Source organism: Curtobacterium sp. VKM Ac-2884 (assembly GCF_015350945.1).
GTDB lineage: Bacteria > Actinomycetota > Actinomycetes > Actinomycetales > Microbacteriaceae > Curtobacterium.
The window spans coordinates 708,855-792,426 of sequence record NZ_JADKSA010000002.1 but is presented as its reverse complement, the minus strand read 5'-3'; the positions used below and the strand labels follow the sequence as shown (position 1 = coordinate 792,426).

The window sequence follows — 83,572 nt, the reverse complement described above, 5'->3', positions numbered from 1 at the left end:
ACACCCCAAAAGGCATCAGACCGAGTTGATTCTGACTGTTGACTGTCTACTGACAATCTTCAATCCAAAAGGAATTGCTTCATGACCTGAACAACCAAAGCTGCCCAGGCACGAGGTCAATCAATAAATTGGCATTGACAATGTGCACGCTGTTGAGTTCTCAAGGACCAGACGCACTCGCTCTTCGGCTCAGGTTCGAGCTCCAGCCACGAGGCTTGTGTACTTGGCTTGCCACCGGTGTGTCGTCGGACCCGGAGGTCCTGTGGCTCATCCCCGAGGGGAGAGAACCGGTGGGCTTGTCATCCTAGGCGTCGAAGCGATCCAGCACAAGGCCAGATCTGATCTTCAGTGGAGGACGGTCCCGCTTGAGGGCCGGCGTGCTCTGGGCTTTCGCTCCAGCCGCTCCGCCGCACCTTTGGGGTGACGAGTAGGAACTTTACGCAGGCCGGGGCGAGTGTGCCAAGCCAGGCCCGATCCCGGGCGTGTCGCGTTGTGCAACACGCGTCGCCCGGGTGCCGGCGCGATCAGGCCAGCGTCACCCCGGCGAGGGTCTTCTTGCCGCGGCGGAGCACGAGGACTCCCCCGGGCAGGGCGAGATCCGACAGCGGTGCGGTGGCGTCCTCGGCTCGGACGTTGTTCACGTACACCCCGCCCTGGTCGATGGCCCGCCGCGCTTCACCGAGGGACTTCACGAGCTCGGTCTCGACGAGCGCCCGAGCCACGTCGGCGCCGGGCTCGATCGTGACCGACCCCGGCAGCTCCGCGATCGCCGACCGCAGGGTGTCCGGATCCAGGGCACCGAGGTCACCGTTGCCGAACAGCGCGGCCGCAGCGTCGATCGCGGCCTGGGTGGCGTCGACGCCGTGCACGAGCGAGGTGACCTCGAACGCGAGGGTCCGCTGCGCTTCGCGCCGGAACGGTTCGTCGGCGACCGCCTGCTCGAGTCGCTCGATCTCGGCACGGGACAGGAACGTGAACTCCCGCAACCGGGCGATCACGTCGGCATCGGCCGTGTTGAGCCAGAACTGGTAGAGCGCGTACGGCGACGTCATCTCGGCGTCGAGCCAGATGGCGTTGCCCTCGCTCTTGCCGAACTTCGTGCCGTCGGAGTTCGTGATCAAGGGTGTCCCGAGCGCGTGCACCGTCGCACCCTCGGCACGACGGATGAGCTCCGTCCCCGAGGTCAGGTTGCCCCACTGGTCCGAGCCACCTGTCTGCAGCGTGCAGCCGTACTGCCGGAAGAGCTCGCGGTAGTCGAGGCCCTGCAGGATCTGGTAACTGAACTCGGTGTAGCTGATGCCCGCGTCGGAGTTCAGCCGCGCGGCGACGGCGTCCTTCTTGAGCATCGAGTTCACCCGGAAGTACTTGCCGACGTCGCGCAGGAAGTCGATGGCGGACATCGGTGACGTCCAGTCCAGGTTGTTCACCAGCCGGACGCCGTTGTCACCGTCCGGACTGAGGAACCGCGACACCTGTCCCTGCAGACGCGCCACCCACTCGGCGACGGTCTCGCGGGTGTTCAGCGTGCGCTCCGCCGTCGGACGCGGATCGCCGATGAGCCCCGTCGATCCCCCGACGAGCGCCAGCGGCTTGTGCCCGGCGAGCTGCAACCGACGCATGGTCAGGAGCTGCAGCAGGTTGCCGCAGTGCAGCGACGGTGCCGTGGGGTCGAAGCCGCAGTAGTACGTGATCGGATCACCGTCGAGAGCCTCTTGGAGTGCGGTCTCGTCGGTCGAGACCTGCACCAGACCGCGCCAGCGCAGTTCGTCCCACACCGAGGCGAAGGTGGGGTCGTTCTGCTGGCGCGTCAGGACGTCTTGAGCGGTATCACTGGACACCCCGCCATCGTAGCGGCGGCGCACCACCGACAGCGCGCCGTCGACCGGGAGGCCCGTGGTGCGTCTGGGCCCACGCCGTCGGTTCCGGCGCGACGCGCCAGCGGCGGGCCGGCCGTGCGGGTGGGGATCAGTCGAGGGCACCCTTGTGCCGTCGGTACGTCGAGACCGTCGGGTCGCCCGTCAACCAGAAGCGCCACGGGTACTGCGCACCGCCGGCGATGCCGCCGACGCCGGTGCGCGGTCCGCGCGAGATGCGCGGGACCGGACCCGTCCCGCCGGGGCCGGGTGTGGTCTCGGTCAGGAGTTCCTCGACGACGCGGGCCGGCGGGGCGGAGGCGAGCCGCGCCTCCAGGCCGGGTGCCAACGTGAGCACGAACGGACCGGACCCGTCGAGCAGCGAGGTGCCGTCGTCCTGTCCGAGCACCGCGCCGAGGGCGCCACCGAGGTTGCCGGGGCCGCGCGCCAACGCGACGTCGGCGACCGACGGGCCACGTCGTCCGCGTGCGGTGTCGACGCCCTCGATCACCTGCGCACCGCGGAGCAGGGAACCGGAGGAGGTGCCGGCAGGTGCGCTCACGACGTTGACGCAGGTGTGGATGCCGTACGAGCGGTACGCGTACAGGGTGCCCGGCGACCCGAACAGGTGGCGGTTGCGCTCGGTCGGACCGCGGTGGCCGTGCGAACCGGGGTCGGTGGGCCCGGAGTAGGCCTCGACCTCGGTGATGCGCAGCGTCACACCACGGCCCGCGATGGTCGCGCCGAGCAACGCCGGTGCGATGCGCGGCGCCGGCTCGGCGAGCATCGCGAGCAGCCCTGCGGTCATCGCGTGAAGGGTGCGCCCTCGGCCAGGTCGTGGACGCGACGCGTGACCGACGCCAGCTGCTCGGCCACACGGTCCGGAGCGGTCCCGCCGACACCCGAGCGGGACGCGACACTGCCCTCGATCGTGAGCACGGCACGGACCCCGGGGGTCAGGTGCTCGGAGACCGACCGGTACTCGTCGTCGGTCGGGTCGTCGAGCTCGATGCCCCGCTGTTCGCAGTACCGGACCAGCGCGCCGGACACCTCGTGCGCATCGCGGAACGGGACGCCCTGGCGGACCAGCCACTCGGCCACGTCGGTCGCGAGCGAGAAGCCCTGCGGCGCGAGCTCGGCCATCCGGTCGGTGTCGAAGGTGAGCGTCGCGATCATGCCGGTGAAGGCGGGTAGCAGGACCTCGAGCGTGGCGACCGAGTCGAAGACGGGCTCCTTGTCCTCCTGCAGATCGCGGTTGTAGGCGAGCGGCAGGCCCTTCAGGGTCGCGAGCAGGCCCGTCAGGTTGCCGATCAGACGACCGGACTTGCCGCGCGCGAGCTCGGCGATGTCCGGGTTCTTCTTCTGCGGCATGATGCTCGAGCCGGTCGAGAACGCGTCGTGGAGCCGGACGAAGCCGAACTCCTTCGTGTTCCAGAGGATGACCTCTTCGGACAGACGCGAGACGTCGATGCCGATCTGCGCGAGGACGAACGCGAACTCGGCGACGACGTCGCGGGCGGCCGTGGCGTCGATCGAGTTGTCGGCCGGGCGGTCGAACCCGAGCTCCGCGGCGATCGCGGCGGGGTCGAGGCCGAGCGAACTGCCGGCGAGGGCACCGGCGCCGTACGGACTCACGCTCGCGCGGCCCGCCCAGTCGCGGAGGCGCTCGAGGTCGCGGACCAACGGCCACGCGTGTGCCAGCAGGTGGTGCGCGAGGAGGACGGGCTGCGCGTGCTGCAGGTGCGTCCGACCCGGCATGATCGCCGACGGGTGCTCGTTGGCCTGCTGGGTGATCGCGTCGACCAGGTCGATCACGAGTCGGCCGATGCGCCGCCCGTGGTCGAGCATGTGCATGCGGCCGAGCGTCGCGATCTGGTCGTTGCGGCTGCGTCCGGCGCGGAGCTTGCCGCCGAGTTCCGGACCGAGGTCGGCGATGAGGAGGCGCTCGAGGGCGCCGTGGACGTCCTCGTCGGACGCATCGGGCTGCAGCGTGCCGTCGGCGTGCGCGGCCTCGAGCCGGTCGAGTCCGGCGAGCATGCGCTCGAGCTCGTCCGCCGTCAGGTACCCGGCCGTGTGCAGGGCCCGGGCGTGCGCGCGGGAGCCGGCGATGTCGTACGGGGCGAGCTGCCAGTCGAAGTGCGTCGACTTCGACAGCGCGGCCAGGGCCGCACTCGGGCCGTCGGCGAAGCGGGCGCCCCAGAGGGCTCCGGTGTTGGTGGCGTCGGTCTTCTCGTCGGTCATGTCGTCCTGCGTCGTTGTCGTCGGGCCGGGTGGCGGCGGTGTGTCGTCCGCCGGGTGGCGGCGGTGTGTCGTCCGCCGGGGGCGTGCTGTCAGTTCGCCGCGTCGCGGCGGGCGGAGATCTTGCTGGGGAGCGACCAGAGTTCGGTGAAGCCCTTCGAGAGCGACTGGTCGAACGTGTCGCCGGTGTCGTACGTGGCGAGGTCGAAGTCGTACAGGCTCTGCTCCGAGCGACGGCCGGTCACTGTCGCCCGACCACCGTGCAGCTGGAGGCGGACGTCGCCGGAGACGTGCTGCTGGGTGTGGTCGACGAAGGCGTCGAGGCTGCGCTTCAGCCCGCCGAACCACAGGCCGTCGTAGACCAGGTCGGCCCACTCCGACTCGACACCGCGCTTGTAGCGGTTCACGTCGCGCTCGAGGGTGAGGCGCTCGAGCTCCTCGTGCGCCGTGATGAGCGCGATCGCCGCCGGGGCCTCGTACACCTCGCGCGACTTGATGCCGACGAGGCGGTCCTCGACGACGTCGATCCGACCGACGCCGTGCTTGCCGGCCACGGCGTTCAGCTCCTGCACGATCCGCAGCACGCTGAAGCGCTGCCCGTCGAGCGCCACCGGGACGCCGCGCTCGAACGTGATGGTGACCTCGTCCGGGTCGCGCGGGACGGCGGGGTCCTGCGTGTAGGTGTAGAGGTCCTCGGTCGGGGCGTTCCACGGGTCCTCGAGGAAACCCGTCTCGACCGCGCGGCCCCACACGTTCTGGTCGATCGAGTACGGCGACCGCTGCGACTGCTGGATCGGCAGGGCGTGCTGCTCGGCGTACGCGATCGCCTTGTCACGGGTCAGGGCGAGGTCACGCACCGGCGCCACGCTCCGCAGGTCCGGGGCGATCGCCGCGACGGCGGCTTCGAACCGGACCTGGTCGTTGCCCTTGCCGGTGCAGCCGTGCGCGACGCTGTCGGCGCCGAGCTGCTTCGCCGTCAGCGCGAGGTGCTTCGCGATGAGCGGGCGGCTCAGCGCCGACACCAGTGGGTAGCGCTTCTGGTACAGCGCGTTGGCCTTGAGGGCCGGCACGATGTACTCGTCGGCGTACTCGTCCTTGGCGTCGACCACGATCGACTCGACGGCCCCGCAGTCGAGCGCGCGCTGTCGGATCGCGTCGAGGTCCTCGCCGCCCTGGCCGACGTCGACCGCGAGTGCCACCACCTCTTTGCCGGTGGCGTCACGCAGCCAGCCGATCCCGACGGAGGTGTCGAGGCCGCCGGAGTAGGCGAGGACGACGCGGTCAGCCATGGTGCTCAGGCGTTCGCGGCGAGGAGCCAGGCCAGCAGCGCCTTCTGGGCGTGCAGACGGTTCTCCGCCTCGTCCCAGATGATGCTGCGCGGCCCGTCGATGACGTCGGCGGTCACCTCGAAGCCACGGTCGGCGGGCAGGCAGTGCATGAACACCGCGTCGTCGGCGGCGTGTGCCATCAGGGCGTCGTCCACGCGGTACCCGGAGAAGGTGTCGAGGCGCGACTGCTTCTCGGACTCCTTGCCCATCGACACCCAGGTGTCGGTGACCACGACGTCGGCACCGGCGACCGCTGCCACCGGGTCGGTCACGACCAGGACGGAGCCGCCGGTCTCGGCCGAACGGTGCTCGGCGTCGGTGACGACCTGCGGGGACGGCGAGAACTCGGCGGGAGCCGCGACGCGGACGTGCATGCCCGCGGTCGCGCCGGCGAGCAGGTACGACTGCGCCATGTTGCTCGCGCCGTCGCCGATGAACGCCACGGTCTGACCCGCCAGCGTGCCGCGGTGCTCGCGGATGGTGAGCAGGTCGGCGAGAAGCTGGCACGGGTGGAAGTCGTCGGACAGCGCGTTGACCACGGGGACGGTCGTGCCGGCGGCCATCTCCTCGAGACCGGCCTGCCCGTAGGTGCGCCAGACGATCGCCGACACCATGCGCTCGAGCACGCGGGCGGTGTCCGACGGGGTCTCCTTGCCGCCGAGCTGGCTGTTCGCCGTCGAGATGATGAGCGGGCTGCCGCCCAGGTCGGAGATGCCGACGTGGAACGACACCCGGGTGCGGGTCGACGACTTGTCGAAGATGACCGCGACGCTCTGCGGGCCAGCGAGGGGCTTCGCGCCCCAACGGTCGGCCTTCATCTGGTCGGCGAGGTCGAGGATCGCGGACTGCTCGGCCTGGCTGAGGTCGTCGTCCCGGAGGAAGTGGCGGGTCATGCGGAGGTCTCCTGGGCGGCAGCGACGGCCGCGAGGCTCTGGGCGAGGATCGACACGAACTCGTCGATCTCGGCGTCGGAAACGATGAGCGGCGGCGCGAGGCGCAGGCTCGACTCGTTCGGGGCGTTGATGATGAGGCCACGCTCGAGGGCGGCGGCGTTCACCGCGGCCGCGATCGGGCCGGTGAGCCCGACGCCGATGAGCAGGCCGGTGCCGCGGACCTCTTCGACGAGCGGTGAGCCGATGCCGGCGATGCCGGCCCGGATCCGCTCGCCCTTGACCACGGCGGCCGCGACGAGGTCGGCGCGCTCGATCTCGGCGAGGACCGCGTTCGCCACGCGGGTGCCGAGCGGGTTGCCGCCGAAGGTCGAACCGTGCTGACCGGCCGAGAACAGGTCGGACGCCCACCCGAAGGTCACGAGCGCACCGATCGGGAAGCCGCCGGCGATGCCCTTGGCCACCGTGACGGCGTCGGGGGTGAAGCCGTGGCCCTGGTAGGTGAACCAGTTGCCCGTCCGGCCGACGCCGGTCTGGATCTCGTCGAGGATCAGCAGCGCACCGTGCTCCTCGGTCAGCCGGCGCGCGGCGAGCAGGAACCCCTCGGGCAGGTCGACGACGCCGGCCTCGCCCTTGATCGGCTCGATGACGATCGCGGCGACCGTGTCGTCGATGGACGCCTCGAGCGCAGCGACGGTGGAGTCGATGTGCTCGACCCCGGGGATCATCGGCAGGAAGTCCTGCTGCAGCGCGGGCTTGCCGGTGAGCGCGAGTGCCCCCATCGTCCGGCCGTGGAACCCCTGCTTCAGCGCGAGGATGCGGGTCTTCTGCCCGTCGGCGCCCTTGTTCAGGCGCGCGAGCTTGAACGCGGCCTCGTTCGCCTCGGCACCGGAGTTGCCGAAGTACACCCGCCCGGCGTCGCCCGCACCGGTGATGCGCTTGAGACGCTCCGCCAGCTCGAGCTGCGGCGGCGTCGCGAAGTAGTTCGACACGTGCACGAGCTTCGCGGCCTGGTCCGCGATCGCCTCGACCAGGACAGGGTGCGCGTGGCCGAGCGAGTTCACGGCGATGCCCGCCAGGAAGTCGAGGTACTCGTTGCCCTCGACGTCCCAGACACGGCAGCCCTGTCCGCGCTCGAGCATGATCTTCGGCGGGGTCAGGGATCGCATGAGCGACGCCCCGAACCGGTCGTTCCAGGTCTCGGTCTGCGTCTCGCTGCTCACGGCTGCTGCCCCTTCTCGGTCGTGCTGGCCACGTGTTGGCCGGTGCTGGTGCTCGTCGACGGTGCTGCGACGCGTCGGCCGATCTCGGCGTGGGTCATCTGGTTCTCGGTGCGTCGGCTCGGGTCCGGGATCACCTCGGTGCCCGCACCGCGCAGGGTGAAGACCTCGAGCAGGATCGAGTGCGGGATCCGGCCGTCGATGATCGTCGCGCCGCCGACCCCGCCGACCACGGCGTCGAGGCACGCGGTCATCTTCGGGATCATGCCCGACTCGAGCGACGGCAGGAGCGCGCGGAGCTCCTCGACCGCGATGAGGTCGACGAGCGAGTCGCGGTCCGGCCAGTTGCGGTACAGGCCGGGGACGTCGGTGAGCATGATGAGCTTCGACGCACGCAGCGCGATCGCCAGGGCACCCGCGGCCGCATCGGCGTTCACGTTGAGCGCCTGGTCCGGGTGGGCGTCGTCGATCGCGATGCTCGACACCACCGGGATCCGGCCGGCCTCGATCGCGGCGAGCACCCCGGAGGGGTCGACGTGGGTGATGTCACCGACGTGCCCGAGGTCGTACTCCTGCCCGTCGACGACCACGCCCTTCTGCTCACCGGTGAACAGCGACCCGCCGTCGCCGAACACGCCGACGGCCAGGCCCTCGCCGTGCTCGTTCATCAGGTCGACGATCTCGCGGTTGACCTCGCCAGCCAGGACGTCGCGGACGACCGAGATCGCCTCGGTCGTGGTGACGCGGTAGCCGCCACGGAACTCGGACTCGATGCCCTGTTCCTTGAGCGCGGCCGAGATCTGCGGACCCCCGCCGTGCACGACGACGGGGTGCAGCCCGGCGTAGCGGAGGTAGACCATGTCCTCGGCGAACGCACGCTTGAGGTCCTCGTTCACCATGGCGTTGCCGCCGAACTTGACGACGACGACCTTGCCGGAGAACCGCTTGAGCCACGGCAGGGACTCGATCAGGGTCGCGGCCTTGACGGCGGCGAACTCGTGCTCTTCTTCCTTCGTGAGGGGCGTCCCGGCCCCTTCGGTGTCGTTCGCCATCAGCTGGAGTACGCGCTGTTCTCGTGCACGTAGTCGTGCGTGAGGTCGTTGGTCAGGATCGTCGCCGAGTGCGTCCCGACGCCGAGGTCGATGCGCACGTGGGTGTCGCGCGGCGTCAGGTCGACGGTGTCGCTCGGCTGGTCCGGGGCGCCGGCGTGGCAGACCCGGACACCGTTCATGCTGACGTCGACCGCGTACGGGTCGAAGTCGGCGTCGGTGGTGCCGATGGCCGCGAGGACGCGGCCCCAGTTCGGGTCGTTGCCGAAGACGGCCGCCTTGAACAGGTTGTTGCGCGCGACACTCCGGCCGACGGTGACGGCGTCGTCCTCGGTCGCGGCGTGCACGACCTCGATCGCGATGTCGTGGCTGGCACCCTCGGCGTCCTGCTGCAGCTGGCGGGCCAGGTCGGCGCAGACCGCGGTCAGGGCTTCCTGGAAGTCGCCGACCTCGGGCGTCACCCCGCTCGCACCCGACGACAGCAGCACGACGGTGTCGTTCGTCGACATGCAGCCGTCCGAGTCGACGCGGTCGAAGGTGATGCGGGTGGCCGCACGGAGCGCCTGGTCGAGCTGGTCCGGGGTCTGCACGGCGTCGGTGGTGATCACGACGAGCATCGTCGCGAGCCCGGGTGCGAGCATGCCGGCACCCTTCGCCATGCCGCCGACGGTCCAACCGTCCTCGGTCACCACGGACTGCTTCGCCCTGGTGTCGGTCGTCATGATGGCCGTGGCCGCATCCGGGCCGCCGTCGGCGCTCAGTGCGGTGCTCGCCAGGTCGACCCCGCGCAGCACGTTGTCGCGGAACGTCTGGTCGCCGACCCCGATGAGGCCGGTGGAGCAGACGACGACGTCGCCCGCGCCGATGCCGAGGGCGTCGCCCACGGCTTCGGCGGTCAGGTGCGTGGTCTGGAACCCGAAGGGCCCCGTGAAGCAGTTGGCGCCGCCGGAGTTCAGGACGACGGCCCGCGCGACGCCGTCACCGACGACCTGGCGGGACCAGATCACCGGGTGCGCCTGCGCGCGGTTGCTGGTGAAGACCGCGGCCACGGCCGCGTCGGGCCCGTCGTTGACGACGAGTGCCACGTCCGGCTTGCCGCTGGTCTTCAGGCCGGCGGTCACCCCGGCAGCGCGGAAACCCGCTGCCGCGGTGACGCCCTGGAGGCCCGGTTCGCCCTGGGTGGGCTTGCTCACGTCGGTGAGGTCGGTCACGGTGCGACTCCGTCCACGCTGAGGCCCAGGGTCTCCGGCAGACCCAGGGCGATGTTGGTCGACTGGACGGCGGCACCCGCCGTGCCCTTCGCGAGGTTGTCGAGCGCCGTCACGGCGACGACGCGGCCTGCGGCCTCGTCGACCGCGATGCCGACGAGCGCGGTGTTCGCGCCGATCGTGTCCGCGACCCGGGGGAACTCGCCCTCGGGCAACAGGTGCACGAACGGCTCGTCGGCGTAGGCCTGCTCCCAGGCGAGCCGCACGTCGCGGGCGCTGACACCCGGGGTGATCTTGGCCGTCGTCGTCGCGAGGATGCCCCGCGACATCGGCACGAGCACGGGCGTGAACGAGATCGTCACGTCGGCAGCGCCCGCGACGACCAGGTTCTGCTGGATCTCCGGGACGTGCCGGTGCGTGCCGCCCACCGCGTAGGCGCTGGCGGAGCCCATGATCTCGGACGCCAGGTAGGTGTTGGCGAGCTTCTTGCCGGCACCGCTCGGGCCGACGCTCAGCACCGCGACGATGTCGTCCGACTCGACGAGCCCGGCCTGGATGCCCGGCTGGATGCCGAGCGTCACCGCGGTGACGTTGCAGCCGGGGACCGCGATCCGCTTGGTGCCGACCAGGGCCGAACGCTGCTTGCCCTGCGACGCGATGTCCTCGACCTCGCGCCACTCATCGGCCGAACCCGGGGTCCGGGCGGCGAGCAGGAGCTCCGGCAGGCCGTAGGTCCAGGCGCCGTGGTAGTCGCCACCGTAGAACTGCGCCCAGGCCGCGGGGTCCGTCAGACGGTGGTCCGCGCCGCAGTCCACCACGAGGGCGTCGTCGCCGAGCTCCTCGGTGATCGCCCCCGACTGACCGTGCGGCAGCGCCAGGAACACGACGTCGTGCCCTCGGAGCGTCTCGGCCGTCGTCTTCTCGAGGGTCAGGTGCGACAGCGACCGGAGGTGCGGCTGCGTCGCGATCAACGGCTGTCCGGCGTTCGAGAACGCCGTCACCGTCCTGACGTCGAACTCGGGATGGGCGGAGAGCACGCGCAGGAGCTCACCACCCGCGTAGCCGGAGGCTCCCGCCACGGCGACGGATACGGACATGGGATTCCACCTTTGGTCGGACTGGTCGTCGAGAGAGTCGGAGGCGGCGACCCCGGGCGGTGCTGATCCCGTCGTGGGTCAGTCGCGCAGGGTCGCCCCGAATCGCTCGCCGGCACGTCGGACTGCGCCGTCGCGGGCCTCGGTGGCCTCGGCAGCGGTCAGCGTGCGGTCCGTGGCACGGAAGCGCAGGGCGAACGTCAGGGACTTCTGTCCCTCGTCCACGCCGGAGCCCCGGTAGTCATCCACGAGCCGAGCATACTCCAACAGGTCTCCGGCACCAGAGCGGACCGCATCCAACACGTCACCGGCCGGCACCCCGGCGTCGACGACCAGGGACAGGTCCTGCGTCGCCGCCGGGTACGACACGATCGGCGCGACCGCGACGAGGTCGGGGGCCGCTGCCACCATGGCGTCGAGGTCGAGCTCGACCACGGCCACCACGCGGGGCAGCACCGCGGCGGCGGACAGTTCCGGCAGGAGTTCGCCGGCGACGCCCACGACGGTGTCGCCCATGAGCAGCGACGCCGCGCGGCCCGGGTGCAGGGACGGGTGGGTGGTCTGCGCGACGCGCAGTTCCACGCCGACGGCCCACGCGACCTGGCGAGCCGCGTCGATCGCATCGGCGATGCCGTACGGCTCCGCCGCGACGCCCGCCTGCTTGCCGACGCGGTTGCCGGTGAGCAGGGCGGACACGTGGAACGGCTGGGCGGGCAGGGACGCGTCGAGCGCCTCGAGCGTCGCGCGGTCGGGCAGCGCGGCACCGGCTGGGACCTCGTCGGTACCGAGCGTCACGCCCGTCACCGGCAGGAACACCCGCGAGGTCTCGTAGAGCGCGACGTCGAGCAGGCCGCGCGAGACGTTGCGACGGGCGGCGTCGACGAGGGCCGGCACACCACTGCGGCGGAGCAGGTTCTGCTCGCTGTCGAGGGCGTTGGCGAGGACGACGCTCGGGCCGCCCTCCGGGTCGATCCCCGGGTAGGCGTCCTGCGTCGCGGCGGAGACGAACGGCGCCGTCACCGCTTCGACCAGACCCGCGGCGGCGAGGGCCGCGGAGACCCGACGGCGCGCCTGCTGGTGCGGGGTGAGTCCGCGTCCGGGCGGGGCGACGGGGAGCACGCTCGGGATGCGGTCGTACCCGACGATCCGCGCGACCTCTTCGACCAACGTGGTGTCGTCGGTCAGGTCCGGACGCCAGGTCGGCGGGGTGACGGCGAGCTGCGCACCGTCGGCCTGCACCGTCGCGCCGATCGCACGGAGGGTGTCCACGACCTCGGCGTCGGTGTAGTCCACGCCGATGAGCTCGGCCGGACGCGAGGTCCGCATGGCGACCGTCGCGCGGGGCTCGGTGTCGACGAGCGTGGAACCGAGGGTGTCGGCCGTGCCGCCGGCCAGCTCGACGAGGAGGTCGACGGCGCGGTTCGCAGCAGCCTCGGCCACCATCGGGTCGACGCCGCGCTCGAACCGACGGGAGGCCTCGCTCGGCAGCTTGTGGCGGCGAGCGGTCCGCGCGATCGAGACCTGGTCGAAGCCGGCTGCCTCGATCAGGACGTCGGTCGTGCTCGCCGAGATCTCGGTCCGGGCACCGCCCATCACGCCGGCGAGCCCGACGGGGCCGTCGTCGTCGGTGATGACGAGGTCCTCGGGATCGAGCTTCCGCACGGCGCCGTCGAGGGTCTCGAGCGTCTCGCCGACAGCCGCACGACGGACACCCAGGCCGCCGCGGACGGTCGACAGGTCGTAGCCGTGCAGCGGCTGGCCGAGCTCGAACATGACGTAGTTCGTGATGTCGACCGGCAGCGAGATCGACCGGACGCCTGCCAGTGCGAGCCGCGACACCATCCAAGCCGGTGTCTTCGCGGTGGGGTCGATGCCACGGACGACGCGGGTGACGAAGGTGCTCGCGCCGACGCGACCGCGGATCGGGGCCTGGTCGTCGATCGTGACCGAGAAGCCCTCGGCCGTGCGGGGTGCGACCCGGTCGACGGGGTCGTGGAAGCTCGCGCCGGTGGCGTGGGCGTACTCACGCGCGACACCGCGCATGCTCAGCACGTACCCACGGTCCGGCGTGACGTTGATCTCGACCGCCGCATCGTCGAGGCCGAGGAGCGCGATGGCGTCCTGGCCGACGTCGGGCTCCATGTCGAGGTCGGCGAAGCGGAGGATGCCCTCGTGCTCGTCGCCGAGACCGAGCTCGCGTGCCGAGGCGATCATGCCGTCGGAGACGTGGCCGTAGGTCTTGCGGGCCGCGATCGGGAACGGTCCGGGCAGCACGGCACCGGGCAACGTCACGACGACGAGGTCGCCCACGTCGAAGTTGTGCGCACCGCAGACGATGCCGCGGGGTTCGGGCTCACCGACCTCCACCTGGCACCAGTTGATCGTCTTGCCGTTCTTCTGCGGCTCGGGGACGCGCTCGAGGACCCGGCCGACCACGACGGGGCCGGTCAGGTCGAACGTGTGGACGTCCTCTTCCTCGAAGCCGACCGAGACGAGCGCCGCGTGGACGTGCTCGAGGGTGACGTCCTCGGGGAGGTCGACGGACTCGCCGAGCCAGCGGAGTGGGACGCGCATCAGACCACCGTTCCGAACTGCTGCGAGAAGCGGATGTCGCCCTCGAGGAAGTCACGCATGTCGTTCAGGCCGTTGCGGAACTGCAGCGTCCGCTCGATGCCCATGCCGAAGGCGAAGCCCTGGTACTCGTCCGGGTCGATGCCGGCGGCACGCAGGACGTTCGGGTTGACCATGCCGCAGCCGCCCCACTCGACCCACCGGGCGCCACCCTTGGCGTTCGGCTGCCAGACGTCCATCTCGGCGCTGGGCTCGGTGAACGGGAAGTAGTTCGGGCGCAGACGGATCTGTGCCTCGGCGCCGAAGACCTGGCGGGCGAAGTGCTCGAGCGTGCCGCGCAGGTGCGCCATCGTCAGGCCCTTGTCGATCGCGATGCCCTCGACCTGGGTGAAGACCGGCAGGTGCGTGGCGTCGAGCTCGTCGGCGCGGTACACGCGGCCCGGGGCGATGACGTAGAGCGGGAGGTCGCGGGACAGCAGCGACCGCACCTGCACGGGCGACGTGTGGGTGCGCATGACCAGGTGGCGGTCGACGGGCTCGACGAAGATCGTGTCCGCCATGGCCCGGGCCGGGTGGTCCTGGTCGAAGTTCAGGGCGTCGAAGTTGAACCACTCGTGCTCGAGCTCGGGGCCCTCCGCCACTTCCCACCCCATGCCGACGAAGATGTCCGCGACGGCCTCGTTGAGCAGCGAGAGCGGGTGGCGCGAGCCGGTCGGGCGGTGGGTCGGCAACGCGGTGACGTCGACGCGCTCGGCCTCGAGCCGCGCGCGCTCTTCGGCCACGGCGAGGACCGACTCCTGCTCGGCGATCGCCGCGTTCAGCCGCCCGCGGGCCTGACCGACGAGCTTGCCGGCCGCGGCCTTCTGCTCCGGCGGGACGCTGCGCATCGACGCGTTCATCCGAGCCAGCGGCGACTGCTCACCGGTGTGCTCGGCCCTGGCCTGCTTCAGTTCGGCGACCGTCGTCGTGGCGCGGACGGCGGCGAGTGCTGCGTCCACGGCGTCGGCGACGGCCGATTCGCTGATCTCGAGAGGTTCTGACACGAGACCCAAGCCTACCGGCCGACGGGATACCACCCGCCTGCACCGAGCAGACGGTGGATGACCGTCAGTACCGGCAGGCCTGTGGAGGAACGTCAGCTCCGGAGTGCGAACGCCGACTCGTACAGGCAGACCGAGGCCGCGGTCGCCAGGTTCATCGACTCCGCCTGGCCGTAGATCGGCACCTTCACCGCACGGTCGACGAGCGCGAGGTCCTCGGTGGTGAGCCCACGGGCCTCGTTGCCGAACACCCACGCGGTCGGACCGTCGAGCATGCCCTCGGCCCGGACCACCGGCAGGTCGTCGCCCGAGACGTCGGCCGCGAGCACGGTGTACCCGAGTGCCTTCGCCCGCGCGATCGTGTCGGCCAGGGTGACGCCGACCGACACCGGCACGTGGAACAGCGAGCCCGTGGTCGATCGGACGACCTTCGGGTTGTACGGGTCCACGGACCGCCCGGTGAGGACCACCGCGTCGGCGCCGGCGGAGTCGGCGGCGCGGATGATCGTGCCGGCGTTCCCCGGGTCCCGCACCTCTTCGAGGATGGCGACCAGCCCCGGCAACGCGGCCGGCTCGTCGGCGTCCCCACGGGCCTCCAGGTCGACGGCAGCGGCAGCGTCACCGACGCGACGGTCCGGGAAGACGTCCTTGACCGACGTCGGGAACTGCTGGCAGACGGCGACGACGCCCTGCGGCGTCACGGTGTCGGCCATCGCGTCGAGGACCTGCTCCGTCACGAACCAGGTGTCGACCGGCGCGTCGTCGAGCCCGTAGCGGGCTGCGGCGGTCGGCGTCACGTAGAGCTCGCGCAGGAGCTCCGGGGCGTACTCGAGTGCTTCACGCACCGCCTGCGGCCCCTCCAGCAGGAAGAGGCCCGTTTCGGCACGGACGTCCTTCTTCGACAGGGCCGCGACGGCCTTCACGCGTCCGGCACGGGGGTTCTCGAGGAGTTCGCTCACGACCCAAGTCTAGGAACGACGAAACCCCCGCCGTGCGGCGGGGGTTTCGCGAGCAGAAGAACTGACTACGCAGCCTTCGGGGCCGAGGTGTCGGCCGGGAGGGCCTTCTTCGCGGTCTCGACGAGCGCGGTGAAGGTCTCGGGGTTGTTCACCGCGAGGTCCGCGAGGATGCGACGGTCGACCTCGACACCGGCCAGACCCAGACCCTGGATCAGACGGTTGTAGGTCAGGCCGTTCGCACGGGACGCAGCGTTGATGCGCTGGATCCACAGGCGACGGAACTCGCCCTTCTTCGCGTGACGGTCGCGGTACGCGTAGACCAGGGAGTGGGTGACCTGCTCCTTGGCCTTGCGGTACAGACGCGAACGCTGGCCGCGGTAACCCTCGGCGCGCTCGAGGATGACGCGGCGCTTCTTGGCGGCGTTGACCGCTCTCTTTACTCGTGCCATTGCACTATTCCTTTACGATCCGGGGGCTCAGTGGCCGAGGAGCTTCTTGACGTTCTTCGCGTCTGCCTTGGAGAGGACCTGGTCCTCGTTCAGGCGGGCCTTGCGCTTGGAGCTCTTGACCTCGAGGTTGTGACGCATACCGGCCTGCTGCTTCATGACCTTGCCGGTACCGGTGATCTTGAAGCGCTTCTTCGACCCGGAGTGGGTCTTCTGCTTGGGCATGGTGGTGCCTTTCCGTGGGATGGATGGGAGCCGCGTCGTTGCGGGGTCGGTCTGGGTGACCTACTCGGCGGGAGCGTCGCTCTTGGCCGGTGCCGTGTCCTGCGCGGGAGCCTCGGCCGGGGCCTCGGTCTCCGTCTCGGCGTCAGAGTGGTCCTTCGCAGCGTGCTCGGTGGCACGACGCTCGGCCTTCTGTGCAGCGCGCTTCGCGTTCTGCTCGCCCTTGACGTCGGACTTGTTCTTCAGGGGGGCGATGATCATCGTCATGTTGCGGCCGTCCTGGGTGGGACGGGACTCGACGACGCCGAACTCGGCGATCTCCTCCGCGAACTTGTGGAGGAGACGGACACCCTGCTCCGGACGCGACTGCTCGCGGCCACGGAAGAGGATCATCGCCTTCACCTTGTCGCCACCGAGGAGGAACCCCTCGGCGCGCTTGCGCTTCGTCTCGTAGTCGTGCACGTCGATCTTCAGGCGGAAACGGACCTCTTTCAGGTCCGTGTTCACCTGGTTGCGACGGGCTTCCTTGGCCTTCTGAGCGGCTTCGTACTTGAACTTGCCGTAGTCCATGATCTTGGCCACGGGCGGCTTCGAGTTCGGCGCGACCTCGACCAGATCCAGTTCGGCTTCCTGCGCGAGGCGCAGTGCCATGGCGATCGGGACAACGCCGACCTGCTCACCCTGCGGGCCGACGAGTCGGACTTCGGGAACGCGGATTCGGTCGTTGGTACGGGGATCGGTGATGCGGAGCTCCTTCAATCAGGTGGTGGTCGTCCGGGACGTTTGCCCTGGACGACAGCACGAGAGAGGAGATCTGACGCACGGATCGGAACCCGTTCGGCAGCCGCCCTGCGTCGGATCCGTGGACCCGACCGACGTGTGCACCCAGTTGCTGTGCACTCGTGGAGCGGTGGTGACCCGGTAGCCTGGTGGAACGCGGCCGCGGGTGGGAGAGACTCCTCTTTCGTGACACCGTCCGAGCGCTTCAGGAGAACCTGATGGCACACGGACAGCATCTGCCGCGAGCGAGTCTAGCAGAGGAGCACCGTGACCGACACCCCGATCGACGACGACGGCAGCGGCATCGACGCCGCCAGGGACATCTCGGAGGTGCCGGCCGTCGAACTCATCAACACCGTGGCCGTGCACCTGCTCAGTGCCGCCGCCGTGAAGGTCGGCCTGGCCGACGACCCCCAGGAGCAGACCGACCTGGACGAAGCGCGCAAGCTCATCACCGCACTGGCCGGCCTGGTCACCGCTGCGGCGACGGAGATCGGCGACCACCACGCCCGTCCGCTGCGCGACGGGCTGCGCTCGGTGCAGCTCGCGTTCCGCGAGGCGTCGGCGATCCCGGACGCGCCGGGCGCCGGGCCGGGCGAGAAGTACACCGGCCCCGTCAACTGATGGCTGGCAGCCGACGCGTGACGGGCACTGTCCGTCACGGCGTCGGACGGGAGGCCCGTGGCGGGATCGCCACGGGCCTCTCGTCTGCCTCGGGGTGTGCGGTCAGGACCCGCTGCGGCCGACCAGGCGGGTGACGGCCGCGAGCGGGATGCCGACCCAGTCGGGTCGGTTCCGGGTCTCGTAGACGACCTCGTAGACGGCCTTGTCGAGCTCGAACGCATCGAGGAGCTCGCGGTGCACGCGGAGGTCGGCGCCGGTGCCCCGCTGGTACCCGTCGAGGAACCGCACGCGTGCTTCGTCCGCCCATCCCGCTGCGTCGACCGGTTCCGCGTCGTGCGCCAGGGCTCCGGCGACGTAGTCGAACGACCGGAGCATGCCGGCCACGTCGCGGAGCGTGACGTCCGGCAACGAGCGTTCGGCCAGGGGGCGGAGCGGCTCCCCCTCGAAGTCGAGGAAGACCCAGCCGCGCGGCTCGGGGGCGGCGAGCACCTGCCCGAGGTGCAGGTCGCCGTGGATGCGCTGCAGGTCCGGCCAGGGCGTCGCCGCCGCCGCCGCGTAGACCGCACGGATCGCGTCTGCGTGCTCGGCGACGGCCGGGGCCTCGCGCGCGGCGGTGTCGAGCCGCTCGTGCATCGTCGCGACGGCCGTGGCGCGTCGGGCCTCGTCGGCGGGCTCGGACGGCAGTGCCTCGGCGAGGGTGCGGTGGACGTCGGCGAGCGCCACCCCGAGCTGCTCGGCCCGGTCGCCGAAGGGGGTGCCGGCGTGCGCTTCCTCGAGGGCCACGCGCCAGGCGTCCTCGAGACCCGGCAGGAACTCCTGCGCGAACGCGAGGTGACCGGTCGCGGTGCCGCTGCCCTGCCCGACGTCGGGCCAGCTGCCCCGCAGTGCGCCGTAGACCTGCGGGACGCGCGCGCTGCCGGCTGCGGACAACGCGAGCTGCGTCGTGACGTCGGGGTTGTCGCCGTGGTGCAGGACGCGGAACACCTTGATGATGACCCGGGCGCCGGACTCGGTGTCGCAGATGACCGAGGTGTTGGACTGCTCGCCCGTCAGGACGCGGGCAGCGGTGACGGTGCCGATGGGGCGGAGGCTCTGCGGGTCCGCGTCGATGCGTGCGGCGAGCGCCGTGATCCACGTGTGGTCGGTGGTGGCGTCGGCGATCGTGCCGTCGGGGCCACTGGTCACGGGTGACTGGTAGAGGACCGGAGCCGCGGGTGCTGCTGGGGCTTCGTCGAGGACGAGCCGGGTGCCGTCGGCGGTGGAGAGGGTGCGGAGGCGCGGCACGGACCCCTTCGAGGCGTACCACCGGCGGTCGGCGATCCAGGACTCGAGGTCGTGGTCGCTCGCGGCGGTGTCGATCGAGGCGCTACCGCTCGGGGGTGCGGTGTCGCGGGTGTCGGGTGCGGTGTCGCGGGTGTCGGGTGCGGTGTCGCTGGGGTGGCGGGCTCCGTCGCTCATGCAGCGGACCGTACGCGCCGAGTGCTGGCGAGGTGCCGAGTCCGCCACTCATCCCTGCACAGCTCGCGGTTCTGGGCCGCCCGTCCACAGAACGCGCCCGCGCTCGGACCGCACGGGCGCCGGGGGACGACACTTGCGGACATGCCGAGCCAGCAGCCCGCCCCCGACACCGCCCGCACCGATCCCCGCCGGAGCTGGCGGATCCCCGACGACCGCCGACTGCCGGCACTCGAGCCCCTCGCATCCGCCGTCGAACGGCACGAGCCCGTGACGCTCCGCGAGACCGTGTGGGACTCCGACGAGCGCGTGCTCGCGGCCGAAGGGGTGACGCTCACCCGCGCCCAGGACGGTTCCTGGAGCCTCGACCACGGCGACGGCCCGGAACCGGTGGGCGCGGACCTCGATCGACCGGACCGCGAGCAGCCCCCGCGTGACGGGATCGAGGTGTTCCTGCGCGGGCGGGCGGTGGCGACGGTCCGCGTCCGGGACACCACGACGACGCTCGTGACCCTGCGCGGCAAGGACGGTCGGGTGCGGGCCGAGATCGCCGACGTCCGCGTGGACGAAGGCGACCCGGACACCTCCGTGCTGCGGTCCGCACGGTGGTGGGCGCTGTCGGACGACGGGCGGGACGGCACCACGGCGCGAGCGGCCGAGCGGGCCCTGGACGACGCGGCCACCGAGCCGCCGTCGACCTCGGCGGTCGCGGTCCCGCCCGCACCCGTGCTCGCACCGGAGCGGCGCGGCATCCGGGCGAAGCGACCCCGTTCGGGCACCGCTGCGGCGTTCGTGCTGCGGGTCCTCGAGTCGTTGCGCGCCGACCTCGTCGCGGTCGACCCCCGGGTCCGCGCCGACGACCACGAGTCGGTGCACGACTTCCGGAAGGTGGTCCGTCGACTGCGGAGCGTGCTCGCGGCGTACCGCGGAGCGCTCGACCGTGAGGCGACCGAGGCACTGCGGGCCGCCCTCGCCGAGGCCGGACGCGTCGCCGGTGTCGCCCGCGATGCCGAGGTCCTGCACGGCGGGCTGTTCCGGTCGGCGGCGCGGGCCCCCGACGGCTTCGTCGACGCGCCGACGCTGGACCGGATCGGCGCGCAGGCGGCGGCACTCCGCAGTGCGGCCGCAGCGGAACTCCGCCAGGCGCTGCGCTCGGACGACTGGTTCCGCACCCTCGACGCGGTCGACCAGCTGCTGCTCCGTGCGCCGGCCGGACCGCACGCCGACGACGACGCCGCCGCCTTCGTCGCGAAGCGCATCGACCGCGAGCGCTCTCGGGTCCGAGAACTGGTCGACGGTGGGGCGGCGGGTCTCGACGTCCTGCACGAGATCCGGAAGGCGGCACGGCGCCTGCGGTACGCGCTGCAGGCAGCCGGTGACGTAGCCGACCTCGGGAAGCGACGGCTCGGCCGACTGCGGCGGGTGCAGGAGACACTCGGTGACGCCCTCGACGCGGCCCACGCGGCGGAGGCCTACCGGCAGCTGTCCGGGCCCGCGGCTCGGGACGGCGCCGACACCTTCGGGTACGGGGCGCTGGCGACGGCCGAGCACGCGGTGCTCGAGCGGGGGCTGCGACGATCGCGGAAGGTGCTCGCCCGGCTGTGAGCGCTGCCGAGCGTGAGGCTCGGCGCGCTGCTCGTCGGGCTGCTCTGCGAGAATCGCAGGCGTGCCCCACTACCTCGAGGACCTCGCCGCCGGACAGACCTTCACGACCCCGGGTCGCACGATCACCGAGGCGGACGTCGTGTCCTTCGCCTCGTGGACGAACGACAACAACCAGGTGCACACCGACGTCGAGTTCGCCGGCAAGACCCGGTACGGCCAGCGGATCGTGCACGGCTTGCTCGGCACCTCGCTCTGCCTGGGGCTGATCGCACGGACCGGGGTGTTCGAGGGGTCGGCCGTGGCACTGCTCGGGATCGACCAGTGGCGGTTCACCGCGCCGGTGTTCATCGGGGACACCGTGACCTGCGAGGTCGAGATCCTGTCGACGCGCCTGACGAGCTCCGGCACGACCGGCATCGTCGAGCGGACGGTCTCGCTGCGGAACCAGCGCGGCGACGTCGTGCAGCAGGGACGCATGGACGTGATGGTCCTGACGCGCGACGCCGCGATCGCCTGACGTCGCCCCGAGCACCCGCCGGGTTCTCCGGATGGCAATCGTTGCGACGCTCTTTACAACGATGTACCGGCGCGGGAGCATGGACCCATGAGCACGCTCGACGGCACCGTGGCCGCACCTGACACCGCATCCGCTCCCGCACTCCCCCTCGCCTCGCGGCAGGACGGCACGTACCCCCGGCCACAGATGCTCCGCACCGCCTGGGCCGACCTCGACGGCACGTGGTCCTTCCGGAACGACGGCGACGACACCGCCTGGCGCACCGGGTTCCCCGACGCCCGCGACATCGTCGTGCCGTTCCCGCCCGAGTCCGTCGCCTCGGGCATCGACGAGCCCGGCTTCCACCCCGTGGTCTGGTACTCCCGCGCGATCACCCGCGCCGACCTCGAGGCAGCCGGACACGGCACCGCCGCACCCCGACTCGTCCTGCACTTCGGCGCCGTCGACTACCGCGCCCGCGTCTGGATCGACGGCCAGTTCGTCGGCGAGCACGAGGGCGGCCACACGCCGTTCTCCTTCGACGTGACCGACGCCCTCGCCACCGACCCCGACGCCGTCCACACCTTGGTCGTCCGCGCCGAGGACGACCCGCACGACCTGACCCAGCCCCGCGGCAAGCAGGACTGGCACGAGGACCCGCACGCCATCTGGTACCGCCGCACCACGGGCATCTGGCAGACCGTGTGGCTCGAAGCCGTGCCGACCGCCTCGATCGAGTACCTGCGCTGGACGAACGTCGACCACGCCACCGTCCGCCTGACGGTCCGGATCGCGGGCCACCGCACCGGCGGCGAGCGCCTGCGCATCGTCGCCCGGTGGGACGAGCGCGACGAGCACCTCGCCACCGTCGAGGCCACGCTCGACGACACCTCGGACGAGTTCGACGTGGTCGTGCCGATCTCGCGCCAGACGAACGGGCAGGCCGAGGACGAACTGCACTGGACCCCGGACGCCCCGCGCCTGGTCGACGCCACGGTCTCGCTGCTCCCCCGTACCGGCGCGACGCCGATCGACTCCGTCGCGTCCTACTTCGGACTCCGCACCGTCGGCGTCGACGGCGGCACCTTCCTGCTGAACGGCCGCAGTTACGACGTCCGCAGTGTCCTGAACCAGGGCTACTGGCCGGACTCGCACATCGCCGCACCGTCGCGCGAGGCGTTGCGCCGCGAGGTCGAGCTCATCAAGGAGCTCGGCTTCAACGCGGCCCGCAACCACCAGAAGATCGAGGACCCCCGGTTCCTGTACTGGGCGGACCGGCTCGGCATCCTGGTCTGGGGCGAGGCCCCCGGCGCCTACGCCTTCTCGCCGCGTGCCGTCCAGCGCCTGATGCGCGAGTGGATGGACGCCGTCGAGCGTGATGCCTCACACCCGTCGATCGTCACGTGGGTGCCGGCGAACGAGAGCTGGGGCGTGCAGCACATCGCCACCGACCCGGCGCAGCAGGCCTACGCCCGGTCCTTGGCCGACGTCACACGGGCGATCGACCCGACGCGTCCGGTGATCTCGAACGACGGGTGGGAGCACACCAACTCCGACATCGTCACGGTCCACGACTACGAGGGTGCCGGCGATGCCCTCGCGAAGACCTACGCGGACGATGCCGCGCGCACGGCACTGTTCGCCCACTTCGGCCCGGCGGACCGCTGGGTGCTCGTGGGTGGCGCGCAGGACCTCGGCCAGCCGGTGATGCTCACCGAGTTCGGTGGCGTGAACTACCAGCCGGGTGCACAGCGGGAGGACGGCTGGGGCTACACCTCGGCCAGCGACGGCGACGACTGGGTCACCCGCATCACGGCGCTGTACGACGCGATCCGGGCGAGCTCCTTCCTGGCCGGCTCCTGCTACACGCAGCTGACCGACACCATGCAGGAGACCAACGGCCTGCTCAACGCCGACCGCTCCCCGAAGGTCCCGATCGAGCAGATCCGTCGCGCGGTCACCGGTCGCTAGCCGGGAGGCCCACACTTGGTGAGCAGCAATGGTCGGGTCCGGCAGACGGACCCGACCATTGCTGCTCACGATGCACGCAGGTCGGCGCGCGGCCCGACGCATGGCCGCCCGCTGGCGCGGGCACGGGCCCTGGTCTGCGAGGATCGGGCGGGTGACGAGCGTGGCGGAGACGAGCCGGGCCTCCCGGTCGGGGGTGCGCAGCCTGCTGACCGGACCCCGCAGCGCGTGGACCGCGCCCCTGCTCATCTGGGCCGCCTCGCGCCTGGTGAGCACGTTGCTGCTCGCCACCATGTACGTGCTGGCGACCGCGAACGACTGGACGTTCGCGTCGTACCGGCAGGACCCGTCGTTCTTCACGTTCTCCGGATCGTGGGACGCCTCGTTCTACCGGACGATCGCGGAGCACGGGTACCCGGCCACACTCCCCCTCGACGCCGCGGGCCACGTCGCGCCGAACGCCTGGGCGTTCCTGCCGGTGTTCCCGGCCGTCGTGCGCGTCGTCATGGCCCTGACGGGGGCGTCGTTCTGGGTCGCGGGCGTGCTCGTCGCGACGATCGCGGGCGCCGGGGCCTGCGTGCTGCTGTACCGGCTCGTGCTCGCGGTGGGCTGCTCGCACCGGGCCCGCTGGGCCACGGCACTGTTCGCGTTCGCACCGACCGGGTTCCTGCTGCAGGTCGCCTACGCCGAGAGCCTGCTGCTCGTGCTGCTGTTCGGCGCGCTGCTGGCGCTGGTGCGGCGTCGGTACTGGCTGATCGCGCCGCTCGGGGTGGTCGCGGCGTTCACGAAACCCGGGGTCCTCGCGTTGGCGGTGGCGCTGGCCGTGCACCTGGTCGTCCGGTGGGTCGGGTCCCGCCGGTCTGCTCGACCTGCCGAGGTGTTCCCGTGGCGTGACCGCATCACGATCGTGGCGTCCGGCCTCCTCGTCGCGGCGGCGGGTCTGGCGTGGCCGGTGATCGCCTCGGCGGTGACCGGGCGGCCGAACGCCTACCTGGACACCGAACTGTCGTGGTGGGTGGGGTTCGTCGGGCGACAGCACTTCGCCCCGCTGACGCCGTGGTTCACGATGGCCTCGACGTGGCTCGGACCGCTCGGCATCGTGCTCGTCGTCGCGGTGCTCGCCGGCGCCGTGTGGTTCTTCTCGCGCAGGAGCACCCGGGCCCTCGGACCGGACGTCCTCGCGTTCACGGCGTCGTACGGGCTGTACCTGGTCGCGGTGTTCCTGCCGCAGCAGTCGTTGCCGCGGCTGCTCATGCCGATGGCGCCGGTGCTCGGGTCGGACGTGTTCGTCCGGACGCGGCGGCGAGCGGTGACGTGGCTCGTGGTCGGGGTGTGCCTGCAGCCGGTCGCCATCGTTCTGCTCTGGTTCCTCGGGTACCCCTGAGCGGCTCGCGGTGCGCTTGAGCGCTGCGCGGGCCCGTCGGGCTAGGCGTCGAAGGTGTGGAACCAGGCCGTCCCGCCCGGGTGCTGCACCGTGATCATCTCGTCGAGGTCGCGGTACGGGCCGTCCTGGTTGTGGCTCGCCGACTTGATGCGGATGGTGCCGTCGGGCTCGGTGAAGACCTCGGACACGATGGTGGTGTGGTCCGGAGATCCGTTCGCGTTCCAGTCGTAGAACACGATGTCGCCGACCTTGACCTCGTCGCGCTCGTCCGAGCTCCGACGCGTCAGACCGAACTCCGCGGCGTTCGTCTCGAGCCACGGGTCCATCGTCGGGCAGTACGTCCACGTGGCACTGTGCTCGGCACCGGCAGCCCGGTTGTACCAGTCGGAGCGCTGCTCCCAACCGCGGGCGATGAGCGTCTGGGAGACGTAGTTCGCGCAGTCGCCACCGATCGGGTTCATGGTGCCGTACTCGGACAGGTTGTAGTCCTTCCAGTGCGCCATCGCGTACTGGAGCTGCCGGTCGACGTCGGTCAGCGCGGCGTAGGCCATCGACGACGTCGCCACCGCGGTGGACGCATCGGGCACCGGCGCAGCCGTGGGGGTCGGTGTCGCCGTGGCCGAGTCCTGCGTCGCGCCGGTCTGCCCGTCGTTCGCGGCGCTGCCGTTGCCGTCGGACGACTGGTTGGCGGACGGGCTCGGCTCGATCGACTCGGTGAAGAGCGCGACGGCGGCGTCACCAGCGGTGTACATCGCCTGGTGCGGGGCCGTGAAGGTGACCTTCGTGCCCGTGGCCGTGACGTCGCGCGCGGCCACCCCGCCGACCGTGACGCCCTTGACCGCGGCGAGGCCGGTGCCAGCGACGGTGACCGTGACGCCGCCGACGAGCGGGACCTGCGCCGGGGTGAGGGACTTCGCCACCGGCTTCGCGGACGGGGACGACGTCGTCTCGCCGCCGACCGGAGCCTTGCTGCCGTCCTTCTTGCCGGCATCGTCGCTGCCGGACGAGCACGCGGCGACCGCGAGCCCGATCCCGGCGACACCGGCGAGGGACAGGAGTGCGCGGCGGTTCATCGAGGCAGTCATGACACAGCCAGCGTAAGCGACGCACCTGACGTCCCGACACGGCATGATCGTCTCCGGGGGGCGAGCGTCCTCCGTGTCCGCACGGACGCGTTCGAGAGGATCAGCAGACCATGCCCGAGAGCCACGACTTCTTCGTCGCCACCGACCCCGAGACCGCTCGCGCACGGGTGCGCGAGGCCCTCGCCCGCGAGGGCTACACCGTCGACGACGCCGAGCAGGGCGCACTCCGGGCCACGCGCGGCAGCATGGGCCTCACGCTGCTCATCGGCGGGCTCGCGAACGACCGCACCTTCCACACCCGGCTCGACGTGCAGATCATGGTCACCGCGGACGGCCGCACCGTCGCTCGACTGCTGCGCGGCTCCGGCAAGTCCGCGATCAAGGGCGGGGCGATCGGGATCTCGCGTGGCAACCGCGCCTTCGAGCAGGCCGCGAACGCGATCCACACGTCCTTCGCGCAGGCGGGTGTCCTGACGGACAGCTTCGCGAGCTGACGCTCAGGCCGTGACGGGTCCGCTCGGCACGATGACGGACGACGGGCCCGGTGCCAGCTGGCGCCGGGCCTGTCGGCCTCGAGGCGGTCAGGTGCAGGAGACGTCGCGGTCGATGGTCCTGGACCCGTAGGGGACCTCGACCTGGACCATCGCGATCTTGCCGCCGGACAGAGGTGTCCCGGCGCAGGTCTTCCGTGCCTTGGTGATCGTGCCCTTGCCGATCGCGATCCAGTTCGACCGGCCGCGCAGCGGGCTGCTCGACTTGACCGTGCCCGCGATGGTCTTCCACTGCGAACCGTTCGAGTAGATACCGATCGTGCGCACGCCACCGGCCTTGAGCCCGACGATCATGCCCTGCATCGCCGCACGGTTCTGGGCGGTGTCCCGCTGGTACGACAGCCCCGTCTCGACGTCGAGCCACCAGCGGTACGCGGACGGGCTCGCGACGCCACGGCTCTTCACGTCGTCGTACCCGCGGGCGTACCCGTACATGAAGGAGCACGCCAGGGTGACCTGCTTCTTGCCACCCTTGGTCACGCACTTGCCGAACGGGTTGGTGGGCACCGTGCCCTGGTAGCTGTTCGACGTGGGCCAGACCGACGCTGCGAGGCCCGGATTGGCGAACAGCACGTACAGCTGCGTCTTCGGCTGGGCCGAGCCCCCGACCGACCGCCCAGCCCACGCGAGTTGTTCGGCGAGGCACGGGTTCGTGGTGTTGCCGAGGGAGCCGTTGACGCCGACGATGCCGAACGCCTGGTCGGTCGGGACCTGGCGGCCGCACTGCGGCCAGGAGATGTCGACTCCCAGCGGGGTGACCGCTGCCGACGCGGTGGAGGACGGACCGACGGCGACGATGCCGGCGACGACGACCACCGTGGTCGCGACGGTCGCGATGAGACGACTGATACGGAACATGCTCTCCCCCTGGTCGGGCCCGGCGGGCCGGAAGCGCCCACCGGCGCACGGGGAGTCTAAGGCGGTGCGTCGGACAACACACCACCCCTGTTCGTCCACAGCACGACGACAGCAGAACGGCCCGGAACCTGTGGGTTCCGGGCCGTTCGTGTTGCTACCTGGTGGAGCTAAGGGGATTCGAACCCCTGACCTTCTCATTGCGAACGAGACGCGCTACCAACTGCGCCATAGCCCCAAGTGCTCGATCACACTAGCACCACCGTTCGGCCGATCCGAAATCGTGGAGAGCCGTTCGGCGTGCCGCTGGTGCCGCGGGTCAGACCGCGCGGCGCCGACGCATGATCGCGTCGAGATCGGCCTGCTGGTACGCGTCGTCGTCCAGGACGCCCATGCCGGCCCACTTGCTCGGGGGGCCCGGCGGCGTGGTCGGCTCGTCCGGCGTCTCGGCGACGAGCTCCGGGACGGCGGGAGCCCGCAGCCCCAGCCGCTCGGCGAGACGCCCCTGGTCGTGGGCGGACAGCGACGCGGCAGCGTCCTCGAGCTCCGGACGCATCCGGGACACGGTGGCGAGTGACGGGTCGGCCTCGCCTGCGCGGATGGCAGCAGCTTCCGCCTCGGCCTCGGCCTTGGCCTCGGCGACGCGCTCCTTGAGTCGCGCGGCGAGCTCGGCCGACGACTCCGGCGAGGCAGCGGGCGCTGTCGGACGCTCCACGTACAGCGGCTTCGGCACCCGGTTCGGGGTCCAGCTGCGGTCCTCCGCGGGCTCTGCGGACTGCTCGGTCGACAGCGGCGGCGCCGGGTCCGTCCACGTGCTCGCGGGCCGGGAGGCACGGGTCGCGCCCGCCTCGGCCGCCGCGACACGGGTCTTCCGTGCCGTCGCCACCTGGTGCAGCTGGGCCAGGACCGCTGCGGACCCACCCGCGGCGAGGAGCCCGGCGACACCGACGAGCCACAGGGCGGGCGACGCGACGAAGACGACCAGCGCGACGACGACGCCGAGCGTGCCGAACAGGGTGGCTCCGAGGCGGGAGCGGCGCATGCGCATCGCGGTCAGTGCGGGCACCGACGACGCACGCTCGAGGACGGGGGCCTGCTCGGCGAGCCGGCGGGTGATCTCCCGCTGACGTGCGGCCTCGTGAGCGCGGACGATGGCGGTGCGCTTGGCCTCTTCGGACCGGGCGACGCGCTGCGCCTCGGCCAGGGACTTCGCGTTCATCTCGACACGGACCTCGTCGGGCAGTTCGGCGGTCTGCGCCAGGATCCGCAGGGTCTGCTGCAACCGGATCGCGTTGCGTTCGGTGGCGAGGTACTGGCGTCGGGCGGCCCACGAGGGCATCAGGTAGACGAGCCAGAGGACGGCCGCGACGAGCAGGACGATGCCGCCACCCCACGAGCCGATTCCTGCCATGGGGACACGGTAGGGGCGGGGGTATCCCCGTCGCGTGATTGCGGAACGCGTGTTGCGCTTGTCGCGGCGGAATCTACAGCCGGGGCGTCGTGGTGATCGGCAACGCCGCTTCGTCGCGGGCGGCGAGCGGTACGGCGCCGAGGCCGGGTGGCACCTGCCCGCGGACCCAGCGCTCGAGGACGCCCTCGCGGACCTCCTCGGCGACGAGCGCGAAGCAGAAGTGGTCGCGCCAGTCCCCGTTGATGTGGATGTACCGGCGACGCAGCCCTTCGTACCGGAACCCGAGCTTCTCGACGACGCGCAGGGACGGGGCGTTCTCGGGCCGGATGCAGATCTCGATGCGGTGCACGCCGACCGCGCGGAAGCAGTGGTCGACGGCGAGGGCGACCGAGATCGGGGTCACGTTGTGTCCGGCGGCGTCCTCGACGACCCAGTAGCCGATCGAGGCGCTGGCCAGTGACCCGTAGGTGATGCCGGAGACGTTGAGCTGCCCGACGAACTGGCCGTCGAGCTCCATCGCGAACGGCAGTCCGAGTCCCGCGCGGGCGTTGGCCTGGAGCGCGCGGATGCTGCCGCGGACGTCGGTGGAGACGTGTCCTGAGGGGTTCGTGGCCTCCCAGGTGCGGAGCCACGAACGGTTCGACGCGAGCGCGAGGTCGAGGTCGCGCGTGTCACGGAGCCGGAGGGGCCGGATGGTGACCCGCCCGTGGGACAGGGTCGGGATCGTCGTCATCGCTTGGTTCCTCCGGGATCCCGCCGCTGTGCGGGACGGGGTGTCCCGCCCGGGTCCGTGTGCACGGTCCCGGGCGGGATGGCCGACTCATTCGCCCGCGTTGAACTCCTTCAGCCACGACTTGAGGTCGGGGCCGAGGTCTTCGCGGTCCGAGGCGAGCTGCACGATCGCCTTGATGTAGTCGAGTTTGTCACCGGTGTCGTACCGGCGTCCACGGAACACGACGCCGTACACGCCGCCGGTCCACTCCTCGGCGCTCGCCATCTTCATGAGCGCGTCGGTGAGCTGGATCTCGCCGCCCTTGCCGGGCTCCTGCTTCTCGAGGACGTCGAAGACCTCGGGGCGGATGACGTAGCGGCCGATGATCGCCAGGTTCGAGGGCGCCTCGCCCTGCGGGGGCTTCTCGACGAGCCCGGTGATCTTCACGACGTCGTCGGTGTCGGTCGGCTCGACCGTGGCGATGCCGTACAGGTGGGTCTGCGACTCGGGGACCTCGAGCAGCGCGACGATCGTGGCGTTCTTCTCGCCCTGGACCTCGATCATGCGCTTGAGCAGCGGGTCGCGGGCGTCGATGATGTCGTCACCGAGGAGCACGGCGAACGGCTCGCGGCCGACGTGCATCTTCGCGCGGAGCACCGCGTGGCCGAGGCCGAGCGGGTCACCCTGGCGCACGTAGTGCATGTCGGCGAGGTCCGTCGACTGGTTGACCTTCTGCAGCTTCTCGTGGTCACCCTTCTTCTTGAGGGTCTCCTCGAGCTCCGACACGTGGTCGAAGTGGTTCTCGAGTGCGTTCTTGTTGCGGCCCGTGATCATCAGGACGTCGGTGAGTCCTGCGCCGACCGCCTCTTCCACCACGTACTGGATCGCTGGCTTGTCGACGACGGGGAGCATCTCCTTCGGCATCGCCTTGGTCGCGGGGAGGAAGCGAGTGCCCAGCCCTGCTGCTGGGATCACCGCCTTGGAAATCTGGAAGCCCATACCCCAGACCGTATCCGATCCGGGTTTCCGGGGCATGTCGTCGCTCCTGGGGACACGGCATCAGCGCGTTACCCGGCGGGAAGCCGCAACGGATGCGCTCGGTAGACTCCTGCGCATGATCGCTGATCTCGGGAACGAGAAGCGCGCCCTTCGAGCCGAACTCCGGCAGCGGCGGCGCACCCGGACCACGACGGAACGCGACGCGGACAGTGCGGCGCTCACCGCGACCCTGCAGCGCTTCGCCGAGGAGCGCCAGGTCACCTCGCTCGCGCTGTACCTGTCGGCGTCGGACGAGCCGAACGTCCGGCCGTTCCTGAACTGGGCGTTCGCGCACGACATCCGGGTGCTCCTGCCGGTCACGCGCGAGGACGGCTTGCTCGACTGGGCCGTCGGCGACGGTGAGAGCGAGACCGAGGGCATCTTCGGCATGCCGGAGGTCGTCGGCGAGGTCCTGTCACCGATCGCCATCAACGACGTCGACGCGATCCTCGCCCCCGCGGCTGCGGTCGGGCACGACGGCGTCCGGATGGGTTGGGGTCGCGGCTACTACGACAAGACCCTCGGGTCCATGGCGAAGCGCCCGCCCGTCTATGCTGTGATCTTCGACGCGGAGTACCTCGACGAGGTCCCGCGCGAACCCCACGACGAACCCGTTGACGGCATCATCACGCCGTCGCGCATCATCACGTTCCGGAGCTGACGTGCCCACCTACTCGTACCGTTGCACCGAGTGCGACAACGCGTTCGACATCAAGCAGTCGTTCTCCGACGCCACCCTGACCGAGTGCCCGGTGTGCGGTGGTGTCCTGCGCAAGGTGTTCTCCCCCGTCGGCGTGACGTTCAACGGCGGCGGCTTCTACCGCACCGACTCCCGCCCGGCGCCGAAGTCCGAGGGCTCGTCGAGCACGCCGGCCAAGTCGGAGACGAAGTCCACCCCGGCCAAGACCGAGTCGAAGCCGAGCACGCCGAAGCCCAGCGCCTCCTGACCACGAGCACTCCTCGCCGATAGGTTGTTGGGGTCGCCGTCCGGCGACTGTCCTCGACCGGAAGGAGTCCCGTGAAGGGCTTCAAGGAGTTCCTGCTCCGCGGCAACGTCATCGACCTGGCCGTCGCAGTCGTCATCGGTGCTGCGTTCACCGCGATCGTCACCGCGATCGTCACCAGCCTCATCAACCCCCTGATCGGCGCGGTCTTCAACGCCTCGAGCCTCGACAAGGCGCTCATCGTCCACATCCCGACGGTCTCCGGCGGGGACGCGAAGATCCTGTTCGGCGCGATCATCGGCGCGGTGCTCAACTTCGTCATCGTCGCCGCGGTCGTGTACTTCGCGCTCGTCGTGCCCGTGAACCACCTGAAGAAGGTGGCGTTCGAGCGCGTCAAGAACGACGAGGAGCAGACCCCGCAGGACGTGCCCCCGACGGACGTCGAGGTGCTGCTCGAGATCCGCGACCTGCTCCGATCCCAGAACGGTGTCTCCACGAGCACGGGGACCGGCGCGCACATCGCCCCGAACACCGCTCCCGAGGGCCCCGGCATCGGCGGCTCGACGAAGCTCTAGCAGGGTCGTCCCCGCCGAAAGCGCCGCGATCGCGCCCCTCCACGGCCATCGCGCCCCGACTCTTCGGGGCGCGATGCCCGTGGAGGGGCGCGATCGTGCGCTACCGGCTGCAGCCGGCGTCACGCTGCGGCAGGGGGCGCGTCAGGCGGCCGTGACCGCTCGCCGCTTGGCGAACATCGCGACGGCGTACTGGATGCCGGCGAGGACGTGGCCCACGGTGCCGAGGTAGACGAAGACCAGTGCGACGACCCGCACCCACGGCGCGTTCTCGTCGACGGCGTGCACGGCCGAGAACAGCAGCACCGGCAGGCCCACGAAGAGCAGCGCGGAGCGGATCTTGCCGGTCCACGTGACGTCGAGGTCCGGGTTGCCGTGGAACAGCACGCTGGAGAGCACCACGAGCACCAGGTCGACGAGCACGACGACGGCGACGACCCACCACGGCAGCAGGCCGGTCAGCACAAGCGACAGCACGATCGCGATGATGGCGAGTCGGTCGGCGACGGGGTCGATCGCCTTGCCGAGCTTCGAGCCCTGGTCGAACTTGCGTGCGATGAAGCCGTCCGCCCAGTCGCTCACGCCGATGACGACGAGTGCGACCAACGCCCAGCCCGGGTGTCCGGCGACGACGAGCCACACGAAGACCGGGATCAGCAGCAGCCGGAACAGCGAGATCAGGTTCGGCCAGGTCTGCCAGTCGGGGCGCTCCCGCACGGTGTCAGTCATCGCAGGCCAGGCTACCTGCTACCAGTGGGGCGGGACGTCCGCCCGGAGACGGACATCGTTCTCGCCGGTTCCGTGCCGCGCCGGCTCCGGCGCGGGGGTGGGGTCCGAACCCGGCACCGGCTGGGTGGTGACGCGTCTGCGGCGCCGCACCGGGCCTCCCGACAGGGCGTCCGTGTCGCGTTCCGCAGACGCTGACCGGACGGGAGGCGCGGCTGACGACGCGTCGTCGGCTCGCGTCCACGTGCCCACCAGCTGGTCCGTCGCCGGCGTCACCGGACCGGCGGGCCGGGAGGCCCGCCGACTCGGCCGGTCGGTCATCGGCGTGCGGGGCCGATGGCGGGCACGCGGGGATCGAGATCCTGCGTGTTCATCGGCGTGCGGGGATCGGTGGGATCGAGATCTCCTGCGTGGCGCCACGGTCGACACCGAGCACGGCTGCGACGGTGTTCGCGACGCGGTCCGGGTCGGAGAACAGCTGGAACGCGTGCACGCGGACGTAGTGCCATCCGAGTCGGCGCAGGACCTCCGGGCGGAGGCGGAGCGACTCGCGCAGCGACCCCTTGACCAGCGACGCGTCGGTCTCGATCGTGACGCAGACCCCGCCGTGCGCGGCCACCAGGCCGAGCTTGCCGCGGTGGCCGAGCGCGACCGGGATGCCGCGCATCTCGAGTCGGCGGGCCAGGTCGACGAGCAGCGGGTCGGAGTCGTCCGGCACGTACTCGGCGGTGGTGCGCGCACGCACCTCGGCCAGGATCTCGGCGAGGGCGACGGTGCCGTGGCCCATGCGCTCGGCCTCGATGTCGGACGGCTGGAAGCACGTCACGATCACCATCGAGCGGCGCGCACGGGTCATCGCGACCGCCAGCAGCCGCTCACCGCCGGGCTTGCCGAGCGGACCGAAGTCGCGCAGGACACGGCCGTGCGGGGTGCGGCCGTAGCCGATGGAGAACACGACGCGGTCGCGGCTCTGCGCCACCGACTGCTCGAGCGTCGCCACGATGAACGGCTCGGCGCGGTCGCCGATGACGAACTCGGTCAGGTCCTTGTGGCCCTGCGCCGCGGTCAGCACGGCCTGCTCGACGCGCACGGCGTGCTTCGCCGAGGCGGTGATGACCATGAGCGACTCGGACGGGCGGGTGCGGGCGTGGTCGATGACGAGGCGCACCACGCGGTCCACCTCGGCGTCGACGCTCTCGACGGCGCCGGACTCGGGGTCCGGCACGGCCTTGCCGTCGCTGACGTAGTCGAGCGCGATCGAGCCGTGCCCGAGGAACGAGCCGGCCCACGGCAGCGACTCGATCTTGCCGCCGTAGAAGCGACGGTTGACGAGCTCGGCCAGGTCCTCGCCGCCGGCGCGGTACGACCGCGAGAGCGACAGGGTCGGCAGCAGCGTGGAGAGCTTCGCCAGGGCGGAGTCGGCGTGGAAGGCGTCGAGGGTGCCCTCGTCGACCTGCAACGCACGGTGCTCGGGGTCGACCGCGATGCGAAACGGCGACGGCGTCTGCGTGACCGGGTCACCGAAGACGACGGTCTGGCGCGCACGACGGACGGCTCCGACGGTCTCGGCGATGGTCACGGCGCCGGCGTCGACCAGGATCACGGTGTCGAACGGCATCGTGTCGGCGATCTGCGACACCTCGTACGGGCTCGCGAGCCACACGGGCGCGATCGACCGGGACAGGTGCGGTGCGGAGTCCTGGAGCAGGCGCGAGGTGATCGCACCCTCGCGCAGCTGGGTCTTCAGCGCGGTGGCCTCTTCCGGCCAGTCGACGAGTCCGACCTTCCAGTTCTCGGCGAGCTGCCACGCCAGGCCCTGGGAGACCCCGGCCGCGTGGGCGTCGTCGACGAGGCGGAAGTCGGCCTCGACCCGGTCGAGCATGTCGGTGTTCGCGCCGAGCAGGGCCCGGTCGGACTCGAGCATCGTCTCGAGGGCGGACTGCCACCAGGCGAGCTCGAGCTCGGCCGGCACCTGCAGGTCCGGCACGTGGCGGTTCGCCAGGTCGGTGATGAGCGGCTCGAGCTGCAGGTCGCGCAGGGTCTGCATGAGCTCGGTGCGCTCCTGCAGGTTGTGCAGGACGTCGGACTCGGCCGCGAGCTCGGCGATGGTGGGGAGGAGCTGGTCGACCGGGGTGTTCGCGAGCTGACGGTCGCGGTCGGTCCGGCCGAGCGGCTCGTCGAGCCGCGCGAGGTCCTCGGCGACGTTCGAGAACAGCACCTGCACGTCCGCGATGCCCGTGGGCACCTCGGGGTTCACGCCGGCCGCGACGTAGCGCTGCCACAGCACGCGCTGCTGCTGCACCCGGGTCAGGGCCTCGTGCAGGTCGGAGACGTGCACGCCGGGGCGGACGTACTCACGAGCGAGCTTCTTCAGGCGACGGCGGTTCGTCGACGACATCGGAGCGCCCTCGCCACGTGGGGCGGTGGCGGCGACGAGCTCCGACACCGAGCGGTCGAAGACCACCGGCAGGAAGCGGTCGAGGGTGTCACGGATCTCGGTGAGCAGGCGCAGGTAGATGCCGAGCTCGTTGATCGTCGTGAACTGGCGCATGTGCGTCGAGCTCACGAGGTCGTGCGCGCGGCGGAGCAGCGTCGGCAGCCCGTCGGAGTCGAGGTCCTTCGCGATGCGGTGGGCACGCTGGGCGCCGTCGCTGGTGGAGAACTTCGCGCCGTACCAGGGCGAGTCGTCGGGGCCGTAGCGGAACTCACCGAGGTTGGCCGCGCTGACCATCGTCTCGGCGACGCGCGAGCGCCCCTCGACCATGGACGCCACGGACCGCTTCGACAGCCGCGCGGTCGTCGACGGCGGGACCGGCAGGAGCGACAGCCGCGAGAGCTCGACCAGGCAGTCGAGCACCGAGACGCCGAAGTCGGCGTCCTTGCGGGTGAGCGAACCGCGGTAGTCCTTCAGGACCTTGCGGAGCCGGACGAGGGCGTCGTCGACCTCGCGCAGGTTCGGACGGGCCGCCTTCTCGTTCCGGGCGATGGCACGGACGACGTCACGGCGCAGGGTCGACGGTGTGACCGCGACGCCGGGCAGCTGGACCTCGCCGAAGCGCGCGGCGATGCCCCGCAGGGTCGCACGGCGCGGGCTCACCACGAGGACGCGCTTGTTCGCGGCGACCAGGCCGCCCAGGGCGTTCACGATCGTCTGGGTGCCGCCGGTGCCGGGCAGGGTCTTGACGACGATGGAGTTGCCGGCCGCGATCTGCGCGATCACGTTCTCCTGCTCGTCGTCGGCGTCGAGCAGCAGGGTGTCGGTCTCCGGGCTGCGCTCGTCCGACGGGGTCTGCTCGACCGGGTGGTACGACTGCTCGACCTGCCACTTGGCGCTCGGGTTGCCGGCCAGGGCGTCGAGCACGGGGTGGGACAGGTCGCCGGTGTCCTCGACCAGGCCGGTCGCGACCTCGGCGAACGTGGAGACCACGAGCCGGGCGTGCACGGAGAAGCCGGGGATGTGCGCGGTCAGGCCACGCAGCCGGTCGATGACGGGGTTCGGCGTGAACGAGCCGTCCTGCTGCGCGAGCGCCACGAAGGACTGCGCGTCGAGGATGACGCCGAACTGCTCGTGCAGGGCATCGGCGAGACCCGGGTTGAGCACCGGTTCGCCGAGGAGCCGGACCTCGAAGTCACGGCCGTGGCGGCGGATCGCCAGCGGGCGCAGGAGCACCGGGCCGCGGAACTGCTCGTCGCCGTGCTTCCAGTCGGCCATGCCGATGCCGAGCTTCACGGCGTCGATCCCGCGCACGGTGGCGAGCTCGGTGCCCTTCGCCTCGACCTGGCCGGCAGCGACACGAGCGGCACGGAGCGCCACCTCGTCGCGGATCAGGCTGGACAGCAAGGTGGTCTTGCCGGTGATGAACTGCGCGAGGCCGCCCGGGTGCGTCGTCGACAGTTCGATGCGCGCGCGGGGGTGGTCGCTGAAGTGGGTGAGCGGACTCGTCCCGCCGACGCCGGTGAGCTGGCCGCGCCAGCCGTCCCACGTCGGTTCGGCCGCGTTGCCCGCCTGCAGCCGGGGATCGCCGAGGCTGATCGCCTGCGGGCTGGTCAGCTGCAGTTCCGGGCGGAGCGTGCGGTCCGGTTCGTCGTCGGTCCGGTCCTCGTCCACGTCCTGCTGCTCGTCTCGGTCGTCTCGCTCGTCGCGGTGGTCTCGCTGACCGCGGTCGTCTCGCTCGTCGTCGGGGCGCTCGTGGGCACCCTCGACGGGGACGTCGTCGTTCACGTCGTCCTCACCGTCGGTCACCCTGTCCGCTCGCCACACATCCGACACTGTAGGCGGGAACGAGCGCCCTCTCTGGCAATGAACCGAGGTTTCGGGGTTTCCGGTGCACGGTGAAGCGCTCGGGGCCCGCGCCCGACGCGTCCGATGTGGTACCAACGGGACATGGCCATCGACGACCGCACCACCCCGTCCGCCCCCACGCCGAACCGGCGTCGATCGGTCCCCGCCGAGATCTCCCGCTCGTGGCTGCTCGTCTCCGGCACCGCGACCGACCGGTTCGAGAAGTCCCAGCGGTCCCGCGCCGACCAGATCATCCTGGACATCGAGGACGCCGTCGACCCCGCAGCCAAGCCCTCGGCACGGCAGGGCGTCGCCGCGTGGCTGGCCGGAGGCGGCGAAGCCTGGGTCCGCATCAACGACGTCACGACCGACTTCTGGGCCGACGACGTCGAGGAGCTCCGCGGCCTGCCCGGGCTGCAGGGCGTGATGCTCGCGAAGACCGAGTCCCCGGCCCAGGTCACCGACACGTGGCACCGGCTCGGCGGCCAGACCCCGGTGATCGCGCTGGTCGAGTCGGCGCTCGGCATCGAGGAGTCCGTCTCGATCGCGCGGGCCCAGGGCGCGTTCCGACTGGCGTTCGGCTCCGGCGACTACCGCCGCGACACCGGCACGAGCGCCGACACCCTGGCGATGGCGTACCCGCGGTCGAAGCTCGTCGTCGCCTCGCGCGTCGGCGACCTGCCCGGCCCGATCGACGGCCCGACGGTGGGGTCGTCGCACCCGATCCTGCGCGAGCAGTCCCAGGTCGCGGTGTCGCTCGGCCTGACCGGCAAGCTCTGCCTGGACACCGAGCAGCTGCCCGTCATCAACGAGGTCATCTCCCCCACCCCGACCGACGTCGCCTGGGCGCAGGACTTCCTCGACGACTTCGAGGCCCGCGGCAAGGTCATCCGCGACGGTTCCGACCTGCCCCGCCTGGGTCGGGCGCAGAAGATCCAGCGGCTCGCACAGGCGTTCGGCGTCGAAGCGCGGTAGGACTGCTCCCATGACCTGGTCCAACGTCCCCGGCGGTCCGCCGCAGTCCTCGCCCGGCCCCCAGGACCCGCAGCGCGCGGCCTGGGAGCGCAGCGGCACCACGTTGTTCCCGCCGGCGAAGCTCGCCGACCGGATCTCCACCGTGCTGCTCCTGGCCTTCGGTGCCGTGATGACGATCGTCACCGCCGTCGTCGGCATCATCGCGGTCATCTCGGCGACCGCGACCTGCGATGCCTCGGCCGGGTGCTCGCCCGGCGGGTACATCGGCGGCACGGCCATCGCCGTCGGCGGCGCGTTCGTGATCGGCGTCGCCACGATCGTGCTGGCGATCGGCGCGTGGATCCGCCGGAAGTCGTCGTGGTGGATCGCCGCGGTCGGCTTCGTGCTCGCGATCGCCGTGATCACGTGGGGCGGGGTCGTCTTCGCGAACGCCGCCGACGACGAGACCGCGTCGTCCTCGGTGTCCGCGAGCGCCTAGCCCCGTCGCGCACCCGCGCCTCGCCGGACCGACTCTGAACGACACGACCGACGTCGTACGACAACGAGTTCGTCGTTCCTTGCGACCGCAACCAGTTGCGCGCGCGCAGCAGCGACACCGTCGACGTCGTACGACGTCGACGGTGTCGCACCGCGTCGCGTGGGCAGAGGCGACGCGGCGACGGACGGGAGGCCCGTGGCGGACACGGCCACGGGCCTCCCGTCCGACACGGCGTAGCGTCCACGGCATGGTGACGGTGTCGCGGACGACGGTCGCGGTGGTCGGTGGCGGCCCCGCCGGGGTCGCCCTCGGGCTGCTGCTCGCCCGGGCCGGCATCGCCGTGCGCGTCGTCGAGCAGCACGACGACTTCAACCGGGACTTCCGGGGCGACACCGTGCACGCCTCGACGATCCGGCTGCTCGACGAGCTCGGCCTCGGCGAGCGCTTCCGGGCCCTGCCGCAGTCACGGCTCGACGACTTCTCCCTGCCGATGCCCGACGGGTCACGACTGCTGCTCGGCGACTTCTCACGGCTCGATCCCCCGTACGACCACGTGGCGATGGTGCCGCAGTGGGACCTGCTCGACCTGCTCGTGACCGCTGCCCGGCAGGAACCGTCGTTCGACATCGCGATGGGCCGCGCGGCGACCGGGCTCATCGAGGAGAACGGCACCGTCACCGGGGTCCACCTCCGCACGCGCGACGGCAGTGGCGAACCCGAGGAGCTCCGCGCCGACGTCGTGATCGCGTGCGACGGACGGAACTCGGTCCTGCGCCGGGCAGCGGGGCTCGTGCCGAGGGCGTTCCCGGTGCCGTTCGACACCTGGTGGTTCCGGCTCCCCCGGCGGTCGGGCGACGCGGCGAGCGCCCTGACCCCCGCGTTCTCGGGGAAGGACGTGCTTCTGAGCTTCCCGCGGCCCGACTACCACCAGGTCGCGTACTTCGCCCCGAAGGGCTCGGACGCGACGCTGCGGGCCCAGGGCATCATTGCCTTCCGGGAGCGGGTGGCCCGGCTCCGTCCGGACGTCGCCGACCGGGTCGACACGATCGGGTCGATGGACGACGTGCACGTGCTCGACGTCCGGATGGACCGGTTGCGGCGGTGGTGGCGGCCGGGGCTGCTGTGCATCGGCGACGCGGCCCACGCGATGTCGCCCGCGGGTGGGGTGGGGATCAACCTCGCGGTGCAGGACGCCGTGGCGACGGCCGCGATCCTGGTTCCGTCGTTGCAGCGTGGGCTCCGTGGTGCGGGGCTGGACGGTGCGCTGGCCGCGGTGCAGCGTCGTCGGAGGCCGCCGGCAGTGGTCGTCCAGTCGGCGCAGGCCGTGCTGCACCGCGTCGTGTTCGAGAGGGCCTTCGCCGGGCAGCTGCAGGACGGGCCACCGCTGCTGCCCGTGCTGCTCGCCCGGTACGTGCCGCCGTCACGGGGCCTCTACGCCCGGGGCATCGCGTTCGGGCCGCTGCCGGAGCACGCGCCCAGCTGGGCGCGGCGCTGAGCGACCGACGCAGAACGGAGTGGGTGCGGTGGACGGGACCGGACGGCGGACGGGAGGCGCGGGCGGGGCCGCCACGGGCCTCCCGGTCGGCGGGCGGTCACCACCACTGCGCGACGCACCCTGTGCGCGACCGCGCACCCCCGGCGCATGCTGGGGCCATGAAGCAACGAGTCATCGGAGACGTGTCGGTCAGCGCCATCGGTCTGGGCGGGATGCCCATGTCGATCGAGGGGCGCCCCGACGAACGACAGTCCATCGCGACCATCCACGCCGCGCTCGAGAACGGTGTCACGCTCATCGACACCGCGGACGCGTACCACCTGGCCGCCCACGACGAGGTGGGGCACAACGAGGAGCTCATCGCCCGGGCGGTCCGCGAGTTCCACGGCGACACCGAGTCGATCCTCATCGCCACGAAGGGCGGCCACCTGCGACCGGAGGCCGGCGCCTGGGCGCAGAACGGCCACCCCGAGTACCTGAAGCAGGCGGCGAAGGCATCGGCGAAGCGCCTCGGCGTCGAGGCGATCGGCCTGTACCAGTTCCACCGTCCGGACCCCGCCGTTCCGTACGCCGAGTCGGTCGGCGCGCTCGGCGAGCTGCTCGACGAGGGCGTCATCCGGATGGCCGGCATCTCGAACGCGGACCCCGACCAGATCCGGACGGCGAACGAGGTCCTCGACGGACGACTCGCCTCGGTGCAGAACCAGTTCTCGCCGAAGTTCCGGTCGAGCGAGCCGGAACTCGAGCTCTGCGACGAGCTCGGGATCGCGTTCCTGCCGTGGAGCCCCCTCGGTGGCATCGCGAACGCCGCCGACCTCGGCACCGCCTACGAGGACTTTGCCTACATCGCACGCGACCGCGGCGTGACCCCGCAGGTGATCGCGCTCGCGTGGGAGCTGCAGAAGAGCGACGTGGTCGTCCCGATCCCCGGGGCCTCGCGGCCGCAGTCGATCCTCAACTCGCTGACCGCACCGACCGTGAAGCTGCGGCCGGAGGACGTCGCCCGCCTGGACGCGTCGCAGCCGGCGGCCGTCTGAGGCGTCCCCGGCACGACGACGCCCCGCAGTTCCGGTCGGAGCTGCGGGGCGTCGTGGTGTCGGGACCTGGTGTCCGGCTAGTTGCTCGGGCAGACCGCCGAGACCTCGTTCAGCGAGGACTGCACGTCGGTCTGGGCGTCCTTCGCCTCGGTGGAGTCGCTCGAGCCGCTGGAGGTGAGCGCCGAGGCGTACTCCTTCGCGTCCTCGGTGAAGTCCTCGAAGGCATCGTGGACGTCGTCGTTGGTGACCTTCGGCAGTGCCGCGTCGAGACGGTCGGTGAACTCGCCGACGAGCTTCGCCCGTGCTGCGGGGTCCGCCGGTGCTGAGGACGACGTCTGCTCGGCGATGAACGACTTGAGCTCGTTCTCGACCAGGGCACACGCCTCGGTCTTCGTCTGCGCGGGCGCAGCGGCCGAGGTCTTCGACGGTGCGGACGTCTTCGACGTCTCCGCCGAGGCGCCGTCGTCGGTCGAGCCGCCGTCGCCGGACGAGCCGCCGGAGCAGCCCGCAAGCAGCGCCACGGCGACGAGCGCCGTGGTCACCGCGGTGAGGGTGCGACGCATCAGGAGTTGCACTCCTTCTGGAAGGCGTTGCCGGCGTCCTGCACCTTGGTGCTGGACTTCGTGAGCGCCGAGACGTCGGCCGACTGCGGGTCCTTCGCGATGTCCTCGATCTGGTCGACGAGGTCGCCGTAGGCGTCCTCGAAGGCCTCGCCCTTGTCCTGCAGGGCGTCGTCGGACAGGTCGTCGACGCCGTCGGAGATCTTCTCGTCGAGCTCCTTGAGCTTAGTGACGGCGGCGTCCGGGTCGGACTGCAGGTTCGCGGCTTCGGACTGCACGCCCTCGGCGGCGGACTTGACCGTCTTCTCGAACTGGGTGCACTGGTCGGCCTTCGACGGCCCGGTCGAGCAACCGGCGAGCAGGGTGAGCGCGAGGCCGGCGGTGGCGAGCGCGATGAGCTTGTTCTTCGGCATGGTGGAGAGTCCCCCTCGATCGGTCCGCACTCCCCCGGATGAGGTGCAGATCCGTCATCGAGCGTACATGGGGCACTCACAGGATGACCGGCCGCCCGGCGTACCGTCGAGGGCATGCGCGCCATCACGTTCGACGACACCACCATGTCCGTGACCGACCTGCCCGACCCGGTGCCCGCCGCGGGTGAGGTGCTCATCGAGGTCGCCGCCGCCGGGGTGAACAACGCCGACCTGCAGCAGCGCGCGGGGAACTACCCGCCGCCGCCCGGGGCCTCGGAGATCCTCGGGCTCGAGGTCTCCGGCACCGTCCGGGCCCTCGGCGAGGGAGTGACCTCGGTGGCCGTCGGCGACCGCGTGTGCGCCCTGCTGTCCGGCGGCGGCTACGCCTCGCTCGTCGTGGCTCCCGCGACGCAGGTGCTGCCGGTCCCCGACTCGGTCGACCTGGTCGAGGCTGCCGGCCTGCCCGAAGCCGCCTGCACCGTGTACTCGAACATCGGCATGCTCGCCGGACTCCGCCCCGGGCAGACCCTGCTCGTGCACGGTGGCACCGGCGGCATGGGCTCGCACGCCGTCCTGTGGGCGAAGGCCCTCGGTGCCACGGTGATCGCGACGAGCGGCGGTGACCGAAAGGTCCAGGCGTCGCGTGACCTGGGTGCCGATCTGGTGGTCGACCACCGCACCGAGGACTTCGTGGAGCGCGTGCTCGCGTTCACGGACGGCGTCGGGGTCGACGTGGTGCTCGACGTCGTCGGACCGTCGTACCTGGCGCGGAACCTGCAGGCCCTCGCCCCCAACGGGCACATCGCCGTCATCGCCTCGGGCAGCGGCAGCACCGCCGAGCTCGACCTCGGCGCGCTGATGCGGAAGCGGGCGTCGATCAGCGGGACGACCCTGCGCGCCCGGCCGCTCGCCGAGAAGGCCGCGATCGTCGCCGCCGTCCGTGAGCACGTCTGGCCCTTCGTCGCCGACGGCAGCGTCCGACCGGTGATCGACACCGTCCTGCCGCTCGCCGAGGTCGAGGAGGCGCACCGGAAGGTCCGCGACGGCGAGGTCGTCGGGAAGGTGCTGCTGACGCTCTAGGCGCGCGGGCGGGCTGCGCCCGGGTCGCGGAGCTGGCCGGTCGACGTCGCGCCCCGCTGCGGACACTGCGCCCCCGCACACCGGGGCGCGATGGCCGGCGCGGGGCGCGGGGCGCGGTGCTCGGCTGCCACGGCTCCGCCGGAACGGTCAGGCGTGGACGCGGGAGAGGAACTCGACCAGCGCCGGGTGCTGCGGGGCGTCCAGGACCTCGGCGGGGACGCCCTGCTCGACGACCTCGCCCCGGTGCAGGAACACGATCCGGTCGGCCACGTTCCGTGCGAAGTGCATCTCGTGCGTGGTCATCAGGATCGTCGACCCCTGCCGCTTCAGCTCGGTGACCAGGTCGAGCACCTCACCGACGAGCTGGGGGTCGAGGGCGCTCGTGACCTCGTCGAGCAGCAGGAGCTCGGGGTCGGACGCGATCGCCCGGACGATGGCCACACGCTGCTGCTGGCCGCCGGAGAGCCGGTCCGGGTAGGCGTCCGCGAACTCCGCGAGCCCGATCCGTTCGAGCAGCCGACGCGCGGTCGCCTCGGCCGCGGCCCGGCCGACGCCGTGCACCTGCCGTGAGGCGAGCGTCACGTTGTCGAGCACGCGCATGTGCGGGAACAGGTTGAACTGCTGGAAGACCACGCCGATCCGCGCACGGACGCCGTCGACGGCGATGCGGGGATCGGCGATGTCGGTCCCCTGCAGCAGGATCTCGCCGTCGTCGATGCCCTCGAGCAGGTTCACCGTCTTGAGCAGGGTCGACTTGCCCGAGCCGGACGCCCCGATGACGCAGATGACCTCGTGGCGGTGCAGCGTCAGATCGATGCCGCGCAGGACCTCGTGCTCGCCGAAGGCCTTGCGCAACCCGCGCAGTTCGAGGACCGCAGCGTCCGCACCCGACGCACCACGGGCCTCCTGGCCGACCTCGCTCATACGGTGCCTCCGATCTGCTCGCGCCGCTGCTGGCGGCGCGCGATCGCGTCCGTGACGCGGATCAGCGGCAGGCTGATCACCACGAACAGCAGCCCCGCGACGAAGTACGGCGTGAAGTTGTAGGTCTCGGCCTGCGCGATCTGCGCCGAACGGACCGCGTCGACAGCGCCGAGGATCGACACCAGGCCGACGTCCTTCTGCATCGAGACGAAGTCGTTCATCAGTGCCGGCGTGACCTTGCGGATCGCCTGCGGCAGCACCACGAGCCGCAGCGTCTTGGCGTGCGAGAGCCCGAGCGACCGCGCGGCCAGACGCTGCGAGGGGTGCACCGCCTCCATGCCGGCACGCAGGACCTCGGCGATGTACGACGAGTACGTCAGGACGATCGCGATGGTGCCCCAGACCTCGGCGGGCAACCGCGGGAACACCCCGAGACCCGGGATCCCGTAGCCGACCAGGTACAGCACGATGATGAGCGGCAGGCCGCGGAACAGGTCCGTGTACCCGGTCGCCAACATCCGCAGCGGGAAGAAGACCGGGTTCCGCAAGCCCCGCACCACTGCGAGCAGCGTGCCGAACACGGCGACGCCGATGGCACTGAAGAACAGGATCCGGACGTTCAGCCAGAGGCCCAGCAGGATGTCCGGGAAGGTGTCGATCGCGGTCTGCGGGTCGAAGAACGACTGCTGGACCGCTGCCCAGCCGGGAGTGTTCACGACGCCGAAGTAGGCGATCGCGATCACCACGAGCGTCGACACCACCGACAGCACGATCGACCGGCGTCCGCGCTGCCGGCGGTAGAGCCGCCGCTCGGCCTCGACCTGGCTCGGCGCGGCTGCGGCGACCGGGGTACCGGCGCCTGCTGGCACGGTCATGCGGTTACTTCAGGACCGGGGTGTTGGTCTCCGAGGAGAGCCACTTGGTCTGCAGGTCCTCGAGCGTGCCGTCGTCCTTGAGCGTCTTGAGCGCCTTGTCGACCTTGCTCGTGAGCTCCGAGCCCTTCGGCAGGACGAAGCCGAACTGGTCGCCCGTGCCGTCCGACGGGAACTGCGCCGACACCGTGCCGTCGTCGAGCTGCGCTGCCGCCATGTAGAACGCCGTCGGCAGGTCGGTGACGATCGCGTCGATCTGGCCCGACTTCAGCGCGAGCACGGCGTCGTCGTTCGAGTTGAAGACCTGCGGGGTGATCCCGAGCACGCTCTTCACGCTGGCGATCGACGTCGAACCGGTGGCGACGCCGATCGCGTCCTTCTTGAGGGCGGCGATGCTCGTGTCGTCGACGGCCTTCGAGGTACTGGTCGTCACCACGGCCTGCGTGGTCGTGTAGTACGCGCTCGACATGTCGACGGCCTTCTTGCGCTTCGCGTCGATCGAGAACTGCTGGACGTTGAGGTCCCAGTCCTTCGGGCCCGGTGCGATCGCGCTGTCGAAGGTGCTGCGCTTCCACACGACGTCGGACTTGCCGTAGCCCATCTCCTTCGCGACCGCGTACGCCACGGCGGACTCGAAGCCCTTGCCGGACTCCGGCTTGTTGTCCTCGATCCACGGCGAGTACGCCGGCTCGCCGGTGGCGATCGTCAGCTTGCCGTCGGTGACGGTGCCGTCGTCGTTGCTGCCGCTGCCGGCAGCGCACGACGTCAGGGCGAGGGCGGCGACCGCAGCTGTTGCGACGGCGAGGGTGAAGCGGAGGGATCGGGTCACGGTCGGGCCTTCGTGCGAGGGGGTGGGGGCAGGTCGAAGTGTACTTCGCGGTGGGATACCAACGCGAAACGGTGTCGCGGTGCTACTCGGCCTCGTCGGCCATCGTGAAGTCCTCGAACGAGAACCCCGGCGACACGAGGCAGCTCAGCAGCACCTCGCCGTCGTTCGGGATCGTCCGCTGCCACACACCACCGCGCACGAAGGCCTGCGCGTCGTTCACCCGGTCACGTCCGGCGTCCGGCCCGAGGGTGATCCGCGCGCCGGGCTCGGGAGCATCGCCGGAGCCGCCGAGTTCGAGCTCGACGGTGTCCGGACCGTGCCACATCCAGATCTCGTCGCTCGACACCCGGTGCCAGGCCGAGGCCTCGCCCGGGGGCAGCAGGAAGTGGATCAAGGTCGCGGCGGGGCGGTCCCCCGCGGGCGTCGTCACCGTGGCCGGCGAGGTCCAGGTGCGGACGTACCAACCACCCTCGGGGTGCGGTTCCATGCCGAGGGCGATGGCGCGCTTCGGCACGTCGAGCCACTCGATCAGTTCGCCGTCGACGGTGCGACGGGCGGCCATGCCGGGGCGGGGTGCGGTCTCGGTCATGATTCCTCCACAGGGATGACAGGGCGGGCAGGGCGGTCGGGCGACGACGTGGGCACGCCGGTCAGCGCGCCGTCGACGGCGCGGACGACCCCACGGATGACGGTGGCGGCTGCCCGACCGGCACCGTCCTCGACGAGCTCGGCGAGTGCGTCGGGCACGGTCCGGGCGTCGACGTCGAAGACGGCCAGGTCGGCGCGGGCACCCACGGCGAGGTGGCCGATGCGGTCCGGTCCGACGGCGAGCCCCATGGCGTGCGCACCGCCGAGCGTCGCCGCCGCCAGGAGCCGCTCGTGCAGGTCGCCGTGCCCGTAGCCCTGGGCGCGGGCGATCCGGTGCAGGGCGGTGACGTCGGCCATCAGGTCGAGGGACGGCGACGACGACAGCGAGTCGGTGCCGATGGCGACCGGGCTGCCCTCGCGCAGGTAGTCGGCGACGGGCGGCGGGTCGAGGCCGATGACGGCGTTCGACCGCGGACACAGGGCGACGGCGGTGCCACGGGCGCGGAGGAGCGCGCGGTCGGCGGCGGTCATGTAGACGCCGTGCGCGATGTGGCAGTCCGGCCCGAGCACGCCGAGTCGGTCGACGAACGCGGTGGCGCTCGCCCCGAACCCGAGGGCTCGCAGCGCCCGGAACGAGGGCACGTTCGCCAGGTGCCAGTCGTTGCCGTGGCCGACGCCGTCGACACCGTCGAAACCGGGGACGGGTCCGAGGGCGACGCGCTCCCCCTCGAAGGCCGCTTCGCCGAGGTGCAGGTGCAGTCTGAGTCCGCGCTGCCGGACGATGTCGGGGAGTTCGAGCAGGGGCGCGACCTCGAGCGAATAGGGCGCGTGCGGCGACAGACCGGCGCCGGGGGTGGTCGGGATCCGGGCGAGTTCGTCGAGCACCTGGTCGCGGCCGTGCGACTGCCAGGCGTCGTTCTCCCAGTCCATCACCTCCCAGTAGGCGATGCCGCCGAGCCCGGCATCCTCGAGCGCGGTGGAGGCCTCGATGTCGGTGACGATGTCCGCGATGCTCGTCACGCCCGCGCGGATCGAGGCTGCGGCACCAGTGGCTGCTTCGGCCCGCCAGTCGTGCGGTTCGGCGTAGTCCTGGTTGAACGCGGACGCCCAGTCCTCGAAACCGTCGTACTGACCTCGGCCGACACCGTCCATGCCGGTGTACTGCAGGTGCGAGTGCGCGTTGACGAGGCCCGGCAGGAGAGCTCCGCGCCACTGCCGTTCGGTGAACGTCGCACCCGAGCCGGAGAGCTGGTCGACGACCCAGGACCGGTCGCCGACGTGCAGGATGCGGCCGTCCTGCACGGCGACGGCGCCGTCGGCGATCGGGGGCGCGGTCATCGGCACGACGACGCGCGCCGAGTGCACGACGACGGAGTGGTCGGCACGAGGGTGCGCGGCGCTCGGGCGCGCGGTGCTCGGGCGCGACTCGCTCATGCGGGGTCTCCGAAGCGACGCGTCCGGACGTCCGGGTCGCGGTCCGCCGGGTCTTCGGCAAGGCGGACGGGAGGAACGGGGCGCGCTCCGAACGCGGCGAGCGCCGCGCGGGCGGTCGCGTCGTCGACCGCGGGATCGATGGGCACGACGGCTCGCTCCAGTTCGTCGCCGCGCTCCAGCAGCATGCGGACGGCCCCGAGCTGCGCGGCGAAGGACAGGTCCATGATCTCGATCGGGTTGCCCTCGGCCGCCGTGATGTTGATGCAGCCGCCGCGATCGAGCACGATCGGTCCGCCCTCGGCGTCGGCGAACACGAGGCGCTCGGCCTTCGGACCCACTGGCCGCAGTCCGGCTCCGGCGGCGCGGGCGTCGTCGAGCGCGACCTCGTGGTCGACCCCACCCGCGACGGCGACGACGGCCCCGTCCGCGCACGAGCGCAGCACGCGCAGGTCGATGGTGTCAGCGACCCCGGTGGCGCTCACCACGAGGTCGGCGGCCTGCACGGCCTCGGCGAGCGGCGCGACGGCGTGGCCGGCGAACAGCGCCTGCAGGGCGCGCACCGGGTCGGTCTCGGCGACCGTGACCCGGAAACCGAGGGCGGCGAGCACCAACGCGACCCCCTCGCCGACGTGCCCGAACCCGGCGACGACCGCCGCGCCTCCCGAGATCACTCGGTGTGTACCGGACGGGAGGCCGTCGACCAGGTCGAGCACGGCGAACACCGTCGACTGCCCGGTGCCGTACCGGTTGTCGAAGAACGTCTTGGTGCGGGCGTCGTTGACGGCGACCACCGGGATGCCGAGCTCGCCCCGCGACGCCATCACGCGCAGGGGCCGGAGGCCGCTCGTGGTCTCCTCGGCCGCGCCGAGCATCGTCGGCAGCAGGTCCGGACGCTCCTGGTGGGCGAGCCGGATGACGTGGGAACCGTCGTCGAGCAGGATGTGCGGCCGGGTGTCGAGCATCGCGAGGGCGAGCGCCTTCTGCTCCGGCAGCGAGGCCGTGCTGCTCGCGTGCACCGTGAGCCCCGTTGCCCGGAGCGACGCGGCCACGGCGTCGTCGGTCTCGTCGGCGTGCGCGTAGACGACGACCTCGGCACCAGCGTCGCGGAGGAGCAGGCTCAGCACCGCCGTCTTCGGCTCGAGGAACATCGCGACGCCGATGCGGGTGCCGCGGAGCAGTCCGCCGTCGCGGAGTTCGGCGGCGACCGCGCGCGAGACGGGCATCGAGCGTCGTGCCCAGCGCAGCCGGGCGTCGGCGGCCGGGTCGCCCTCGGGGTCGCGGCCGGTGGAGACGAGGAAGACGTCGTCGGAGAGCATCGGGACGCCGAGCACGCCGGGGCGGGCGGTGACGACGGGGCCGAAGGCGTCCTCGTCGACCGCGGGCAGGTGCCGGCCGGCGTCGATCACGATGAGCGTGGCGCCGCGGGGGCGGTCCGCCTCGCGCTCGATGACGGGGGTGGAGTCGTCGGGGGAACCGAGGCACCAGAGCTGGTCGATCGGCTCGTGTTCCGCGGCCGGACGGGCACCGAGTCCGGTGAGCAGGCCGTGCAGCGCCGCGGCGTCGCGGGGGTCGCCACCGACGATGCGGAACCGGCGGGCGGCGACGAGCAGGTTCGTGACCGCGGCGAAGCGTCGGACTGCTGCCGACGCCCAGGATCGCGTCTCGGGGTCGGGTCCTGGCGGCATGCCCCAATCGTAGGGAATGCGCGGGGGTCCGCCGACGTACTCTCTGGGCATGAGCGATGCATCCACGACCGAAGTGTTCGACAAGGTGACGATGTTCGGTGCGGGCTGGTGCCGCGACTGCCGCCGGTCCAAGGCGCTGCTCGACACCCTCGGCGTCGACTACGAGTACGTCGACGTCGAGCAGGACCTGTCGGCGGCCGACCGGGCCGAGGCGATCAGCGGCCGGAAGAACATCCCCGTCGTGGTGCTGCCGAACGGCAAGCACTTCGTCGAGCCGTCCGACGCCGAGCTGCGCGCCGAGCTCGAGGCCTCCGGCGCCGTCTGAGCTGCGGCCGGCTCGGCCGAGACTCGGGCGGGGCGCCCCGAGACTCGGGCTGAGCGACTCGTCTCGGGGCTCTGAGCCCGAGTTCTGTCGCCCACCCCGAGTCTCGGGGCGACGGGGAACCGGGCGGACATCGGATGAATCGGGCATCATGAGGGCGTGATCATCGACGCTCACCACCACCTCTGGGACCCCGCCGACCGGCCGTACCCCTGGATGGACGACTCCGTCGCCCCGATCCGCCGCCGGTTCGACGTGGACGACCTCCGCGCAGCGACGCAGGACACCGGCGTGACACGGACCATCGTGGTGCAGGCCGTGCACGATCCGGGTGAGACCGCCTGGCTCCTCGAGCAGCCCGCCCCCGTCGCGGGCGTCATCGGCTGGGTGGACCTGACCGCGCCGGACGTGGCGGACCGGATCGCCGCCGTCCGTGCGCTCCCGGGCGGCGATCGCCTGGTCGGTATCCGGCACCTGGCGCAGGACGAACCGGACCCGGACTGGCTCGGCCGCCCGGACGTCGCCCGCGGGGTCCGAGCCCTCGCCGGTGCCGGCCTGGTGTTCGACGTCCTCGTCCGAGCGCGGGAGCACGCCGCTGCGCTGGCCCTGGTCGACGCCGTCCCCGACGCATCGTTCGTGCTGGACCACGCCGGCAAGCCGTCCATCGACGGCGGGGACCCGGCCTGGCGCGGACGGATGACCGACCTCGCCGCACGCCCGAACGTGACGTGCAAGGTCTCCGGCCTGTTCACCGAAGCCGGCCCGGAATGGCGCGACCGCCCGGTCGACCGGTACGTGCGCGAGGCGGTGGAGCAGTTCGGTCCCGAGCGGTCGCTGTTCGGCTCGGACTGGCCGGTGTCGACCCTGGCGACCGGGTACGCCGAGGTCGTGCAGCGGACGACGGAGGCCCTCGCCGACCTGTCGACGACCGAGCACGACGCCGTCTTCGGCGGCACCGCGGCGCGCATCTACCTTGTCCCGAGGACCACGCAGACATAGGATGTTTCTGGCTGCATTGGCGCAGCCGGAGAGCGAGGAACGATGCAGTTCGCACGACTCGGCCCGGCGGGGAGCGAGATCCCCGTGGCCATCGACACCGACGGCGAGGTCTTCGACCTCCGCTCGATCACCGGTGACATCAGCGGGGCCTTCCTGGCCTCGGACCCGGTCGGCCGTGTCGACCACGCGCGCAGCGCCGGCGACCTGACGATCATCGGCCGGGACCGGGCCGACGGCATGCGGCGCGGAGCGCCGATCGCACGCCCGGGCAAGGTCGTCTGCATCGGCCTGAACTACCGCGACCACGCCACCGAGACCGGCGCCGACATCCCCACCGAACCGATCGTGTTCATGAAGGACCCGATGACGGTGATCGGCCCCGACGACGAGGTCCTGATCCCCCGGAACAGCACGAAGACCGACTGGGAGATCGAGCTCGCGATCGTCATCGGCCGCACGGCTCGGTACTGCGAGACCGATGCGGAGGCCGAAGCGTCCATCGCGGGCTACGCGATCGCGAACGACGTGTCCGAGCGGGCGTTCCAGCTCGAACGCGGTGGGCAGTGGGACAAGGGGAAGTCCTGCGAGACCTTCAACCCGCTCGGGCCGTGGCTGGTGACGCCCGGGTCGCTCGCCACCGCCGGCCTCGACCCCGCGGCACTCGCGCTCCGGCTGACCGTCAACGGCGAGGTCCGGCAGGACGGCACCACCGCCGACATGATCTTCCGTCCTGTGGAGATCGTCCGGTACCTGTCGCAGTTCATGGTGCTGTACCCCGGTGACGTCATCAGTACGGGGACTCCGGCGGGCGTCGCGCTGGCCGGACACGCGCCCTACCTGCAGCCCGGCGACGTCGTCGAGCTCACCGCTGACGGGCTCGGCTCGCAGCGCCAGACGGTCGGAGCAGCCTGATGGCGGACGCAACCGGCAGCACCGGCGGCACCGGCAGCACCGGCAGCACCGGCGGCACCGGCTCCGGCCGCACCGGCAGCGCCGGCAGCCACGACGGTGTGCGTGCCATCGTCACCGGGGGCGCGTCCGGCATCGGCGCAGCGATCGCCGCCGCCCTGCAGGACCGCGGTGCGACGGTCGCCGTGCTCGACCTCCAGCCGTCGACCGTCGAGGGGTTGCTGTCGGTCCCGTGCGACGTCAGCGACGACGCCTCGGTCCGCACCGCCGTCGCCACCGCCGTCGAGCATCTCGGCGGCCTCGACGTCCTGGTCAACAACGCCGGCATCGGCGCACAGGGCTCGGTCGAGGACAACGACGACGACGAGTGGCGCCGCGTGTACGAGGTCAACGTCCTCGGCGCTGTCCGGCTGTCGCGGGCCGCGCTCCCCCACCTGCGGGCGTCGGGCAACGCGAGCATCGTGAACACCTGCTCGATCGCCGCCACCGCCGGGCTGCCCCAGCGAGCGCTCTACTCGGCGACCAAGGGCGCGATCGCCGCCCTCACCCGCGCGATGGCCGCCGACCACATCCGCGAGGGCATCCGCGTCAACGCCGTCAACCCCGGCACCGCCGACACCCCCTGGGTCGCGCGGCTGCTGTCCACCGCGGGCGACCCGGCCGCCGAACGCGCAGCGCTCGAGGCCCGGCAACCGCACGGCCGGCTCGTGCAGGCGGAGGAGGTCGCCGAGGCGGTCGCCTACCTGACGAGCCCGCTCGCCCGGTCCACGACGGGCGTCGACCTGGCCGTCGACGGCGGGATGCAGGCCCTCCGGCTGCGGCCCGCCTGATGGTCGGGCCGTGACGACCGGGAGGCCCGGCTATCGTCGACCTGTCGGCTCGCGTCCGCGAGCTGGCCGGGATCAGGAGGTGGTGACGTGGCGTCGCTGACCGACGATGCGATCGCACGCATCCAGCAGATGATCGTGAGCGGTGAGCTCCAACCCGGGCAGCGCCTCCCGCCCGAGAAGGAACTGAGCGAGTCGCTCGGCCTGTCCCGGAACAGCCTGCGCGAAGCGGTGAAGGCCCTCGAACTCATCCGCGTGCTCGACGTCCGACGCGGCGACGGCACCTACGTGACGTCGCTGGAACCCGGCGTGCTGCTCGAGGCGGTGTCGTTCGTCGTCGACATGCACCACGACCGGTCACTCGTCGACCTGCTCGAGGTCCGCCGCATCCTCGAGCCCGCGTCCGCCGTCCTGGCGACCGCGCGGGCCTCGGAGCAGCAGATCGACGAGCTCGCCACGCTCATGCAGTCCGTCGGCGAGGACACCGGCGTCGAGGACCTCGTCGCCCACGACCTGCTGTTCCACTCGACGATCGCGGGCATCGGCGGCAACCAGTACCTGTCCGGGCTGCTCGACGCGCTGTCGAGCAAGACCGTGCGGGTGCGGGTCTGGCGAGGGCTGACGCAGAACGGCTCGGTGCAACGCACCCTCGACGAGCACGCCGCCATCGTGGACGCCATCCGACGCCGGGATCCGCAGCTCGTGCAGGCACTCGTGGTGTCGCACGTCGAGGGCGTCGAGCGCTGGTTGCGGCGCTCCCTCGACTGAAACCGAGAACGCGTGCAGGTGGGTGGGTGTTGTGTCGGTCGTCGGCCCTGACTCCGGCAACCATGCCGCGGCAACCGCACCCACGAGGAGGAAACCGTGCTCGGTCTCATCATCAGCTTGATCATCGTCGGACTCATCGCCGGCGCCATCGCCCGGCTCGTCGTCCCCGGCAAGCAGCACATCTCGATCCCCATGACCATCCTGCTGGGCATCATCGGCTCGTTCGTGGGCGGGTTCCTCGGGTTCCTGATCTTCCAGCACGACCCGATGGACGGCTTCTTCCAGCCGGCCGGCATCATCGGTTCGATCATCGGCGCCATCATCGTGCTGATCATCTACATCCGCTTCTCGGGTCGCAGCGCCAAGACCCGCTAAGCACCAGCACCCCCGCCGGAACCAGGTTCCGGACACAGCACCGCGGAAACGCCTGGTGCGGTGTCCGGAACCTGGTGTCGTTTCGGCAGGTCCGTCAGTCGCGCAGCAGGCCCGCTGCGCGGAGGTCGTCCCACAGGGCCTCCGGCACCACGGCCGCGGCCCGGGCGACGTTCGAGCGCACCTGCTCGGCGGACTGCACGCCGAGGGCGATCGCGGCGACCGCAGCAGCACGACGCGGGAACGCCAGCGCCGCCTCGGGCAGCGTGACGCCGTGCCGCTCGCAGACGTCGGCGATCGCGTTCGCCCGCGCGACGAGTGCTGCCGGGGCCGTGGCGTAGTCGTACGTCGCGGTGGCGTCCGGCCGGTCCTGCCCGAGCAGTCCCGAGTTGTAGACCCCGACCGCGACGACCGCGACACCGAGCGAGGCGCACCGTGCGACGAGCTTCGCAGCCGGCTGCTCCAGGAGCGTGTACCGCCCTGCGAGCATGACCACGTCGCACAGCCCGGTGGACACCGCGGCGTCGAGGGCCTCGACCGAGTTCGACCCGACGCCGACGGCACGGACCACGCCCTCGTCCCGCAGCTCGGCGAGCGTCGGCAACGCCTGCGTCAGGCCGTCCTCGAGCGAGTACACGTCGGGGTCGTGCAGGTACGCGACGTCGACGTGGTCGAGTCCGAGCCGCCCGAGCGACTCGTCCAGTGACCGCCGCACGCCCGACGGCGACGGGTCCCACTGCCGCACGGTGTCGTTCGGCACCGCGAACCCGCCGGAGGCCAGGTCGTCCCCGTCGCCACGCCCGGGGACGAGCACCCGCCCGACCTTCGTCGACACCAGGAACGAATCGCGCGGACGGTCGGCGAGCGCCGCCCCGAGTCGTCGCTCCGACAGCCCGAGGCCGTAGTGCGGCGCGGTGTCGAACCCGCGCACGCCGGCGTCCCACGCCGCGTCGACGGTGGCACGGGCCTCGTCGTCGGACACCGTCCGCAGCAGGTTGCCGATGCCGGCGCCGCCGAACCAGAACGGGCCGCGGTCGAGGTCCGTCATGCGTCCACCTGGTCCGCCAGGGACCAGACCCGCGGCACGCCGTCGTCGTTCCCCGAGTAGTCGTCGTCGGCCTCGAGCAGCGGGTTGATGGTCTCCTGCCACTCCGCGTTGACCGGGTCGTCGGCGAGCGCCCGGCGCATCGCGCGGTAGTCCTCGACCTCGATGAGGTGGACCAGGTCCTGCCCGTCCCGCCACACCGTCCAGTCGTGCACCCCGGCATCACGCAGCCGGGCCGCGAGCGCGGGCGGGATCGACGCGTGCACGGCGTCGTACGCGGCCTCGTTCCCCGCCCGCAGTCGGGTCCTCGACAGGATGCGCTGCATCAGTCGCGCAGGAACAGTTCGACCACCGGCACGGCGACGTCCGGTCGCACGATCGGCAGCGTGAGCGTCAGCGTCCCCGCCGGCTGCCCGCCGAGCCCGGTGTTCTGCGCACGGGTCCCGGGCGGGATCTCGCGGAAGTGCAGCTCCGACGCGTCGTTGAGCAGCTGGGCGTAGGCGACACGACCGGCCAGGTCGGGCAGGTGCACGTGCTCGAACGGCCACGCGAACAGGTGCAGGTACAGGCGGTTGCCGTTCTGCGTGTACACGGTGTTGCGCGGCGCGACGAACGACGACGGTCCGGCACCGTAGACGGAGCGGGCGTGCTGGTGCATCCACGTCCCGATGCCGTCGAGGGTCTGACGCGAGACCCCGTCGAACTCGCCGCGGCCGGTGGGGCCGATGTTGAGCAGCATGTTCCCGTTGTTCGAGACGCCGTCGACGAGCATGCGGACGAGCAGATCGACGGGCTTGAGGTTCACGTTGTCGCGGTCGTAGCCCCACGACCCGTTGAGCGTCTGGCAGGCCTCCCACGGCACCTGGGCGCCGTCGACCTCCATCGGCTTGTCCGGCTGGTACTGCTCCGGGGTGACGATGTCACCCGGCAGGTCGAGCCGGTCGTTGACGATGATGCCGGGCTGGAGCCGCCTGGTCAGTTCGAGCAGTTCCGAGGACCCCCAGTCGTCGCGACCCTTGCCGCCCCAGATGTCCTCGTGGTCGTTGTCCCGGTACGAGAAGTCGTAGAACAGGTAGTCGACCTGCCCGTAGTCGGTGAGCAGCTCCTCGACCTGCCCGTGCAGGTACTCCCGGTAGCGCGACATGTCGCGGCCCTGGTTGAACGCCTCGATCTCCTCGGGCGAGTCGTCGCGCCGGGGGTGCACGCCGTCGACGGTGAAGTCCGGGTGGTGCCAGTCGATGAGCGAGTGGTAGAAGCCGACCCGCAGCCCCTCGGCCCGGACGGCGTCGACGAACTCGCGCACGATGTCGCGGCCGAAGGGGGTGTTCGTGGACTTGTAGTCGGTGAGCTTGCTGTCCCAGAGGCAGAAGCCCTCGTGGTGCTTCGTGGTGAGCACGACGTACTTCATGCCGGCTTCGCGAGCACGGCGGGCCCAGTCGGCGGCGTCGAACAGGTCGGGGTCGAAGTGGTCGAAGTACTTCTGGTAGTCGGCGTCGGTGATCCGTTCGCGGTTCTTCACCCACTCGTGCCGTGCCGGCAGGGCGTACAGCCCCCAGTGGATGAACATGCCGAACCGGTCGTGGGTGAACCAGGCGGGCAGGCCGCTCGCGTCGGTCGCGGTCTGCGGCTCTGCAGGTGCGGTGATGGTCATGAGGCCAGTGTTCCTTTCAGAGGGGGGAGGGGTGTCACCGGCCGCCGAGGCCGCTGGTGACGATGCCCTTGACGAGGTGCTTCTGCAGCAGGACGAGCAGGATCACGGTGGGCAGCATCGAGATCACCGACGCCGCCATCACGAGGTTCCACTCGGAGCCCTGCTGGCCGAAGAACTGCTGCAGGCCGAGTGGGATGGTGCCGCGGGCCTCGACGTCGTTGACGATGACGAGGGGCCAGAGGAACGAGTTCCAGTACGAGATGAACGAGAACACCGCGAGGACGGCCATGGTCGGTCGGGCGAGCGGCATCATCACCGAGAAGAAGGTCCGGATCGCGCCGGCCCCGTCGACCCGGGCGGCGTCGTCGAGTTCCTGCGGCACGGTCAGGAAGAACTGCCGGACCAGGAACGCGCCGAGGGCCGTGAACGCCCACGGGATGATGAGTGCCTGGAACGTGTCGACCCAGCCGAAGCCCTGCATCATCACGTACATCGGGATGACGAGGACGTCCTGCGGGATCATCAGCGTGACGAGGAACAGCAGGAACACCGTGTTCCGGCCGCGCCAGCGCAACCGTGAGAACGCGTACCCGGAGAGCACGGCCACGGCGACGTTGATCGCCGTCCCGACCGCCGCGACGAACACGCCGTTGAGGATGAAGCGGGCGAACGGCAGGTAGGTGAACGCCTGCACGTAGTTGTCCCACTCGAGCGAGCGACCCCAGAGCGTCGGCGGGGTGGTGAACACCTGGTCGGCGGGCTTGAGGCTCGTCGCGACCATGTAGATGAGCGGCGAGACGAACAGGAGCGTGACGAGGCAGAGCAGGGCGTACCCGATCGCGTGCCGGACCCGCCCCGGTCGTGGCGCGGACTTCGTCCTGGCGACGGCTCGGGGGTTGACCGTCCGGTTCGACGTGGTGGCACCGACGTGCCCGCGGACCGCTTCACTCATAGTGCACCCACCGCTTCTGCCCGAGGAACTGGACGGCCGTGATCCCGAGGATGATGACGAACAGCACCCAGGCGCCGGCCGAGGCCAGACCGAGCTGCTGGTTCTGGAAGCCGGTGTTGTAGATGTACTGCACGAGGGTCTCCGTCGCGGTGCCCGGCCCACCCTTGGTGAGGACGAACGGCTGCACGAACACCTGGAACGAGGTGATCAGCGTCATCATCGTCGCGAAGAACACCGACGGCGAGATGAGCGGGAACTTGATGGCCCAGAACGTCTGCCAGGCGTTCGCGCCGTCGAGCTGCGACGCCTCGATCTGGTTCTCCGGCACGGCGTCGAGCGCCGCCGAGAAGATCAGCATGTTGTAGCCGAAGCCCTGCCAGACGCTCATCGCGACGATGGCGAGCATCGCCCAGTGCTCATCGGCGAGGAAGTTCGGCGCGTGCACGCCCACGGTGGACTGCAGTGACGCGTCGATCGCCCCACCGGGCTGGTACAGCATCCGCCAGACCACGACGTTCGCGACGATCGGCGTGATGGTCGGGATGAAGAACAGGACGCGGAAGACGTGCCGGCCGGCCATCCGCGGTGTCAGCCAGGCGGCGAGCCCGAGCGACACGACGAGGTTGAGGGGCACGTAGAGCACCACGAACAGCGCCGTGTTGAGTGCGACGGTGCGGAAGACCGGGTCGGCGAAGAGCCGGGCGTAGTTCTCGATGCCGGCCCAGCTGCGCTCGCCGAGCATGGGCCAGTTCATGAAGCTGACGACGAGTGAGGCGATGATCGGGAACGCCGTGAAGACGACGAGTCCGATCGAGTGCGGTGCCGCGAACGCGGCACCCCACCAGGAGCGGCGCCCGAGCGCGCTCGTGTCCTCGCCGTCCTTCCGCCGCGGGGTGGCGGCTCCGACCGCGACCGCGGTCGCGACCGCGGGGACGGCCGCTTCGGCCGGTGGGTCCTGGATGGTGGTCATGCGACGACCTCCTCGTCGTTCGCGCGGTCCTGAACAAGGGATGGATCGGACGGGAGGCCCGTGGCGGGACCGCAACGGGCCTCCCGTCCGATCACTGGTTCAGCTGGTCACTGCGTACCGAGCTGGCCGGCGATGGAGGACATCGACTCCTTGCCGGAGGTCTGCCCGTTCACCGCCTGCAGCGCGTACTGCGTGAACAGCTGTGACAGCTGGTCGCTCTGCTTGTTCCCGAGGAGCGGCGACGACTTCGCGAGTCCCGCCTTGAGCGCGGCCTCGGCGCCGTCGATGCCGGCGCTCGAGTACCACGCCGACTGGGCAGCGGTGCGGCCGGGGAAGGCCCGTCCCGCTTCGGCGAGCGACGTCAGGACCTTCTCGCTGGTCATCGTCTGGACGGCCTTGAACGCCTGCTCCGGGTACTTGCACTGCTTCGAGACACCGAAGCCGGAGCCGGCGGCGAAGGTCGACGGACCGGACGTCCCCGCGGGGAGCGTCGTGACCCCGAGGTCGAACTTCACCTTGGCCTTCTGGCTGATGAGCGACCACGGACCGTCGGTGTACATCGCGACCTTGCCGGCGGCGAAGTCGTTGCCCGGCGTCGACGAGTCCGACGACGCCTGCGTCGCGTAGCCCTTCTCCACCAGTGTCGAGAGCCAGTCGAGGCCGTCCGCGAACTTCGCGTTCGACGCGTCGAGCTCACCGTCGGACGTGATCACCCGGCCACCGTTGTAGCCGTAGACCATCGACTCGAGGTTGAGGTCGCCGACCGTCGAACCGAACATGGTGATGCCCTTCGCCTTGAGCGCGGCACCCGCCGCCTCGAAGTCGTCGACGGTCCACCCCGGCTTCGGCTCGGCCACCCCGGCCTTCGTGAAGACGTCCTTGTTGTAGAACATCATGATGGGGCCGGTGTCGTAGGGCAGGCCGTAGAGCTTCCCGTCGACCTTCATGCCGTCGAGCGCGGTGCTGTCGAACGCGGACAGGTCGGTGCCGTCCTTCTTCGCGAGGTCGTCGAGTGGCAGCAGCGACGACGTGTAGTTCGCGGTGCGGAGCGACTGCATGCTCACGACGCACTGGGCGCCGCCGGCACTCAACTGCGTGCTGAGCTTCGTGAAGTAGTTCTCGAACGGCGCGCCCTGGATCGTCAGGGTGATGTCGTCCTCGGTCTTCACGGTGTCGGCGACCTTCTGCCAGGCGGCCTTGTCCTCCTTCCCGGCGATCCACATGGACCAGGTCAGGGCGTCCTTCGACTGGCTTCCGCCGGCACTGCTGCCGGAGGAACAGCCGGTGAGCACGAGGGCCGCGGCAGCTGCTGCCGCGAGCCCGGTGATGATGCGTCGTCGTTGCATCGGAGTCTCCACTTCGTCGTGGTGATGGGGTGTGTGGGGTGGGATCAGGCGACGCGGACCGCGTCGGGGACCGTCTCGGTGTCGACCACGGCCCAGGCCGGGCCGTCCGGGAACGCGTAGGCGTCGAGGGAGTCGGCGAGCATCTCGGTGCCGGCTCCCGGAGCGGTCGGCGGCCAGTAGCGGCCGTCGTGGACGTCCACCGGGGTCACGAAGTGCTCGTGCAGGTGGTCGACGAACTCGATGCAGCGGGTGTCGAGGTCGCCCGTCAGCGCGACGGCGTCGAACATCGACAGGTGCTGCACCGCCTCGCAGAGGCCGACCCCGCCGGCATGCGGGCACACCCGGACGCCGTGCTTCGCGGCGAGCAGCAGGATCGCGAGGTTCTCGTTGACCCCCGCGACCCGGGTGGCATCGATCTGCAGCACGCTCATCGCGCCGGCCTGGATGAGCTGCTTCGCGATCACCCGGTTGGCCATGTGCTCGCCGGTCGCGACCGGGATCGGGGCGATGCGCCGGGCGATCTCGGCGTGCCCGAGGACGTCGTCGGGGCTCGTCGGTTCCTCGATCCAGGCGAGGTCGAACGGGCGCAGCCGCTCGATCCAGGTCACGGCCTCGTCCACGTCCCAGCGCTGGTTGGCATCGACCGCGATGCGGATGTCCGGGCCGACCGTGGTGCGGGCGATGCCCATCCGGCGGACGTCCTCGTCGATGTCGCCGCCGACCTTGAGCTTGATCTGGGTGAACCCCTCGTCGACGGCTTCGCGGCAGAGGCGCGCCAGCTTCTCGTCGTCGTAGCCGAGCCAGCCCGGGGTGGTCGTGTACGCCTGGTAGCCCTGCGCTTCGAGCCGGGCCCGACGGGTCGCACGGTGCGGTTCGGCGGCCCGGAACAGCTCGAGCGCCTCGGCCGGGGTGATCGCGTCGGTGAGGTACCGGAAGTCCACCAGGTCGACGAGCTCCTCGGGGCTCAGGTCGGCCAGCAGCGCCCACAGCGGCTGCCCCGCGCGCTTCGCCCGGAGGTCCCAGAGCGCGTTCACCACGGCGCCGATCGCCATGTGCATCACGCCCTTCTCCGGGCCGAGCCAGCGCAGCTGCGAGTCGTGGACCATCGCACGCCAGGTGCCGCCCATGTCGGCGAGGACCGCTTCGGCGTCGGCACCGACGACGTGCCCACGCAGGGCGGCGATCGCGGCTTCCTGCACCTCGTTGCCGCGGCCGATCGTGAACACGAAGCCCGTACCGACGTGTCCGTCCAGGGCGTCGGTCGTGATCTCGACGTACGCGGCGGAGTAGTCGGGCGCGGGGTTCATGGCGTCGGATCCGTCGTGCTCCCGAGAGGTCGGGAAGCGGATGTCGCGCACGTGCAGACCGGTGATGCGGCTCATTCGTGTCTCCTGCCGTCCGGTCTCCGTCGACCGAACGAGGCAATCAAAACATCGGATGTCTCGCGCGTCAAGAGAACTCTTCGTCACGTTCTGGTCTCGAACGGGGCCGAGTCGTCGGATGGCTGCGCGTCGCGTCGGCGTGGATTGCGGCGGCGTGGCCGATCCGCGAAAGCGACAGATCCCCGCCAACTGTTCGCGGGGATCTGTCGCGCTCGCGGCACTGTCGACAGTGGAGCGCGCGCATCTGTCGCTTCGGCGGGGCGACCGGACCAGGGACGGGAGGCGCGGTGCGGGTCGGACCCGCACCGTCCCTCCGGACACGGCCGCCGCGCCGCTGGCGCGTCGCGTCGGTACCGGCCGGTGGGGCCCACCTCCCGTCCGTGGTCGCGTCTCAGGCGGCGGCGAGTCGGCCCATCTCGGCCACCACGCCGCGGAGGCGGTCCGCCAGCTCGTCGCGCGAGCCGTCGGCGAAGCGGTGTGCCGACTCGATGAGCGCCGCCATGACGAGCGTCACCGCGGTCCGTGCGGAGTCCACGTCGGTGCGCTCGGCGGCGACGGTGAACACGGCGAGCCGGGCACGCGCCATCCACTGCAGCATCGCGGGCACCATCTCCGGTCGCGCCTGCACGAGTTCCTTCATGCGCCGGCGGTCCGCTGGCAGTGTCACCGTCCGGGCGACGAGGTCGCAGAGGTCCGACACGAGCGTGCCCCCCGCGGTCAGGAACGCCTGCCGTGCCGCCTCGGGCACCGAACTCTCGGGGAGCCCGAGTGCCGCGTCGCCCTTCGACGGGAAGTAGTTGAAGAAGGTGCGGGGCGAGACGCCGGCGTCCGCGCAGATCTCCTCGACGGTGACACCGGCGAGGCCCCGGTCGGAGACCAGGGCCAGTGCGGCCTGGTGGATCGCGTGCCGGGTCTGCTGCTTCTTGCGTTCCCGCAGGCCGCTGTCGCCTGCCGGGTGCGATTCGATCGTGCTCACTGCTGCTCCTGGTGCGGGTCGGGGCCTCCCGTCTGGTGACGAGAGGCCCCGGTGGCCGGTCCTACGCGCGGTCCCGCTGCACGGGGATCGATCCGGTGACGGGGGCCGTGGGCGACCCCATCGTGTCGGCCGCCTTGACCGCCTGCACCTCGAGGTCGTCGGCGGTGCCGGCCTGGTCGGCCTGCTCCTGCAGGGCCGAGCTCTTGCGGAGCGGCGGCGCCTTGAAGAACCAGCTGAGGATGAACGCCAGCAGGATCACGGCGAAGCCGACCCAGTAGACGGTCACGGCCGACGCGTTGAAGCCGGTCATGAACGGCTTGGTCAGCGCCGGGGTCGCACCGTTGAGGTAGGACGTGTCGCTCGTCTCGCTGCTCGAGCTGCTGCCGTCGCCGGCTCCCTTGTCGATCTGCTTCGACAGTTCGGGGGCGAGCTCACCGACCCAGTACGAGCGCTGCGACGCGTCGGACCAATCGACCACGAGCTTGCCGTCCTGCACGCTGGCGTGCGCCTTGTCGGCTGCGGCGGTGAGGGCCTGCTGCTGCACGGCCTCCGGGGCGCCGGCCGTGGCCGTGGTCACCTGCGTCGTGGCCTGGTCGAGGCCGGACTGCACCTGCGACTTCACCGGGGTGACGATCGGGTTCCAGATCTGCTCCATGACGCCCGCGTTCGCCTTCGCCGTGGCGACGGTCGGGTTCAGGGCGGCGTCGAGCGCACCGGACAGGTTCTTCTGGTCCGCGGTGGCGTGCAGGATGTTCGCCGGCATGATCGAGAACAGGATGCTGAGCAACACCGCCGTACCGAGCGTTCCACCGATCTGGCGGAAGAACGTGGCGGAGGACGTCGCCACACCCATGTCCCGCGGCTGAACGGAGTTCTGCGAGGCGAGGGTGATGCTCTGCATGAGCTGGCCGAGGCCGAGGCCGATCAGGAACATGCCGATCATCAGGAACCAGAGCGGCTTGTCGATCGTCATGAACGTCAGGACGACGTAGCCGACCGAGACCAGCGCCGTGCCGATCACCGGGAAGATCCGGTAGCGACCGGTGCGGGCGACGATCTGTCCCGAGGCGATCGAGGCGATCATCAGACCACCGATCATCGGCAGGGTCGCGAAGCCGGACTCGGTCGGGGTCAGCCCCGTGACGATCTGCAGGTACAGCGGGATGGTCAGCATGGCGCCGAACATCGCGAAGCCGACCAGGAACCCGAGGATCGTGGCCATCGAGAACGTACCCGAGCGGAAGAGCTTGAGCGGGATGATCGCGTCGTCCTTCATCAGGGTCTCGATCACCAGGAAGGCGACGAGCCCGAGCGCACCGATCACGTAGCAGGCGATGGCACCGGCCGAACCCCAACCCCAGGTGCGGCCCTGTTCGGCCACGAGCAGGAGCGGGACGAGCGTCGCGATGACCGAGGTGGCACCCCACCAGTCGATGCGCGGCTTCGCCTTGGCGTCACCGAACTTCGGCAGGTGCAGGAAGGCGATGACCATCAGGAGCGCCGCGACGCCGATCGGCACGTTGATCAGGAAGACCCAGCGCCAGCCGGTGACACCGAGGATCGTGCTCGCGCCGGCGAACAGGCCGCCGATGAGCGGGCCGATGACGGACGAGATGCCGAAGACCGCGAGGAAGTAGCCCTGGTACTTGGCGCGCTCACGCGGGGCGAGGATGTCACCCATGATCGCGAGCGGCAGCGACATCAGCGCACCGGCGCCGATGCCCTGGAAGGCACGGAACGCGGCGAGCATGATCATCGAGGTCGACATCGTCGAGAGCAGCGAGCCGAGGATGAAGACCGCGATGCCGAAGATGTACAGCGGCCGGCGGCCGAAGACGTCGGAGAGCTTGCCGTAGATCGGCGTCGTGATGGTCGACGCGATCAGGTACGCGGTCGTGACCCAGGCCTGCTGGTCGAGACCGTGCAGGTCGTCGCCGATGGTGCGGATCGCGGTGCCGACGATCGTCTGGTCGAGCGACGACAGGAACATGCCGGCCATGAGGCCGTAGATGACGAGCAGGATCTGACGGTGCGACATGATCGGCTTGCCCGGCGTGCTGGCCGGGGAGTCGTGTCGTCCGCGCGACACCTCGACGGGTGCGGTGGCAGTAGACATGGGGGTCCTTCAGGGGTGCGTGGTGGTCGTCGTGCGAGCAAGGGACGCCGGAGCGTGTGTGGCGGGCCGTCGAACGGCGGGTCAACCTTGCAGACGCTGCAACTTTACATCACGAGCACGTTTGCCGCCAGCGCAAACTTGCCATCCGTGCACGTTCGTGAACGGCTTCTCAGGTAGCGTCGTCGGGCATGGGGCGAACTGCGTGGACGGACGTGCCGGCGGTCCTGCGCGACCGGGTGGAACAGACCCTCGGCGGCGCGGTGACGGACACTGAGTCCCAGACCGCCGGGTGGTCGCCGGGGAGTGCCGACCGTGTGGTCACGGCGACGGGGCGACGGGCGTTCGTCAAGACGGTCTCGCGATCGCGGAACGCCGATGCCTTCGCCCTGCACCGCCGGGAAGCCCGCGTGGTGGCGCAGCTGCCGTCGACCGTGCAGGCGCCGCCCCTGCTGGACGCCTTCGATGCCATCGTGGACGGCGACGAGTGGGTCGTCCTGGTCCTCGACGACATCGCGGGCAAGCACCCCGGGGCAGCACTCGACGGCAGGGACACCGCGGCGGTGCTCGATGCGCTGGACACCCTGCCGTCGGCGACGGGCGACCTCGGCACGCTCCCCCGGCTCGCCGACGACCTGCGCCACGAGTTCGGCGCCTGGGACCGGATGCTCGGCGACCCCACCCTGTCCGACCGGGTCGCCGAGGTCGTTCCGGCGCACGTGCTCGCCGCCGGCCCCGACTTCGCCCGCACCGCCGCCCGGGCAGCGACCCTCGTCGACGGCGAGCACCTCGTGCACGCCGACTGCCGTGCCGACAACCTGCTCGTCGACCGCTCCGGGGTCGTGTGGGTCGTGGACTGGCCGTGGGCGAGCATCGGTGCGCACTGGCTCGACCCGCTGACCTACCTGATCGACACACTCGTCCGCGGCGAGGACACCGACGTCGAGCACCACCTCGCCACCCACCCGGTGTTCACCGGTGTGCCCGCCGCCACGGTCGACGCCGTGCTCGCCGGTCTCGCCGGTCTGTTCTTCGAGCACGCACTGCCCCCGGCACCGCCGAACATGCCGACCATCCGTGACTTCCAACGGCGCGAGGGTCTGGCCGCTGCGGAGTGGCTGCTCCGCCGGTGGGACACGACACCGCACTGACGACGAACGACAGGCGTCGGGTACCCCGTCTGTCCAGCAAGCGCGGCACCACGGAGCGTACGGTCCCCCGCATGACTGATGAGCACCGCACTCCGCGTCCCGAAGACGACGCCGCGCGCCTCGGTCTCGTCGTCGTCGGAGAGGCAGCAGCGCTGCACTCCGGTGACGAGGCGGCACTGGACGCGAGCGAGCAGAACATCCGCGACACCATCGACGAGATGGTCGACGAACCCCTGACGCCACGCCAAGAACAGGTGGTCGAGCGACTGGCATCGGCCGGCGGGACCCTCACCGCCGGACTCAGCGGGGCACTCGCGGCGCAGACCGGACGGAGCGTCGACGACATCCTCGAGGGTGCGGCGCGCAGCGTCGTGTGGCAGCAGCGGCTCGCCGACCAGCGCGACGCTGCCGGCGCCGAGGACCCGCGCGACGCAGACCCGCGCAACGCGGACCCGCGCAACGGCGGCCAGCGCGAGGACGCCGGTGGCCAGCAGCGCGAGCGCCGGGACGAGAACGGGCGCGACGAGGACTGATCCCCGCCACGCCCGCCCCGGTACCGCGGAGGACTACTCGACCGGCTCCGCGACAGCCGTGGACTGCTCGCGTACGACGGCACGTGCGGCAGCCTGCCCCGTCGTCGAGCTCTTGACGATGTCGCTCAGGGTGAACCCGGCCGTCGTCCCGAGCAAGGCGTCGACCTCGCTGAACTGGCTGACGATGCTCTTCGACAGGGCGCCGGCGCCGTCGGAGGACACCACCGTCAGCTTGTCGATGTTGCCCATCGGCGCCGCGAGCTCGCGGGCGATGCTCGGCAGGGTCTCGATGGCCTTGACCCGCAAGACCGCTTCGGAGTGCTGCGCGAGTGCGTCGGCCTGGGCCTTCGTGGCGTCCGCCTCGGCCTGACCCTTGGCGCGGATCGCGTCGGCCGCTGCCTCACCCTCGGCACGGGAGGCGTCGGCGGCGAGCTTGCGCGCCTCGGACTCGGCCTTCGCCTCGGCGGCGATCGCCTCGGCGGAGATCCGACGGGCCTCGGCCTGGGCGCGGGCCGTCTCGACCTGGGCACCGGCGGCCGCTTCGGCCTCGACACGGGTCTTGCGCGCCTGCGCCTCGGCGACGGCGGAGACCTCGGACTCGAGCTCGGCACGGCGGAGCTCGGCACGCTTCTGCGCGGTGATCTGCTCCTGCTCGACGACGCCCTGCGCCGCACGGGCCTGGGCGAGCGGACCGGCGGCTGCGGCCTCGGCCGATGCCCGGTCGGCGTCGAGCTGCAGCGCGGCACGTCGGATCGCCAGGGTGTTCTCGGCCTCGGCGATGGCCTGGTCGGCGGTGGCACGGGCTTCTCGCGCTTCGCGGTCGGCCTGTGCCTCGGCGTTCTCCGCCTCGAGCCGGACGCGGGCGCGCTCGGCACGACCGAGGTCGCTGATGTACTCGTTGCGGTCCGAGATGCCCTTGATCTCGAAGGAGTCGACGTCGAGGCCCTGGCTGTGCAGGGCCTCCTTCGCGACGTCGAGCACCGCGACGGTGAGCTGGTCGCGGTTGCGGATGATCGTGGACACGTCGGTCGCACCGATCGACGCACGGAGCGAACCCGACAGGACCTCGCGCGCGAAGTCGTCGATCTTCTTCTCCTGCCCGAGGAACCGCTGCGCGGCCGCTCGGATCGAGGCGTCGGTCTCGCCGACCTTGACGAGCGCGACCGCTTCGACGTCGATCGTCACGCCGCGGGAGTCCTGCGCGTTGACGTTGATGTCGATCGCCCGCGAGCTGAGCGAGAGCTTCGCGACCTTCTCGAAGAACGGTCGGACGAGGACACCCGCTCCGAGCACGACCTTGATGCCGGACTCGACGGTCTCGGTGCCGTCGTCGTTCTTGACCTTGCGCGAACGTTTGCCGGTGATGATGAGCGCTTCGTCGGCGCCGGCGTTGCGGTACACGACCTTCGCGTAGATCAGCGCGATCACGGCGAGGACGATGATCCCCACGATGATCAGCGGGATGGCTCCGAGCGCGAACAGGACTTCCATGACTCCCCCTCCGGACCAGGCGCCAGCCTGGATTCCGCATCTGTTGTTCCGTCGGCTCCCATCCTAGGAGACCGCGCGGACGGACAGGAGGCGCGGTGCAGGATCACCTGCAGCGCGCCTCCTGTCGATGGTCGCGTCGGCGCCTACGCGCCCGCACGCCACCAGTCGTCGAACGGCGTCGCCGGCACCTGGCGCTTGTGCTCGGTCGCGCGGTACCGCGACTCGATCGCCTCGGCGACCTCGAGCGGCACGTCGTGCCCCTGCAGGTAGGCGTCGATCTCGGCGTAGGACAGCCCGAGGTTCGCTTCGTCGGTCTGGCCGGGCGTCTCGTCGAGCAGGTCCGCGGTGGGGGCCTTCTCGTACAGGCGGGCAGGCGCTCCGAGGTGCTCGAGCAGCTGCCGTCCCTGGCTCTTCGACAGGCCGGTGAGCGGCGTCAGGTCGACACCGCCGTCGCCGTACTTCGTGAAGAAGCCGGTGACCGCCTCGGCCGCGTGGTCGGTCCCGACGACGAGCAGCCCGCGCTGGCCGGCGACGGCGTACTGGGCGACCATGCGCATCCGGGCCTTGACGTTGCCCTTGACGAAGTCGCTCAGCTCGACGCCCGAGGCAGCGGTGTCGTGCATGACGCCGTCGACGCCGTGCTCGATGTTGACGGTGATGCCCGGGTCGGCTGCGATGAACTGCAGGGCGAGCTGGGCGTCGTCCTCGTCGGCCTGCACGCGGTACGGCATGCGGACGGTCGTGAACTCGGCGGGGTGCCCCTCGGCGCGGAGGGACTCGACGGCGAGCTGGGTCAGGCGCCCGGCGAGCGTGGAGTCCTGGCCGCCGCTGATCGCGAGCAGGAACCCCTTCGCGCCGGTCGTGAGCAGGTAGTCACGGAGGAACCCGACACGGCGGGCGATCTCCTGCTCCGGCTCGATGGTCGGCTGGACGTTGAGGTCCGCGGCGATGGCGGCTTGGAGTTCACGCACCACCCCAGTATCCCGCTGCACCCGCCGGTGTGCACAGCGTTCAGCGGACGGGTTCTGCGTCCACCGGCCGGATCGTGTTGTCGTGGTCGACGCCGATCGCGCAGGTGCAGACGACGCCGAGCGTCTCGGCGCTCTGCGTCAGCCGGAACCGCTCGACGTGCGGCGGGCCGACTCGACGGTCGAGCGGGTGGGTGTCGTGATCGTGCACGGTGGTCCTCACTGACTCGTGGTGGTGCGGATGTCCGGTGCGGTGGCGGTCCGAACCGCCACCGCACCGGAGGGCCCGAGGCGACCCGAACGCCGCGGCCCCGTGGAGACGCACGCCGGTACCCGCCGGCGCGCGTCGCAGTTCAGGGACGCCGGCGGCGTCGCGCTCGGAGCGCAGTGCGAGTCATGGGTCCCTTTCCCGGGCGGAGGTCCGCCGCTGCTGATCCATCCCCCGGCGTACGACGGGAGACCCGAACGGTCCGGCACCGGACCGAGGACGACGGCTGGTGAGGCCGTCTTCCTGTGCAAGGTACCAGTGGCACACCCCGAGGCCATACCCCCGTTCCGGGGCCGAACCGCGGGTGACCACGGTCAGACCCTCGTTGACAGTTAGAGATCAAACAGTTAGAGTCCTGATCATGCAGGCACCGGATCTCACCACCCCGCTCGAACTCATGCGGTGGATCGGATGGGCACAGCGCAAGGCGGCCGACGAGTGGGTCCGTGATCGGGACCTCACCCGCGAGCAGAGCTTCGTGCTCGGGTACCTGCAGCAGAACCCCGGAGCGATCCAACGCGACATCGCCGAGATCACCCGGACCAGCGCGGCCAGCGTCTCGAGCCTCCTGCAGGGCCTCGAGCGGCGCGGCCTCGTCGAACGACGACCCGACGCCACGAACGGTCGGACCAAGACGGTGCACGCCACCCCGGCGGGCATCGACCTCATCGCCGGCTTCACCGACGCGATGGTCGCCCTCGACGACACCCTGCTCGCACCACTCGACACGGACGAACGCGCCACCCTGCGGCACCTGCTGCAGAAGGTGACCGCGGAGCTCGCACCGCCGACGCGGTAGCGCCGCCGACGCGGTAGCGCCGCGGACCCGGTGACGCCACCGACGCGGTAGCGCCGCCCACGGACCGACGTCACCGGCGCGCTCGACGCGCCACGGGCCTCCCGGCCCCACCCCCCGCACGCGACGGCATCCCGTCGCGCCCTCAGCCCTGCCCACGAGGAGGCAGTCATGACCACCACCACCCCCGAGAACACCACCGCGGCCACCAACCGCTGGTACCTCTCCGCCGCCCCGATCGCCCGGGCCCTCGTGCACCTGTGTGTGCCGATGGCCGCTGCGATGGTCGTCAGCGCCCTGTACAACGTCATCAACGCCGGCTTCATCGGCTCGCAGCACGACACGTCGCTGCTCGCCGCGATCACCTTCGGTACCCCGCTGCTCGGCATCGTGATGGCCGTCGGCGGTGTGTTCGGCGTCGGCGGCAGTGCCCTGATGTCCCGCTTGCTCGGCGCCTCGGAGCACGACCCTGCCAAGGCGCAGGACATCAAGCACGTCGCCTCGTTCGCGCTGTGGGGGGCCGTCGTCACCGGCGCCGTCCTCGCCGTCGTCGGGCTCGTGTTCCTCCGCCCCCTCGTCGCCGTGCTCGGTGCCGACGCAGCAGCCGTCCCCGCCACGAGCGAGTACGTCGCCGTGATGCTCGCGTTCGTCCCGGTGCTCGCCTCGTCGTTCGCCCTCGAGCAGATCGTCCGCTCCGAGGGTGCCGCACGCCAGGCGATGATCGGCCTGGTCCTGTCGACCATCGGGAACCTGGTGTTCGACGTGCTCTTCATCCTCGTGCTGCACTGGGGGGTCGGCGGTGCAGCACTGGCGGTCGGACTCGCGAACGTCGTGTCGATCGCCTACTGGGTGACCTGGCTGCAGCGGAACAGCGAGAACGTCAGCTTCGCGCCGAAGTGGTTCACGCTCCGCGCCGACATCCTGAAGCCCGTCTTCGGCATCGGCGTCGGCGAACTGCTGCAGTCCGCCTTCCTGATCGTCACGACGCTCGTGCTCAACAACCTCGCCGCCGCCTACGGCGACGACCCGCTCGCCGCCATGGGCGTCGCGGTCCGCATCGCGCAGGTGCCGGAGTTCCTCGTGATGGGCGTGACGATCGGCGTGCTGCCGCTCCTCGCCTACGCGTTCGGCAAGGGCGACGCCGCGCGCCTCCGGGCCGCCCTGCGCGGAGCCGCCTTCACGGTCGGCGCGATCGTCCTCGTGTTCTCCGGCGCGGTCTTCACCTTCCGCGAGCAGGTGTTCACGATCTTCTCCGGCGACCACTCGGTCCTCGCGATCGGCCTGACGATCCTGACGGCGCAGCTCGTCGCCGCCATCGTGAACGGGTTCACGGGGTTGCTCACCTCGCTGTTCCAGGCGACCGGCATGGTGCTCCCCGCGATGGTGCTGTCGCTGGCGCAGGGCGTGCTGTTCATCCCGATCGTCATCGTCGGCAACCTGTGGTTCGGACTCGCCGGGATCATCTGGGCACTGACCGTCACCGAGGTCATCGTGTTCGCCGCTGCGGTGGTGCTGTGGCTGGCGTCGCGCGGGAAGATCGCGCGCGGCCTCGCCGCCGGCAGCGAGGAACGAGCGGACGCCGCGCTCGAGGAAGCGCCGGCCGCCGCGTAGCGCGGTGCGCGGCGCGCTCGCATGGTGAGCAGAAGAGGTCGGGTCCCGTTCCAGGACCCGACCTCTTCTGCTCACGAAGCGGGGGTGAACGCGGCCGGCGTCAGACGGGAGGCCCGTGGCGGCCGGGTGGCGGGCCTCCCGTCCGGCGCGTGTCCGGGTCGCGGGCGCGGCGCATGGTGAGCAGCAATGGTCGCGTGGATCTCGGCCACCCGACCATTTCTGCTCACGAAGTGCGTCGGGTGCGGCGCAGGAGGAGCACGAGGACGGCCCCGGCGGCGAGGACCGTGCCGGCGCCGAGCGCGACCCAGACACCCGGGGCGATGCCGGGCGCCGAGTCGGGCGCACCATCGGAGGCCCCGGTGACCGTCGCGGTCGACGTCGGAGTGGGCGTCACGGGGCCCGACGTGGGCTCCGTCGTCGCCGGAGTCGTCGCGGACGGCGTCGTGACCGCGGCCCGGTACTCGAACCCGTACGAGCCGTCGATCGGGTGCCCGTCCGGCGACACGTACCGCCAGAGCACCGTGTACGCGCCGTTCTCGAGGTCGACGGCCTTGCCCATCGTCATCCCGGAGACGGTCACCTCGCCCGTCGACAGGTCGGTGCCGTCGGCGTCGGTGACCTGGATCCGCAGTCCGGCGTCGAGACCGGCGAGCGGTGCCTCGCTGAACGTCAGATCGATCCGGTCGAGCGGTTCGGTGATGACCGCGCCGTCAGCGGGCGAGCTGCCGGTGAGCGCCGAGTGCGCCGAGGCCGGTTGAACCCCGATGAGCGCCAGGAGCCCTCCGACGACGATCGCGAGGGAAGCTGCCGTCGTTCGTCCTGTCCGCATGCACAGACTCTACAAGCCGTAGAGCAGCGGACCGGGACGGATCAGATCTGCTCGCCGAGGAAGTCGGCGTAGGACGGCTCGCGCCGTGCGTCGCCCGTGCTGGTGGAAGCGTGGCCGGTTCCTTCGAGGCGCTCGGCCACGAGGGCTTCGAGGTCCTCCGGCGACCGGAGGCCGTGGCGGTGCCAATCGTGCTGCATCCTGGCGGTCATGACGACCAGCCCTTCGTCGAGATGATGCGCATCTCGGATTCGTCCGGATCGACCCGCTGTGCCAGACCCCACATCTGTGAGGAGCATCGTGACGACGGGTCCCTGATGACCGATCCAGTTCCTCCACGGTAGGGGTTGCGTCCGACGCCGTCGAGCGCGGTGCGCTTCTCGGCCGATCGCACGCCGCCGTCCGGATCGCCGTAGCGTCGGGGCATGGAGATCCTGTTCGTCCACGGCGCCCTGGTCCGCGACGGTGCCTGGTGGTGGCAGCCCACCGCCGACCTGCTGCTCAGTCGCACCGGAACCCGCGGCGGCACCGGCATCCGCAGTCGGGCGGTCGCGCTGCCGTCCTGCGGCGAGGGCCCGGCGGGTCACCCCGACGGTGGGCTCACCGAGGACGCAGCCGCCCTGCGCGCCGCCCTCGACGACAGCGACGGGGCGATCGTCGTCGGGCACTCCTACGGCGGCACCGTGATCGCCGAGGCCGGACGACACGATGCCGTCGCGCACCTGCTGTACGTGTCCTCGTACCTGCCCGACGTCGGCTCCGCGCAGGCCGGCATCATGGCCGACGAGCCCGACCCCGTGTCGATCGGCCCGGCCGGTGACGGTGTCCTCGCCGTCGCCGGGTACGACGCTGCGTCCTTCGGTGCCCGCTTCCTGCAGGACGCCGACACGAGCACCCAGCAGGCCGCCTGGGACCGGGTGACCGCCCAGTCGGCGGGGGCGTTCGTGACGCCGACGACGGCAGCAGGGTGGCAGGACGTCGACTCGACCTCCCTCGTCTGCACCGAGGACCGCAGCACCACCGTCGGGCTGCAGCGCGCGCACGCGGCGCGGGCGACGCGGAGCGTCGACGTGCCGACCGGGCACCACCCGTTCATCACGCGACCAGACCTGGTCGTCGAGCAACTGGAGCTGCTGCTCGGAAGTGCCACGGCCTGAATCGCCGCCAGGACGACGGACGGGTGGCGGGGTGCACGCTGGCACCGCGCCTCCCGTCATGCTCTTTGCGCGTCCACGGCGCGTGACCGGCCGCGTGGTACCGGTCCCGTGGCGCTGCGCTCGTCAGTCGGTGCCGGAGTCGAAGGCTGCGCCCTCGGAGGCGAGGTCCGTCCGACGACCGAGTGCATCCTCGGCGTCCGAGGCGATGACGGCGCCACCGAGGATCTCCTCGGACTCGCCCGCCTCGAGCTCACCGACGAGCTCGGCCGTCGCACCGCCGATGAGACCGGCGGCCGCGTACTGCTCGAGCCGTGAGCGGGAGTCCGCGATGTCGAGGTTGCGCATCGTCAGCTGACCGATGCGGTCGTCCGGACCGAACGCGGCGTCGCCGACCCGCTCCATCGACAGCTTGTCGGGGTGGTACGACAGCGCCGGACCCGTGGTGTCGAGGATCGTGTAGTCGTCGCCGCGACGCAGGCGCAGCGTGACCTCGCCGGTGACGGCCGAGGCGACCCAGCGCTGCAGGGACTCGCGGAGCATGAGCGACTGCGGGTCGAGCCAGCGGCCCTCGTACATCAGGCGCCCGAGTCGGCGGCCCTCGTTGTGGTACGACGCGACGGTGTCCTCGTTGTGGATCGCGTTGAGCAGACGCTCGTAGGCGATGTGCAGCAGGGCCATGCCCGGTGCCTCGTAGATGCCGCGGCTCTTCGCCTCGATGATGCGGTTCTCGATCTGGTCGGACGCGCCGAGGCCGTGACGACCGCCGATCGCGTTCGCCTCGTAGACGAGTGCGACGGCGTCCGTGTACTCCTCGCCGTTGATCGCGACGGGGCGTCCGGCCTCGAAGCGGATGCTGACGACCTCGGTGGCGACCTCGACGTCGTCACGCCAAGCGGCGACGCCCATGATCGGCTCGACGATGTCCAGGCCGCTCGAGAGCTCTTCGAGGCTCTTCGCCTCGTGCGTGGCACCCCAGATGTTGGCGTCGGTCGAGTACGCCTTCTCGGTGGAGTCGCGGTACGGGAAGCCGCGGGCGACGAGCCACTCGCTCATCTCCTTGCGACCGCCGAGCTCCTCGACGAACTCGGAGTCCAGCCACGGCTTGTAGACACGCAGACGCGGGTTGGCCATCAGGCCGTAGCGGTAGAACCGCTCGATGTCGTTGCCCTTGTAGGTGGAGCCGTCGCCCCAGATGTCGACGCCGTCCTCCTTCATCGCACGGACGAGCATCGTGCCCGTCACCGCACGACCGAGGGGCGTCGTGTTGAAGTACGTCTTGCCGCCGGAACGGATGTGGAACGCGCCGGTCTGCAGGGCGACGAGGCCCTCTTCCACCAGGGCGCTCTTGGCGTCGACCAGGCGGGCGATCTCGGCACCGTACTCGTGCGCGCGGCTCGGGACGGCGTCGATGTCCGGCTCGTCGTACTGACCGATGTCGGCCGTGTACGTGCAGGGGATCGCCCCCTTCTCGCGCATCCAGGCAACGGCGCAGGAGGTGTCGAGACCCCCTGAGAACGCGATGCCGACTCGTTCGCCGACGGGGAGACTGCTCAGGACCTTGGACACGGGGTCAATCGTACGGGGAGTCCAAGCGGTACAACGACCTGCTGGTGCCCCTGGCAGGCGCTGCAGGGACTCGAACCCCTTCGACCTGCTGGTGCCCCTGGCAGGCGCTGCAGGGACTCGAACCCCTTCGACCTGCTGGTGCCCCTGGAGGGACTCGAACCCCCAACCGTTTCCTTAGGACGGAACTGCTCTTCCATTGAGCTACAGAGGCTGGCCCGTCCACTCTAGCGGCGGAACGGCTCCAGGAAGGTCGTGAGCTCGTCGACGTACAGCGCCGGTTGCTCGAACGGCGCGAAGTGCCCGCCGCGCGGCATCATCCGGTACGACACCAGGTTCGTCGTCCGCTCGAGCCACGCCCGCGGCGGCTCCACCAGGTCGCCGGGGAACAGCGAGAAACCGGAGGGCACCTCGACCCGTCGGGCGAGCTGGTCCGGCGGGATGGCGGCGTTCGCGTGGTACATCCGCATCGCCGAGCCGATCGTGCCGGTGGCCCAGTACTCGGTCAGGAGCGCGAGCACCTCGTCCCGCGTGTAGACGGACCACAGGTCACCGTCGCAGTCGCTCCACGACCGCAGTTTCTCGACGATCCACGCGGCGAGCCCGGCGGGTGAGTCGTTCAGGCCGACCGCGGCGGTCTGCGGCTTTGTGCGGTGCATCATCGCGTAGGCACCCTCGGCGTCGCGCCACCGGGCGGTCGCCGCGACGAACCCGCGTTCCTCCGGCGACAACGCGTCGAGGTCGATGCCGGGCCAGGCGAGCCCGCCGTCGATGCGGTGCACGGCGACGACCCGGTCGGCGTGGTCGAGCGCGAGGTAGCGGGCGACGTGGGTGCCGATGTCCCCGCCGGCGAGGGCGAAGCGTTCGTAGCCGAGCTCGGTCATCAGCTCGGCCCACATGCCGGCGACCGCTCGGGCGTCGATCGGCTGCGGCGGGGCGTCGGAGAACCCGTACCCGGGCATGTCCGGCACGATCACGTCGAAGCCGGCCTCGACGAGCATCGGCAGGACCTTGCGGTACCGCCATCCGGAGTCCGGCCAGCCGTGGGCGAGCAGGAGCGGCAGTGCGTCGGGCGTGCCCGCCCGGGCGTGCAGCACGTGGATCCCGGTGCCGTCGATCGTCAGCCGTCGGCTGGGCAGTGCGGCGAGCGCCGCCCGGTGCGCGTCGAAGTCGAAGCCGTCGGCCCAGTACGCGATGAGCGACCGGAGCTCGTCGACGTCCGCCCCGAGCGACCATCCGGTGCCGGCGGGTGCATCCGGCCACCGCGTGGCACGCAGTCGCGCGCGGAGGTCCTCGATGGTCGCGTCGTCGATCTGAGGTGTCTCGCCCATGGTGGCGACGCTACTCAGCGGGACCGACACGTGGACGGCGGTCGCCGCACCCGAGCCCGCGTCAGCAGCAGTCGCAGGCGTCGGCCGCGCGCTCGCCGGTCAGGGCGGCGACCGGCTGCTTGCAGGCATCGCCCCGCCAGGCCTCGAGCCCCTCGCGCACCGCGAACACGACGACCACCAGGCCGGCCACCGGATCAGCCCACGACCACCCGAACAGCGAGTTCAGGAGCAGCCCGACCAGCACCGCGGCGGACAGGTAGCTGCACACCAGGGTCTGCTTGGAGTCCGCGATCGCCGACGCCGAACCGAGTTCCGTGCCGGTGCGCCGTTCGAGCAGGCTGAGGAACGGCATCACGGCCAGGCTGACCGCCGCCAACACGATCCCGACGGTGCTGTGCTCCGGCTCACGCAGCCCGGTCAGGGTCAGCACCGCGTCGACGCTGACGTACAGCGCCAGTGCGAAGAACGACACCGCGATGACCTTGAGCGCGACGCGCTCCCGGGCTTCGGGGTCCGGCCCGGCGAACTGCCACGCGACCGCCGCGGCGGACAGGACCTCGACGACGGAGTCGAGTCCGAAGCCGATCAGGGCGGTCGACGATGCCACCGACCCGGCGGCGATCGCGATGGCCGCCTCGATGACGTTGTACGTGATCGTCGCGGCGACGATCCACCGGATCCGCCGCTGCAGCACCCGTCGGCGATCAGGAACCGCCCGGACGGTCGCGTCGGTCATGCGCCAGGTCCGCAGCAGAGCGGGACATCGCAGTCCTCGTCGGTGCACGCTTCGCCGTCGTCGACGGCGAGCACGACCTCGAGGAGCGAGCGGATCGCGGCCCCGAGGTGCGGCTCGGCGATCTCGTAGCGGGTGGAGCGTCCCTCGGGCACCGCGACGACGATGCCGCATCCGCGCAGGCAGGCGAGGTGGTTCGACACGTTCGAGCGGGTCAGCCCGAGTTCGGCCGCGAGCCGGCCCGGGTGGACCGGCGCTTCGAGCATCTCGAGCAGGATCCGGGAGCGCGTCCGGTCCGCCATCGCCCGGCCGAGCCGGTGCATGACGTCGAGCCGAGGAGCAGTGGTCAGCATGCGCTGACCATACAGTGTTCGCTGACGTGTCGTGAGCAAACGGCGGACGGGAGGCCCGTGGCGGCGCTGCCATCCCTCCCTCGCAAGCTCGGTCGGCGCGGCCCGCGTGACGCTTCGCGCCACCGCTGAGCGTGCCGCGCCCGTTCGCTACGCGGCCACGAGGTACTCGTCCCACTCCGCCTGCGGACGCTCGATACCGCGCACGACCCACGACGAGCCGTGCGGGATCTTCGGACGGAAACGCAGCCGCCACCCCATCTCCTGCGGGGTGCGGTCACCCTTCTCGTTGTTGCACGCCAGGCAGCAGGCCACGAGGTTCTCCCACGAGTCCTGCCCACCGCGCGACTTCGGCTGCACGTGGTCGATCGTCGTCGCGTGCCGGTCGCAGTACGCGCACCGGTTGGCGTCACGGCGCAGGACTCCGCGGCGCGACACCGGCACGAGTCTCGAGTGCGGGATGCGCACGTACCGGGTGAGGATGATGACGGACGGCCGATCGAAGCTCGAGGTCGACCCGGTGACCGGGTGTTCGAGGTCGGCTGCGACGACGGAGGCCTTCTGGTTCATGACCAGCACGAGGGCTCGTCGGAACGAGATCACCGCGAGGGGCTCGTAACCGGCGTTGAGGACGAGAGTGCGCATTGGTTCCCTTCCGACGTGCCTGGACGGCTTCCAGGCGCTGCGGGTGCGTCGGACCGGGGTCCTTCGCAGGTGACCGTCGCTCGCGCACACGTCCCCTGAACCACGAAGAGCACCACCCGGATGGGCAGTGCTCTGGTCATGCAGGGGCGTGCTCGTGCACGCAGGCGGTGGTCGACCGTATGTCGATGCGCGCGCGCCGACCCATGGTGCGGGTCGTGCGGAACAACGACATGGGGTCTCCCTGCTCGGGGCCTTGCGGACCGGTGCAGCGCCAGGCTACGTCAGAAACCGGCCCGGCACGAGGGTGCACGGGCCGGTTTCGGCGATGTTCACGGGTTCGATGCCCCGCGGTCGGGTCGGATGCCTCAGATCCCGAAGCGGACGATGTGGTAGTCGCTGGTCCAGATCGGACGGATCGACACGGAGCCACCGGGCTTCGGGGCGTCCATGATCATGCCGTTGCCCATGTAGAAGCCGTCGTGCGCCTCGTTGTTGAAGATGACGACGTCGCCGGGCTGCGCCTCGGACTCGGGGATCGTGGTGCCGGCCTGGTCCTGCAGTGGCACCGAGTGCGCCAGGTTGATGCCGTACTGGGCGTACACGAACATGACGTAGCCCGAGCAGTCGAAGCCGGACGGGTCGGCGCCACCGAAGACGTACGGGGTGCCGATGTACTGCTTGGCGGTGGCGACCACGGCCGGCAGCGAGAACGGGGTGTCCGCGGCGCTGGAGCTGGCCACGTAGTCGGCGGCGGACGGGCCGGTGTACGAGGCGTACTGCTCGGCGGTCTGGGCGCGCGCCGCCTGCGTGGCCGATGCTGCCTGCTCGGCCTGTTCCGCGGACGCTTCGGCCTGGTCGGCTGCAGCCTGCTTGGCCGCTGCGCGTGCGTCGAGCGTCGCGGTCGAGGTGGCGCCGTAGCCGTCGCGGCTCGTGCCGGCCAGGGCGACGGCGTCGGACACCGAGAACTCCTGGCTCTCGGTCGCGCGGACCTGACGCTGCGCGTTCGCGGCGTCGGTGCTGGTGGAGGGCTGCGCGGCGAAGGCCGGGGCGACGGCCACGGTGCCGAACATGCCGGCCGCGACGGTCAGGACGATGGGCGCGAGGAACTTGCGCTTGCGCGACGACGAACTCGCCTTGGCAGCGGTCGCGGTGGCTGCGGCCTGTGCGGCACGACGACCACCGGGGAGCGGGGCGGAGCGGACCGGGACGACCTTGCGGGTCGGGCGCGTGTCCGCCTGGCGGACGGACCGCCGGGTGAGCGGTGCGTCGGTGGCGTTCTCGGTGTTCGTCGGGTTGGCGGGCGTCTGGTCGTCCGCGGCGGAACCGGTCTGCGTCAAGGGTGTGGTCTCCGGCGTCTCGTCATCACGCTGCCGTGGGTGTCCGGCGACGTGCAACCCCATCCGTTCGTCATCGTTTCCGATCGAGGCAGGAGACGGGTTCGAGACGTCCTGCCACGGGTCTCCGGCTCAGGCGCAGCGCGGGGACTCGACGAGTGTACGGGGCCGTCGTTACCTTGTCGAGATGAAACGCGCCGTTTGTAACGAAACGGTAAAGAAGCCCTGGTCAGGGCCGCAGGATCAGTCCCGCTCGATGTAGACGTGCTGCGCGACCTCGACGGGGAGCTCGATGCCCGAGTCCTCGCCCTCGACGCGGACCGCGACGTAGGCCCCGGCGCGCTGCACGCTCGCCAGACGACCGGGCATGACGCCGGCCGTGCGGAGCTGGTGCAGGAGCTCGGGCTCGAACTGCACGGGCTCGCCCAGACGACGGATCACACCGGTCGCGACGGCGTCGGTGCCCTCGGTCGCGGCGACGATGTTCTGCACGCCGTCGAGGAACCCGGCGGCTGCGGGGCCACCGATCTCGGCCAGGCCGGGGATCGGGTTGCCGTAGGGCGACTCGGTCGGGTTGCCGAGCATCTCGAGCAGGCGGACCTCGACCTGCTCGCTCATGACGTGCTCCCACCGACAGGCCTCGTCGTGGACGAACGCCCAGTCGAGTCCGATGACGTCGGCCAGCAGGCGCTCCGCCAGACGGTGCTTCCGCATGACGTGGGTGGCTCGGGAGCGCCCTTCGTCGGTGAGCTCGAGGTGGCGGTCACCGGAGACGACGACCAGGCCGTCGCGCTCCATGCGGGCGATGGTCTGCGAGACCGTCGGACCCGAGTGGCCGAGGCGCTCCGAGATGCGAGCGCGCAGCGGAACGATCGCCTCCTCCTCCAAGTCGAGGATGGTGCGAAGGTACATCTCCGTGGTGTCGACGAGATCGGTCACGGTCCGCCTCTCATGTCTGGGCCCAGCGGCCACCACCCTACTTGTTCGGACCGACGAACTCCGACCGACACTTGCACGGGGCAAGAACAGGGCCGTGGCCGCAGCGGTCCAGGCCTCCCCGTCCGGCCGGTACAGGCGCACCAGCACTGGGATCGCGCTCGGTAGGATCGGCGCATGGCAGACATCGTCATCCCCGCCGAACTCCTCCCCACCGACGGCCGCTTCGGCTGCGGACCGTCCAAGATCCGCGGCGCGCAGCTCGAGTCCCTCGTGACGCGCGGGGCCACGATCCTCGGCACGTCCCACCGCCAGAAGCCCGTGAAGGACCTGGTCGGTAGCGTCCGCTCCGGGCTCGCCGACCTGTTCCAGGTCCCCGAGGGCTACGAGGTCGTCCTCGGCAACGGCGGCTCGACCGCGTTCTGGGACGCCGCCGCGTTCGGCCTCATCGAGCGTCGTGCCGAGAACCTGTCCTTCGGCGAGTTCGGGTCGAAGTTCGCCAAGGCCGCCGGCGCCCCCTGGCTCGAGGCACCGCACGTCGTCGAGGCCCCCGGCGGATCGCTCGCCGCGCTCGAGCCCGTCGACGGCGTCGACGTCTACGCCTACCCGCACAACGAGACCTCGACCGGAGTCATGGCCCCGGTCGTCCGCGCCGCCGGTGACGCCGGAGCGCTGACGGTCGTCGACGCCACGAGCGCCGCCGGTGGTGCCGCGTTCGACGTGGACGCCACCGACGTCTACTACTTCGCCCCGCAGAAGAACTTCGCCTCCGACGGCGGCCTGTGGCTCGCGCTGTTCTCCCCCGCCGCGATCGAGCGTGTCGAGCGCATCGCGGCGAGCGGTCGGTACATCCCCGAATTCCTGTCGCTCAAGAACGCCGTCGACAACTCGCGCCTGAACCAGACGCTGAACACCCCGGCGATCTCGACGCTGCTGCTGCTCGACGACCAGGTCCGCTGGATCAACGAGTCCGGCGGCCTGGCCTGGGCGGACACCCGCACGAAGACCTCGTCGTCGACGCTGTACGACTGGGCCGAGTCGGTCGACTACGCGACGCCGTTCGTGACCGACCCCGCAGCCCGCTCGCAGGTCGTCGCCACGATCGACCTCGACGACTCGATCGACGCCAAGGCCGTCGCTGCGACCCTGCGCGCGAACGGCATCGTCGACACCGAGCCGTACCGGAAGCTCGGGCGCAACCAGCTGCGCGTCGCGACGTTCACCGCGATCGACCCGGACGACGTCGCGAAGCTCGTGCAGGCGATCGACTTCACGGTCGACGCCCTGCGCTGACCCGTCCGTCGCGCGGGCCAGCGCCGGCGACGAACACCACGGAAACGACGAAGCACCACGGGATCCCGTGGTGCTTCGTCGTTCTTCGGGTGCGTGTCAGGAGCGGTGGAAGTCCGGGTCGACCTCACCGGCATCGAGCTGGGCACCGTCGAGGTCGGCGTCCGGGTCGACGGGCTGCACGCGCTGCGCGCGACGACGGCGAGGGGGCTGCGGGGCGTCGTCGACGTCCTCGTCCTCGTCGTCCGCATCGGCGGTGTCGGCGAGCGCGTCGACGTCCACACCATCGATGTCGTCGTCGTCCGGTTCGTCGAGGTCGTCCTCGTCCGCTTCGAACTCGGCGTCGTCGTCCTCGTCGTCATCCGACTCGTCGTCGGCTTCGTCGTCGTCCGAGTCGTCGTAGTCGGCGTCCTCGTCGTCGTCCTCGTCCGAGTCGTCATCCGAGTCGTCATCGAAGTCGTCGTCGTGCTCGTCGTCGTCGGACTCCTCGTCCGACTCGTGGTCCTGCGCCGCCCGGTACTCGGCCAGTCGCTCGGACCACGGCACCCACTCCGGCGCGACGAGCGAGCCGTCGCCGGGCATCAGCTCGACCTCGAGCACGGTGGGGTCCTCGTCGCCGACCTTCGCGACGCTGACGGTCCAGCGCCAGCCGGGGTAGCCCGGCATGCGGTTCGCGAACAGGACGGAGACGACGCCGTCGCCCTCGTCCACGGTGCCGACGGGCGCGCCGATGCTCGACTCGGGGGTCACCTCGAGCAGCGCGGTCCGCGCCAGGTCGGTGTAGTCAACGGGTACTGCGTCAACGGGTACTGCATCAACGGGTACTGCGTCGCTGTCTGTCATGGCGTCACGCCTCCAACTGGTCTGCGACGTGCCGCAGGATGGCGGCGAGTCGATCGCCGTTCTTCGGGTAGCGGCCGTGGCGGAGGTCTCCGCTGATCCGGTCGAGTTCCTTCACCAGGTCCTCGACGATCACGGCCATGTCGTCTGCGGAGCGACGGGTCATCCGGGACAACGACGGCTGCGGGTCGAGGAGCCGCACGGACAGTGCCTGCGACCCCTTCTTCCCCTGCACGACGCCGTACTCGAGCCGGGATCCCGCCTTCACGGTCACGACGCCGTCGGGCAGCGAGGACGCGTGCAGGAACACCTGGTCGCCGTCGTCTCCGGTGATGAAGCCGAAGCCCTTGTCGTCGTCGTAGAACTTGACCTTGCCGGTCGGCATGGGTGGACTCCTCGAGGTCGTGGTACGGCCGTGGTGCGTCGGATATCCTGGGTCGATGGCCAATCCGACCCGATCAACCGGGAACCCGCAGGATTCCGCAGAACCCCCGGTGACGTTCAATCGTACCGAACGCGCTCTGGCGTTCATGGTCGGTGGCATCTTCATCGCTGCGTTCCTCTGCATGGCGGCGATGATCGTCATGTGGTTGACGGTCCCGAGCGCGCAGGGCTCCATGCCGTGGCCGGTGATCATGGCGATCCCGCTCGTCGGCTTCCCGATCGGCATGGTCCTGGTCTTCACGCTCCTCGCCATCACCTGGACGCGCCGCGCACGAGCCAACCGGACGGCTCGCTGACGTCCGCCCCGGACGCTGGCACCGGACGATGACGACCACCGCCGACCTGGCCGCCCGACTCCGGGCGTTGCCGGACGACTCCCTCGAACGACTCGTCGCTGCGCGGAGCCTGCCCCCGGCCGCCCTCGGCGAGACCGGTCCGCAACGGATCACCGACTTCTTCGACCTGGCCGAGGCGCTCCGCACCGACGACGCCGTCGACGCCGCCGTCGAGCACCTGCCCCGCGCCACGATCCTGGCGCTCCGCGACGGCGGTGACGCCGACCGCCTCGGTCCGGCGATCACGCTCGGCCTGGCCGACGAGGACGGCGCCGTCGACGACGCGGTCGCCGCACGCGTGGCCGCCCACCCCGACCTCGTGGCACTGCGATCGACGGGAGGCCCGGATCGCCCCGACCGCGCCGCCCACGCCGACGACGTGGCCGGCCAGGACCGCGCGCGCACCACGGGCGCGGAGCAGGCGTTCTCGAGCATGACCGTGCTCGCCGAGCTGCTGCGTGCGGTGGACGCCGGCACCGTCCGCGAACTCGTCAAGGGCGGCATCGGCACGCCGCTCGCCAAGACCCTGGCCGAGCGCATCGGCACCGACGCCGACGTCGTGCCCGGCCGCCTCGCACTGCTCGACCGGGTCGGGTTCGCCGACCCGGGCTCCGGCCGGTGGACGGTCACCGACGCCGGACAGGACTGGCTCGTCGCCGACTGGCCGGACCGCTGGGCGACGCTCGTGTCGGCCTGGGCGGACACGCTCGGCCCCGCGGTGCACGAGGTCCTCGCACTCGCCGACGACGACCTACGCGACCTCGTGGCCCTCGGCCGTTGGGCGTACCCGGCGGGCTCCCGCTGGCTCGACGCCGTGCTGCTCGACGCCGCCGGCACCGCCGCGTCGCTCGGACTCGCGGTCGACGGCATCGTCACGAGCACCGGCCGAGCACTGCTGGACGGCGACGCCAGGCCCGCGGTGGACGACCTGCCCGGCACCGTCGGCCAGGTGTACCTGCAGCACGACCTGACGGTGATCGCCCCCGGCCCCCTCGCGCCGGTCGACGACGCCGCCCTGCGCACGGTCGCCGTGCTCGAGGCACCCGGTCTGGCCGCCCGTTACCGCATCTCCGAGGACACCCTGCGCACGGCGTTCCGTGCCGGGCACTCCCGTGACGACGTCCTGGCGCTGCTCACCCGGCTGTCGTCGACCGGCGTCCCGCAGCCCCTCGCCTACCTGGTCGACCAGGTCGCCGGACGCGACGGCAGCATCGTCGTCGACCGCGGCGAGGGCGGGGTCGGCACCGTGGTGCGCGGCACCGCGGACCAGCTCGACCTGATCGGTGTGGACGCCGAACTCCGGCAGATGGCGTGGGAGCGCAGCGACCTGACGACGCTCACCACCCGCTACCCGGCGCACGT

General features: G+C 71.1%; 82 protein-coding genes and 2 tRNA genes (1 of these 84 running past the window's edge). 28 read left to right on the top strand and 56 right to left on the bottom strand.

Features of this window, described 5'->3' with window-relative positions:
- Positions 1-524: 524 nt before the first annotated feature.
- From tyrS to infC, 15 genes are all read right to left on the bottom strand, one after another.
- Positions 525-1,838, bottom strand: a complete 1,314-nt coding sequence (gene tyrS / locus ITJ60_RS08405) for a tyrosine--tRNA ligase (protein ID WP_123671551.1) — start codon at positions 1,836-1,838, stop codon at positions 525-527.
- A 127-nt stretch (positions 1,839-1,965) separates the two neighbouring features.
- Positions 1,966-2,661 (bottom strand): DNA-3-methyladenine glycosylase, encoded by a 696-nt coding sequence (locus ITJ60_RS08400; RefSeq protein ID WP_194647581.1) that lies wholly within the window; start codon positions 2,659-2,661, stop codon positions 1,966-1,968.
- Entirely contained in the window at positions 2,658-4,094 is a 1,437-nt protein-coding gene (gene argH, locus ITJ60_RS08395; RefSeq protein WP_194647580.1) for an argininosuccinate lyase, read from the bottom strand. The genes ITJ60_RS08400 and argH overlap by 4 nt, the downstream gene beginning before the upstream one ends.
- Positions 4,095-4,183: 89 nt before the next feature.
- Positions 4,184-5,380, bottom strand: coding sequence for an argininosuccinate synthase (locus ITJ60_RS08390; RefSeq protein ID WP_194647579.1), 1,197 nt, complete (start codon positions 5,378-5,380; stop codon positions 4,184-4,186).
- A 5-nt stretch (positions 5,381-5,385) separates the two neighbouring features.
- Positions 5,386-6,312 carry an ornithine carbamoyltransferase gene (argF, locus tag ITJ60_RS08385; protein ID WP_194647578.1) on the bottom strand — a complete coding sequence of 309 codons (927 nt, stop codon included), beginning with the start codon at positions 6,310-6,312 and terminating at the stop codon, positions 5,386-5,388.
- Complete coding sequence (locus ITJ60_RS08380) at positions 6,309-7,478, bottom strand: acetylornithine transaminase (protein ID WP_235035785.1); 1,170 nt, start codon at positions 7,476-7,478, stop codon at positions 6,309-6,311. The genes argF and ITJ60_RS08380 overlap by 4 nt, the downstream gene beginning before the upstream one ends.
- 50 nt (positions 7,479-7,528) lie before the next feature.
- On the bottom strand, positions 7,529-8,581 hold the full coding sequence (gene argB, locus ITJ60_RS08375; RefSeq protein WP_123293376.1) for an acetylglutamate kinase: 1,053 nt from the start codon (positions 8,579-8,581) through the stop codon (positions 7,529-7,531).
- On the bottom strand, positions 8,581-9,789 hold the full coding sequence (gene argJ / locus ITJ60_RS08370; RefSeq protein ID WP_235035773.1) for a bifunctional glutamate N-acetyltransferase/amino-acid acetyltransferase ArgJ: 1,209 nt from the start codon (positions 9,787-9,789) through the stop codon (positions 8,581-8,583). Before argJ ends, argB begins: the two co-directional genes overlap by 1 nt.
- Positions 9,786-10,883: an N-acetyl-gamma-glutamyl-phosphate reductase gene (locus ITJ60_RS08365; protein WP_194647577.1), complete on the bottom strand. Its 1,098-nt coding sequence runs from the start codon at positions 10,881-10,883 to the stop codon at positions 9,786-9,788. The genes argJ and ITJ60_RS08365 overlap by 4 nt, the downstream gene beginning before the upstream one ends.
- A gap of 78 nt (positions 10,884-10,961) precedes the next feature.
- Positions 10,962-13,454 (bottom strand): phenylalanine--tRNA ligase subunit beta, encoded by a 2,493-nt coding sequence (gene pheT, locus ITJ60_RS08360; RefSeq protein ID WP_194647576.1) that lies wholly within the window; start codon positions 13,452-13,454, stop codon positions 10,962-10,964.
- A complete protein-coding gene (gene pheS / locus ITJ60_RS08355; RefSeq protein WP_111086283.1) occupies positions 13,454-14,494 on the bottom strand; it encodes a phenylalanine--tRNA ligase subunit alpha in 1,041 nt (346 codons plus the stop codon). Before pheS ends, pheT begins: the two co-directional genes overlap by 1 nt.
- A gap of 92 nt (positions 14,495-14,586) precedes the next feature.
- On the bottom strand, positions 14,587-15,450 hold the full coding sequence (locus ITJ60_RS08350; protein WP_123293373.1) for a TrmH family RNA methyltransferase: 864 nt from the start codon (positions 15,448-15,450) through the stop codon (positions 14,587-14,589).
- A 65-nt stretch (positions 15,451-15,515) separates the two neighbouring features.
- Entirely contained in the window at positions 15,516-15,899 is a 384-nt protein-coding gene (gene rplT, locus ITJ60_RS08345) for a 50S ribosomal protein L20 (protein WP_111086285.1), read from the bottom strand.
- Positions 15,900-15,926: 27 nt separating this feature from the next.
- Positions 15,927-16,121: a 50S ribosomal protein L35 gene (rpmI, locus tag ITJ60_RS08340; protein ID WP_111086286.1), complete on the bottom strand. Its 195-nt coding sequence runs from the start codon at positions 16,119-16,121 to the stop codon at positions 15,927-15,929.
- Between the two features lie 60 nt (positions 16,122-16,181).
- A complete protein-coding gene (infC, locus tag ITJ60_RS08335; RefSeq protein ID WP_123293372.1) occupies positions 16,182-16,877 on the bottom strand; it encodes a translation initiation factor IF-3 in 696 nt (231 codons plus the stop codon).
- A 288-nt stretch (positions 16,878-17,165) separates the two neighbouring features.
- Here infC and ITJ60_RS08330 point away from each other — a divergent pair, with 288 nt between their 5' ends.
- Positions 17,166-17,522 (top strand): DUF1844 domain-containing protein, encoded by a 357-nt coding sequence (locus ITJ60_RS08330; protein ID WP_173170823.1) that lies wholly within the window; start codon positions 17,166-17,168, stop codon positions 17,520-17,522.
- Between the two features lie 102 nt (positions 17,523-17,624).
- Here ITJ60_RS08330 and ITJ60_RS08325 read toward each other — a convergent pair whose 3' ends face one another.
- Entirely contained in the window at positions 17,625-18,980 is a 1,356-nt protein-coding gene (locus tag ITJ60_RS08325) for a phosphotransferase (protein WP_194647575.1), read from the bottom strand.
- Between the two features lie 141 nt (positions 18,981-19,121).
- On the opposite strand from ITJ60_RS08325, the gene ITJ60_RS08320 reads away from it, so the two are divergent.
- From ITJ60_RS08320 to ITJ60_RS08305, 4 genes are all read left to right on the top strand, one after another.
- Complete coding sequence (locus ITJ60_RS08320) at positions 19,122-20,582, top strand: CHAD domain-containing protein (protein WP_194647574.1); 1,461 nt, start codon at positions 19,122-19,124, stop codon at positions 20,580-20,582.
- A gap of 61 nt (positions 20,583-20,643) precedes the next feature.
- The gene (locus tag ITJ60_RS08315; protein ID WP_132099016.1) at positions 20,644-21,099 is read left to right on the top strand and encodes a MaoC/PaaZ C-terminal domain-containing protein; all 456 of its coding nucleotides are present in this window, start codon (positions 20,644-20,646) and stop codon (positions 21,097-21,099) included.
- Between the two features lie 87 nt (positions 21,100-21,186).
- Positions 21,187-23,049, top strand: a complete 1,863-nt coding sequence (locus ITJ60_RS08310) for a glycoside hydrolase family 2 protein (RefSeq protein WP_194647573.1) — start codon at positions 21,187-21,189, stop codon at positions 23,047-23,049.
- Between the two features lie 151 nt (positions 23,050-23,200).
- Positions 23,201-24,430: a hypothetical protein gene (locus ITJ60_RS08305; protein ID WP_194647572.1), complete on the top strand. Its 1,230-nt coding sequence runs from the start codon at positions 23,201-23,203 to the stop codon at positions 24,428-24,430.
- A 41-nt stretch (positions 24,431-24,471) separates the two neighbouring features.
- Here ITJ60_RS08305 and ITJ60_RS08300 read toward each other — a convergent pair whose 3' ends face one another.
- Complete coding sequence (locus ITJ60_RS08300; protein WP_194647571.1) at positions 24,472-25,515, bottom strand: amidase domain-containing protein; 1,044 nt, start codon at positions 25,513-25,515, stop codon at positions 24,472-24,474.
- 110 nt (positions 25,516-25,625) lie between these two features.
- Here ITJ60_RS08300 and ITJ60_RS08295 point away from each other — a divergent pair, with 110 nt between their 5' ends.
- The gene (locus ITJ60_RS08295) at positions 25,626-26,009 is read left to right on the top strand and encodes a hypothetical protein (RefSeq protein ID WP_123340806.1); all 384 of its coding nucleotides are present in this window, start codon (positions 25,626-25,628) and stop codon (positions 26,007-26,009) included.
- An 87-nt stretch (positions 26,010-26,096) separates the two neighbouring features.
- Here ITJ60_RS08295 and ITJ60_RS08290 read toward each other — a convergent pair whose 3' ends face one another.
- From ITJ60_RS08290 to galU, 5 genes are all read right to left on the bottom strand, one after another.
- Positions 26,097-26,924: a hypothetical protein gene (locus ITJ60_RS08290; protein ID WP_194647570.1), complete on the bottom strand. Its 828-nt coding sequence runs from the start codon at positions 26,922-26,924 to the stop codon at positions 26,097-26,099.
- 159 nt (positions 26,925-27,083) lie between these two features.
- Positions 27,084-27,159: transfer RNA gene (locus tag ITJ60_RS08285), tRNA-Ala, on the bottom strand.
- Positions 27,160-27,240: 81 nt separating this feature from the next.
- On the bottom strand, positions 27,241-28,332 hold the full coding sequence (locus tag ITJ60_RS08280; RefSeq protein WP_194647569.1) for a hypothetical protein: 1,092 nt from the start codon (positions 28,330-28,332) through the stop codon (positions 27,241-27,243).
- A gap of 73 nt (positions 28,333-28,405) precedes the next feature.
- A complete protein-coding gene (locus ITJ60_RS08275; protein WP_194647568.1) occupies positions 28,406-29,065 on the bottom strand; it encodes a GNAT family N-acetyltransferase in 660 nt (219 codons plus the stop codon).
- Between the two features lie 87 nt (positions 29,066-29,152).
- Complete coding sequence (galU, locus tag ITJ60_RS08270; protein ID WP_123340808.1) at positions 29,153-30,043, bottom strand: UTP--glucose-1-phosphate uridylyltransferase GalU; 891 nt, start codon at positions 30,041-30,043, stop codon at positions 29,153-29,155.
- A 115-nt stretch (positions 30,044-30,158) separates the two neighbouring features.
- Between galU and ITJ60_RS08265 the strand changes: the two genes are divergently transcribed.
- The 3 genes from ITJ60_RS08265 to mscL all read left to right on the top strand — a co-directional run bounded on the left by ITJ60_RS08265 (position 30,159) and on the right by mscL (position 31,601).
- Positions 30,159-30,743 carry a 5-formyltetrahydrofolate cyclo-ligase gene (locus tag ITJ60_RS08265; protein WP_123293363.1) on the top strand — a complete coding sequence of 195 codons (585 nt, stop codon included), beginning with the start codon at positions 30,159-30,161 and terminating at the stop codon, positions 30,741-30,743.
- Between the two features lies 1 nt (position 30,744).
- A complete protein-coding gene (locus ITJ60_RS08260; RefSeq protein WP_123293362.1) occupies positions 30,745-31,029 on the top strand; it encodes an FmdB family zinc ribbon protein in 285 nt (94 codons plus the stop codon).
- 71 nt (positions 31,030-31,100) lie between these two features.
- Complete coding sequence (mscL, locus tag ITJ60_RS08255; RefSeq protein ID WP_194647567.1) at positions 31,101-31,601, top strand: large conductance mechanosensitive channel protein MscL; 501 nt, start codon at positions 31,101-31,103, stop codon at positions 31,599-31,601.
- A gap of 141 nt (positions 31,602-31,742) precedes the next feature.
- On the opposite strand, the gene ITJ60_RS08250 is transcribed toward mscL, so the two are convergent.
- Entirely contained in the window at positions 31,743-32,327 is a 585-nt protein-coding gene (locus tag ITJ60_RS08250) for a CDP-alcohol phosphatidyltransferase family protein (RefSeq protein WP_123671537.1), read from the bottom strand.
- 367 nt (positions 32,328-32,694) lie between these two features.
- Entirely contained in the window at positions 32,695-36,567 is a 3,873-nt protein-coding gene (locus ITJ60_RS08245; protein WP_194647566.1) for an AAA family ATPase, read from the bottom strand.
- Between the two features lie 141 nt (positions 36,568-36,708).
- On the opposite strand from ITJ60_RS08245, the gene ITJ60_RS08240 reads away from it, so the two are divergent.
- The 4 genes from ITJ60_RS08240 to ITJ60_RS08225 all read left to right on the top strand — a co-directional run bounded on the left by ITJ60_RS08240 (position 36,709) and on the right by ITJ60_RS08225 (position 40,591).
- On the top strand, positions 36,709-37,581 hold the full coding sequence (locus ITJ60_RS08240; protein WP_111086303.1) for an HpcH/HpaI aldolase/citrate lyase family protein: 873 nt from the start codon (positions 36,709-36,711) through the stop codon (positions 37,579-37,581).
- Between the two features lie 10 nt (positions 37,582-37,591).
- Positions 37,592-38,059: a DUF6264 family protein gene (locus ITJ60_RS08235; protein WP_111086304.1), complete on the top strand. Its 468-nt coding sequence runs from the start codon at positions 37,592-37,594 to the stop codon at positions 38,057-38,059.
- Positions 38,060-38,306: 247 nt separating this feature from the next.
- A complete protein-coding gene (locus tag ITJ60_RS08230; protein WP_194647565.1) occupies positions 38,307-39,554 on the top strand; it encodes an FAD-dependent oxidoreductase in 1,248 nt (415 codons plus the stop codon).
- A 158-nt stretch (positions 39,555-39,712) separates the two neighbouring features.
- Positions 39,713-40,591, top strand: coding sequence for an aldo/keto reductase (locus ITJ60_RS08225; protein WP_123312106.1), 879 nt, complete (start codon positions 39,713-39,715; stop codon positions 40,589-40,591).
- A gap of 77 nt (positions 40,592-40,668) precedes the next feature.
- Here the strand turns inward: ITJ60_RS08225 and ITJ60_RS08220 are convergent, their stop codons facing one another.
- The gene (locus ITJ60_RS08220) at positions 40,669-41,154 is read right to left on the bottom strand and encodes a hypothetical protein (protein WP_194647564.1); all 486 of its coding nucleotides are present in this window, start codon (positions 41,152-41,154) and stop codon (positions 40,669-40,671) included.
- Positions 41,154-41,564, bottom strand: a complete 411-nt coding sequence (locus tag ITJ60_RS08215) for a hypothetical protein (protein ID WP_123293354.1) — start codon at positions 41,562-41,564, stop codon at positions 41,154-41,156. The genes ITJ60_RS08220 and ITJ60_RS08215 overlap by 1 nt, the downstream gene beginning before the upstream one ends.
- A gap of 114 nt (positions 41,565-41,678) precedes the next feature.
- Here ITJ60_RS08215 and ITJ60_RS08210 point away from each other — a divergent pair, with 114 nt between their 5' ends.
- Entirely contained in the window at positions 41,679-42,644 is a 966-nt protein-coding gene (locus ITJ60_RS08210; protein WP_194647563.1) for an NAD(P)H-quinone oxidoreductase, read from the top strand.
- Positions 42,645-42,791: 147 nt separating this feature from the next.
- On the opposite strand, the gene ITJ60_RS08205 is transcribed toward ITJ60_RS08210, so the two are convergent.
- The 6 genes from ITJ60_RS08205 to ITJ60_RS08180 form a co-directional block, all read right to left on the bottom strand.
- Positions 42,792-43,568 (bottom strand): amino acid ABC transporter ATP-binding protein, encoded by a 777-nt coding sequence (locus tag ITJ60_RS08205; RefSeq protein WP_194647562.1) that lies wholly within the window; start codon positions 43,566-43,568, stop codon positions 42,792-42,794.
- The gene (locus tag ITJ60_RS08200) at positions 43,565-44,443 is read right to left on the bottom strand and encodes an amino acid ABC transporter permease (protein ID WP_194647561.1); all 879 of its coding nucleotides are present in this window, start codon (positions 44,441-44,443) and stop codon (positions 43,565-43,567) included. Before ITJ60_RS08200 ends, ITJ60_RS08205 begins: the two co-directional genes overlap by 4 nt.
- 4 nt (positions 44,444-44,447) lie before the next feature.
- Positions 44,448-45,269 carry an ABC transporter substrate-binding protein gene (locus ITJ60_RS08195; RefSeq protein ID WP_194647560.1) on the bottom strand — a complete coding sequence of 274 codons (822 nt, stop codon included), beginning with the start codon at positions 45,267-45,269 and terminating at the stop codon, positions 44,448-44,450.
- An 82-nt stretch (positions 45,270-45,351) separates the two neighbouring features.
- Positions 45,352-45,858 (bottom strand): cupin domain-containing protein, encoded by a 507-nt coding sequence (locus ITJ60_RS08190; RefSeq protein WP_228509890.1) that lies wholly within the window; start codon positions 45,856-45,858, stop codon positions 45,352-45,354.
- Complete coding sequence (locus ITJ60_RS08185; protein ID WP_416371906.1) at positions 45,855-47,291, bottom strand: amidohydrolase family protein; 1,437 nt, start codon at positions 47,289-47,291, stop codon at positions 45,855-45,857. Before ITJ60_RS08185 ends, ITJ60_RS08190 begins: the two co-directional genes overlap by 4 nt.
- Complete coding sequence (locus ITJ60_RS08180) at positions 47,288-48,976, bottom strand: adenosylhomocysteinase (protein WP_194647559.1); 1,689 nt, start codon at positions 48,974-48,976, stop codon at positions 47,288-47,290. The genes ITJ60_RS08185 and ITJ60_RS08180 overlap by 4 nt, the downstream gene beginning before the upstream one ends.
- Before the next feature lie 49 nt (positions 48,977-49,025).
- On the opposite strand from ITJ60_RS08180, the gene ITJ60_RS08175 reads away from it, so the two are divergent.
- The 6 genes from ITJ60_RS08175 (at position 49,026) to ITJ60_RS08150 (ending at position 53,176) form a co-directional block, all read left to right on the top strand.
- Positions 49,026-49,301, top strand: coding sequence for a glutaredoxin family protein (locus ITJ60_RS08175; protein WP_194647558.1), 276 nt, complete (start codon positions 49,026-49,028; stop codon positions 49,299-49,301).
- A gap of 156 nt (positions 49,302-49,457) precedes the next feature.
- On the top strand, positions 49,458-50,297 hold the full coding sequence (locus ITJ60_RS08170) for an amidohydrolase family protein (RefSeq protein WP_194647557.1): 840 nt from the start codon (positions 49,458-49,460) through the stop codon (positions 50,295-50,297).
- Between the two features lie 42 nt (positions 50,298-50,339).
- Positions 50,340-51,209, top strand: coding sequence for a fumarylacetoacetate hydrolase family protein (locus ITJ60_RS08165; RefSeq protein WP_194647556.1), 870 nt, complete (start codon positions 50,340-50,342; stop codon positions 51,207-51,209).
- Positions 51,209-52,036: an SDR family NAD(P)-dependent oxidoreductase gene (locus tag ITJ60_RS08160; protein ID WP_194647555.1), complete on the top strand. Its 828-nt coding sequence runs from the start codon at positions 51,209-51,211 to the stop codon at positions 52,034-52,036. The genes ITJ60_RS08165 and ITJ60_RS08160 overlap by 1 nt, the downstream gene beginning before the upstream one ends.
- Before the next feature lie 87 nt (positions 52,037-52,123).
- Positions 52,124-52,801 (top strand): FadR/GntR family transcriptional regulator, encoded by a 678-nt coding sequence (locus ITJ60_RS08155; protein WP_111086323.1) that lies wholly within the window; start codon positions 52,124-52,126, stop codon positions 52,799-52,801.
- Between the two features lie 96 nt (positions 52,802-52,897).
- Positions 52,898-53,176 (top strand): GlsB/YeaQ/YmgE family stress response membrane protein, encoded by a 279-nt coding sequence (locus ITJ60_RS08150; protein ID WP_123936825.1) that lies wholly within the window; start codon positions 52,898-52,900, stop codon positions 53,174-53,176.
- A 94-nt stretch (positions 53,177-53,270) separates the two neighbouring features.
- Here ITJ60_RS08150 and ITJ60_RS08145 read toward each other — a convergent pair whose 3' ends face one another.
- The 9 genes from ITJ60_RS08145 to ITJ60_RS08105 form a co-directional block, all read right to left on the bottom strand.
- Positions 53,271-54,221 carry an aldo/keto reductase gene (locus ITJ60_RS08145; RefSeq protein ID WP_194647554.1) on the bottom strand — a complete coding sequence of 317 codons (951 nt, stop codon included), beginning with the start codon at positions 54,219-54,221 and terminating at the stop codon, positions 53,271-53,273.
- Positions 54,218-54,544 (bottom strand): L-rhamnose mutarotase, encoded by a 327-nt coding sequence (locus ITJ60_RS08140; protein ID WP_111086326.1) that lies wholly within the window; start codon positions 54,542-54,544, stop codon positions 54,218-54,220. The genes ITJ60_RS08145 and ITJ60_RS08140 overlap by 4 nt, the downstream gene beginning before the upstream one ends.
- On the bottom strand, positions 54,544-55,869 hold the full coding sequence (locus tag ITJ60_RS08135) for an alpha-L-fucosidase (protein WP_111086327.1): 1,326 nt from the start codon (positions 55,867-55,869) through the stop codon (positions 54,544-54,546). The genes ITJ60_RS08140 and ITJ60_RS08135 overlap by 1 nt, the downstream gene beginning before the upstream one ends.
- A gap of 34 nt (positions 55,870-55,903) precedes the next feature.
- Positions 55,904-56,821, bottom strand: coding sequence for a carbohydrate ABC transporter permease (locus ITJ60_RS08130; protein ID WP_123936827.1), 918 nt, complete (start codon positions 56,819-56,821; stop codon positions 55,904-55,906).
- Complete coding sequence (locus ITJ60_RS08125; protein WP_194647553.1) at positions 56,814-57,791, bottom strand: carbohydrate ABC transporter permease; 978 nt, start codon at positions 57,789-57,791, stop codon at positions 56,814-56,816. Before ITJ60_RS08125 ends, ITJ60_RS08130 begins: the two co-directional genes overlap by 8 nt.
- A 107-nt stretch (positions 57,792-57,898) precedes the next feature.
- On the bottom strand, positions 57,899-59,137 hold the full coding sequence (locus tag ITJ60_RS08120; RefSeq protein ID WP_228509889.1) for an ABC transporter substrate-binding protein: 1,239 nt from the start codon (positions 59,135-59,137) through the stop codon (positions 57,899-57,901).
- A gap of 44 nt (positions 59,138-59,181) precedes the next feature.
- Positions 59,182-60,519, bottom strand: a complete 1,338-nt coding sequence (locus tag ITJ60_RS08115; RefSeq protein ID WP_194647551.1) for an enolase C-terminal domain-like protein — start codon at positions 60,517-60,519, stop codon at positions 59,182-59,184.
- A 391-nt stretch (positions 60,520-60,910) separates the two neighbouring features.
- Positions 60,911-61,495 carry a TetR/AcrR family transcriptional regulator gene (locus tag ITJ60_RS08110; RefSeq protein WP_194647550.1) on the bottom strand — a complete coding sequence of 195 codons (585 nt, stop codon included), beginning with the start codon at positions 61,493-61,495 and terminating at the stop codon, positions 60,911-60,913.
- 61 nt (positions 61,496-61,556) lie between these two features.
- Positions 61,557-63,611: an MDR family MFS transporter gene (locus ITJ60_RS08105; RefSeq protein ID WP_194647549.1), complete on the bottom strand. Its 2,055-nt coding sequence runs from the start codon at positions 63,609-63,611 to the stop codon at positions 61,557-61,559.
- Positions 63,612-63,799: 188 nt separating this feature from the next.
- On the opposite strand from ITJ60_RS08105, the gene ITJ60_RS08100 reads away from it, so the two are divergent.
- Both ITJ60_RS08100 and ITJ60_RS08095 read left to right on the top strand, forming a co-directional pair.
- On the top strand, positions 63,800-64,759 hold the full coding sequence (locus tag ITJ60_RS08100) for a phosphotransferase (protein ID WP_194647548.1): 960 nt from the start codon (positions 63,800-63,802) through the stop codon (positions 64,757-64,759).
- Between the two features lie 71 nt (positions 64,760-64,830).
- Positions 64,831-65,292 carry a hypothetical protein gene (locus tag ITJ60_RS08095; RefSeq protein WP_194647547.1) on the top strand — a complete coding sequence of 154 codons (462 nt, stop codon included), beginning with the start codon at positions 64,831-64,833 and terminating at the stop codon, positions 65,290-65,292.
- Between the two features lie 33 nt (positions 65,293-65,325).
- Here ITJ60_RS08095 and ITJ60_RS08090 read toward each other — a convergent pair whose 3' ends face one another.
- The 3 genes from ITJ60_RS08090 to ITJ60_RS08080 all read right to left on the bottom strand — a co-directional run bounded on the left by ITJ60_RS08090 (position 65,326) and on the right by ITJ60_RS08080 (position 67,962).
- Complete coding sequence (locus tag ITJ60_RS08090; RefSeq protein WP_194647546.1) at positions 65,326-66,783, bottom strand: SPFH domain-containing protein; 1,458 nt, start codon at positions 66,781-66,783, stop codon at positions 65,326-65,328.
- Between the two features lie 143 nt (positions 66,784-66,926).
- Positions 66,927-67,754, bottom strand: a complete 828-nt coding sequence (gene nadE, locus ITJ60_RS08085; RefSeq protein ID WP_194647545.1) for an ammonia-dependent NAD(+) synthetase — start codon at positions 67,752-67,754, stop codon at positions 66,927-66,929.
- A gap of 40 nt (positions 67,755-67,794) precedes the next feature.
- The gene (locus tag ITJ60_RS08080) at positions 67,795-67,962 is read right to left on the bottom strand and encodes a hypothetical protein (RefSeq protein ID WP_165901387.1); all 168 of its coding nucleotides are present in this window, start codon (positions 67,960-67,962) and stop codon (positions 67,795-67,797) included.
- A gap of 418 nt (positions 67,963-68,380) precedes the next feature.
- Here ITJ60_RS08080 and ITJ60_RS08075 point away from each other — a divergent pair, with 418 nt between their 5' ends.
- Complete coding sequence (locus ITJ60_RS08075; protein ID WP_123340836.1) at positions 68,381-68,818, top strand: MarR family winged helix-turn-helix transcriptional regulator; 438 nt, start codon at positions 68,381-68,383, stop codon at positions 68,816-68,818.
- Positions 68,819-68,986: 168 nt separating this feature from the next.
- Positions 68,987-70,426: an MATE family efflux transporter gene (locus tag ITJ60_RS08070; protein WP_194647544.1), complete on the top strand. Its 1,440-nt coding sequence runs from the start codon at positions 68,987-68,989 to the stop codon at positions 70,424-70,426.
- 223 nt (positions 70,427-70,649) lie between these two features.
- Here ITJ60_RS08070 and ITJ60_RS08065 read toward each other — a convergent pair whose 3' ends face one another.
- Both ITJ60_RS08065 and ITJ60_RS08060 read right to left on the bottom strand, forming a co-directional pair.
- Entirely contained in the window at positions 70,650-71,255 is a 606-nt protein-coding gene (locus ITJ60_RS08065) for a copper resistance CopC family protein (RefSeq protein WP_194647543.1), read from the bottom strand.
- A gap of 41 nt (positions 71,256-71,296) precedes the next feature.
- A complete protein-coding gene (locus ITJ60_RS08060; protein WP_159570266.1) occupies positions 71,297-71,464 on the bottom strand; it encodes a hypothetical protein in 168 nt (55 codons plus the stop codon).
- Positions 71,465-71,677: 213 nt separating this feature from the next.
- On the opposite strand from ITJ60_RS08060, the gene ITJ60_RS08055 reads away from it, so the two are divergent.
- Positions 71,678-72,409: an alpha/beta hydrolase gene (locus ITJ60_RS08055; RefSeq protein ID WP_194647542.1), complete on the top strand. Its 732-nt coding sequence runs from the start codon at positions 71,678-71,680 to the stop codon at positions 72,407-72,409.
- 123 nt (positions 72,410-72,532) lie between these two features.
- On the opposite strand, the gene argG is transcribed toward ITJ60_RS08055, so the two are convergent.
- From argG to ITJ60_RS08015, 8 genes are all read right to left on the bottom strand, one after another.
- Complete coding sequence (argG, locus tag ITJ60_RS08050; RefSeq protein ID WP_123293324.1) at positions 72,533-73,975, bottom strand: argininosuccinate synthase; 1,443 nt, start codon at positions 73,973-73,975, stop codon at positions 72,533-72,535.
- Between the two features lie 136 nt (positions 73,976-74,111).
- A tRNA-Arg gene (locus tag ITJ60_RS08045) sits at positions 74,112-74,186 on the bottom strand.
- A gap of 13 nt (positions 74,187-74,199) precedes the next feature.
- Positions 74,200-75,303: an epoxide hydrolase family protein gene (locus ITJ60_RS08040; protein WP_194647541.1), complete on the bottom strand. Its 1,104-nt coding sequence runs from the start codon at positions 75,301-75,303 to the stop codon at positions 74,200-74,202.
- Positions 75,304-75,364: 61 nt separating this feature from the next.
- Complete coding sequence (locus tag ITJ60_RS08035) at positions 75,365-76,039, bottom strand: cation transporter (RefSeq protein WP_194647540.1); 675 nt, start codon at positions 76,037-76,039, stop codon at positions 75,365-75,367.
- The gene (gene cmtR, locus ITJ60_RS08030; RefSeq protein ID WP_194647539.1) at positions 76,036-76,389 is read right to left on the bottom strand and encodes a Cd(II)/Pb(II)-sensing metalloregulatory transcriptional regulator CmtR; all 354 of its coding nucleotides are present in this window, start codon (positions 76,387-76,389) and stop codon (positions 76,036-76,038) included. The genes ITJ60_RS08035 and cmtR overlap by 4 nt, the downstream gene beginning before the upstream one ends.
- Positions 76,390-76,536: 147 nt before the next feature.
- Entirely contained in the window at positions 76,537-77,031 is a 495-nt protein-coding gene (locus tag ITJ60_RS08025; RefSeq protein ID WP_111085210.1) for an HNH endonuclease, read from the bottom strand.
- 365 nt (positions 77,032-77,396) lie between these two features.
- On the bottom strand, positions 77,397-78,431 hold the full coding sequence (locus ITJ60_RS19295; protein WP_194647538.1) for a C40 family peptidase: 1,035 nt from the start codon (positions 78,429-78,431) through the stop codon (positions 77,397-77,399).
- Between the two features lie 177 nt (positions 78,432-78,608).
- On the bottom strand, positions 78,609-79,304 hold the full coding sequence (locus ITJ60_RS08015; RefSeq protein ID WP_111085212.1) for a metal-dependent transcriptional regulator: 696 nt from the start codon (positions 79,302-79,304) through the stop codon (positions 78,609-78,611).
- Positions 79,305-79,478: 174 nt separating this feature from the next.
- Between ITJ60_RS08015 and serC the strand changes: the two genes are divergently transcribed.
- Positions 79,479-80,594, top strand: coding sequence for a phosphoserine transaminase (gene serC, locus ITJ60_RS08010; protein WP_123340884.1), 1,116 nt, complete (start codon positions 79,479-79,481; stop codon positions 80,592-80,594).
- A gap of 96 nt (positions 80,595-80,690) precedes the next feature.
- Here serC and ITJ60_RS08005 read toward each other — a convergent pair whose 3' ends face one another.
- Together ITJ60_RS08005 and ITJ60_RS08000 are read right to left on the bottom strand one after the other, a co-directional pair.
- Complete coding sequence (locus tag ITJ60_RS08005) at positions 80,691-81,434, bottom strand: DUF3027 domain-containing protein (RefSeq protein ID WP_194647537.1); 744 nt, start codon at positions 81,432-81,434, stop codon at positions 80,691-80,693.
- A 4-nt stretch (positions 81,435-81,438) separates the two neighbouring features.
- Entirely contained in the window at positions 81,439-81,816 is a 378-nt protein-coding gene (locus ITJ60_RS08000; RefSeq protein WP_111085215.1) for a cold-shock protein, read from the bottom strand.
- Positions 81,817-81,925: 109 nt separating this feature from the next.
- On the opposite strand from ITJ60_RS08000, the gene ITJ60_RS07995 reads away from it, so the two are divergent.
- A complete protein-coding gene (locus tag ITJ60_RS07995) occupies positions 81,926-82,171 on the top strand; it encodes a hypothetical protein (protein WP_123340886.1) in 246 nt (81 codons plus the stop codon).
- Positions 82,172-82,199: 28 nt separating this feature from the next.
- On the top strand, positions 82,200-83,572 hold the 5' portion of the coding sequence (locus ITJ60_RS07990) for a helicase-associated domain-containing protein (protein WP_194647536.1). Its footprint extends 391 nt past the window's final position; the window shows 1,373 of its 1,764 coding nt (coding positions 1-1,373); its start codon is at positions 82,200-82,202; the stop codon falls past the right edge of the window.

Coding starts and splice junctions, on each gene's coding strand:
- ITJ60_RS08320 (WP_194647574.1), top strand. CDS start 19,122: ATGCCGAGCCAGCAGCCCGCCCCCGACACCGCCCGCACCGATCCCCGC.
- ITJ60_RS08380 (WP_235035785.1), bottom strand. CDS start 7,478: ATGCGATCCCTGACCCCGCCGAAGATCATGCTCGAGCGCGGACAGGGC.
- ITJ60_RS08120 (WP_228509889.1), bottom strand. CDS start 59,137: ATGCAACGACGACGCATCATCACCGGGCTCGCGGCAGCAGCTGCCGCG.
- ITJ60_RS08215 (WP_123293354.1), bottom strand. CDS start 41,564: ATGCCGAAGAACAAGCTCATCGCGCTCGCCACCGCCGGCCTCGCGCTC.
- argB (WP_123293376.1), bottom strand. CDS start 8,581: ATGGCGAACGACACCGAAGGGGCCGGGACGCCCCTCACGAAGGAAGAA.
- ITJ60_RS08065 (WP_194647543.1), bottom strand. CDS start 71,255: ATGCGGACAGGACGAACGACGGCAGCTTCCCTCGCGATCGTCGTCGGA.
- ITJ60_RS08175 (WP_194647558.1), top strand. CDS start 49,026: ATGAGCGATGCATCCACGACCGAAGTGTTCGACAAGGTGACGATGTTC.
- ITJ60_RS08250 (WP_123671537.1), bottom strand. CDS start 32,327: ATGACTGACACCGTGCGGGAGCGCCCCGACTGGCAGACCTGGCCGAAC.
- ITJ60_RS08035 (WP_194647540.1), bottom strand. CDS start 76,039: ATGACCGACGCGACCGTCCGGGCGGTTCCTGATCGCCGACGGGTGCTG.
- ITJ60_RS08130 (WP_123936827.1), bottom strand. CDS start 56,821: ATGAGTGAAGCGGTCCGCGGGCACGTCGGTGCCACCACGTCGAACCGG.
- ITJ60_RS08200 (WP_194647561.1), bottom strand. CDS start 44,443: ATGACCGTGCCAGCAGGCGCCGGTACCCCGGTCGCCGCAGCCGCGCCG.
- ITJ60_RS08055 (WP_194647542.1), top strand. CDS start 71,678: ATGGAGATCCTGTTCGTCCACGGCGCCCTGGTCCGCGACGGTGCCTGG.
- ITJ60_RS08275 (WP_194647568.1), bottom strand. CDS start 29,065: ATGACGACGATCCCGACCCTGTCCCACGGGCGGGTCACCATCCGGCCC.
- ITJ60_RS08290 (WP_194647570.1), bottom strand. CDS start 26,924: ATGTTCCGTATCAGTCGTCTCATCGCGACCGTCGCGACCACGGTGGTC.
- ITJ60_RS19295 (WP_194647538.1), bottom strand. CDS start 78,431: ATGGGGTTGCACGTCGCCGGACACCCACGGCAGCGTGATGACGAGACG.
- ITJ60_RS08365 (WP_194647577.1), bottom strand. CDS start 10,883: ATGTCCGTATCCGTCGCCGTGGCGGGAGCCTCCGGCTACGCGGGTGGT.
- ITJ60_RS08190 (WP_228509890.1), bottom strand. CDS start 45,858: ATGACCGAGACCGCACCCCGCCCCGGCATGGCCGCCCGTCGCACCGTC.
- argH (WP_194647580.1), bottom strand. CDS start 4,094: ATGACCGACGAGAAGACCGACGCCACCAACACCGGAGCCCTCTGGGGC.
- argF (WP_194647578.1), bottom strand. CDS start 6,312: ATGACCCGCCACTTCCTCCGGGACGACGACCTCAGCCAGGCCGAGCAG.
- ITJ60_RS08000 (WP_111085215.1), bottom strand. CDS start 81,816: ATGCCGACCGGCAAGGTCAAGTTCTACGACGACGACAAGGGCTTCGGC.
- ITJ60_RS08180 (WP_194647559.1), bottom strand. CDS start 48,976: ATGCCGCCAGGACCCGACCCCGAGACGCGATCCTGGGCGTCGGCAGCA.
- ITJ60_RS08280 (WP_194647569.1), bottom strand. CDS start 28,332: ATGGCAGGAATCGGCTCGTGGGGTGGCGGCATCGTCCTGCTCGTCGCG.
- ITJ60_RS08400 (WP_194647581.1), bottom strand. CDS start 2,661: ATGACCGCAGGGCTGCTCGCGATGCTCGCCGAGCCGGCGCCGCGCATC.
- rpmI (WP_111086286.1), bottom strand. CDS start 16,121: ATGCCCAAGCAGAAGACCCACTCCGGGTCGAAGAAGCGCTTCAAGATC.
- ITJ60_RS08390 (WP_194647579.1), bottom strand. CDS start 5,380: ATGGCTGACCGCGTCGTCCTCGCCTACTCCGGCGGCCTCGACACCTCC.
- ITJ60_RS08160 (WP_194647555.1), top strand. CDS start 51,209: ATGGCGGACGCAACCGGCAGCACCGGCGGCACCGGCAGCACCGGCAGC.
- ITJ60_RS08185 (WP_416371906.1), bottom strand. CDS start 47,291: ATGAGCGAGTCGCGCCCGAGCACCGCGCGCCCGAGCGCCGCGCACCCT.
- ITJ60_RS08115 (WP_194647551.1), bottom strand. CDS start 60,519: ATGAGCCGCATCACCGGTCTGCACGTGCGCGACATCCGCTTCCCGACC.
- ITJ60_RS08310 (WP_194647573.1), top strand. CDS start 21,187: ATGAGCACGCTCGACGGCACCGTGGCCGCACCTGACACCGCATCCGCT.
- ITJ60_RS08145 (WP_194647554.1), bottom strand. CDS start 54,221: ATGACGGACCTCGACCGCGGCCCGTTCTGGTTCGGCGGCGCCGGCATC.
- galU (WP_123340808.1), bottom strand. CDS start 30,043: ATGGGCTTCCAGATTTCCAAGGCGGTGATCCCAGCAGCAGGGCTGGGC.
- ITJ60_RS08295 (WP_123340806.1), top strand. CDS start 25,626: ATGCCCGAGAGCCACGACTTCTTCGTCGCCACCGACCCCGAGACCGCT.
- ITJ60_RS08140 (WP_111086326.1), bottom strand. CDS start 54,544: ATGCAGCGCATCCTGTCGAGGACCCGACTGCGGGCGGGGAACGAGGCC.
- ITJ60_RS08095 (WP_194647547.1), top strand. CDS start 64,831: ATGACTGATGAGCACCGCACTCCGCGTCCCGAAGACGACGCCGCGCGC.
- rplT (WP_111086285.1), bottom strand. CDS start 15,899: ATGGCACGAGTAAAGAGAGCGGTCAACGCCGCCAAGAAGCGCCGCGTC.
- serC (WP_123340884.1), top strand. CDS start 79,479: ATGGCAGACATCGTCATCCCCGCCGAACTCCTCCCCACCGACGGCCGC.
- ITJ60_RS08135 (WP_111086327.1), bottom strand. CDS start 55,869: ATGACCATCACCGCACCTGCAGAGCCGCAGACCGCGACCGACGCGAGC.
- ITJ60_RS08040 (WP_194647541.1), bottom strand. CDS start 75,303: ATGGGCGAGACACCTCAGATCGACGACGCGACCATCGAGGACCTCCGC.
- ITJ60_RS08165 (WP_194647556.1), top strand. CDS start 50,340: ATGCAGTTCGCACGACTCGGCCCGGCGGGGAGCGAGATCCCCGTGGCC.
- ITJ60_RS08210 (WP_194647563.1), top strand. CDS start 41,679: ATGCGCGCCATCACGTTCGACGACACCACCATGTCCGTGACCGACCTG.
- ITJ60_RS08060 (WP_159570266.1), bottom strand. CDS start 71,464: ATGACCGCCAGGATGCAGCACGATTGGCACCGCCACGGCCTCCGGTCG.
- ITJ60_RS08300 (WP_194647571.1), bottom strand. CDS start 25,515: ATGACTGCCTCGATGAACCGCCGCGCACTCCTGTCCCTCGCCGGTGTC.
- ITJ60_RS08070 (WP_194647544.1), top strand. CDS start 68,987: ATGACCACCACCACCCCCGAGAACACCACCGCGGCCACCAACCGCTGG.
- ITJ60_RS08125 (WP_194647553.1), bottom strand. CDS start 57,791: ATGACCACCATCCAGGACCCACCGGCCGAAGCGGCCGTCCCCGCGGTC.
- ITJ60_RS08235 (WP_111086304.1), top strand. CDS start 37,592: ATGACCTGGTCCAACGTCCCCGGCGGTCCGCCGCAGTCCTCGCCCGGC.
- ITJ60_RS08205 (WP_194647562.1), bottom strand. CDS start 43,568: ATGAGCGAGGTCGGCCAGGAGGCCCGTGGTGCGTCGGGTGCGGACGCT.
- ITJ60_RS08025 (WP_111085210.1), bottom strand. CDS start 77,031: ATGCGCACTCTCGTCCTCAACGCCGGTTACGAGCCCCTCGCGGTGATC.
- pheT (WP_194647576.1), bottom strand. CDS start 13,454: ATGCGCGTCCCACTCCGCTGGCTCGGCGAGTCCGTCGACCTCCCCGAG.
- ITJ60_RS08100 (WP_194647548.1), top strand. CDS start 63,800: ATGGGGCGAACTGCGTGGACGGACGTGCCGGCGGTCCTGCGCGACCGG.
- ITJ60_RS08075 (WP_123340836.1), top strand. CDS start 68,381: ATGCAGGCACCGGATCTCACCACCCCGCTCGAACTCATGCGGTGGATC.
- ITJ60_RS08265 (WP_123293363.1), top strand. CDS start 30,159: ATGATCGCTGATCTCGGGAACGAGAAGCGCGCCCTTCGAGCCGAACTC.
- ITJ60_RS08105 (WP_194647549.1), bottom strand. CDS start 63,611: ATGTCTACTGCCACCGCACCCGTCGAGGTGTCGCGCGGACGACACGAC.
- ITJ60_RS08225 (WP_123312106.1), top strand. CDS start 39,713: ATGAAGCAACGAGTCATCGGAGACGTGTCGGTCAGCGCCATCGGTCTG.
- ITJ60_RS08325 (WP_194647575.1), bottom strand. CDS start 18,980: ATGAGCGACGGAGCCCGCCACCCCAGCGACACCGCACCCGACACCCGC.
- ITJ60_RS08230 (WP_194647565.1), top strand. CDS start 38,307: ATGGTGACGGTGTCGCGGACGACGGTCGCGGTGGTCGGTGGCGGCCCC.
- ITJ60_RS08090 (WP_194647546.1), bottom strand. CDS start 66,783: ATGGAAGTCCTGTTCGCGCTCGGAGCCATCCCGCTGATCATCGTGGGG.
- ITJ60_RS08240 (WP_111086303.1), top strand. CDS start 36,709: ATGGCCATCGACGACCGCACCACCCCGTCCGCCCCCACGCCGAACCGG.
- cmtR (WP_194647539.1), bottom strand. CDS start 76,389: ATGCTGACCACTGCTCCTCGGCTCGACGTCATGCACCGGCTCGGCCGG.
- ITJ60_RS08005 (WP_194647537.1), bottom strand. CDS start 81,434: ATGACAGACAGCGACGCAGTACCCGTTGATGCAGTACCCGTTGACGCA.
- ITJ60_RS08220 (WP_194647564.1), bottom strand. CDS start 41,154: ATGCGTCGCACCCTCACCGCGGTGACCACGGCGCTCGTCGCCGTGGCG.